Source organism: Planotetraspora sp. A-T 1434 (genome assembly GCF_025420585.1).
Classification (GTDB): Bacteria; Actinomycetota; Actinomycetes; order Streptosporangiales; family Streptosporangiaceae; genus JAOEGB01.
The window spans coordinates 1-114,076 of sequence record NZ_JAOEGB010000025.1 but is presented as its reverse complement, the minus strand read 5'-3'; the positions used below and the strand labels follow the sequence as shown (position 1 = coordinate 114,076).

At 70.1% G+C, this 114,076-nt stretch carries 103 protein-coding genes and 4 pseudogenes (1 of these 107 cut by a window edge); 55 read left to right on the top strand and 52 right to left on the bottom strand.

All coding sequences use genetic code 11. The features are described from left to right. Positions 1-428, bottom strand: the 5' portion of a protein-coding gene (locus N5079_RS27865) for a hypothetical protein (protein WP_261587104.1). Its footprint begins 64 nt before the window's first position; the window shows 428 of its 492 coding nt (coding positions 1-428); its start codon is at positions 426-428; the stop codon falls past the left edge of the window. A gap of 187 nt (positions 429-615) precedes the next feature. On the opposite strand from N5079_RS27865, the gene N5079_RS27860 reads away from it, so the two are divergent. The 5 genes from N5079_RS27860 (at position 616) to N5079_RS27840 (ending at position 6,911) form a co-directional block, all read left to right on the top strand. After that, positions 616-1,674: an LLM class flavin-dependent oxidoreductase gene (locus N5079_RS27860; RefSeq protein ID WP_261587103.1), complete on the top strand. Its 1,059-nt coding sequence runs from the start codon at positions 616-618 to the stop codon at positions 1,672-1,674. After that, a complete protein-coding gene (locus tag N5079_RS27855; RefSeq protein ID WP_261587102.1) occupies positions 1,671-2,708 on the top strand; it encodes a hypothetical protein in 1,038 nt (345 codons plus the stop codon). The genes N5079_RS27860 and N5079_RS27855 overlap by 4 nt, the downstream gene beginning before the upstream one ends. Before the next feature lie 8 nt (positions 2,709-2,716). Then, positions 2,717-4,279: an AMP-binding protein gene (locus tag N5079_RS27850; protein WP_261587101.1), complete on the top strand. Its 1,563-nt coding sequence runs from the start codon at positions 2,717-2,719 to the stop codon at positions 4,277-4,279. Positions 4,280-4,318: 39 nt separating this feature from the next. Beyond that, a complete protein-coding gene (locus N5079_RS27845) occupies positions 4,319-5,647 on the top strand; it encodes an FAD-dependent oxidoreductase (RefSeq protein ID WP_261587100.1) in 1,329 nt (442 codons plus the stop codon). A gap of 91 nt (positions 5,648-5,738) precedes the next feature. Then, complete coding sequence (locus N5079_RS27840) at positions 5,739-6,911, top strand: DUF6986 family protein (RefSeq protein ID WP_261587099.1); 1,173 nt, start codon at positions 5,739-5,741, stop codon at positions 6,909-6,911. Positions 6,912-6,963: 52 nt separating this feature from the next. Here N5079_RS27840 and N5079_RS27835 read toward each other — a convergent pair whose 3' ends face one another. From N5079_RS27835 to N5079_RS27825, 3 genes are all read right to left on the bottom strand, one after another. Continuing rightward, positions 6,964-7,644 carry a copper homeostasis protein CutC gene (locus N5079_RS27835; protein WP_261587098.1) on the bottom strand — a complete coding sequence of 227 codons (681 nt, stop codon included), beginning with the start codon at positions 7,642-7,644 and terminating at the stop codon, positions 6,964-6,966. 51 nt (positions 7,645-7,695) lie between these two features. Further along, on the bottom strand, positions 7,696-8,340 hold the full coding sequence (locus N5079_RS27830; protein ID WP_261587097.1) for a GNAT family N-acetyltransferase: 645 nt from the start codon (positions 8,338-8,340) through the stop codon (positions 7,696-7,698). A 198-nt stretch (positions 8,341-8,538) separates the two neighbouring features. Continuing rightward, positions 8,539-9,309, bottom strand: coding sequence for a GntR family transcriptional regulator (locus N5079_RS27825; RefSeq protein WP_261587096.1), 771 nt, complete (start codon positions 9,307-9,309; stop codon positions 8,539-8,541). Between the two features lie 138 nt (positions 9,310-9,447). Here N5079_RS27825 and N5079_RS27820 point away from each other — a divergent pair, with 138 nt between their 5' ends. Continuing rightward, positions 9,448-9,771: a hypothetical protein gene (locus N5079_RS27820; protein ID WP_261587095.1), complete on the top strand. Its 324-nt coding sequence runs from the start codon at positions 9,448-9,450 to the stop codon at positions 9,769-9,771. Positions 9,772-9,892: 121 nt separating this feature from the next. Here N5079_RS27820 and N5079_RS27815 read toward each other — a convergent pair whose 3' ends face one another. Both N5079_RS27815 and N5079_RS27810 read right to left on the bottom strand, forming a co-directional pair. Continuing rightward, the gene (locus tag N5079_RS27815) at positions 9,893-10,321 is read right to left on the bottom strand and encodes a Zn-ribbon domain-containing OB-fold protein (protein ID WP_261587094.1); all 429 of its coding nucleotides are present in this window, start codon (positions 10,319-10,321) and stop codon (positions 9,893-9,895) included. Between the two features lie 5 nt (positions 10,322-10,326). After that, on the bottom strand, positions 10,327-11,496 hold the full coding sequence (locus N5079_RS27810) for a thiolase C-terminal domain-containing protein (RefSeq protein WP_261587093.1): 1,170 nt from the start codon (positions 11,494-11,496) through the stop codon (positions 10,327-10,329). A gap of 172 nt (positions 11,497-11,668) precedes the next feature. Here N5079_RS27810 and N5079_RS27805 point away from each other — a divergent pair, with 172 nt between their 5' ends. The 7 genes from N5079_RS27805 to N5079_RS27775 all read left to right on the top strand — a co-directional run bounded on the left by N5079_RS27805 (position 11,669) and on the right by N5079_RS27775 (position 17,213). Next, positions 11,669-12,202, top strand: coding sequence for a flavin reductase family protein (locus N5079_RS27805; RefSeq protein ID WP_261587092.1), 534 nt, complete (start codon positions 11,669-11,671; stop codon positions 12,200-12,202). After that, a complete protein-coding gene (locus tag N5079_RS27800) occupies positions 12,199-13,320 on the top strand; it encodes an acyl-CoA dehydrogenase family protein (protein WP_261587091.1) in 1,122 nt (373 codons plus the stop codon). The genes N5079_RS27805 and N5079_RS27800 overlap by 4 nt, the downstream gene beginning before the upstream one ends. 187 nt (positions 13,321-13,507) lie before the next feature. Continuing rightward, the gene (locus N5079_RS27795) at positions 13,508-14,305 is read left to right on the top strand and encodes an SDR family oxidoreductase (RefSeq protein ID WP_261587090.1); all 798 of its coding nucleotides are present in this window, start codon (positions 13,508-13,510) and stop codon (positions 14,303-14,305) included. A 131-nt stretch (positions 14,306-14,436) separates the two neighbouring features. Continuing rightward, a complete protein-coding gene (locus N5079_RS27790; RefSeq protein WP_261587089.1) occupies positions 14,437-15,198 on the top strand; it encodes an SDR family oxidoreductase in 762 nt (253 codons plus the stop codon). Between the two features lie 103 nt (positions 15,199-15,301). Beyond that, entirely contained in the window at positions 15,302-15,721 is a 420-nt protein-coding gene (locus N5079_RS27785; RefSeq protein ID WP_261587088.1) for a PPOX class F420-dependent oxidoreductase, read from the top strand. Next, positions 15,718-16,530 carry a patatin-like phospholipase family protein gene (locus tag N5079_RS27780; RefSeq protein WP_261587087.1) on the top strand — a complete coding sequence of 271 codons (813 nt, stop codon included), beginning with the start codon at positions 15,718-15,720 and terminating at the stop codon, positions 16,528-16,530. The genes N5079_RS27785 and N5079_RS27780 overlap by 4 nt, the downstream gene beginning before the upstream one ends. A gap of 221 nt (positions 16,531-16,751) precedes the next feature. Continuing rightward, positions 16,752-17,213: a TIGR00725 family protein gene (locus N5079_RS27775; RefSeq protein WP_261587086.1), complete on the top strand. Its 462-nt coding sequence runs from the start codon at positions 16,752-16,754 to the stop codon at positions 17,211-17,213. A gap of 93 nt (positions 17,214-17,306) precedes the next feature. On the opposite strand, the gene N5079_RS27770 is transcribed toward N5079_RS27775, so the two are convergent. After that, entirely contained in the window at positions 17,307-17,750 is a 444-nt protein-coding gene (locus N5079_RS27770) for a GNAT family N-acetyltransferase (RefSeq protein ID WP_261587085.1), read from the bottom strand. Between the two features lie 65 nt (positions 17,751-17,815). Next, positions 17,816-18,208: pseudogene (locus tag N5079_RS27765) on the bottom strand (transposase); the annotation flags it as partial. Between the two features lie 1,190 nt (positions 18,209-19,398). Here N5079_RS27765 and N5079_RS35655 point away from each other — a divergent pair. Next, the gene (locus N5079_RS35655) at positions 19,399-20,718 is read left to right on the top strand and encodes an HNH endonuclease signature motif containing protein (RefSeq protein WP_410007836.1); all 1,320 of its coding nucleotides are present in this window, start codon (positions 19,399-19,401) and stop codon (positions 20,716-20,718) included. 367 nt (positions 20,719-21,085) lie between these two features. Here the strand turns inward: N5079_RS35655 and N5079_RS27760 are convergent, their stop codons facing one another. From N5079_RS27760 to N5079_RS27750, 3 genes and pseudogenes are all read right to left on the bottom strand, one after another. Then, positions 21,086-21,922: a RimK family alpha-L-glutamate ligase gene (locus tag N5079_RS27760; RefSeq protein ID WP_261587139.1), complete on the bottom strand. Its 837-nt coding sequence runs from the start codon at positions 21,920-21,922 to the stop codon at positions 21,086-21,088. A gap of 245 nt (positions 21,923-22,167) precedes the next feature. After that, positions 22,168-22,779 (bottom strand): SDR family oxidoreductase, encoded by a 612-nt coding sequence (locus N5079_RS27755; RefSeq protein ID WP_261587138.1) that lies wholly within the window; start codon positions 22,777-22,779, stop codon positions 22,168-22,170. A 243-nt stretch (positions 22,780-23,022) separates the two neighbouring features. Further along, positions 23,023-23,106, bottom strand: a pseudogene (locus tag N5079_RS27750) (short-chain dehydrogenase); the annotation flags it as partial. An 87-nt stretch (positions 23,107-23,193) separates the two neighbouring features. Between N5079_RS27750 and N5079_RS27745 the strand changes: the two are divergent. Genes N5079_RS27745 through N5079_RS27730 form a run of 4 tightly spaced genes read left to right on the top strand, consistent with a single transcriptional unit; the run spans position 23,194 to position 26,604 of the window. Next, entirely contained in the window at positions 23,194-23,946 is a 753-nt protein-coding gene (locus tag N5079_RS27745; RefSeq protein WP_261587083.1) for an enoyl-CoA hydratase family protein, read from the top strand. After that, positions 23,943-24,761, top strand: coding sequence for a CoA transferase subunit A (locus N5079_RS27740; RefSeq protein ID WP_261587082.1), 819 nt, complete (start codon positions 23,943-23,945; stop codon positions 24,759-24,761). The genes N5079_RS27745 and N5079_RS27740 overlap by 4 nt, the downstream gene beginning before the upstream one ends. Further along, positions 24,758-25,522: a CoA-transferase subunit beta gene (locus tag N5079_RS27735; protein WP_261587081.1), complete on the top strand. Its 765-nt coding sequence runs from the start codon at positions 24,758-24,760 to the stop codon at positions 25,520-25,522. Before N5079_RS27740 ends, N5079_RS27735 begins: the two co-directional genes overlap by 4 nt. Further along, on the top strand, positions 25,519-26,604 hold the full coding sequence (locus N5079_RS27730; protein ID WP_261587080.1) for an NAD(P)H-dependent flavin oxidoreductase: 1,086 nt from the start codon (positions 25,519-25,521) through the stop codon (positions 26,602-26,604). The genes N5079_RS27735 and N5079_RS27730 overlap by 4 nt, the downstream gene beginning before the upstream one ends. Here N5079_RS27730 and N5079_RS27725 read toward each other — a convergent pair. The 3 genes from N5079_RS27725 to N5079_RS27715 form a co-directional block, all read right to left on the bottom strand. Then, positions 26,582-28,075 carry a glycoside hydrolase family 3 protein gene (locus tag N5079_RS27725; RefSeq protein ID WP_261587079.1) on the bottom strand — a complete coding sequence of 498 codons (1,494 nt, stop codon included), beginning with the start codon at positions 28,073-28,075 and terminating at the stop codon, positions 26,582-26,584. The two genes, N5079_RS27730 and N5079_RS27725, sit on opposite strands and share 23 nt — an antisense overlap. A 130-nt stretch (positions 28,076-28,205) precedes the next feature. Next, complete coding sequence (locus N5079_RS27720) at positions 28,206-29,582, bottom strand: alkaline phosphatase D family protein (protein ID WP_261587078.1); 1,377 nt, start codon at positions 29,580-29,582, stop codon at positions 28,206-28,208. Between the two features lie 168 nt (positions 29,583-29,750). Next, on the bottom strand, positions 29,751-30,902 hold the full coding sequence (locus N5079_RS27715) for an acetyl-CoA C-acetyltransferase (RefSeq protein ID WP_261587077.1): 1,152 nt from the start codon (positions 30,900-30,902) through the stop codon (positions 29,751-29,753). Between the two features lie 97 nt (positions 30,903-30,999). Between N5079_RS27715 and N5079_RS27710 the strand changes: the two genes are divergently transcribed. Both N5079_RS27710 and N5079_RS27705 read left to right on the top strand, forming a co-directional pair. Then, on the top strand, positions 31,000-31,674 hold the full coding sequence (locus tag N5079_RS27710; RefSeq protein ID WP_261587076.1) for a TetR/AcrR family transcriptional regulator: 675 nt from the start codon (positions 31,000-31,002) through the stop codon (positions 31,672-31,674). Next, the gene (locus tag N5079_RS27705) at positions 31,671-32,366 is read left to right on the top strand and encodes a DNA alkylation repair protein (protein ID WP_261587075.1); all 696 of its coding nucleotides are present in this window, start codon (positions 31,671-31,673) and stop codon (positions 32,364-32,366) included. Before N5079_RS27710 ends, N5079_RS27705 begins: the two co-directional genes overlap by 4 nt. A gap of 74 nt (positions 32,367-32,440) precedes the next feature. On the opposite strand, the gene N5079_RS27700 is transcribed toward N5079_RS27705, so the two are convergent. The 3 genes from N5079_RS27700 to N5079_RS27690 all read right to left on the bottom strand — a co-directional run bounded on the left by N5079_RS27700 (position 32,441) and on the right by N5079_RS27690 (position 36,713). Continuing rightward, positions 32,441-33,838 (bottom strand): aminobutyraldehyde dehydrogenase, encoded by a 1,398-nt coding sequence (locus N5079_RS27700; protein WP_261587074.1) that lies wholly within the window; start codon positions 33,836-33,838, stop codon positions 32,441-32,443. 185 nt (positions 33,839-34,023) lie between these two features. Next, entirely contained in the window at positions 34,024-35,406 is a 1,383-nt protein-coding gene (locus N5079_RS27695; RefSeq protein ID WP_261587073.1) for an NAD(P)/FAD-dependent oxidoreductase, read from the bottom strand. Continuing rightward, the gene (locus N5079_RS27690; protein WP_261587072.1) at positions 35,403-36,713 is read right to left on the bottom strand and encodes a glycosyltransferase; all 1,311 of its coding nucleotides are present in this window, start codon (positions 36,711-36,713) and stop codon (positions 35,403-35,405) included. Before N5079_RS27690 ends, N5079_RS27695 begins: the two co-directional genes overlap by 4 nt. Before the next feature lie 105 nt (positions 36,714-36,818). On the opposite strand from N5079_RS27690, the gene N5079_RS27685 reads away from it, so the two are divergent. After that, complete coding sequence (locus N5079_RS27685; RefSeq protein ID WP_261587071.1) at positions 36,819-37,460, top strand: TetR/AcrR family transcriptional regulator; 642 nt, start codon at positions 36,819-36,821, stop codon at positions 37,458-37,460. On the opposite strand, the gene N5079_RS27680 is transcribed toward N5079_RS27685, so the two are convergent. The 4 genes from N5079_RS27680 to N5079_RS27665 are packed head-to-tail and all read right to left on the bottom strand — an operon-like array spanning position 37,432 to position 41,258. After that, positions 37,432-38,517 carry an ABC transporter ATP-binding protein gene (locus tag N5079_RS27680; RefSeq protein WP_261587070.1) on the bottom strand — a complete coding sequence of 362 codons (1,086 nt, stop codon included), beginning with the start codon at positions 38,515-38,517 and terminating at the stop codon, positions 37,432-37,434. The genes N5079_RS27685 and N5079_RS27680 overlap by 29 nt on opposite strands. Before the next feature lie 5 nt (positions 38,518-38,522). Further along, positions 38,523-39,308 carry an ABC transporter permease gene (locus N5079_RS27675; RefSeq protein WP_261587069.1) on the bottom strand — a complete coding sequence of 262 codons (786 nt, stop codon included), beginning with the start codon at positions 39,306-39,308 and terminating at the stop codon, positions 38,523-38,525. Next, entirely contained in the window at positions 39,298-40,143 is an 846-nt protein-coding gene (locus N5079_RS27670) for an ABC transporter permease (protein WP_261587068.1), read from the bottom strand. The genes N5079_RS27675 and N5079_RS27670 overlap by 11 nt, the downstream gene beginning before the upstream one ends. Before the next feature lie 11 nt (positions 40,144-40,154). Further along, entirely contained in the window at positions 40,155-41,258 is a 1,104-nt protein-coding gene (locus tag N5079_RS27665) for a spermidine/putrescine ABC transporter substrate-binding protein (protein WP_261587067.1), read from the bottom strand. A gap of 135 nt (positions 41,259-41,393) precedes the next feature. On the opposite strand from N5079_RS27665, the gene N5079_RS27660 reads away from it, so the two are divergent. Continuing rightward, positions 41,394-42,587, top strand: a complete 1,194-nt coding sequence (locus N5079_RS27660) for a hypothetical protein (protein ID WP_261587066.1) — start codon at positions 41,394-41,396, stop codon at positions 42,585-42,587. A gap of 134 nt (positions 42,588-42,721) precedes the next feature. Then, positions 42,722-43,666 carry an SIS domain-containing protein gene (locus N5079_RS27655; protein ID WP_261587065.1) on the top strand — a complete coding sequence of 315 codons (945 nt, stop codon included), beginning with the start codon at positions 42,722-42,724 and terminating at the stop codon, positions 43,664-43,666. On the opposite strand, the gene N5079_RS27650 is transcribed toward N5079_RS27655, so the two are convergent. Together N5079_RS27650 and N5079_RS27645 are read right to left on the bottom strand one after the other, a co-directional pair. After that, entirely contained in the window at positions 43,663-43,896 is a 234-nt protein-coding gene (locus N5079_RS27650) for a hypothetical protein (protein WP_261587064.1), read from the bottom strand. The two genes, N5079_RS27655 and N5079_RS27650, sit on opposite strands and share 4 nt — an antisense overlap. 98 nt (positions 43,897-43,994) lie before the next feature. Continuing rightward, positions 43,995-45,149, bottom strand: coding sequence for a thiolase C-terminal domain-containing protein (locus tag N5079_RS27645; protein WP_261587063.1), 1,155 nt, complete (start codon positions 45,147-45,149; stop codon positions 43,995-43,997). 316 nt (positions 45,150-45,465) lie between these two features. On the opposite strand from N5079_RS27645, the gene N5079_RS27640 reads away from it, so the two are divergent. Together N5079_RS27640 and N5079_RS27635 are read left to right on the top strand one after the other, a co-directional pair. Then, positions 45,466-46,518, top strand: a complete 1,053-nt coding sequence (locus N5079_RS27640; RefSeq protein ID WP_261587062.1) for an LLM class flavin-dependent oxidoreductase — start codon at positions 45,466-45,468, stop codon at positions 46,516-46,518. Positions 46,519-46,589: 71 nt separating this feature from the next. Further along, positions 46,590-48,086, top strand: a complete 1,497-nt coding sequence (locus N5079_RS27635) for an AMP-binding protein (RefSeq protein WP_261587061.1) — start codon at positions 46,590-46,592, stop codon at positions 48,084-48,086. A 138-nt stretch (positions 48,087-48,224) separates the two neighbouring features. Here N5079_RS27635 and N5079_RS27630 read toward each other — a convergent pair whose 3' ends face one another. After that, positions 48,225-49,154 carry a cyclase family protein gene (locus N5079_RS27630; RefSeq protein WP_261587060.1) on the bottom strand — a complete coding sequence of 310 codons (930 nt, stop codon included), beginning with the start codon at positions 49,152-49,154 and terminating at the stop codon, positions 48,225-48,227. Between the two features lie 31 nt (positions 49,155-49,185). On the opposite strand from N5079_RS27630, the gene N5079_RS27625 reads away from it, so the two are divergent. Continuing rightward, positions 49,186-50,406 (top strand): serine hydrolase domain-containing protein, encoded by a 1,221-nt coding sequence (locus tag N5079_RS27625; protein WP_261587059.1) that lies wholly within the window; start codon positions 49,186-49,188, stop codon positions 50,404-50,406. Positions 50,407-50,456: 50 nt separating this feature from the next. Here the strand turns inward: N5079_RS27625 and N5079_RS27620 are convergent, their stop codons facing one another. Next, positions 50,457-51,206, bottom strand: coding sequence for an SDR family NAD(P)-dependent oxidoreductase (locus tag N5079_RS27620; protein ID WP_261587137.1), 750 nt, complete (start codon positions 51,204-51,206; stop codon positions 50,457-50,459). A 40-nt stretch (positions 51,207-51,246) separates the two neighbouring features. Further along, a complete protein-coding gene (locus N5079_RS27615) occupies positions 51,247-51,837 on the bottom strand; it encodes a cysteine hydrolase (RefSeq protein WP_261587058.1) in 591 nt (196 codons plus the stop codon). Positions 51,838-51,953: 116 nt separating this feature from the next. Here N5079_RS27615 and N5079_RS27610 point away from each other — a divergent pair, with 116 nt between their 5' ends. The 6 genes from N5079_RS27610 (at position 51,954) to N5079_RS27585 (ending at position 59,821) form a co-directional block, all read left to right on the top strand. After that, on the top strand, positions 51,954-54,308 hold the full coding sequence (locus N5079_RS27610) for a serine/threonine-protein kinase (RefSeq protein WP_261587057.1): 2,355 nt from the start codon (positions 51,954-51,956) through the stop codon (positions 54,306-54,308). Between the two features lie 69 nt (positions 54,309-54,377). Then, a complete protein-coding gene (locus N5079_RS27605) occupies positions 54,378-54,746 on the top strand; it encodes a Zn-ribbon domain-containing OB-fold protein (RefSeq protein ID WP_261587055.1) in 369 nt (122 codons plus the stop codon). Continuing rightward, complete coding sequence (locus N5079_RS27600; RefSeq protein WP_261587054.1) at positions 54,743-55,114, top strand: VOC family protein; 372 nt, start codon at positions 54,743-54,745, stop codon at positions 55,112-55,114. The genes N5079_RS27605 and N5079_RS27600 overlap by 4 nt, the downstream gene beginning before the upstream one ends. A gap of 133 nt (positions 55,115-55,247) precedes the next feature. Continuing rightward, positions 55,248-56,828 carry a class I adenylate-forming enzyme family protein gene (locus N5079_RS27595; protein ID WP_410007835.1) on the top strand — a complete coding sequence of 527 codons (1,581 nt, stop codon included), beginning with the start codon at positions 55,248-55,250 and terminating at the stop codon, positions 56,826-56,828. Positions 56,829-56,976: 148 nt separating this feature from the next. Beyond that, positions 56,977-59,085 (top strand): acetate--CoA ligase family protein, encoded by a 2,109-nt coding sequence (locus tag N5079_RS27590; RefSeq protein ID WP_261587053.1) that lies wholly within the window; start codon positions 56,977-56,979, stop codon positions 59,083-59,085. Next, the gene (locus N5079_RS27585) at positions 59,072-59,821 is read left to right on the top strand and encodes a glucose 1-dehydrogenase (RefSeq protein ID WP_261587052.1); all 750 of its coding nucleotides are present in this window, start codon (positions 59,072-59,074) and stop codon (positions 59,819-59,821) included. Before N5079_RS27590 ends, N5079_RS27585 begins: the two co-directional genes overlap by 14 nt. 64 nt (positions 59,822-59,885) lie before the next feature. On the opposite strand, the gene N5079_RS27580 is transcribed toward N5079_RS27585, so the two are convergent. Next, positions 59,886-60,551: a PaaI family thioesterase gene (locus tag N5079_RS27580; protein WP_261587051.1), complete on the bottom strand. Its 666-nt coding sequence runs from the start codon at positions 60,549-60,551 to the stop codon at positions 59,886-59,888. A gap of 164 nt (positions 60,552-60,715) precedes the next feature. On the opposite strand from N5079_RS27580, the gene N5079_RS27575 reads away from it, so the two are divergent. After that, a complete protein-coding gene (locus N5079_RS27575; RefSeq protein ID WP_261587050.1) occupies positions 60,716-62,686 on the top strand; it encodes a CHAP domain-containing protein in 1,971 nt (656 codons plus the stop codon). 48 nt (positions 62,687-62,734) lie between these two features. On the opposite strand, the gene N5079_RS27570 is transcribed toward N5079_RS27575, so the two are convergent. The 11 genes and pseudogenes from N5079_RS27570 to N5079_RS27520 form a co-directional block, all read right to left on the bottom strand. After that, complete coding sequence (locus N5079_RS27570; protein ID WP_261587049.1) at positions 62,735-63,817, bottom strand: acyl-CoA dehydrogenase family protein; 1,083 nt, start codon at positions 63,815-63,817, stop codon at positions 62,735-62,737. A 127-nt stretch (positions 63,818-63,944) separates the two neighbouring features. Beyond that, a complete protein-coding gene (locus N5079_RS27565) occupies positions 63,945-65,087 on the bottom strand; it encodes an acyl-CoA dehydrogenase family protein (protein WP_261587048.1) in 1,143 nt (380 codons plus the stop codon). 47 nt (positions 65,088-65,134) lie between these two features. Continuing rightward, the gene (locus N5079_RS27560) at positions 65,135-65,449 is read right to left on the bottom strand and encodes a gas vesicle protein K (protein ID WP_261587047.1); all 315 of its coding nucleotides are present in this window, start codon (positions 65,447-65,449) and stop codon (positions 65,135-65,137) included. Beyond that, complete coding sequence (locus N5079_RS27555) at positions 65,430-65,645, bottom strand: gas vesicle protein (protein ID WP_261587046.1); 216 nt, start codon at positions 65,643-65,645, stop codon at positions 65,430-65,432. The genes N5079_RS27560 and N5079_RS27555 overlap by 20 nt, the downstream gene beginning before the upstream one ends. Positions 65,646-65,658: 13 nt before the next feature. Continuing rightward, positions 65,659-66,504, bottom strand: a complete 846-nt coding sequence (locus N5079_RS27550; protein WP_261587135.1) for a GvpL/GvpF family gas vesicle protein — start codon at positions 66,502-66,504, stop codon at positions 65,659-65,661. 1 nt (position 66,505) lies between these two features. Beyond that, positions 66,506-66,928 (bottom strand): gas vesicle protein GvpJ, encoded by a 423-nt coding sequence (gene gvpJ / locus N5079_RS27545; protein WP_261587045.1) that lies wholly within the window; start codon positions 66,926-66,928, stop codon positions 66,506-66,508. Continuing rightward, positions 66,929-67,342: a gas vesicle protein gene (locus N5079_RS27540; protein WP_261587044.1), complete on the bottom strand. Its 414-nt coding sequence runs from the start codon at positions 67,340-67,342 to the stop codon at positions 66,929-66,931. Between the two features lie 3 nt (positions 67,343-67,345). Then, complete coding sequence (locus N5079_RS27535) at positions 67,346-67,618, bottom strand: gas vesicle protein GvpG (protein ID WP_261587043.1); 273 nt, start codon at positions 67,616-67,618, stop codon at positions 67,346-67,348. Between the two features lie 3 nt (positions 67,619-67,621). Further along, a pseudogene (locus N5079_RS27530) lies at positions 67,622-68,350 on the bottom strand (GvpL/GvpF family gas vesicle protein); the annotation flags it as partial. A gap of 264 nt (positions 68,351-68,614) precedes the next feature. Then, positions 68,615-68,815: pseudogene (gene gvpJ / locus N5079_RS35650) on the bottom strand (gas vesicle protein GvpJ); the annotation flags it as partial. Positions 68,816-68,976: 161 nt separating this feature from the next. After that, positions 68,977-69,567, bottom strand: a complete 591-nt coding sequence (locus N5079_RS27520; protein WP_261587041.1) for a TetR/AcrR family transcriptional regulator — start codon at positions 69,565-69,567, stop codon at positions 68,977-68,979. Positions 69,568-69,652: 85 nt separating this feature from the next. Here N5079_RS27520 and N5079_RS27515 point away from each other — a divergent pair, with 85 nt between their 5' ends. Beyond that, entirely contained in the window at positions 69,653-70,066 is a 414-nt protein-coding gene (locus N5079_RS27515; protein WP_261587040.1) for an organic hydroperoxide resistance protein, read from the top strand. A gap of 411 nt (positions 70,067-70,477) precedes the next feature. Then, on the top strand, positions 70,478-71,581 hold the full coding sequence (locus tag N5079_RS27510) for an alcohol dehydrogenase catalytic domain-containing protein (protein ID WP_261587039.1): 1,104 nt from the start codon (positions 70,478-70,480) through the stop codon (positions 71,579-71,581). A gap of 148 nt (positions 71,582-71,729) precedes the next feature. Here the strand turns inward: N5079_RS27510 and N5079_RS27505 are convergent, their stop codons facing one another. Further along, on the bottom strand, positions 71,730-74,081 hold the full coding sequence (locus N5079_RS27505; protein ID WP_261587038.1) for an MMPL family transporter: 2,352 nt from the start codon (positions 74,079-74,081) through the stop codon (positions 71,730-71,732). Positions 74,082-74,196: 115 nt separating this feature from the next. On the opposite strand from N5079_RS27505, the gene N5079_RS27500 reads away from it, so the two are divergent. The 9 genes from N5079_RS27500 to N5079_RS27460 all read left to right on the top strand — a co-directional run bounded on the left by N5079_RS27500 (position 74,197) and on the right by N5079_RS27460 (position 85,751). Next, complete coding sequence (locus N5079_RS27500; RefSeq protein WP_261587037.1) at positions 74,197-74,736, top strand: TetR/AcrR family transcriptional regulator; 540 nt, start codon at positions 74,197-74,199, stop codon at positions 74,734-74,736. Between the two features lie 324 nt (positions 74,737-75,060). Then, positions 75,061-77,655, top strand: coding sequence for an AAA family ATPase (locus N5079_RS27495; protein ID WP_261587036.1), 2,595 nt, complete (start codon positions 75,061-75,063; stop codon positions 77,653-77,655). A 50-nt stretch (positions 77,656-77,705) separates the two neighbouring features. Beyond that, entirely contained in the window at positions 77,706-79,898 is a 2,193-nt protein-coding gene (locus N5079_RS27490) for a transglycosylase domain-containing protein (RefSeq protein WP_261587035.1), read from the top strand. A 57-nt stretch (positions 79,899-79,955) separates the two neighbouring features. Further along, positions 79,956-81,284, top strand: coding sequence for an alkyl sulfatase dimerization domain-containing protein (locus N5079_RS27485; protein WP_261587034.1), 1,329 nt, complete (start codon positions 79,956-79,958; stop codon positions 81,282-81,284). 254 nt (positions 81,285-81,538) lie between these two features. Next, a complete protein-coding gene (locus tag N5079_RS27480; RefSeq protein ID WP_261587033.1) occupies positions 81,539-82,336 on the top strand; it encodes an alpha/beta fold hydrolase in 798 nt (265 codons plus the stop codon). Next, a complete protein-coding gene (locus N5079_RS27475) occupies positions 82,333-83,583 on the top strand; it encodes an LLM class flavin-dependent oxidoreductase (RefSeq protein ID WP_261587134.1) in 1,251 nt (416 codons plus the stop codon). The genes N5079_RS27480 and N5079_RS27475 overlap by 4 nt, the downstream gene beginning before the upstream one ends. A gap of 36 nt (positions 83,584-83,619) precedes the next feature. Next, complete coding sequence (locus N5079_RS27470) at positions 83,620-84,501, top strand: TIGR03619 family F420-dependent LLM class oxidoreductase (RefSeq protein ID WP_261587032.1); 882 nt, start codon at positions 83,620-83,622, stop codon at positions 84,499-84,501. Positions 84,502-84,534: 33 nt separating this feature from the next. Continuing rightward, positions 84,535-85,368 (top strand): HipA family kinase, encoded by an 834-nt coding sequence (locus N5079_RS27465; RefSeq protein WP_261587031.1) that lies wholly within the window; start codon positions 84,535-84,537, stop codon positions 85,366-85,368. Continuing rightward, positions 85,365-85,751, top strand: coding sequence for a DUF3037 domain-containing protein (locus tag N5079_RS27460; RefSeq protein ID WP_261587030.1), 387 nt, complete (start codon positions 85,365-85,367; stop codon positions 85,749-85,751). The genes N5079_RS27465 and N5079_RS27460 overlap by 4 nt, the downstream gene beginning before the upstream one ends. On the opposite strand, the gene N5079_RS27455 is transcribed toward N5079_RS27460, so the two are convergent. From N5079_RS27455 to dxr, 4 genes are all read right to left on the bottom strand, one after another. Then, positions 85,732-86,574, bottom strand: a complete 843-nt coding sequence (locus N5079_RS27455; RefSeq protein ID WP_261587133.1) for a GNAT family N-acetyltransferase — start codon at positions 86,572-86,574, stop codon at positions 85,732-85,734. The genes N5079_RS27460 and N5079_RS27455 overlap by 20 nt on opposite strands. 78 nt (positions 86,575-86,652) lie before the next feature. Continuing rightward, the gene (locus tag N5079_RS27450; protein ID WP_261587029.1) at positions 86,653-88,434 is read right to left on the bottom strand and encodes an alpha/beta hydrolase; all 1,782 of its coding nucleotides are present in this window, start codon (positions 88,432-88,434) and stop codon (positions 86,653-86,655) included. A gap of 371 nt (positions 88,435-88,805) precedes the next feature. Next, the gene (ispG, locus tag N5079_RS27445; RefSeq protein ID WP_261587028.1) at positions 88,806-89,969 is read right to left on the bottom strand and encodes a flavodoxin-dependent (E)-4-hydroxy-3-methylbut-2-enyl-diphosphate synthase; all 1,164 of its coding nucleotides are present in this window, start codon (positions 89,967-89,969) and stop codon (positions 88,806-88,808) included. Positions 89,970-90,247: 278 nt separating this feature from the next. After that, complete coding sequence (gene dxr, locus N5079_RS27440; protein WP_261587027.1) at positions 90,248-91,435, bottom strand: 1-deoxy-D-xylulose-5-phosphate reductoisomerase; 1,188 nt, start codon at positions 91,433-91,435, stop codon at positions 90,248-90,250. 189 nt (positions 91,436-91,624) lie between these two features. On the opposite strand from dxr, the gene N5079_RS27435 reads away from it, so the two are divergent. Together N5079_RS27435 and N5079_RS27430 are read left to right on the top strand one after the other, a co-directional pair. Beyond that, entirely contained in the window at positions 91,625-92,707 is a 1,083-nt protein-coding gene (locus N5079_RS27435) for a trypsin-like serine peptidase (protein ID WP_261587026.1), read from the top strand. Positions 92,708-92,758: 51 nt separating this feature from the next. Beyond that, on the top strand, positions 92,759-93,856 hold the full coding sequence (locus N5079_RS27430) for a trypsin-like serine peptidase (RefSeq protein WP_261587025.1): 1,098 nt from the start codon (positions 92,759-92,761) through the stop codon (positions 93,854-93,856). Here N5079_RS27430 and ppk2 read toward each other — a convergent pair. The 4 genes from ppk2 to N5079_RS27410 all read right to left on the bottom strand — a co-directional run bounded on the left by ppk2 (position 93,853) and on the right by N5079_RS27410 (position 97,976). Beyond that, positions 93,853-94,773 carry a polyphosphate kinase 2 gene (gene ppk2, locus N5079_RS27425; protein WP_261587024.1) on the bottom strand — a complete coding sequence of 307 codons (921 nt, stop codon included), beginning with the start codon at positions 94,771-94,773 and terminating at the stop codon, positions 93,853-93,855. The genes N5079_RS27430 and ppk2 overlap by 4 nt on opposite strands. Before the next feature lie 22 nt (positions 94,774-94,795). Continuing rightward, on the bottom strand, positions 94,796-95,011 hold the full coding sequence (locus N5079_RS27420) for a hypothetical protein (protein ID WP_261587023.1): 216 nt from the start codon (positions 95,009-95,011) through the stop codon (positions 94,796-94,798). Positions 95,012-95,229: 218 nt separating this feature from the next. Continuing rightward, the gene (locus tag N5079_RS27415) at positions 95,230-96,375 is read right to left on the bottom strand and encodes an inorganic phosphate transporter (RefSeq protein WP_261587022.1); all 1,146 of its coding nucleotides are present in this window, start codon (positions 96,373-96,375) and stop codon (positions 95,230-95,232) included. A gap of 155 nt (positions 96,376-96,530) precedes the next feature. Next, a complete protein-coding gene (locus N5079_RS27410) occupies positions 96,531-97,976 on the bottom strand; it encodes an aldehyde dehydrogenase family protein (RefSeq protein WP_261587021.1) in 1,446 nt (481 codons plus the stop codon). Between the two features lie 216 nt (positions 97,977-98,192). On the opposite strand from N5079_RS27410, the gene N5079_RS27405 reads away from it, so the two are divergent. Then, a complete protein-coding gene (locus N5079_RS27405) occupies positions 98,193-98,819 on the top strand; it encodes a TetR/AcrR family transcriptional regulator (protein ID WP_261587020.1) in 627 nt (208 codons plus the stop codon). Between the two features lie 13 nt (positions 98,820-98,832). Here the strand turns inward: N5079_RS27405 and N5079_RS27400 are convergent, their stop codons facing one another. Beyond that, a complete protein-coding gene (locus N5079_RS27400; protein WP_261587019.1) occupies positions 98,833-100,347 on the bottom strand; it encodes a PucR family transcriptional regulator in 1,515 nt (504 codons plus the stop codon). Positions 100,348-100,452: 105 nt separating this feature from the next. Here N5079_RS27400 and gabT point away from each other — a divergent pair, with 105 nt between their 5' ends. The 3 genes from gabT to N5079_RS27385 all read left to right on the top strand — a co-directional run bounded on the left by gabT (position 100,453) and on the right by N5079_RS27385 (position 103,472). Next, on the top strand, positions 100,453-101,802 hold the full coding sequence (gene gabT / locus N5079_RS27395) for a 4-aminobutyrate--2-oxoglutarate transaminase (protein WP_261587018.1): 1,350 nt from the start codon (positions 100,453-100,455) through the stop codon (positions 101,800-101,802). 170 nt (positions 101,803-101,972) lie between these two features. Next, positions 101,973-102,215: a hypothetical protein gene (locus N5079_RS27390; protein WP_261587017.1), complete on the top strand. Its 243-nt coding sequence runs from the start codon at positions 101,973-101,975 to the stop codon at positions 102,213-102,215. A gap of 111 nt (positions 102,216-102,326) precedes the next feature. Continuing rightward, positions 102,327-103,472, top strand: coding sequence for a hypothetical protein (locus N5079_RS27385; RefSeq protein ID WP_261587016.1), 1,146 nt, complete (start codon positions 102,327-102,329; stop codon positions 103,470-103,472). Between the two features lie 127 nt (positions 103,473-103,599). On the opposite strand, the gene N5079_RS27380 is transcribed toward N5079_RS27385, so the two are convergent. From N5079_RS27380 to N5079_RS27370, 3 genes are all read right to left on the bottom strand, one after another. Beyond that, a complete protein-coding gene (locus tag N5079_RS27380; protein ID WP_261587015.1) occupies positions 103,600-104,961 on the bottom strand; it encodes an extracellular solute-binding protein in 1,362 nt (453 codons plus the stop codon). Positions 104,962-105,040: 79 nt separating this feature from the next. Beyond that, on the bottom strand, positions 105,041-106,546 hold the full coding sequence (locus N5079_RS27375) for a CoA-acylating methylmalonate-semialdehyde dehydrogenase (RefSeq protein ID WP_261587014.1): 1,506 nt from the start codon (positions 106,544-106,546) through the stop codon (positions 105,041-105,043). After that, positions 106,533-107,795: an aspartate aminotransferase family protein gene (locus N5079_RS27370; protein WP_261587013.1), complete on the bottom strand. Its 1,263-nt coding sequence runs from the start codon at positions 107,793-107,795 to the stop codon at positions 106,533-106,535. Before N5079_RS27370 ends, N5079_RS27375 begins: the two co-directional genes overlap by 14 nt. Before the next feature lie 387 nt (positions 107,796-108,182). Between N5079_RS27370 and N5079_RS27365 the strand changes: the two genes are divergently transcribed. The 3 genes from N5079_RS27365 to N5079_RS27355 all read left to right on the top strand — a co-directional run bounded on the left by N5079_RS27365 (position 108,183) and on the right by N5079_RS27355 (position 111,857). Further along, positions 108,183-109,793, top strand: coding sequence for a PucR family transcriptional regulator (locus N5079_RS27365; protein ID WP_261587012.1), 1,611 nt, complete (start codon positions 108,183-108,185; stop codon positions 109,791-109,793). Positions 109,794-109,976: 183 nt separating this feature from the next. Then, a complete protein-coding gene (locus tag N5079_RS27360; RefSeq protein ID WP_261587011.1) occupies positions 109,977-110,198 on the top strand; it encodes a hypothetical protein in 222 nt (73 codons plus the stop codon). A gap of 189 nt (positions 110,199-110,387) precedes the next feature. Continuing rightward, complete coding sequence (locus N5079_RS27355) at positions 110,388-111,857, top strand: phosphodiester glycosidase family protein (RefSeq protein ID WP_261587010.1); 1,470 nt, start codon at positions 110,388-110,390, stop codon at positions 111,855-111,857. 220 nt (positions 111,858-112,077) lie between these two features. Here the strand turns inward: N5079_RS27355 and N5079_RS27350 are convergent, their stop codons facing one another. Next, positions 112,078-112,962, bottom strand: coding sequence for a phenylalanine 4-monooxygenase (locus tag N5079_RS27350; protein ID WP_261587009.1), 885 nt, complete (start codon positions 112,960-112,962; stop codon positions 112,078-112,080). 132 nt (positions 112,963-113,094) lie between these two features. Here N5079_RS27350 and N5079_RS27345 point away from each other — a divergent pair, with 132 nt between their 5' ends. Together N5079_RS27345 and N5079_RS27340 are read left to right on the top strand one after the other, a co-directional pair. Beyond that, entirely contained in the window at positions 113,095-113,559 is a 465-nt protein-coding gene (locus N5079_RS27345; protein WP_261587008.1) for an Lrp/AsnC family transcriptional regulator, read from the top strand. A gap of 100 nt (positions 113,560-113,659) precedes the next feature. Next, complete coding sequence (locus N5079_RS27340; RefSeq protein WP_261587007.1) at positions 113,660-113,839, top strand: hypothetical protein; 180 nt, start codon at positions 113,660-113,662, stop codon at positions 113,837-113,839. The last annotated feature ends 237 nt before the right edge of the window (positions 113,840-114,076 follow it).

Sequence of the window (114,076 nt, the reverse complement as noted above, 5' to 3'; positions counted from 1 at the left end):
CCGTCCAGGGTCGCGGACATCCGCCACAGCCCCGGACGGGACCGCAGCCGTTCCATGCCGAGCGGGTCGATGGCCCGCAGCACGAAGCTCACTCCCATGACGTCCAGCGACGCGGTGGAAGCGGTGGCGGGCCCGGCCGCCCCGGCCAGCGACCCCGGGTGCCCGGGCTCGTGAACGCGCTCGACGAGCAGCGCCGCGACCTCCGAGGCGAGCGGCCCGTCCCGCCACTCCACGTGCCAGGAGTGGTCGCTCCCTCGCCACCAGGCCAGGTCGCGGCAGGCCTCCAGCATCTCGGCCTCGCCGGCCAGCGCGGCCATCACCCTGCCGAGAGCCTCGTAACGCCGGGCGTTCGGCGTCCGCGCCTCGTCATGCTCATCCGGCCCCGGCAGAAGCCCGGGCTCCTCCCGCCCCCCGCGGAATCCCCTCATGTCTGGGAGGGTCCCACCGATCGGCCGTCTCGTCCTCGGGTTTCCCCGTCTTTTAGCCCCAGAGCCCACGAGCATCAACTTTGATCGCGGCGACCGCCCTCCCGCAAGCCCTCGTTGCCGGTGCGACGGGTTCGCGTGTAACCTCAGCCAAGCGAGCGCTTGGTTAACTGACGTGAGGGACGGGGCCATGAGGATCAGCCTGGGCTACGAGCTGGAGGTGCGCGGCCGGACCCGCGAGGTCGAACGGCAGGCGTTCCACAACGTGATCGAACAGGTGGTGCTCGGGGACGAGCTTGGATTCGACACCGCGTGGTTCGTGGAGCACCACTTCACCCGCGGTTTCTCGCACTCCTCCGCCCCCGACCTCGTGCTGGCCGCCGCGTCGCAGAGGACCGCCCGGATCCACCTCGGGCTCGGCGTCGTGCTGTTGCCGTTCCAGTCCCCGATCCGTACGGCGGAGCGCGTCGCCACGCTGGACATCGTGAGCGACGGCCGGGTGGAGTTCGGCACGGGAAGGGGAGCCTCTCCGCTGGAGTATCAGGCTTTCCAGCGGCCGTTCGAGCAGTCCCGCGCGCTCTGGGAGGACTCCCTCGAGGCCGTGCTCGCGATCTGGAACGCCGACGGCGAGCCGGTCAGCCGGTCCACCCAGTTCTTCGAGATCCCCGACGTGGGCGTCTACCCGCGCCCGGTCCAGCGGCCGCACCCGCCCGTATGGGTGGCCTCCACCTCGCTTGACGGCTACCTGGCGGCGGCCAGGAAGGGGTACAACCTGCTCGGCATGACCATGCTCAAGGGCATCGACGAGGTCGCGGCCGACATCGCCAAATACAGGGAATGCCTCGCCGACAGCGGCTTCGACCCGGACACCCGCCGGATCGCCCTGATGATCCCCTGGTTCGTGGGCCCGACCCGCGACGAGGCCATCGCGGTCGCCGCCGATCCCGTGCTCTGGTACATCCGCCGCCAGGTCAACCTCGTCACCCCGCCCGACTACTACGACGCCCGGCACGCGACGCACAGAGTGCTCGGCCAGCTCGCCGCCGGGCTGCCACCCGACGAGGCGATGGCGACGCTACGGGAGCATCTGATGGTGGTCGTGGACGACGTCGCCGGCTCCCGCAAGGCCGTCGCCAGGATCGCCGAGGCCGGGGCCACCGACCTGATCCTCCAGGCCCAGGTCGGCGGCCTCGCCCACGGGCACGTGTGCGACTCGATGCGGCGCTTCATGACGGAGGTGGCGCGGTGAGCGGCGAGCGCTGGCTGACCCGTGGCGACCTGACCGGGCACGACGCGACCGGGCTGCTGCTCGTCTCCCCCGACGGGTCGAGCGCCGTTCCGCTCGATCCGGACGACCGTACGGCCACCGCCTCGGCACTGCGCTCCGCCGGGGTGGCGGAGCGTGACCGGGTGGTGGTCGCGCTGGCCGAGCCGTACGGGGCCTTGTGGGCCTCGGCGGCGGCGGAGGTCGCCGAGGCCGCGGCGCCGGTGGGCCCGAGGGGGCGGCTGCGGCTGCACCACGCGCTCATGTCGGTCGGAGCGACCACGCTGGTGATCACGCCAACGGGGGCGATGGACTTCCTCGCCCGCCTCCATCTGGAGTTCCTGCTCGATCCCCTCGACCTGGGGCTGCGGCACATCGTGCTGACCGGCGAGATCGCGTCGAGGGGCACGCTGGGGCAGCTCGCCGGCGAGTTCGACGCGTCGGTCTCCGAGATCCTCGCGTCGCCGTACAGCGGCGCGGCGCTCGGCTGGCGCGCGTCGGAGACGGCCCCGCTGACCCCGTCCGAAAGTCTCCGCCTGGCCTCTCTCGACAAGGACGAGATCTTGGACGCGCCCTATCCGGAGGGGGCCGCCGAGCTGGTCGTCACGCGCGGCGACAGCGTACTGCGGACGGGCCAGGTCGGCCGGGTCACGACCCCGGACCTCGTCCCGGCGCCCGAGCACACGGTCGGCGACCACGTCCTGATCAGGGGCGTCTGGTTGGCGCTGCCCCGGCTGGAGAAGGCCCTCGCCAAGATCGACGGCGTCGCGACGTGGGAGCTGACGATCTCCCGGCCGGGCACCCTCGACGCCGCGACGCTGACGGTGACCTTCAACCGGGCCGCCCTCGTCGGCAACCCGATGTGGAAGGCCCGCATCCGGGAGTCCCTGAAGGCCACCACCCCCGTCGCGATCACCGTCGAGGTCGCCCCCGGCGTCGCCGAGGCGTCGCGGCCCGGGACCGTGAACGACCTGAGAGGCCAGCACCTCGGCAGAGACCGCACGGCCATCGCTCACTAGGGGGCTCCATGGAGCAGGTTCCGGACTGGGGCACGATCCCCCGCATGCTGCGCGACCGGGCCCGGCGGCATCCGGAGGTGACCGCCGTCCTCGAAGACGGCGTACGGCTGTCGCTCGCGGAGCTGCGGGAGAGGGCCTCCTCGGTGGCGAGGGGGCTGATCGGGCTCGGCGTCGAGCGAGGCGACCGGGTAGCGCTCTGGGGGCTCAACGATCTCCCGTGGGTCGTGAACGCCTTCGGCGTCTGGGACGCGGGCTCCGTCCTCGTGCCGCTGTCGTCCCGCTACAAGGGCATCGAGGCGGCCGGCCTGCTCAGGAAGACGGGGGCCTCGGTGCTCATCACGGGCGAGAACCTGACGGGCGCTCCCCCGTTCGCCGGCGTGCTCGGCTCGCCGGATCTGCCGGAGCTTCGCCATGTGATCACTCCTGGCAACCCCTTAAGCGAGGGGGTGGGCGGGGACGAGGCCGAGGCGCGGGCGGCGGCCGTACGGTCCGGCGACCTGTGCGAGATCATCTCCACCTCCGGGACCACCGGCGCGCCCAAAGGCGTGATGCTCGACCACGCCCAGATCCTGCGGGGCTACTGGGACTGGGCGGAGATCGTGACGTTGCGCGAGGGCGACCGCTACCCGATCATCGCGCCCTTCGCGCACGGGTTCGGGCTCAACGCCGGGCTGCTGGCCTCGGTGATGCGCGGGGCCACGATGATGCCGCTGAAGGCGTTCTCCCCGGACGGGCTGATGGAGCTCATCGAGTCGAGCAAGGTGAGCATCCTGGCGGGTGCTCCGCCGATGTTCTACCGGCTCCTGGACGAGCTCGACCGCCGCCCGTGGGACGTGTCCTCGCTCCGGGTCGCCATCTGCGGGGCGGCGGCCGTGCCCGAGGCCCTGATCAGGCGGCTCGCCGACCGCGTCGGGCTCGACCGGGTGATCAACGCGTACGGCCTGATGGAGGGCACGGTGGTGTCGATGACCAGGGCCGGGGACCCGGTCGAGGTGATCGCCTCCTCCACCGGCCGGGCCGTGCCGGGCATGGACGTGCGGATCGCCGGCGACGAGGGCGAGGAGGCGCCGGCCGGAGAGCGCGGCGAGATCCTGGTGCGCGGCTACGGCGTCATGCGGGGCTACTGGGACGAGCCCGCCAAGACCGCCGAGGTCGTCAGGGACGGCTGGCTGTACACCGGCGACGTCGGCACGCTCGACCCTTCGGGCAACCTCGCGATCGTGGACCGGAAGAAGGAGCTGTACATCGTCAACGGCTTCAACGTCTCCCCGGCAGAGGTCGAGGGGCTGCTGCTGCGCCACCCGGACATCGGGCAGGCCGCGGTCGTCGGCATGCCGGACGAGCGGGCCGGTGAGGCCGGATGGGCCTACGTCGTGCCGCGGCCCGGCTCCACGATTGATCCGGAGGGCGTCATCGCGTGGGCCAGGGAGAACATGTCCAGCCACAAGGTCCCCCGCCGCGTGATCGTCGTCGGCGCCCTGCCGGTCAACGCCAATGGCAAGATCGACAAACTCGCGATCCGCTCACGCGCCTCGCTGGTCGAGGGTCCTGGCGGTGCAGGGGGCCGATGATAAAGAATCACTGGTAAGACGCCCCGCTCTGTGGAGGCCATGGTGACACTGCGCGTCGCGATCGTGGGATCGGGCCCGGCCGGGATCTACACAGCCGAGGCACTGACCAAGCAGGCCCAGGGGCCGGTCGAGGTGGACGTGCTGGAGCGCCTGCCCACGCCGTACGGACTCGTCCGGTACGGCGTCGCCCCCGACCACACGTCGATCAAGTCGATCGCCGGTTACCTCCGCCGCGTCCTGGAGTCCCCAGGCGTGCGCTTCCTCGGCGGGATCGAGCTCGGCTCGGACGTCTCCGTGGACGACCTGCTGTCCTGTTACGACGCGGTCGTCTACTGCACCGGGGCGATGGTGGACAGGCACCTGGGCATCCCCGGCGAGGACCTGCCCGGCAGCGTCGCCGCCACCGACTTCGTGAACTGGTACTGCGGCCATCCCGACGTCCCCGCCGACGCGTTCACACTCGACGCCGAGGAAGTCGTCGTCATCGGGGTCGGCAACGTCGCGGTCGACGTGGTGCGCATCCTGGCCAAGACCGCTGACGAGCTGCGCGAGACGGACGTGCCGGAGGAGGTCCTCGAACGGCTGGCCGCTTCACGGGTAAGGCGGATCCACATGATCGGCCGCCGGGGCGCGGAACACGCGAAGTTCACCCTTAAGGAGCTGCGCGAGCTCGGCGAGCTACTGAACGCCGACATCCTGACATTTCCCGATGAGGTCAAGGTCGAGGACCTCGCCGCGCTCTCCCGTCAGATCCGGGGCAACGTGGACGTGCTCCAGTCCTGGTCGGAGCGGGTGCCCGCCGACCGGCCACGGCGGCTGGAGGTGCGCTTCTGGCTGCGGCCGGTGGAGATTCTCGGCGTGTCCCATGTCGAGGGCATCCGGCTGGAGCGCACCCGCCTGGAGGACGGGCGGGTCGTGGGCACCGGCGAGTTCGAGACGATCCCGGCCGACATGGTGATGCGGTCGGTCGGCTACCAGAGCGTGGCACTCGCCGGAGTGCCGTTCGACCCCGCGTCGATGACCGTGCCGAACGTGGCCGGCAAGGTGTCGGACCGGCAGTTCGTCGCGGGCTGGCTCAAGCGCGGCCCGACCGGGGTCATCGGCACCAACAAGTCCGACGCCGCCGAGACCGTCCGGACCCTGCTCGCGGAGGCCACTCCCGGCGTGGCGAAGGCGAGGCTCGACGACCTTCTGGACGCCCGCGGCGTCACCCCGGTGACCTACCAGGACTGGCTCGCCATCGAGGCCGCCGAGACGGAGCTGGCCACGAGGCTCAAGCGGGGAGAGCGGGTCAAGCTGGTCGGCCGGCCCGCCATGCTCACCGCCTGCGGCCGCCTCCCCCATCCCACCCCCGACCCGCAGGCGTGACAGCCCTTTCGACCTCCAGCGCCGCGGCCTTGTGTTCGATGCGTAGGTAGCCAACAGTCGTAGGCGAGCGGGGTCTGCGAGGATCGTTGGCATGGAGACGACGCTGACGGGACTGGACAGGCTCCTCGATTTGGAGGCTCTATTCGACGGGCTGGAGCCGGGCCCGCCTCGCGAGATCGCCTGGCAGCCGGTGCACACCGTCTACGTCCCCGGCGACAGGGTGACGGACTCCGTCGTCTCGGACTGGGGGCACGCGGCCACGGAACTGCTGCACAAGCACCTGTTCAGTCCCACCGAGCTGGCCGCGCTGTTCGAACTCGACCCCGACCTGGCGACACCCGTACACGACCGGCTCAGGAAGAAGCTCGCGGTCGAGCCGATCGAGGATCTGCGGGTCGACTTCGAGGACGGGTACGGCGTGCGCGATCAGAGCGAGGAAGACGGGCACGTCGAGAGCGCGGCGGCGGCCATCGCGGCGATGCACGCGGCGGAGACCCTGCCCCGGCGATGGGGGCTACGGGTCAGGTCGTTCGCGGACGGAGACCCGCAACGGTCGATCCGGACGCTGGACGGCTTCCTCACCACCGTGGTCAAGCGAGCCGGAGAGCTGCCGAGGGGCTTCACGGTGACCTTTCCCAAGGTGCTCGTCGAGGCCCATCTCGGGCAGTTCGTGCGCTGCCTGGAGGCTCTGGAGGGGGCTCTGGGCCTCGAACCGCACACGCTCAGGTTCGAGATGCAGGTCGAGGCGCCGCAGACCGTGCTGATCCTCCAGCGGTCGGCCGGCCTGGTCCCGTCACTCGGGGGACGGCTGGCGGCGGCGCACTTCGGGGTGTTCGACTACACCGCCGCGATCGGGCTGCCGCCGCACGAGCAGCGGCTCGACCACCCCGCGTGCGACTATGCGCGGAACGTCATGCAGACGGCCCTCGCCGGCACGGGCGTGGAGCTGTCGGACGGCTCGCTGGCCGCCGCGCCCGCCTCGGACTCGGCCGAGGACGTGAACAGCCTGCTGCGGCGGCACTCCGCCCTGGTCCGCCACTCCCTGTCGAACGGCTACTACCAGGGATGGGACATGCACCCGTCGCATCTCATCAGCCGTTTCGCGACGGTGTACTCCTTCCACCTCGCCCTTTACGAGGACTACCTCGAGCGGGTCCGCGCCTGGGAGGAGAAGCTCGAGGGGGTGGGCGGCGTCCTGGACGAACCCGCCACGATCAAGACGCTCGTCGCGGCCCTCGCCCGAGCCGACCACGCCCTGTGCTGAGTCAGTCGCTGTGCTGAGTCAGTCGCTGTGCTGAGTCAGTCGCTGTGCTGAGTCAGGCGAGGTCGACGAGGTGGCGCCATTCGCGGACGCGTGCCGGGTCGACGGGGTCGCTCCACGACTCTCGTACGGCGCTGCCGACGTGGAAGGCCCGGACGCCGTAGTCGAGCAGGACGGGGAGGTGCTCCCGCTTGAGGCCTCCCCCGGCCAGCACCAGGGGGGCGTCTCCCGCCTCCGCCCGGGCGCGTAACACGGCCAGGCCACTGCCGACCCCCTCCGCCGAGCCCGCCGTGAGCACGGTGGCGAGGTTCGGCAGGAGCCGTACGGCCCGCCAGCCCGCCTGGACGTCGGCGGCGTGGTCCACGGCACGGTGAAACGTCCACGGGAGGGGCGAGACGGCGTGGATGAGCGCGTCGGTCGCGTCCCGGTCGACCGAGCCGTCCTCGGAGAGGAACCCGAAGACGAAACCGGCCGCGCCGGCTTCGGACAACTCCTTGACCTCCTTGCGCAGCCGGTCCAGTTCCTCAGGCGTAACCGTGAACCCGGCGTTGCAGCGCAGCATGACCATCTGCGGCAGCCCGCACTCCTCCGAGATCGCCGCGACGAGCTCCGCCGAGGGGGTGAGGCCGTCTGAGCCGATGTCGGACACGACCTCCAGGCGGTCCGCCCCGCCCTCCTCGGCGGCCACGGCGTCGCGAACGTCCAGAGCGATCACTTCAAGGAGAGATCCGGTCATGAAGTGAACAGTATCGGGTCCGTTTGCGACGCCGTACGGCATCCGCCCTGTTCAGGCCTGGATCAACTCCTTGTGCGGAATGATGTCAAGAACGCGGCCATGCGTACGCGATCCGATCGGGTGATCCCGAAGCGCCCCTGACGTGATGAGCGCTCCCGACGCGCCGCGCTCGAAGAGCTCCCCGGAGGCACTGCGCTCGAAGAGGGCCCCCGAGGCGCGATGCGGAAGGTCGACCGTGCGGACGTGCCGGAATCCGAGCGTGCGGTAGTACGCCTGGAGGCGGGCGTTGTCCTTCGAGCAGTCCAGGCGCAGCAGGCGCCGCCCTTCGGCCGCGGCGCGCAGCCCGGCCCAGTCGAGCAGGGCCTCGCCGAGACCCTGTCCGGAGTAGGCCCTGCTGACGGCGAGCTTGTGCACGTACAACGCGTCACCGGGATGGTCGGACCCGGTCCAGAACTCCGGGTCGGCGTGGCCGTCCAGCGCCACGGTGGCGGCCGGGACGGGGCCGGTTCCGTCATCCAGCAGGTACAGCACGCCTTCCCGGATGAGCGGCTCGATGCGCTCGGCGGGGAAGCCGCCGGCCGGCCACTGCCGTACGCCGAGGGAGTTCAGCCACTTGGCCGCCTCCGCGAGCAGGGTGAGCACGGTGGTCAGGTCGCCGGGTGTGGCGGAGCGAAGCGTGAGGCTGTTCGCGGGCACGGGAGAGTCCTTTCGATGCTGAGCGAGAGCAAAGGGAATTGGTGTGAATACGTAGAGTGACGACGTGATGGCGCGCGGGCCTACGCGTCAGACAGCGGAGGAAAGCAGCACTAGGGCGCCCGAGCGTGGCGTGATGATCGCTCGCGGCGGATACACAGCCAGAGACGACCCCTCCGGGGAGGGGTCATCCGTGTTCGGTCAATGACGTTCCAGCTCGTATCTGATCAAGTGCTTGTCGGCGGGGAGCACCGACACGGCGACGCGCACCGGTGTGTCGTCCGGGTCGTACCCAACTCGGACATAAACGACAACTGGCGTACCGGGTTCCAGCTGAAGTTGCAACGCTTCATCAGGAGTTGGCATACGTGCCGAAATATCGTCAATTACCCTGACCTGCGGGTGTCCGAGCTCCTCCAGCACGCGGTTGGCCCCGCGCTTGATGTCCCCCGGCCGGGCGATCTCCGAGTCTCCGACGAGATCCAGCGGGAAGTACGAGTCATAGGTGTTGTACGGCTGACCGTCCACGAACCGCAGCCGGCGGCGGACGACGGCGAGCGCCTTGTCGGTGAGCGCGAGCCGGGTCGCGACGTCCTCCGGCGGCTCGACGATCGAGACCTGGATGTTCTGGTCGGCCCGGCGGCCCTCCGCGGTGACCGCGTGCACGAAGGAGTCGAATCGGGGCTCGCCCGCGTTCAGCGGATGCACCTCGTCAAGGGGGCGGAACTCGTCCTGAGGGCGCATGAGGAGGGGGCGGCGCTCACGGACGAACGTCCCGCGCCGGCGCATCCGGAGGATGAGACCCTCGTTCTCGAGCTCGCCCAGTGCCAGCCGTACCGTGTTGCGGCTGACGCCGTGGGCCTCCATGAGGTCGGTCTCGGTCGGGATCTGGTCGCCTGGCCCGAGCTCCCCCGTGTAGATGGCTCTCCGCACCTCGGCGGCCACCTGCTGGTAGAGCGATGATCGTGCCATCTTTCCTCAATCTACCCTTTTGTTCCAACAAATCTAGAGGATCTCGGTCTGGCAAGGAACAACCTCTTGACCTGACCGGCCGGGGCCGCGCATTATCCAAACGTTGGTACAAATCCATCCAATGGGCGGTGAGAGTCGGTGCTAGCGGTCCGTGCGGGCACGCCGTACCTGCCATGGCGCGATCCCTGCGAGGCGACGCGCATGCTCCGCTACGCCCTGCACCGGCAGGGATTCACCCACACCTACCAGAGCAACGGGAACGGCATGTCAGTGCTGTCGGTATCGACCGAGCTGACCGTCTGGTGTAAAAACGGGTCTTTCGTGTGGAACGAGGGCGACCTGGTGGTCACCCATCCGGCCGACGACCCCGATGGCGCGACACGCCTGATCATGCGGCATTACCGCACGCCGGAGCAGCCATCCGACGAGGACGGCTGGTCCCCCGAGACTCCGCGCGATTAGACGAGGCTTCGACCCCAACCCTCGCCGGGGTCGAAGCCTCACGCCGGGGCGGTGCGCGTCCTGGCGGGTCCCCCACGCCCGCCAGGACGCCGCACCGTGATCGTCCCCGGCTTCGCGGGCCTCACTCCGACCCCGGCCGCCAGTTGATCAGGGACAGTTCCTCGTCGACGTAGGTGAACGACGCCTGGACGGGCTCCCCGGGATGGGGCTCCCGGTCGCGGTACCAGTTGCCGTACATCACGCAGTCCGGGGCGGCGGTGAGGCGGACCATCACCACGACGTACGGCGTCGCGGCTCCGGGGGTGAACGGCTGGTGGGTGACGATCCAGCTCTCGATCGTCCCGGTCGGCTCCACCGGCCGCCAGCTCCAGTCCCTCGAACGGCAGGCGTGGCAGTAGACGCGGGCCGGGAAGCGGAGGGTGCCGCAGGCGTCGCAGCCCTGCAGGACGAACTCGTGGCGGGCGGTCCGCGCCCACCACGCGGCCGAGTCCCGGTCCGGGATCGGACGGATGAGGCCGCGTCCACTGATTCGCTCGCTACGCTCGCTCACTGCCGTCACCCCTTCCTGAGGATCAGGGCGGAGGTCGCCGCGAGGACGTAACCCGGCTGCGCGGTGGACAGCGCCACCTCCGCGCCGGGCGTCTGCCGGTCACCCGCGTCGCCCCGGAGTTGGGAGACGGCCTCGGCGATGTGGTTGATCCCGTGGACGTAGCCCTCCGAGAGAAAGCCTCCGTGGGTGTTGACCGGCAGCCGGCCGCCGAGGGCCGTGTGCCCCTCCGCGACGTACGGCCCGCCCTCCCCCTTGGCGCAGAAGCCGTAGTCCTCGAGCTGCACGATCACCGAATAGGTGAAGCAGTCGTAGATCTGGGCGACGTCGATGTCCCGTGGCCCCGCCCCGGCCATGCCGTACAGGCGGGGCGCGAGCTCGGCGGCGCTGGTCACGGTGACGTCGCCGGACCCGCTGGAGAGGTGTGAGTGGCCGCCGCCCCAGGCGGCGGCGGAGATGAGCACGGGGGGCCTGCGCAGGTCTCGCGCCCGCTCGGCGGTGGTGACGACGAGCGCGCACGCGCCGTCGGTCTCCAGGCAGCAGTCGAGCAGCCGGAACGGCTCGGCGATCCATCGGCTGCCCAGATAGTCGTCGAGCGTGATGGGGGTGCGCATCAGGGCGCGGGGATTCTTGGTCGCGTTGGCCCGCTGTGTGACCGCGAGCTGCCCGAAATGTTCGGCTTTGGTGCCATATTTCGTCATGTGGGCGCGGGCGTACATCGCGTACATCTGCGGCGGGGCGACGTAGCCGTACGGCGCCTGGTACTGGACCTCGGGGCTGGCGGGGAGCGGTCGTCCCGTGCCGCCCATCCGGAACTCGGAGCGGGCGTTGATGGCGCGGTAGCAGACGACGGTCTCGGCGACCCCTGAGGCGACGGCGAGCGCGGCCTGGCCGACAACGGAGTGCGAGACGCTGCCGCCGCCGAACTGGTCGAGGTACCACGAGGGCGGCCGGAGGCCGAGCGCCGGGCCGACCAGCGACGGCGGCGCCGAGTCTCCGACGCGGTGAGTGGCGAGGCCGTCCACGTCGCCGGGCTCCAGGCCCGCGTCGTCGAGCGCGGCCAGGACGGCTTCACAGGCCAGGGTCAGCGTGCTGACCTCGGAGTCCTTGGAGAAGGCGGTGTAGCCGACGCCGGCGACGGCCGCGCGATCCCGGAAACCCAGCAAGCGCTTGGTCATAGGTAAACGCTAGGGCACCGGTGCGGATGCGTGTCAATGTCCACATTACTCAGCATTGGGGAATGCGAGACTTACTACACCGCCTTGAAAGTTATTTGCGGGATCCCTCTACCCTCCAAGCAAGCGCTTGGTTAGTATGACTGGACGGACCAACTGAGGAGGCGAGCGCACGATGAGCACCCCGGTGGCCGAGTTGCGCGGCCATGACGGCGCCAAGAGGATCCCAACCGTGCACGGACACCACTTCAGGAACGTCCTCGGCAGGTTCGCCACGGGCGTCGTGGCCATCACCGCGATAGACCCGGAGACCGGCAAGGCGTGCGGGCTCGCCGCGAACTCCTTCACGTCGGTCAGCCTCGATCCTCCTCTGGTCGCGTTCTGCGTCGCCCACACCAGCACGAGCTGGCCGCGTCTCAAGGCGGCCGGCTCGTTGTGTGTCAACGTGCTGGCCGAGCACCAGCAGCAGATCTGCGCGCAGCTCGCCACGACCGGCGGCGACAAGTTCGCCGGCCTGTCCTGGACCCGCTCCCCCGGCGGCGGTCCCGTCCTCGACGGCGCCCTGGCCTGGCTCGACTGCACCGTGGAGAACGAGCACGTCGCGGGCGACCACGTGATCGTCGTGGCCAAGGTCCACCAGCTCGACAAGCACGAGGACGGCGGGCCACTCGTCTTCTTCCGCGGCGGATACGGGCGTTTCCACGCATGACCCTCCAGAGCTTCCGCGACGAGGTCCGGGAGTGGCTGGAGGCCAACCTGACCGGAAGGTTCGCCGACGCGAGGGGCCTCGGCGGCCCCGGCCGCGAACACGAGGGCCACGAGCTCCGGCTCGCGTGGGAGCGCCACCTCGGCGCCGCGGGCTGGACCTGCCTCGGCTGGCCCAAGAGGTACGGCGGGCGTGACGCCGGCCTCGGCGAGCAGGTGGTCTTCCATGAGGAGTACGCCAGGGCGGACGCCCCCGCCCGTGTCGGCCACATCGGCGAAACCCTGATCGGCCCCACCATTCTCGATTTCGGAACCGAGGAGCAGAAGCGCCGTTTTCTTCCACCCATCCAGCGAGGCGAGGAGCTGTGGTGCCAGGGCTACTCGGAGCCGGAAGCGGGCTCCGACCTCGCGGGCGTCCGCACCCGGGCCGACCTCGACGGCGGCGAGTGGGTGGTCGCCGGCCAGAAGGTGTGGACCTCGCTCGCCCACGTGGCCGACTGGTGCTTCGTGCTCTGCCGCACCGAGCCGGGGTCGCAGCGGCACGCGGGCCTGTCCTACCTGCTCGTCCCCATGCGGCAACCCGGCGTCGAGGTCAGGCCGATCGTCCAGATGACCGGGACGAGCGAGTTCAACGAGGTCTTCTTCGACGGCGCCCGTACGGCCGCCGCCAACATCCTCGGCAGGCCGGGCGAAGGCTGGCGGGTCGCGATGGCCACCCTCGGTTACGAAAGAGGGGTCTCGACCCTGGGCCAGCAGATCGGCTTCACGCGGGAGCTCGCGGCGGTCGTCGACACGGCCAGGCGGACCGGCGCGATCGACGACCCCGTGCTGAGGGACCGGCTGGTCCGGTGCTGGCTGGAGCTGGAGATCATGCGGCTGAACGCCCTGCGGGGCGTCACGTCCGTGGCCAAGCTGTACTGGTCGGAGTGGCACCGCACCCTCGGCGAGCTGGCCCAGGCCGTCCAGGGCAGGGAGGGCCTGGTGGCGCGCGGCGAGCCGTACGACCTGAACGCCCTGCAACGGCTCTACCTGTTCAGCCGGGCCGACACGATCTACGCGGGATCGAGCGAGATCCAGCGCACCGTCATCGCCGAACGCACCCTCGGCCTGCCGAAAGGCTGATCCGGGCTTTGGGCTGACCTGGGCTTTGGGCTGACCTGGGCTTTGGGCTGACCTGGGCTTTGGGCTGACCTGGGCTTTGGGCTGACCTGGGCTTTGGGCTGACCTGGGCTTTGGGCTGACCTGGGCTTTGGGCTGACCTGGGCCTGGAGCCGGCCTGAGTATGGAGGCGACACTCTTTGGAGGCCACGTGACACCCCCGCCAGGAAGCGAGACGACACCGGGCTACCCGCGAGGACATGGGCTGCTGGACGGGAGGGTCACGCTGGTGACGGCCGCGGCGGGCGCGGGAATCGGCTACGCCACCGCGAAGCGATGCGCCGAGGAGGGCGCCACGATCGTGATCTCCGACCGACATCAGCGGCGGCTGGAGGAGGCCGCCGAGTCGCTGACCGAGCTCACCGGCGTCAAGCCGCTCGCCGTGCCGTGCGACGTGACCTCGGAGGCGCAGGTGCTCGCTCTGTTCGACGCGGTCTCCGAGGCTCACGGCCGGATCGACGTGGTGGTCAACAACGCGGGCCTGGGTGGTACGGCTGAGCTGGCCGAGATGACCGACGAGCAGTGGCACGCCGTCATCGACGTCACGCTCAACGGCACGATGCGCTGCACCAGGGCGGCTCTGCGGCAGATGATCCCGCAAGGACACGGTGTGATCGTGAACAACGCGTCCGTCATCGGCTGGCGGGCCCAGAAGGGCCAGGCGCACTACGCGGCGGCCAAGGCCGGGGTGATGGCGCTGACCAGATGCGTGGCGCTGGAGGCCGCCCCCCATGGCGTCCGGGTCAACGCGGTGGCCCCGTCGCTGGCGATGCATCCCTTCCTGGCCAAGGTGACGAGCGACGAACTGCTCAGCGAGCTGACCTCCAGAGAGGCGTTCGGCAGGGCCGCCGAGCCGTGGGAGGTGGCCAACGTGATCGTCTTCCTGGCCAGCGACTACTCGTCGTACATGACCGGGGAGGTCGTCTCCGTGTCCAATCAGCATCCCTGAGAGACGCTCTGGCCGCGATACGGCTTTCCGGCGAGACGGGGAACCGACCGGTCAGTGCGCTCCGGCCGCGACCCACCGGTTCGTGCCCAGTCCGGCGAGACGGGGAACCGACCGGTCGGTATGCTCTCGGCATGACTCTGTTCTCGGTGGAAGGCAAGACGGTCGTCGTCACGGGCGGCTCGCGCGGAATCGGCCGGATGATCGCGACCGGATTCCTCGAAGCGGGCGCCACGGTCTACATCTCCTCGCGCAAGAAGGACGAGCTGGAGGCCACGGCCGCCGAGCTGGGCTGCTACGCCGTACAGGCCGATCTGTCCACCCCCGAAGGGGTCGAGGCCCTGGTCGAGGCTGTGGCGGCACGGGAGACCCGGCTCGACGTGCTGGTCAACAACGCCGGGGCGAGCTGGGGCGCGCCATTGGAGGAGTATCCCGAGCACGCCTTCGACAAGCTCTGGAACATCAACGTCAAGGGCGTCTTCTTCCTCACGCGCCGGTTCCTGCCCCTGCTGCGCGCCGCCGCGTCGGCCGGCGACCCCGCCCGAGTGATCAACATCGGCAGCGTCGACGGGATCCGCGTCCCCTTCATGGAGAACTACGCGTACTCGGCGGCCAAGGCAGCGGTCCACATGCTCACCCGGCACCTGGCCCACCAGCTCGCCCGCGAGTCGATCACGGTCAACGCCATCGCGCCCGGCCCCTTCGAGTCCAAGATGATGGCCTTCGCCCTGGACGACCCGGACATGCGCGGCGCGATCGAGAGCGGCATCCCGCTCGGCAGGATCGGCAGGCCCGACGACATGGCCGGCGCGGCCATCTACCTGGCCTCCCGCGCCGGCGCCTATCTCACCGGCGCGGTGATCCCCGTAGACGGCGGCATCACCACCCACGGCTGACCGGTCCGCCTTCGTGGCGGCTACGAGCCCTAGGTCTGTCGTCCCGGAGGCGGCCGGACTTATGGCCGATGCGGGTGGGGTTGCCGCCGTCTAGGGTCTGGCCATGGCTTTCAACACTGCTGAAGAAACGTATTTGGCCTCTCAGCGACGCGGACGGCTGGCGACTGTCGCGCCCGACGGCACTCCGCAGAACAAGCCCGTCGGGTTCCACCACAACTCCGAGCTCGGCACGATCGACATCTACGGCTTCGGAATGGAGTCGTCGGCCAAGTTCCGCAACGTCAAGGTCCACCCGGACGTGTCCTTCGTGGTCGACGACGTGGTGGGCGAAGGGGCGTCTGGTGTGCGCTTTCTGGAGATCCGGGGTCGGGCGGAGGCGACGTCGCCGGCCGTACCACCGGGCGAGCAGGTGAGTGGCAGCTTCATCCGCATCCACCCGCGCCGGATCGTCTCCTACAACATCCACCCGGATCAGCCGGGCTTCCACGCTAGAGACGTCGCGCTTGAGGAGGCCGGCCAGTGACGGTGGAGAGCGCGGTCGTTCTTGGTCCTGGTGGCCCGGTCGGTACGGCGTGGCTGGCCGGACTGGCGGCGGGGCTGCGCCGCGAGGGAGTGGACCTGGGCGCCGCCGATCTGATCGTGGGCACGTCGGCGGGCGCCATCGTGGGGGCGATCCTGGCCAGTGGCGGAGACCTCGACCGGCTGGCCACGCTGCCCGAGCCGACCGATCCCGAGGGCGGCCTGCGGACTGATCCGGAGAGACTGGCGGAGGTGTTCGCGACACTCGACGATGCCGGGCTTGAGCGAGCCGAAGCCCTGCGCCGGATCGGCCGGCTCGCTGTCACCGCCTTGACCGGCGCCGAGGAGGCGTCCATCGCCCGCATGCGGTTCCTGGTCGGCGCAGTCGAATGGCCGGACCGGCCGCTGCTGATCCCGTCGGTGGACGCCGAGACCGGCGAGGCGGTGATCTGGGACCGGTACGGCGCCGCATCGCTGCCTGAGGCCGTGGCCGCCGGCATCGCCTTCCCCGGGACCGCTCCGCCGATCACCATCGACGGGCGTCGCTATATCGACGGTGCTCTCAGGGCCGGGATCAACGTCGATCTGGCGGGTGATGCGCGTGTGTTGATCGTCGCCGAGCCGATGGCGCACATGTCTGGCACGAACGGCGTCGGGGCAGGCGAGGGAGTGGTCATACGGCTGGTTCCGGACGCCGAGGCGATCGACGCGTTCGGTCCGGACATCACCGACCGCGCCGCATGGGCGCCCGCATATCAAGCCGGTGTCAGGCAGGCCCCCGACGCCGCCGAGCGCATTGGGAAAGTTCCGTGATCACGTGAGGCGTGCCGGCGCGCGAGGTGCGGGTAGCGACATCGCACGAGGTGCGGGTAGCGACGCCGCACGAGGTGCGGGTCGAAGCGACGTCGCGGCTGCCCTGGCAGATGAGCTCGCGCTTGCCCTACTGGTCTCGCGATGCTCTCGACGCGGCCTCTCCTCCTGATCATCCGCAGCCGGGCGGCCGGGGGCGGCCTAGTCAGGTCTAGAATCCCGCCATGGCCCAGGTCGCGGTGTGCGGGCCGGGCGATTGCACGCCGGAGGATGCAGCGGCGGCCCGGACGGTCGGCCGCCTTCTGGCCGAGCGCGGCGCCGTCGTTCTGTGCGGCGGCTACGGCGGGGTGATGGCCGCCGCGGCGGCGGGCGCCCGCGAGGCCGGAGGGATCGTGGTCGGCATCCTGTCCGGCCGCGACCGCATCGGTTCGAGCCCCGACCTCACGGTCGCGATCCCCACCGGCATGGGTGAGGCGCGTAACGCCCTGATCGTCCGCGCCGCGGACGCGGTCATCGTCGTCGGCGGCTCATGGGGGACGCTGTCCGAACTGGCCCTCGCCCAACGCGGCGGCACCCCAGTGATCACACTCGGTGGCTGGCGCATCCTCGACGCCGCCGGAAACCCTCTTCCCGGTCCCGTTCAGGCCGCCGACCCGGCCGACGCCGTACGGCGGGCTCTCGACTGATACTCCAGCTGTAGATCGTGATCTCCGTGTCCGTGACCTGCGGGAGAGGCGTTTCAAGGCCCCGGTGATCGTGTAGGGGCCCAGCTCAGGGCATCACGATGGGCGAGCGAGGTACGCCGTCTTGGCGTCGGGCGAGAAACCGCACGCTCTGTAGAACGCGTGCGTAGCAGGCTTACGCGAGCCCGTCAGAAGCATCACTTTGTAGCAGCCCGCGTCCCACGCCGCTCGGAGCGTGCCAGCCATGATCTGCTTGCCCAGTCCTGTGCCCCGCAAGGTCTCGTCAACGACGACGTTCTCAATGACCGCGTACGGCGACGCGGAACGAGTGAGGTTCGGTATCACGTTCAGGTACGTCGTGGCGACGACGACCCCATCGACTTCAAGCACGAACAGGTGCAGGCCGGGCGAACCCAGAATCCGCGCGAAAGCCGCCGCATCAGACCCATCATGCAGAACTGGGTCCTCCGGTTGCAGTTGCCGGTAGAGGCGCAGAATGTCTTCGAAGTCATCGGGCCCGGCCTCGCGGAAGAGCGTCATGACCGCAAGCTAGCGCTTCGGCTGCAGGTCGTGATCTTCATGTCTGATTCGCGGTCGACAATGCCGATCATCCGGGCGGCCGGCTCCGGTTTGGTGGCTAAGACGGTGTCCTCGTCGGGGCCGGCGGCTCGGCAGCGGTCCGGATCGGTCGTCCATACGCGCGGGATCCATAGCTACCGGTCCACCACCGCGTGCCCGCTGTGAGCCGCGTAGAACTCGGATCGAGCCGAGGTAGACGGCGACCTGGGCGTTCTCGATCCTCGCGGCGGTGCCGGTGTATCGGCGCTGGACGCCCACAGTCTGGGGGCCCTTCTTCACGTCCCCGGTCTCGTCCACCACCAAGACGGCCTGGTCGTCTGCCAGATGGTCGAGTACGCAGCCGCGCAGGTCAGGTCATCGCGGAGCGCGTCGGCATCCCACCGGACCCGGCTGAGTAGGTGCTGCATCCCGTCCGGCGTGGCCTGGGTGCACAAGCCTTCACGCTGAAGGGGTGCCCTCGCGGCGACGGGATCGGGCCGAAATTCAGGGCGTTTCCGCAGGCTGTAGCCGTTGCTTCGATCGGGTGTTCGAGGTATTGTCGGGGTAGCCGTTACAGGTGAGCTTAGTTGGCGGGCCGTTTGGGGCCATGCGCCGTTGATGGAAGTACCGGATGTCTGCGTAGGAAGTCCCGATCCGGGCGGTCGGGAAAGCAGTCAGTCGCTTTCGTCTCCGGCAAGGGGGTGGCCGCCATGCGGTTCCGGCTCGATGCCTTCGGTGAGCGTTCTGCTCCGGTCGACCAGGCGGGGCCCGCCGATACGGCCCGCACAACCCCCTCCGCCTTCTCTCCCTCCGCCTCGTCCTCGGCTGAGGGCGCGGCCGATCATCCAGTGGCTGGTGACGCGGCCCACAACGGGTCCGGTGCGCCTGAGGGCGCGGCCGATGACCCGGCCGGGACCGCGAGTGCGCGTGGGATTGGTATCTTCCGGTGGATCGGGCCGCCGCCGGATGCGACCGGATCGATGACCTGGCCCGTGCCTGTAAACGCGCGGGGGACAAGCGCCCGATCGATCACATCCGCGCCGACTTGTTCCTGGGATCGCTGGACGGCTCGTTCGAATGCCTGACCGACGACCAGATCGTCGGCCATGTGCTCGCCCACCCCTTCCACGACCCCCACCCCGCCCCCACTCCCCCCGACGCGGGACCATCCGACGCGGGACCATCCGACCCGGGACCATCCGACCCCGGACCGCTAGGCCTGACGGGCTGCGACCCATCCGATCCCGGCCCCCCCGATCCCGACCAGTCCGATCCCGACCAGTCCGACGGCAGACCCACGGGTCCTGGGCCATCGGCCCCCGACGCCACGGATCCTGACCCGTCCGGCGGCGACCCGTTCGCCCCTAGGCCAACCAGTCCCGGCCCGGCTGCTCCTGGGCCGGTGGGGTCGGGGCCGGTGGGGTCGGGGCCGGTGGGGTCGGTGGGGTCGGGGCCGGTGGGGTCGGTGGGGTCGGGGCCGGTGGGGTCGGGTACGGCCGCGCGTACTGCGGCGGGCCGGGCCTGGGCTGTGGCCGAGATCCGGGTCGAGCTCACCACGCTTGCCGGGCTGGACGAGCATCCCGCTCAGATCCCCGGCTGGGGACTCGTCCACGCCGATCTCGCCCGGCAGATGGTCGCCCGCATGCACGCCGGTGAGTGGCGATTCGCCATCTGCGCCGACGATGGCCATCTCCTCTACACCGGAATTACCCGACGCCGCCCAACCACCGCCACCCCCCGGCCACGCCGCGACCCCCGCCGCGCCGGCATCGTCGAACTACAGATCACCCACACCCGCCTGCAGCAACTGGCCCGTAACCCCGCCTCCCTCGGCGCCTGGGCCCCCACCATCACCGACCTCGCCCACCAAGCCACGAACCAAGCCACGAACCAAGCAACCGGCCAAGCCACCCTCCGAGGCACCAGCCACGCCACCGTAGAACAGACCACACCACCGGCCGCTCACCCGGCTGAATCACCCCACGGGGCTGAACCGAACAACACCGGCCCACCACCTCCAACCCCACCGACCACAAATCCGAGGCCCAGGGCTGCCGCCTGTGCTGCCACCGTGCCCGGCGTTCTCCCACCCGGGACCGGTGTGTCAGGGACCGCCGTGCGAAGGGCTGCGGCGGGGGGTGGCGCGTCCGGGACCGGTGTGTCCGGAAGCGCCTCCCAGGGCGCGGCCGGCGATCGGCGGCGGACGGATGCCGCACTACGGCGCTACGTACAAATCCGGGGCCGGGTGTGTTCATGGCCCGGCTGCCGCGTCCCCGCCACCAAAACCGACCAAGACCACATCACCGACCGAGCCCTCGGAGGCCCCACCCACAAAGACAACCTCGAACTCGCCTGCCGCCACGACCACCGAGCCAAACACCAAGGCGGCTGGCAAGTCACCATGCCCGAACCCGGACTCATCACCTGGACCAGCCCCCTCGGCCACACCTACCCCACCCGGCTACCACCGATCATGACCGCCCTCCCCGACCCCCGCCCCCGCAACTGGCCCGACACACCACCCGACCACATCCCCAACTGGTCCGGGCCCACCATGACCAGCTCACCCTCACCGCACGACGGCGATCGGCGTGCTCCGTCCGGAAGCGCAACCGCGACCGGGAGGCTCAGAGCAGGCCAGGACGAGACCGTGGAACCGCGGAAGGGTGAGAGCAGCAGACACGCCGATGAGGAAAGCGCGATGTCCAGCGCGATGCCCAGTAAGGGGAAGCCCAGCAAGAACGACCTCGGCAAGAGCGCCGACCGACCGGCCACTCCGCTACGGACCTCACTCGCCGCGCCCGCGCGGACCACGCTCGGCTGGGGTCAGACACCTGGCCCCTCGTGCCAGACGTCCTGGCCGGCCGGGAGCGTGGGGCGGACAGGGCGCGTAGGGAGGAAAGGCCTTCCACGTCTACTCGGTCGCGACGACGATATCCCGCCGTTCTGACTAAATCGTGTGTTGGCCCAGCTTCAGGTATATCCCGCCATTGCGTGATGTGATTTACTGCCGAATTGCACGGAGTTTGCACAAGCGCGATCGATCGTCTTCGAACCGGCCGGCCATCCGCCGATCGCGTTATCTGGCCGAGAGCGCAGACACGGAGGAGCCATGTGCTCTACTCTTACCAACGCGACCACCGCGTGATTGTCAGTTTCTGCACACCTGACAGATCACGGCGGTGGTCGTCCATTTGCTACTCCTGCCGGGAAATCGCAGGATCAACCTATGGCGGCCAGGTTCGCGAATCCGCGCGACCGCTATAGAAGCCGAAGCTGTGATTCCAAAAGAATGGCACCAATCCCAGCCCTATAGGTCAGAGACTGTCGGCCAATGCGCGGGCGAAGAGGTTGGGGGCGTCCAGTTCGTAGCGGAGGAACAGGTACGGCTCGGTCAGCTCCAGTTCGATCAGCACGGGTTCGCCGTCGGGCATCCGGACCAGGTCGACCCGGGCGTACAAAAGATTCTCCGGCACCTTGCTGAGGACGAGTTCGGCGACCGCGAACTGGTCGTCGTCCGGATCGCGCAGGGAAGCCTGGTTTTCCGCGGTGATCTCGGTACCGCTCAGCATCGGGTGCCGCCGCACCGCGTGGCTGAACTGGCCGCCGAAGTAGAGCAGGGACAGCTCCCCTTCGTGCTCGACCGCCTCGATGTAGGGCTGCACCATGACCGCCCGGCCCGCGTCGAGGAGCTTGGCCGCGTGAGCCCCCGCGATCTCACGGTCAGCGGTCCTGACTGTGTCCCGCGCCCCGGCCGAGATCGTCGGCTTGACGACGTACTCATCCCAGACGGGAAGCTCCTCTGCCGCTCCCTCTCCGGCTCCAGGTTCGGCCCAATGGGTCGGGACGATCGGCACACCGAGTCCGCGCAGATAGGTCTTGTCGGTGTTCGTCGCGATCACGGATGCCGGGTTGAACAGCCGCGTTGCCGTCTCGACCTGCTGCGCCCATGCCACGAACTCATTTCGGCGGTCGACATAGTCCCAGGCCGAGCGGATCACGGCCGCGTCGAACGACGCCCAGTCGACCCGCGGGTCGTCCCACACCACCGGTGTGCCCTCGATGCCGGCCCCCAGCCAGGCGGCCAGGGCGATCTCCCGCTCGTTGTCGAACCGGGTAACCGGATCGGCGGAGGTGACGTACGCGACCTTCATCAAGCTCCCATCTCCTGTCATCAGCGAACAATGCTACGGACATGTCATCGCTGATGCGGTCAGGGGAGTCAACCTGGTCGGCGCAGCGGCCGGCCGGACCCGGCTCGGCCGATTACGGCCTGTGGGTTCCGGAGGAGATGATCAAGGAACTCACCAGCACTCCCCGCCGCCATTCGGAACGGCGAGCTACAGCCGATCAGCCGCCGCATGATTGATACCGCCGGGCGTCGGGCGAGGGCCGCGGCTCAGACGTCCACTCGCCATGCGGGGATCTCGCCACCACCGTGCAGGAGAACCTGGGCCCCCGTCACGTAAGACGGCACACCGAGCCAGAGGCAGGCCGCCGCGACGTCCTCCGGGCGGGCCATCCGGCCGGCGGGGATGGTGGCGCCGGTCCGGGCCATCCCTGCCGGGCCGCCGTAGTGCTCGGCCGCGTTCTCGGTCTCGGCCAGCCCGACGACCACGGTGTTCACCCGAACGTGGGGCGCCCACTCCGCCGCGAGGCAGGCCGCCAGATGATGCAGGCCCGCCTTGGCCGCGCCGTACGCGGAGGTCCCGGGTGACGGCCGCAGGCCACCGACGCTGCCGATCATTACGACGGACCCGCCGCTCGCGGCGAGCAGGGGGTGGGCGCGCTGTGAGACCAGAAGCGGCGCGGTCAGGTTGAGCTCGATGACGCGCGCGTGCAGCCGGGAGGAGGTGTCCGCAACCGGTGCGTACGGCGAGCCACCCGCGTTGTTGACCACCACGTCGAGCCTGCCGTACGCCTCCTCGATGGCACCGAGCAGCCGGTCGACGTCGGCGGGATCCCGGACGTCAGCCGCGACGAACCGGGGACCGCGCGAGGGGTCGTGCACCGGGCCACCCGAGGGACCATCCGGACGGCCACGCAAGGAACCGTCCCCGCGACCACGCGGGGAGCAAGCCGGAGGATCACCTGCCGAGGGGTCGGACAGGCGGCCTGCCGATGGGTCAACCGGGGAACCAGCCAAGGCACTCGCAGAGGGACGGCCTCGCGATCCATCGGAGGCAGAGCCCGGGGAGACGCCCGGAAGGCTCTTCACGAAGCCGTCCGAGGGCGCGCCTGCCGCGGGATTCTTACGGGCGCAGACGACGACCTCGGCTCCGGCGTCGTGGAAGGCCGCGGCGATCCCGGCGCCGATGCCTTTTGTGCCACCTGTCACGAGCACCACACGGCCGGTGTAGTCGTACGTCACCACCCGCCCATGCTACCGTACCAAGCAAGCGTTAGGTTAGAAGGAAAGGGCGCGATGGGCATCTCAGTCGTCGGAGAAGCGGGGACTGCCGGGGTCGTCGAGATCGTCATGGACGTCCCACCGGTCAACGCGTTGACCGCTCGCGGCTGGTTCGAGCTGGCGGAAGCCGTACAGCGGGCCGGGCGGGACCCGGCGACGCGGGTCGTCGTGCTGCGCGGTGAGGGCCGGGGCTTCAACGCGGGCGTGGACATCAAGGAGATGCAGCGTGCCGACGGCTTCGAGACGCTCGTCGCGGCCAACCGGGGCTGTTATGCGGCCTTCGCGGCGGTCTACGAGTGCGAGGTGCCGGTGATCGCGGCCGTCCACGGGTTCTGCCTCGGCGGTGGCGTCGGCCTGGCCGGCAACGCGGACATCGTGGTGGCGAGCGACGACGCGTACTTCGGACTGCCGGAAGTCGACCGCGGCGCGCTGGGCGCGGCGACCCATCTCGCCAGGCTGGTGCCGCCGCATCTGGTCCGCGCGATGGTCTACACGTGCCGGACGGCGACGGCCGCGGAGCTCCACCAGCACGGCTCGGTGCTCAGCGTGGTCCCCCGCGACCGGCTCAGGGACACCGCGCTCGAGATCGCCCAGGGGATAGCCGCCAAGGATCCCTACGTCATCCGCCGGGCCAAGGAGTCGCTCAACGGCATCGACCCGGTCGACGTGAAGCGCAGTTACCGGTTCGAGCAGGGCCTGACCTTCGAGCTCAACCTCATGGGCGCGGGCGACAGGCACAGGGACGCCTTCGTGAAGGGAGACCGATGACGAGCCCCATATCCAAGGTCATGTCGGTGGAGGAGGTCGTCGGCTCGCTGGAGAGCGGCATGACCGTCGGCATCGGCGGCTGGGGGTCGAGACGCAAGCCGATGGCGCTGGTCAAGGGCATCCTCCGGTCCGAGCTGACGGATCTCACGATCGTGTCGTACGGCGGAGCCGACGTGGGCCTGCTCTGCGCGTACGGCAAGGCGCGCAAGGTCGTCGCGCCGTTCGTGACGCTCGACTCGATCCCGTTGGAGCCGCACTTCCGCGCCGCGCGGCAGGCCGGGGCGATCGAGTTCGTGGAGTACGACGAGGGCATGTTCATGTTCGGGCTGCTGGCGGCGGCCCATCGGCTGCCGTTCCTGCCGACGAGGGCCGGCCTGGGCTCCGATGTGATGCGGGTCAACCCGTCGCTGCGGACCGTGCGCTCGCCGTACGAGGACGGGGAGGAACTGGTGGCCGTGCCGGCCCTCACCATGGACGTGGCGCTCATCCATCTGAACCGGGCCGACCGGCGGGGCAACGCCCAATATCTCGGCCCCGACCCGTACTTCGACGACCTGTACGCCAAGGCCGCGGACCGGTGCTACGTCTCGTGCGAGCGGCTTGTGGACACGGCCGACCTGCTGAAGGAGGGACCGGTGCAGTCGCTGCTGGTGAGCCGGTCGATGGTCACGGGCGTCGTCGAGGCGCCCGGCGGAGCCCGCTTCACGTCCTGCGAGCCCGACTACGGCCGTGACGAGGAGTTCCAGAGGGCCTACGTGGCCGCGGCGGCCGCCCCCGAGTCCTGGCGCGAGTTCACGAAGTGGGTCCACGAGTGAGCGCGGATCCGGTGAACGCGTCCAGGGCGGAAGTGTGCGTGGTCGCCTGCGCGGAGGCGTTCCGCGGCGACGGGGAGATCCTCGCGGCGGGGGTCGGGGGCGCGGTCACGGTGCTGGCCGCCCGGCTGGCGCGTCTGACCTTCGAGCCCGACCTGATCACCACGGACGGCACATGCCTGCTGACCGGCGACGTCCCGCCGCTGGGGGCCGAGCCCGAGGTGATCGAGGGCTGGCTGCCGTTCCGCGATCACCTGTGGCTGGTGCTGCACGGGCGCCGCCACGTCATGCTCGGCGCCTCGCAGATCGACCGGCACGGGAACACCAACATCTCCTGCATCGGCGACTGGGCGCGGCCGACGTCGCAGCTCCTCGGCGTGCGCGGGGCGCCCGGCAACACGGCGTGCGACCCGGCGAGCTACTGGATTCCCAGACACTCGACCCGCGTCTTCGTGCCCAAGGTCGACATGGTGAGCGGCGTGGGCCACGACCGGGCGGGCTCGCTGCGCCATCGCGAGCTGCGCCACCACGAGCTGCGGCGAGTCGTGACGAACCTGTGCGTGCTCGACTTCGACGGCGGCCTCATGCGGCTGGTCTCGGTCCACCCGGGAGTAAGCGTGGCGGACGTCGCCGGCAACACCGGATTCCCGCTCATCGTCCCGGACGAGGTGCCCGAGACCCGCCTGCCCACCACGGAGGAGCTCCACATCATCCGCGACGTCCTCGACCCCGGCGGCCTGCGCGAGCGAGAGGTCCGGGCGTGAGGACGGCGCTGACCGATGTCGTGGGGTGCCGGCATCCGATCGTGCAGACCGGGATGGGCTACGTCGCGGGGGCGCGGCTGGCGGCGGCCACCTCCAGGGCGGGCGGGCTGGGCGTCATCGCGGCGGCCACGATGCCGGTCGATCAGATGACCGCCGCCATCCGGGCGGTGAAGGAGCGCACGGACGCGCCGTTCGGGGTGAACATCAGGTCGGACGCGGACGACGCCGCCGAACGGGTCGAGGTGATGATCCGCGAAGGCGTCCGGGTGGCGTCTTTCGCCCTGGCCCCCCGCCGCGACCTGATCAGCCGCCTCAGGGACGCGGGGGTGGTGACGATTCCCTCGGTCGGGGCGCGCAGGCACGCGGAGAAGGTCGCCGCCTGGGGCGTGGACGCGGTCATCGTGCAGGGCGGAGAGGGCGGCGGGCACACCGGCGCAATCCCCACCACGCTGCTGCTGCCGCAGGTGGTCGATACCGTCGACATCCCGGTCGTCGCGGCGGGCGGCTTCTTCGACGGGCGGGGTCTGGTCGCCGCCCTCGCGTACGGCGCCGCCGGGATCGCGATGGGCACCCGGTTCCTGCTGACCTCGGACTCCCCCGTGCCCGACGAGGTCAAGAAGGTCTACCTGGGCACGGCGGACACGCTGGTCACGACCCGGGTGGACGGCGTGCCGCACCGGGTGCTGCGCACGCCGTTCGTGGAGTCGCTGGAGCGGTCTCGACTGCGGCTGCTCCGCGCGGTGCTCAACGCCGCCCGGTTCAGGCGGCTCAGCGGCATGTCGTGGGCCGGGATGCTGCGGGAAGGCCGCCGCATGAGGCATGGGCGAGACCTCGGCTGGGCGCAGGTCCTCCAGGCGGCCAACACGCCCATGCTGCTCAAAGCCGCCATGGTGGACGGCCGGGCGGACCTCGGCGTGCTGGCGTCCGGGCAGGTGGTCGGGGTCATCGACGACCTGCCCACCTGCGCGGAGCTGATCGACCGGATCATGGCCGAGGCGACAGCCGTACTGAACGGGCTCACCCGTCTCCGAACGGCACCTGCCCCCAGCCCGACGAGGGTCATTCCTCCTGGAGGCCGGTGAGGATCTCGGCCGCGGCCTGGCCGCACACTCGGGCGGAGCCGTGGGTGGCGATGTGGACGGCGCCGAGGTCCGTACGGCCCGGCAGGCCCATCTCCACGACGACGCCGTCCGGCCGGGCGGCGAGCATGCGTTCCAGGACGTGCATCTGCCACGGATGGCGGTGGGCGTCCCGCACGACGATGACCAGCGGCCGGTCCGCCGCGTCGCCGAGCGCCCGGTCGGGGGCGCCGTCCATGGCCTCGGGCTCGCGCAGGCGGGTCACGGTCGTGCCGGGCAGCAGCTTGCTCAGCGGCTCCCCCGTGCCCCACGGCATGCCCTTGTCGATGGCCAGGTTCGTCTCGGGGGCGAGCTCGACCACGTGCGGCGCCGCCGCGAGGGGAAGCACGGCCGCCGCGCCGCGGTGGCGGGTGACCCGTACGGCACGGCGGGCGGCGGCGAGGCCGATCTCCCGCGAGCCGGCGGCCTCGGACGCCCCGGCCTGCCAGGAGGCGAGCGCCCGCACCCGGACGGCCGCTTCGGCGAGCCGGTCCTCGGTCAGCTTGCCCTCCGCGACGGCATCCACGATGGTGTTGCGGATGAGCTCCACCGTGGCCTCGTCGGAGTTCTCCCCGCCGACGCAGATGGAGTCGGCGCCGGCCGCGATGGCGAGCGCGCTCGCGCCGCCCAGGCCGTAGACCCCGGCCACGGCGGCCATCTCGATGCCGTCGGTGACGACGAGGCCGTCGAAGCCCAGCTCGGTCCTGAGGAGGTCGGTGAGGATGCGCGGGCTGAGCGTCGCGGGCAGCTCGGAGTCGTACGCCGTGACGAGCAGATGGCCCGTCATGATCGCGCGTACGCCTTCCCGGATGGCGGCGCGGAACGGCCACAGCTCGACCTCGGCCAGCTCCTCCCGGGAGACGGTGACGCGGGGGACGCTGTGGTGGGAGTCCACCGACGTGTCGCCGTGCCCGGGGAAGTGTTTGGCGCAGGCTGCCACTCCGGCCGACTGCAGGCCGCGGATCCAGGCGGCGGTGTGCCGGGCGACCAGTAAGGGGTCGGCGCCGAACGACCGCAGGCCGATCACCGGGTTGTCCGGGTTGCTGTTCACGTCGGCGGCGGGAGCGAAGTCGATGGTCACCCCGGCGGCGCGAAGGTCCCGGCCGATGTCACGGCCGACCTGCTCGGTCAGCTCCTCGTCGTCCACCACGCCGAGCGCGTAGTTTCCCGGCCGGGAGCTGCCCGTGCGGGCCTCCAGGCGGGTGACCTCCCCGGCCTCCTCGTCGATGCCGACGAGGATGTCCGGGTTCTCGGCGCGCAGGGCCGCGGTGAGGCCCGCGAGCTGGGCCGGGGTGTCGACGTTCCTGGAGAAGAGCACCACACCGGCGAGGCCGTCGGCGAGCCGCCGTCGCACCCAGTCGGGAGCGGTCGTCCCCACGAAGCCGGGAAGGAGAACCGTGTCGGCCAGCCGGAGCAGGTCAGGGCTTCGCTTCATGCTGTCGTGGGGTGTGCAGGCAACATGGGGTGGGTAGCCAACGTGGGGTAGGTGAACACAGGGCAGCGGTCAGACATGCCCGAAATTTAATAGGAAACTTTCCTATTCGCCAGAGGGTTGACCTTGGATTTTACAGATCAGTTCGTTGGAGCTTGTTGCCCTTGACTCGGAAGCCCGCCGCTGTCGACACCGGCGCTCCCGGCCGGTCCACGAAATCGACCACTCGGTAGTCGGTCTGGAAGTCGTCCATGCTCGCCGTACAGGACAGGTAGCCCCTGCGGTGGTCGAAGAACGCGATGTGCGGGTTCAGTGCCAGGATGGCGGTCGCGTCCGTCATCGGCGGCATGCTGGTCACGGACGTCCCGACGAACTCCACGCCGAGCGCCTTGGACGCCGGGTCGGCCCAGTCGGCCCGCAGGTCGCAGGCCCAGCCGTTGTGCACGTCCCCGCTCAGCACGACCAGGCCGTCGGGGGCCTCGGCCAGCACGCGCGCGCGAGACTCGGGGAATCCGTCCCAGGCGTCGGTGCTGGGAGGCTCCAGGGGGAACTTCCGCTGCGCGAAGAAGACCGCCTGCGCGAGAACCTTCCACCGCGCGGTCGCGCCCTTCAGCCGCGCGGCGAGCCACTGCTCCTGCTCGGGGCCGAGCATGTCCCGGCCCTCGCGGTGCTGCCTGGCGTCCACGAGCACGAAGTCGACGACCCGCCCGTACGGCCGCCAGCGGTGGTTCTGCAGGCTGGGGCCGCTGGGCCGGACGCGCAGAGGCAGATGCTCGTAATACGCCTTGAAGGCGGCGGCCCTCCGCTTGAGGAACGCGGCGGGGCTGGTGCCGTCACCGGGCAGCGCGCCGGAGTAGTTGTCCCGGACCTCGTGGTCGTCCGGCATCGCGATCCAGGGCGCGGCGGCGTGCGCGGCCTGGAGGTCGGCGTCCATGTGGTAGCGGGCGTAGCGGTTGCGGTAGTCGCCGAGCGTCCTGCACTCGGCCTCCGACTCCAGCGGCCGCACGTACCGGCCGGCCTTGGGGTGGGCCGGCTTGCCGTACTCGTAGATGTAGTCGCCGAGATGCAGGATCACGTCGGGACGCTCATCGGCCAGATGGCGCAGAGCGGTGAAGAAGCCATGCTCGTAGCGCTGGCACGAGACGACGCCGAACCGGACGGGGGCCGTCGAGGCGGGGTCGGGGGCAGTCTTGGTGCGGCCCACCTGGCTGCTGTGGCCGTCGATGGAGAACCGGTAGAAATACTCCGTGGCCGGCCGCAGGCCCGTCACCCGGACGTGCACGCTGTGGGCCCAGTCGGGCTGGGCCGAGGCCGTGCCGGACTGGACCACACGGGCGAACGCCTCGTCCTCGGCGAGCTGCCACTGTACGGCCATCGCCTGGTTGGGCATGCCGCCGGGCCGGGTGGGGTGGAGCGGCTCGGGGGCCAGACGGGTCCACAGGATCACGCCGTCGGGTAACGGTTCCCCCGAGGCCACCCCCAAAGTAAATGGATAGCCCAATTTCGCCATAGCTCCGATCCTGCCCAAGAACGCGGGCCTGTGGCGGCTGTTTGCGCATGATCACGTCTCGTGGCGGCGCAGGTGGGCGCACCCGCCGGGGAACGTGTGCATGATCACGATCGACGATTGGGCAGGTCGGAGGGCCGAGCGGGAAGTCTTGCATGATCACGGCAATGATCACGCCTGGAGGCGTTCGATGATCGTGACGTTGGCCTGGCCGCCGCCCTCGCACATGGTCTGCAGGCCGTACCGGCCACCGGTGCGTTCGAGCTCGTGCAGCAGGGAGGTCATGAGCCGGGCCCCGGTCGCGCCCAGCGGGTGGCCGAGCGCGATCGCCCCGCCGTTCGGGTTGACCGTGGCCGGGTCGGCGCCCGTCTCCTTGAGCCAGGCGAGCACCACGGGCGCGAACGCCTCGTTGATCTCCACACCGTCGATGTCGTCGATCTTCATCCCGGCTCTGCGCAGCGCGTGCGCGGTGGCCGGGATGGGCGCGGACAGCATCATGATCGGATCGGCGCCCCGGGCGGACATGTGGTGGATCCGGGCGCGCGGGGTGAGGCCGTGGACGCGGACGGCCTCCTCCGAGGCGATCAGGAGCGCTGCGGCGCCGTCGGAGATCTGGGAGGAGACGGCCGCCGTGAGCCGGCCCCCTTCGACGAGCGTCCTGAGCGCGGCCATCTTGTCCGGGGTCGTGTCCCGGCGCGGCCCCTCGTCGGCCGTCACGCCTGCGTAAGGGACGATCTCCCGGTCGAACCTGCCCTCGTCGATGGCGGCGATCGCGCGCCGATGGGAGGCGTAGGCGAACGCCTCCATGTCCTCGCGGGAGATCTCCCACCGGGCGGCGATCATCTCCGCCCCGCGGAACTGGGACACCTCCCGCGTGCCGTACCTCGCCCGCCAGCCGTGCGATCCGCTGAACGGCCCCTCGGAGTGGCCTCCTGCGGTCATGGCGGAGGCGATCGGCACCATGCTCATGTTCTGCACGCCCCCGGCCACGACGAGGTCCGCGTTGCCGCTCTGCACGGCCTGCGCCGCGAAGTGGACGGCCTGCTGCGACGAGCCGCATTGCCGATCGACGGTGACGCCGGGGACCTCCTCGGGCAGCCCGGCCGCGAGCCAGCACGTCCTCGCGATGTCGCCTGCCTGCGGCCCCACGGTGTCGACGCAGCCGAAGACCACATCCTCCACCGCGGCCGGGTCCACGCCCGTCCTGTCCATGAGCGCGCGGAGGACGTGCGCCCCGAGGTCGGCGGGGTGCGCCGCGGCCAGGCCGCCGTTCCGCCTGCCGACAGGTGTGCGAACCGCGCCCACGATGTAAACCTCAGCCATGACCGGCATTGTACCAAGCGCTTGTTAGGTGCGCCGAAGGTTGTTCGGAGCAGCGGTTATGTGAACAAGCCCTTGCTCGTGGGCCCATAATGGAGAGGTGAACCAGCGAAAGAACTCCGGCGCCACCGCCGCCCCGGCGAAGGCCAAGCGCGCGGCGGCCACGGGCGCGGCGTCGGAGCGGCGCGACCACCTCGTCAAGCTCGCCGCCGAGCTCTTCGCGCGCAAGGGCTTCCAGGCGACGACCGTGCGTGAGATCGCCGACGAGGCGGGCATCCTCTCCGGAAGTCTCTACCATCATTTCGACTCAAAGGAGACGATCGTCGACGAGGTGCTCCGCACCTTCCTCGAGGATCTGATCGCCCGCTACCGCGTGGCGCTGGAGAACGCCGGGGAGCCCCGCGCCGTCCTCTCGGAGATGGTGCGGATCGGCTTCGGCACGCTGGAGCCGCACCGCGCGGCCATCACCGTCATGCAGAACGACTGGAACTACCTGCGCTCCCTCCCCGGGGACCGCTTCGACTACCTCGTCAGGGCCGAGGACGAGGTCGAGCGCATGTGGGTGGAGCAGATCAAGCGCGGCCAGACCTCCGGGCAGTTCCGCTCCGACGTGGACCCCAAGCTGACCTATCGGATGATCCGCGACACGATCTGGGTGGCCGTGCGCTGGTTCCGCCCGGGTGGCCGTCTCAACACCGAGGGCCTCGCCGAGCACTACATCACCGTCCTGTTCGACGGCCTCGCGACCGGCGAGCGGACCAGCCAGCGGGCATGACGATCGTCAAGGCGGTACGGCTCGCGCTGACCGAGATCGCCGACCCCTCACGCGCTCCCGCCATGCGGGCGTACATGAAATCCGAGATGCCGTTCCTCGGGGTGACGGCCGTGCCGCGGCGGGCCGCGCTGCGGCAGGTGTTCGCCGAGCACCCCATGGAGTCGGCTCCCGAGTGGCGGGAGGCGGTCCTCGACCTCTGGCGTGAGGCCGAGTTCCGCGAGGAGCGGTACGCCGCGATCGAGCTGTCCGGCCACCGCCCTTACCGGTCGTGGCAGACGCTCGACACGCTCCCGATGTATGAGGAGATGGTCGTCACGGGCGCGTGGTGGGACCTCGTGGACGAGATCGCCGTGCACCGTGTCGGCACCCTGCTGCGCCTCTACCCCGACACGATGCGGTCGCTGATGCTGAAGTGGGCGCGCGATCCCGACCTGTGGAGGCGGCGCACGGCGATCCTCTGCCAGAACGCCTTCAAGGAGCGCACCGACGTCCGCCTGTTGTACGCGTGCATCGAGCCGAGCCTGTCGGACATCGACTTCTTCGCCCGCAAGGCCATCGGCTGGGCGTTGCGCGAGTATGCCAAGACCGACCCCGGCGAGGTCGTCCGCTACGTGAACCACCAGCGCATCACCGGCCTGTCCCGGCGCGAGGCCCTGCGCAACGTCCCCACCCCACCCCAACCCCCCGCGTGATCATGCACATGTTCCCGGCTGCCTGGCCGTACCGGCGCAAACCCTTGCCGTGATCATGCACAGGGACGGCGATCTCAGGCAGGACGGAAGGAGTCGCGAGCCTGCGGCGCGGCGTGCTTGATCATCAGGTGCCTGGTCGCCGAATACTCCTGGACGGCTTCCTGGCTCATGTCCTTGCCGAAGCCGCTCCCCTTCACGCCGCCGTGCGGAGCCTCCGACGCGATGGGCAGGTGGTCGTTCACCCAGGTCACTCCCACATCGAGGCGATGGGACACGCGCAGCGCCCGGGACACGTCGGTGGACCACACCGAGGAGGCCAGGCCGTACGGCGTGTCGTTGGCGAGGCGCACCGCCTCGTCCTCGCCGTCGAACGGGACGGCCACCAGCACCGGGCCGAAGATCTCTCCCTGCACGATCTCACTGGACTGGTCCGCGTCGGCGATCAGCGTCGGCGCGTAGTAGAACCCGGGGCCGTCGATGGGCTGTCCGCCGGTGACGACGCGTCCGGACGCCCTGCTCACGAAGCCGTGGACCCGGTCGCGGTGGGCCGCCGAGATCAGCGGGCCGATGTCGGAGCCCTCTGCCCACGGGTCGCCCGGCCGTACCTGTGAGAGCGCGTCGCGCAGCGCCTCGACGGCCTCGGCGTAGCGAGACCGCTCGATGTAGACGCGGGTCGCCGCCGTGCAGTCCTGGCCGGTGTTGTACGTGGCGCCCATGACGACGCCGGCCGCCATGTCCTCCAGGGCCGCGTCGGCGAACACCACAGCCGGGGCCTTGCCGCCCAGCTCCAGGTGGACCCGCTTGAGGCCGTCGACCGCGCCCCGCATGACGGCACGGCCGGTCTCGGTGGAGCCCGTGACGCTGACCATGTCCACGCCGGGGTCGGTGACGAGCGCCTGGCCCACGTCGGCTCCGCCCGTCACGACCTGGAGCAGCCCGTCCGGCGCCCCTGCCTTGGCGAACAGCTCCGCCAGGCGCAGAGTGGTGCGCGGGGTCTGCGGGGCCGGCTTGATGACGACCGCGTTCCCCGCCGCGAGCGCCGGGCCGACCTTCCAGACCGCCATGACGAAGGGAAAGTTCCACGGCGCGATCGATCCGACGACGCCGAGCGGCCGCCTGATCAGCACCGACGTGTAGCCGGCGCTGAGCACCCCGGCGCCCGTCCCCTCCAGCGACCTGGCCGCTCCGGCGAAGAACCGCAGGTTGTCCACGGCGAACGGCAGCTCGCCGTCCCGGAACACGGCCGCGGGCTTGCCGGTCTCCTCGACCTCCAGCCGGGTGAGCTCCTCCGCGTCCTGCTCCACCAGGTCCGCGAGCCGCAGCAGCACCCGCGCCCGCTCCCCCGGCGTCGTCTCCCGCCACTGCTCGAAGGCGTCACGCCCGGTCCTTACGGCTGCCGCCACGGCCTCCACGGGTGTGTCAGGCACGTCGCCGATGGGCCGCCCGTCAGCGGGGTTGATCAAAATTGCCATGGGAGTTCTCTTTCCTCTGGGGCGCTTATTTCTCTATGGCGCTTACCGTGCACGATCACGATCGGCGTCTTCGCAGGCCACGCCGTACAGCCAGGAACCTGTGCATGATTACGATCGGCGTCTTCGCAGGCCACGCCGTACAGCCGGGAACCTGTGCATGATCACGGCGAAAGGGGTGGGGGGCGTCAGCTGTCGAAGCCGATGCCGAAGCGGTCGAGGAGGCGGAGCCAGGGGCCGCGACGTCCCTCGTCGGCGTCGGCACGGGCCAGGGCCCGGCGGGTGAACTCCACCACCGGCCAGCGCAGCGGCTCCGGCGGGAACGGCACCGGGTGGCGGCGGACCATCCTGAGCCCCGTCCGCTCGGTGGATCGCCTGGCGAGCAGGTCGAGGCCGACCAGCGCGCCGAACCGCGAGGCGCCGACCCCGAGGCCGGTGTACCCGAGAGCGTAGGCGACCCGGCCGCCCATCGCCGTCCCGAAGAACGGCGTGAACCGGCTGGTCGAGTCGATGGCCCCGCCCCACCTGTGGGTGAAACGCAGGCCGTGAAGCTGCGGGAACGTCTCGAAGAAGTGCCTGGCGAGCAGGTTGTGCGAGGCGTCCCGCTGTTCCTCGCCGGAGCCGCCGAAGTTGTAGATCGCGTCGTACCCGCCCCACAGGACGCGTCCGTCGGCCGTCAGCCGGTAGTAGTGGAACTGATTCCCCGCGTCGGTGAGCCCCTGGCCCTCCGGCCAGCGGATCGACTCCCGCTGCCCCGGCGCCAGCGGCTCGGTCACGAGCACGTAGTCCCAGACCGGCAGCACGAAGCTCCGCAGCCTGCGCAGGGGCGCCGGGTAGGCGTTGGTCGCCAGCAGCACCTGCTTGGCGCCGATCACGGCGGCGCCCTCGGGTCCCGAGGTCGCGACCTCGACGGCGGACCCGGCCTGCCGCAGACCCGTGACCTTGGTGCCCTCGAAGACGCGCACGCCGAGCCGGTCGGCCACCCTGGCGAGGCCCCACGCGAGCTTGGCCGGGTCGAGCACGCCGCCCGTCCCACGGACGCGGAGGCCCCCGAGGTAGGTGGGCGAGTCGACGTCGGCCCGCATCTCGCCGAGGTCGAGGAACACGGCGTCCTCGCCGTGCTCACGGTGCAGCTTCTCGGCCTTCCTCAGCTCCTCGACCTGGTACGGCTCGACCGCAACCGTGGTCTTGCCGGCCAGATGGAGGTCGGCGTCGATGCCGTGAGCCTCGGCGAAGGCGGCGATCGCCGCGAGGTTCTCCCGGCCGAGCGCGAGCAGCGTGTCGATCTCGGTGGGCCACAGGTTGAGCCCGTGACCCAGGCCGTGGGTGAGCGAGTCGGAGATGAAGCCGCCGTTGCGGCCGGTCGCGCCGTACGCGACGGAGTGGGCCTCGACGAGGACCACGTCGCAGGCCGGGTTCTCCTCCTTGGCCAGGACGGCGGCCCACAGGCCGGTGAACCCGCCGCCGACGATCAGCAGGTCGGCGGTCGTACGGCCGCGCAGCGGCGACCACGGCCCCGGGGCTCCGGGCTGGTCGGTCCAGAACACCCGGGGAGCGGCATCCTTGATCACTTGGCGGCGATCCGCTCGATCGCGTCGGCGGCGACCCGCAGGCCGTCGCGGCGGCGGATCTCCGCGCCGGCCGCCTCCAGCCGGGAGCGCAGATCCACGTCGCCCAGCAGCCGGTCGATCGCCCCGATCAGCTCCTCGTCGGTGAACCGGTAGGTGTCGAGGCGGACGCCGTAGCCGGTCTCGTCGAGGCGCTGGGCGTTGTCGTACTGGTCCCAGAACAGCGGCAACACGATCATCGGCTTGCCGAAGTGCAGCGCCTCGGTGGTCGTGTTGTTCCCGCCGTGGGTGATGACCAGGTCGACCAACGGCACGATCTTCGTCTGGGGCACGAACTCCGCACCCCACATGTTCGGCGCCAGCTCGATTTCCTCGTGCAACGGACCCTTGGACACGATGTAGCGGTGCGGCGTCTTCGCCAGCACCGAGATCACCCGGCGCATCAGCTCCACATCGGCCGAGCCGAGCGACCCCAGCGAGAAATAGATCAGCGACCCCTCACCCGGGATGTCCGGCAGGGTGAACTCCTCGTCGGTCTCCCGTACCGAGGAATCCAGCCGGGTCCAGGAGCCATCCAGCGGCCGCTCCGCCGTGTAGTCCACGACCTCCGGGTAGACGTAGAGGTTCGCATCCCCCACATGGATGAACTCCAGCTCCGGCAGCGCGGGCGCGCCCTGCTCGACCACCCACTCGTTGAACGCCGCCCAGATCTCCCGATGCGTCCGGTCATACTCCGCCCGGAAGTCCGCCCACCCACTGTCGTCGGCGGCCGGCAGACCCGAGAACACCGGCGCCACCCCGGGCCCCTTCACCTCCAGCGGGTTGCACGACACGATCCGTACGAACGGCACCCCGCTCCCGTCCTGTCTCGGCGCCGTCAAAAGCGCGGGGAAGGTGATGACGTTGTCCTCGACGATGACGTCCGGCCGGACCCGCTCGATGATGGCCCTCAACTGCGGCTCGCAATACTTCACACCATCGATCAGCGCGTCCCAGATCGGCTTGGTCACCGTCTCCAACTGCGCACGCGTGCTCTTGCGATACTCCGGAGCCGTGTCCCGGATGAAGTCCTTCCAGAACTGCCCCGCGTCCTGCTCCTCCGCGTCCTGCTCCTGAACGGCCGGCGGCGCCAGGTCCACCAGATCCTCCTCGAAGCCCAGCGCCTGCAGCTTCCCCTTCCACGACGCCTCCGCCGCGAACACCACCCGATGACCGCGGCGACGCAGGACGTCCCCGATCCCGATGCAGTTGTTCGTCGGGCCGTAGGCACTCTCCGGCATGAAAAGGATCGTCAGCTGCTTGTCTGTCATCTGGGGGCTCCCTGGTTCCTGTTGAATCGAGATTCAAATACGTATCTAGCGCACCCGTCAAGACCTGCGAGAGTATGGTGTCGCGTGCAGATGAAGCGGGGTGCAATGACTCAGCGCAAGAGCAAGGCGGACCGGCGGGTCGACCTGATCGACGCGGCCCGGAGGGCGATGATCCAGCACGGCGCCGAAGGCGTCCATCTGAACCAGATCGCGGAAGAGGCCGGCCTGACCTCGGGCGCGGTGCTGTACCACTACCCCGACCTGCGCGATCTGCTGATCGAGGCGCACCACGCCGGGATGGAGCGCTTTTACGAGCAGCGCGTCAAGAAGATCAGCGGCATCGCCGACCCGGCGCAGAAGCTCATCACGACGATCCGTTCGGGCCTCCCCGAGGGCCCCGACGACGCGGGCGTCCGGCTGCTGTGCGAGCTGGGCGGCGCGGCCGGGCGCAACCGGGTGTACGGCACGCTGCTGACGACGCTGTTCGACCGGCAGGTGTCGATGTTCCAGACGATCCTGGAGACCGGCGCGGCCCACGGCATCTTCACGCTCGCGCAGGACTCCGAGACGATCGGCCGCAACCTCGTCGCCCTTGAGGACGCGTACGGCTACCGCATCATGGCCCGCCATCACTCGATCGACGCGGAGCGGGCGGTCGAGCTCATCCTCGACTACGCCCGGCTCGCCACGGGGAACCCACTCAAGGCCGCAAACCCGGTCAAACCGAACGGTCGCCGCGCTCGCTGACAGGGATGAGGCTGGCGTCGGCGGCGTTCCAGCCGAGCTGGACCTCCGCGCCGGTCTCGACCCTCGCCGGCCCCTGGGTGGCCACGAGGACGTGCCCCTCGTGGCCGGGCACGCTCAGCGCCACATGCGACGTGCCGCCGTAGAAGCTGACGTCCACGACCGTCCCCCTCAGCTCGCCCGCGCCGAGCCGTACCCGCTCTGGACGGACGGCGAGCAGCGCCCGCGCGCCCACCGGGAAATCGGCGGCGAGATCAGCGGGGGCGGGCAGGACGCCGAGGCCGCCGGCCTCCAGGCCCTTGGCGGTCACGGTGCCCGGGAAGAGGTTGTTGGCCCCGATGAAGTCGGCCACGAACGGCGTGCGCGGCCGGTCGTAGAGGGCGACGGGGGCGTCCAGTTGCTCGACCCGGCCGCCCTGCATGACGGCGATGCGGTCGGCGAGCGACATGGCCTCCTCCTGGTCGTGGGTGACCACGACGAAGGTGATGCCGACCTCGTGCTGGAGCCGCTTGAGTTCGAGCTGCATCTCGGCCCGCACCTTCTTGTCCAGCGCGGACAGCGGCTCGTCGAGCAGCAGCAGCCGGGGGCGCTTCACGATCGCCCGCGCGAGCGCCACCCGCTGGCGCTGCCCGCCCGACAGCTGGTGCGGCCTGCGGCGGGCGTGGGCGGCCAGGCCCACGGTCTCCAGCACCTCGGAGACCCGCTTTCTGATCTCCTCGCGGGGCAGCTTCTCCCGCTCCAGGCCGTAGGCCACGTTCTTCTCCACGCTCATGTGCGGGAAGAGCGCGTACGACTGGAACATCAGGTTGACCGGGCGGCGGTGGGCCGGGACGGCCAGCAGGTCGGCGCCGTCGAGCCGCACCGAGCCGGTGTCCGGCTCCTCGAACCCGGCGAGGATCCGCAGCAGGGTCGTCTTGCCGCAGCCGGAGGGCCCGAGCAGCGCGAAGAACTCGCCCTGCCGGATGTCCAGGCTGACCGAGTCGAGCGCGGTCACATCGCCGAACCGGCGGCTGACGCCGTCGATGGAGATCAGACTGGTCGTGGTGGTGGTCCCCGTCATGTGATTCACAGCGCCTCGGTCAGCTTGGTCAGGCGCTGGGCGGCGATCACGACGGTGAAGCTCACCGCGAGCAGCAGCGTCGCCAGCGCGTTGATCTCAGGAGTGACGCCGAACCGCACCATCGAGTAGATGACGATGGGCAGGGTCGGCTGGGATGGGGCCGCCGTGAAGAACGCGATCACGAACTCGTCGAGCGAGAGCGTGAAGGCCAGCAGCGCGCCCGCCACGATGCCGGGCGCGAGCGTCGGCAGCGTGACCTTGGTGAAGGTGGTGAACGGCGTCGCGCCGAGGTCCCGGGATGCCTCCTCCAGCGACGTGTCCACGTGGCCCAGCCGCGCCCGGACGACCGCCGCCACGAAGGCCATGCCGAACACCGTGTGCGCGATCAGCACCGAGTGCAGCCCCAGCGTCATCTTGATCGCGGAGTAGAACACCAGCAGGCCGATCGCCAGGACGAGGTCGGGCAGGATCGCGGGCAGCGTGGCCAGCGCGTCCAGCAGCTTCGACCGCGTGTGACGCGCCAGGCCGATCGCCAGCAGCGTGCCGAGGATCGTGGACAGCGCGGTCGAGCCGAAGGCGACGATCAGCGTGTTCACCAGGCCCGTGCGGATGTCGGAGTTCCCCGCGAGCCTGCCGTACCAGTCGAGGGAGAAGCCGCCCCACGAGTACGGCGACTTGTTCCGGTTGAACGACATGACGACGAGCACGGCGATCGGCGCGTACAGGAACAGGTAGGTGAGCCAGAACGGCAGGCGCAGCCAGCCGTTTCCGGCGGTTGACTTACGACGCATCGCGGCCCGCCCTCCGGCTGGCCCAGGCCTGGGCGAACAGCAGCAGCACGAGCACGGCGATCACGGCGAGCGCGAGCACCGACCCGAACGGATAGTCCCTGGCCTTGAGGAACTGGTCGCGGATGAGGTTGCCCACCATGATCCGGCGGCCTCCGCCGAGCAGTTCGGGGATGACGAAGTTGCCCAGGCTCGGCACGAAGACGAACACGCAGCCCGTCAGCACCCCGGGCAGCGAGAGCGGCAGCGTGACCGACCAGAACGTGCGGGCCGGCCGCGCGCCCAGGTTCGCCGAGGCCTCCCTGAGCTGGGGGTCCAGGCGCTCGATGGCCGAGTAGAGCGGCAGGATCATCAACGGCAGGTACGCGTAGAGGAGCCCGGCGACGATGGCCCCGTCGGTGTAGAGCAGTTCGACGGGGCCGAGCCCGAGGGCCTTCAGTGCGGAGTTGACCGGCCCCTGCGAGTTCAGCAGGACGATCCAGGCGTACGTCCGGATGAGGAAGTTCGTCCAGAACGGCAGCACGACGGCCACCAGGGCGATGACCCTCCACCGGCCGGGCAGCCTCGCGATCATGTACGCCGTGGGGTAGCCGAGCAGCAGCGCCAGCACCGTCGTCAGCGCCGCGATCTTGACCGACCCGGCCACCACGTCGAGGTAGAGCGGGTCGGCCAGGCGGGTGAAGTTCTCTCCCGTCGGCTGGTAGACGATCCCGCCGAACCGGCCGCGGCGGAACACGGTGTAGCTCAGCACCAGCGCCAGCGGCACGAGCAGGAAGACGGTCAGGAAGCCGAACCCGGGCCCCAGTGTGACGACCCGGGCGACTGCCTTTCTGACCACCGGCGGAGACGTCATTGGGCCGCCGCGACCTCGGTGGACAGGCGCGTGTACGCGGTGGACGCCTCGCCGAGGTCGATCAGGCCCTCACCCTTGAGCAGGTCGGCCGGGGGCAGCGCCAGCTCGGGGTGATCCTTGAGCAGGGCCGGGTCAACGGTGTCCATCGCGGCCTTGTTCGGGACCTTGTAGAGGATGTTCGCGGGCACCCAGCCGTGCACCGACGGCTCGAGGACGTAGTTGATGAAGGCGTGCGCCGCCTCCTTGTTCTTCGAGCTCTTGAGGATCACCATCGTGTCCGTCCAGAGGTCGCTGCCCTCCTTCGGCACCACGAACTTGATGTTCTTCTGGTCCGTGGGGCACCAGCCGTCCCACGCCTCGACCATCACGGCCTCGCCGGACTTGAGCCGGTCGCCGAACGTCGTGTCGTCGTAGGCCAGGAGGTCGGGCTTGACCTTCAGCAGCGCCGCCTTGGCCTTGTCGAGCGTGGCCTGGTCGGTGGTGTTGACCGAGGCGCCGAGCAGCTTGAGGGCCGGGAGCGCCAGCCACCGCTCGGTGGTCATCATGGTGATCTTCTTCTTGAGGTCGGCGGACGGGTTGAGCAGGTCGTTCCAGCTCGTCGGCGGCGTCTTCACCAGGTCGCTGCGGTAGCACAGCCCCGTGGTGCCCCAGGTGTACGGAACCGAGAACTTGTTGCCCTTGTCGTAGGCGAGCTGCGTCGCCTCGGGGTAGAGGTTCTTCAGGTTCGGGATCAGCTCGGGGTGGAGCGGCTCCAGCAGGCCCTGCGCGTTGAGCGCCTGCGCGTACTGCCCCGAGACGAAGGCCACGTCGATGCCGCTGTCGCCACCGGCCGTCAGCTTCGCCATCACGGTCTCGTTGGTGTCGTGGATGGCCACCTTGGTGTCGAAGCCGAGCTTCGCCTTGACCTGCTGCGGCAGGTCCTTGGGGCTGTAACCGTCCCAGATGGAGATCGTGAGGCTCTGCTTGGAGAGGTCCGCCTTGGCGTTGAGCGCGTCAGGTGCGGCCTGCCCACCGGAGTCCGTTGTCGAGGCGCCGCCACAGGCGGCGAGGGCGAACGCCAGGCCGGCGGAGGCCAGAGCGACGGGCACGTGACGCGGCATGGGGGCTCCCTTGCGATGAGGATGGCCGTCAGTGTTGCAGGACTGCTCAACCTAGACAAGACTTTGTCCAGCATCGTGAGCTTTACTTTTGTGTTTCGATTTGAATTATGATTCAGGAACAGCACGGGAGAGTGCGTGGAACCCTCGCTATGGCCGGCCGTGTCCGAACGGCCCGACGGCTCACTGGAACTTGAAGCGAGGGAGGGCGTCACCGAGGCCGTCATCCGGACGCTGGCTCAGGGCGCGTCCGCGGTGGAGGCCCACGATGGCCGGGGGGTCCCGCCGCCCTTCTCGGTGCGGGCGCTGGCCCCCCTGCCTGCCGTACCACCCGGTGAGCGGGCGATCGCCGTCGACCAGACGAACCACTCGGTGATCGCGGGCGAGACCGTGGTGGTCAAGTGGTTCCCACGGCCGTCGCGGGCGCCGCATCCCGCCCCCGGGCTGCTCGCTCATCTGGCCGGATTCCACCGGACGGCCACGCCGTACGCCGCGATCTTCTGGGAGGAGGCGCTGGTCGCCCTGGTCACCGCGTACCTGCCGGGCGCGCAGGACGGCTGGGAGTGGTGCGTGGACGAGGCCGTCGCGGGCCGTACGGCTTTCGCCGCCGAGATCGGCCGCCTGGCCGCCGAGTTGCACGTCGCCATGGCCACGCCATCCGAGATCTTCCCCGATCCGGTGCGGCTGCCGCCCCGCCCCGGCTCTGCGGCACGGCCCGGCTTCGCGGCACGGGCGGAGGAGGCGCTACGGGAGGCGCTCACGCTCCACGACCCGGACCGGCTGAACGACCAGGACCGGCTTCACGACCCGGACCTGCCGAGCGGCAAGGAATGGCTGAATGACGCGGAATGGCTGCGCCTGCACGCCGACCACCTGCGGCGGGAGCTCGCTCCGCTGGCGTCCGCCGGGAGGAGCCCGCTCATCCGGATCCACGGCGACCTGCACGTGGGCCAGATCCTCCGGTGGCGCGAGGGGTACGCCGTGGTGGACTTCGACGGCAACCCGACCGTGACGGACGCCGAAGCGTTCCAGCCCGCCGCGCGTGACCTGGCCCAGCTCACGACGAGCGTGGAGCACGTCGGCCAGGTGGCGATCAAGCGGAGGTCCATGGACCCCGCCGCCATGGTCGCCTGGGTGGCGGCGGCACGCGCGGGCGTGGAGTCAGCCTATGCTGACGCGCTGGCCGAGGCGGGCCGGGAGGAGCTGCTCGACCGGTCGTTGCTGCGGCCGTTCGAGGTCGAGCAGGAATGCCGCGAGCTGATCTACGCGGCTCGCCACCTGCCGCGCTGGCGCTACGCCCCCATGGGAGTGCTGCGTTCGTGGTTCGCATGATCAGACATGCGGCTCGCACTGGTCAGAGGAGCAGCGCGGGAAGGTGTGCATGATCACGGCGGAGGGTTGGGGCAGGCGGGGCGGGACGAGCGGGAAGGTGTGCATGATCACAACAACGGTGAGGGGCGGGTGTGGTGGACGCTGAGCTTTATCTGGCCGACCTGGAGGCCAAGCCGGAGGCGCTGGGCGCGCTGGCGGACTTCCTCGACAGGGAAGACCCGTTCGAGGGACTGCCGGAGTACGACCGGGTGGTGTTCCTCGGGATGGGCAGCTCACGGTACGCCGCGGGCGTGGCGGCCCAGCGCCTGCGGGCGGCGGGGATCGACGCGGTCGCCGAATACGCCTCCGCGTCGATGGGCACTCCCCCGGGCCCACGGACGCTGGCGGTCGCCATCTCGGCGTCCGGCGGCAGCCGCGAGACGCTCGACGCCGTGTCCCGCCACGCGGGAGCGTCCTTCGTCGTTGCCATGACCAACAAGCCGGGTTCCGCTATCACCCAGGGCGCCGGCCTGGTGGTGCCCATGGTCGCGGGCGAGGAGCGGGGCGGCGTGGCCTGCCGGACGTTCCAGCACACGCTGGCCCTCCTGCTCGCCTTCACCGCGAAGGCCCACGCCGGAAACGAGATCTCAGGGCTCGTACGGCGGGCCGCCGAAGCCACCGCCGACCTCCTCGACCGGCGCGGCGACTGGCTGGAGGAGACGGCGACGCTGCTCGACGGGCCGTACGGCGTCTACACGATCGCGCCCGCCGAGCGGCTGTCATCGGCCGAGCAGTCCGCGCTGATGTTCCGGGAGGGGCCGCGCCGCCAGGCGGACGCCTGCGAGACCGGCGACTGGGCCCACGTGGACGTGTATCTGACGAAGACGTACGACTACCGGGCTCTGCTGTTCCCCGGCTCCCGCTACGACGAGCAGGCGATGGACTGGATCCGCCAGCGGGGCTCGACCGTGGTGACTGTGGGTGGTGATCGTGAGGGGCAGGCCGCGTCGGTCCGCTACCTGCATGACGACGACCCGGACGTCGCCCTGCTCACCGAGACGCTGGTGGCCGAACTCCTCGCGGCCACGTACTGGATCTAGCGCCAGCCGAGGCGGGTGGCGGCGTCGTCGGGGACGTAGCCGTCGGACTTCGCCTCGCCGATCCACAGGATGTAGTCGAACTCTGCGAGCGGGCCGATCGTGTAGCTCATGGGCATCCGCGGCTGCACAGCGAACCGCACTTCGAGGTCTGGATCGAAACGCTCCAGAGCGTCGATGAGATCCCCCACGGTCTCGATGCCCTGCATTTTCCCGCGCCTGTGCCTGCCCATGGGTCTTTCTCCGCGCGTTCGTTCTGAAAGGTAGACGGAGCGTAGCCCATAGGCCGCAAGAGTGACTATTGCCTCTGCGGGCGCATCGACGGGGCATTTCACGACGTCACGAGGAGCGCCGCACTGCCGTAGCTGCCGCCGAAGCCGGTGACGAGCGCGACACCGTGACCCGAGCCGTGATCCAAGCCGTGACCAAATCGCAACGAGCGGACGGCCTCCGCCACGTTGTTGAGACCGTGGACGTAGCCTTCGGAGAGGAGCCCGCCGTGGGGGTTGACCGGCACCTCCCCGGCGGGCCCGTGACCCCGGCCGAGCAGGAATCCGCCCAGGTCAGCGCGGTCCACCAGCCCGAAGTCCTCCAGTTGCCGGGGCACCAGCCAGGAGTACGCGTCGTAGAGGAACGCCACGTCAACCTCTCGTGGCGACAGTCCGGAGGACCCCCACAGCCGTCCGGCGATGTGCCCGGAGAAGATCCTTGTGACGTCATGGGACCGGTCCATGGTCGAGCAGCCCTCGCCGCCGCCCCGGACGACGGTGTGGATCCGCGGCTCCTCCGGTGCCAGCCGTACGTCGCGGACCACCAGCGCGCAGGCGCCGTCGGTCTCCTGGCAGCAGTCGGCGGTCCTGAGCGGCGTGCAGACGTACGGCCTGGCCAGGTAGTCGGCGAGCGGCAGCGGGTCGCGGCGCAGGGCGCGTGGGTTGGCCGCGGCGTTGTCGCGCGACTGCGCGACGACGGCGTGCAGGTGCTCCTCCGACAGCCCCGTGTCGTGCAGGTAGCGCTGGGCCGCCAGCGCGAACAGCGGGATCGGGCCGGCCACGCCGTACGGGATCGTGAAACTCTCCTGCGGCCCCGCCTGGACCGTGCTCATCCGCTTGCCGGATCGTCCGTTCAAGGCGCGATATATGAGGACGGTCCGGGCGGCTCCACCGGCGATGAGCATGGCGGCGTCTCCGAGGATGGACGCCGCCTGGGTGCCACCACCCGTGATGTCGTTGTGCCAGCCGATCGGCTCGATGCGCAGCGCCCGGGCGACCTGGATGGCCGGGACGGAGTCGTTCATGTGATAGCTGAGGACGGCGTCGATCTCGCCGGGTTCCACCGCCGCGTCGGCCATCGCGGCCCGGCAGGCCTCCATCGCGAGGTCCAGCTCTCCACGCCCCGACTCGCGGGTCAGCGCGGTCATCCCGACCCCGGCAACCGCCGCCTCCCCCCACCCCCTCGGCGTGATCACGCATCCCCCGGTCGTGATCATGCGCGGGTTCCCGGATCTCCATCACGACCTGCGCATTCCCCAGTCGTGATCATGCACACCTCCTTGGGCCGCCGCCGTGCCGCCCGCCGGGGCGGGGCGCGATCCATCCCGGCGGGCGGCGTTCTGGTGCCCGGACGCCACGCTAACCTCAGCCCCTCGATTTAGGCAAGCGCTTGCTCGGCTATCCGTACGGCCGCGCGCGTAGCGGTAGCCCTCCGGGCATGTGTCGGTATACGCTCACCAAGCGAGCGCTTGGTTCAAGCGCGTTCGGCGCGGCCTCCGCGCTGGGAGACGACGGCCTCAGGGGTATCGGCGCATGAAGTTCTCGACCTTCCACCTGTTCCACCGGTTCGACGGCCAGAGCTTCAGGGACGTCTACGACTACCACCTGCGGCTGATCGAGCTGGCCGAGGAGCTCGGCTTCCACGGCGTACGGCTGGCCGAGCACCACTTCCGCGACTACGGCGTGGCGCCCAACCTGTTCACGATGCTGGCCCACGCCGCGGCCCGCACCTCCCAGATCCGCCTGGGCACCGGCATCGTGGTGCTGCCGCTGCACAACCCGATCCACGTCGCCGAGGAGGCGGCCCAGGTCGACGTGCTGTCCGGTGGCCGCCTCGACCTCGGCATCGGACGCGGCTACCAGAGCTTCGAGTTCGAGGGGTTCGGCATCGACCTCGCCGAGGCCCGGGACAGGTTCAACGAGTCCCTTGAGGTGATCCTCGGCCTCTGGACCGGCGACACCTTCCAGCACGACGGCAAGTTCTACCGGACCGGCACCGAGGTGTCACTCGTCCCGGCCCCGCTGCAGCGTCCGCACCCGCCTATCCACGTGGCGGCCGTCTCGCCCGAGACCGTGACAATATACGCCGAGCGCGGGCTGCCGATCCTGGCCGACCCGGCGGCCACGTTCCGCAAGGTCGTCCAGGCGGCCGAGACCTGGCGGACCACCGCCGCGCGGTCGGGGCACACCGGCGACGCCGACCTGGTGGTGGCGCGCAGCGTCTACGTCGCGCCCACGCTGGAGCGCGCCCGCGAGGACCAGGCCAGATTCGAGGCGATGTTCGACCGGTCGCGGATCTTCAATGAGAAGAGCGCGCCGATCGACCCCAAGACCGGCAAGGCCGCCCAAGGGTTCGAGTACTACCAGGACCGCTACCTCAAGGGCGGCTCGGTCAGCACCGACTTCCGGTGGGAGCAGCTGGAAATCATCGGTGACCCGGAGCGGGTGATCGGGCAGATCCGGCTGCTGCGGGACGCGGGCTTCACCGACCTGCTCTGCGACTTCGGCAGCACCCGCCCCGTCCCGCTGGAGGACATGGAGAGCGTCATGCGGTTCTTCGCGACCGAGGTCATGCCCGCGTTCTGACCCCATCCGCCCTCCATCCGCCCTCCATCCGCCCCCATCCGCCCCCATCCGCTCCGCCGAGGAGGCGTGTCATGAGCAGCATCGTCCACCGGCTCACCCTCTCCGACGTGCTGGCCGACCACGCGCGCAGCCGGCCGCAGGCCATGGCCGCCGTCGACGGTGACGTACGGCTGACCTATCCCGAGCTGGACGCCCGGGTCACCCGCCTGGCGAACGGACTCTCCTCGGCGGGGGTGGGGCAGGGCGACCGCGTGCTGTGGCTGGGGCAGAACTCCCACCGGGTGCTCGAACTGCTCCTCGCCTGCTCGCGCCTCGGGGCGATCTTCTGCCCGGCCAACTGGCGGCAGGCCGCTGACGAGCTCGGCTTCGTCCTCGACGACCTGGCCCCTTCCGTGGTGGTGTACGAGCCGGGCGTCACCCCCGAGAACGCGGCCTCGTGGATCCGGTCGGGCGACGAATACGAGTCACTCCTCAGCCGGGACGAATCTCCCCTACCGCCGGCGGACGAGCGGGCGGACGACACGCTGCCCGTGCTGGCGCTCTACACGGCGGCCTTCGACGGCCGGCCCGGCGCGGCGCTGCTGAGCGACGCCGCGCTGATCGCGCACAGCGCGTCGCTGCTGCACGTCCGGCAGATGGAGCCGGATTTCGCCTTCCTCAACAACGGGCCCCTCTTCCACGTCGGCACGATGATGTTCACGCTGGCGACGCTGCTGGTCGGAGGCAAGAACGTCTTCATCCCGGCGTTCGACCCGGAGGAGGTCTGCCGCCTCGTCGACGCCGAGAAGTGCACCCAGGCGTTCCTGTTCGGTCAGATGATCGACAGCGTGGTCGCCGCCAACGCGGCTGGCGAGTACGACCTCACGTCGCTGCGGTTCGTCTCGCACTCCCCCGAGTGGGACGAGATGACCACGGTGGACGACTCGCCGTGGTGCCGGTCAAAGATGGGCGGGTACGGCCAGACCGAGGTCGGCGGCATGCTGACCTTCCTGGGGTTGGCTCCGGCGGCCGCGGGCTTCGCCGGGCGTCCGTCGCCGCTGGCGCAGGTGCGCCTGCTCGATCCGGACGGCTCCGAGGTGGCCCCCGGCGAGGTCGGGGAGATCTGCGCCCGCGGCAAGTCCATCTTCTCCGGATATTTCAACAGACCGGAGCTCAACGCGGCCAAGACGCGGGGCGGCTGGCACCACACCGGCGACCTCGGCCGCCGGGAGCCCGACGGCACGCTGACCTTCATCGGCCCCAGGCTCCGCATGATCAAGTCCGGGAACGAGAACATCTACCCCGCCGAGGTCGAACGGGCCCTGAAGTCGCATCCGTCCGTGGCCGACGCGGCGGTGATCGGAGTGCCCGACGAGCGATGGAGGCAGACGGTGAAGGCGGTCGTCGTCCTCCGTGAGGGAGCCGAGGAGACGGCCGACGACCTCGCTGAGCACGTCCGCGGCCAGATCGCCTCCTACAAGAGACCCCGGCATGTCGAGTTCGCCGCGTCCATCCCCAAGAAGGGCTTCACCCCCGACTACGACGCCCTGGACGCGGCCTACGGCGGAGGCGCCTACCCCGGCGCCTGATCACGTCGTCCCCTCGTGCATGATCACGCCATACGTTCGCGCTGGTGGCGGGAATGCCCGGGAACTCGTGCCGTCTCACGGACCGGTGTCGAGCCAGCTCAGCCGGGGTCTCCGGGAATCTGTGCATGATCACGCCGGTCAGAGGATGGCCAGAGGGTTGATGGGGCTGCCGGTGCCTCCTTCTATCTTGAGCGGGGCCGCGACGAACACGAATTCCGTACGGCCGGCCATACCGGCGTGGATGACTTCCGCCAGCTCCTCAAGCCAGAGCATCTCGGCCAGATGGATGCCGTGACGCCAGAGCAGGATCATGTGCAGGTCGTCCGCGAGCCCCTCGTCGGCGAGCTGCCGGGAGTTGAGGCCGCCGATGGCCGCGTTGTCGCTCGCCACCATCGCGACATCGCGGGCGGCGAGCCAGCGGCCCCCGTCGGCGGACAGCCCCGGCTGCCCGGACCAGTACTCCTCCCGCGACCGTTCCCAGGTCAGCGGCCAGCCGGTGCGGACGACCGCCACGTCGCCCGGCCGTACGTCCGGTGCGATCTCCTCCAGCAGCGCGCCGTCGACCCGGAAGTCCACCGGGAGGTGGTCGAGACCCAGGTGGCGGGGCACGTCGAAGAGCACGCCGCGCGCCACCACGCCGCCCACGGTCTCGATGCCGCACCGCGTCGCGCCGTATGACCGGACCCGGGCGGCCGGATGGCCGTTGTAGAGCTCCTCCCCCGACCACATGTGGCACAGCGCGTCCATGTGGGTGGTCGTGCCGTGGTGGGTGACGATCAGCGCGTCGTCGGCCATCCGCAGGCCCGGCCCGACGGCTCGCGCGCCGGCCGCGTAGTCACCGCCGTCGACCGACATGAAGTGCTGCGGAAGCGGCCGCCCGCGCAGATGGGGCACACCGGTCGGAGCGGCCGAGGAGGTGGCTCCCCTGATGGGCATGGACAGGCTGACCACCTGGCCGGTCGTGGCCGCGCCCAGCGCGCGGAGCACGGTCTCGCCTCTGATGAGGTTCAGCGTCCCACGCTGGTCGTCTGGGCCGAACCGGCCCCAATTGTTAGGCTCGGACACCAAGCAAGTGCTCACTTTCATTCGAGGACGGTGCATGATGATCGGCGGGCACTGCGATCCCCGGTTCCGGCGGGTACGCGAGGTCTTCGAGCGGCACTTCGCCACCGGCCAGGAGCTGGGGGCGGCGTTCGCGGTGTTCGTGCGCGGCGAGGCGGTGGTGGACCTGTGGGGCGGCGTGGCCGACCGGACCACCGGCAGAACTTGGGAGCGCCACACGCCCGTCCTCGCCTACTCCTGCACCAAGGCCGTCGCGGCCACCGCCCTGCTGCTGCTCGCCGAGCGCGGCCAGGTCGACCTCCGGGCTCCCGTCAGCGAGCTCTGGCCGGAGTTCGCCGCGAACGACAAGGCGGGGGTGACCGTCGAGCATGTCCTGAGCCACCAGGCCGGGCTGCCCGCGCTGGAGGAGGAGGTGCCGGTGGAGGAGTTCGAGGATCTGGCCGCCATCGCCGCCCGCCTCGCGCGGCAGGCCCCGCTGTGGGAGCCCGGCACGGCCCATGGGTACCACGCCCTCACCTACGGGTTCCTGGTCGGCGAGATCATCCGCCGGGTCACCGGCAAGTCGGCGGGTGACGTGGTGGCCGCCGAGATCGCCGGGCCGCGCGGGCTGGAGCTGTGGCTCGGCGCGCCCCCCGACGTGGCGGGCCGCGCCGCCCGCCTCTCCGCGGGAGAACGTACGGCTCCCGCCGCCACGGCCCCCGGCGCCGCATCCGCGGGCGGGGGCCTCCCGGATGGCGGCCCGAGAATGGGGGGTGGCGGCGGCCCCCTGGAGGCGATGGCGGCCGCGGCGATGGACGGGAGCAGCCTGATGAACCGGGCATTCGGCAACCCGCCGATCCACCGGCTGCGTGGCGGGGCCAACAATCCCGTCATCCTGCGCGCCGGATGGCCCGCCCTGGGGGTCGTCACGACCGCCCGCGGCCTGGCGGGCTTCTACCGCGACCTGGTGGCGGGCGAGATCCTCCGCCCCGTCACGCTCGACGACGCCCTGAGGCGGCGGGTCAACGGACCCGACCGGGTGCTGTGCGTCGACAGCTCGTTCGGCATCGGCTACATGCGTGCCGCGCACGCCTTCCCCGCGCCGCCCGCCGGAGCCGGGTCGGCGTTCGGGCACACCGGGCTCGGCGGGTCTCTCGGCCTGGGCGACATCGAGCACGGCATCGGCATGGCCTACACGATGAACAAGATGGCCGGCGCGGTGAGCGGCGGCACCCGCGCCTACGACCTCGCCGCGGCGGTCTACGACTCCCTGCGCTAGCCATCGCGGCAGCGTGGCGAGCCGCTGCTCAGGGCTCGGTCCGAGGCCGTTCAATGCATCGTGATCCCGCCGCTGACGGACAGGGTCTGCCCGGTGACGTAGGCCGCGCGCTCGGTGCAGAGGTAGGCCACCAGGCCCGCCACGTCCTCGGGAGTGCCGAGGCGCCGCAGAGGGATCCCCTTGGCGAGCTTGTCCACGAGACCCGGCTTCGTGTCGCCGATCTTCCGGAGCATGGGCGTGTCCGTGGGCCCGGGGCAGACGACGTTCGCGGTCACGTTGTGCCGCGCCACCTCACGGGCCAGCGTCTTCGCCAGCCCGAACAGGCCCGCCTTGGTGGCCGCGTAGGCGCCCTCCCCGCCGGAACCGGCCCGCGCGCCGTCGGAGGAGACGAATATCAGCCGCCCCCAGGACCGCGCGCACATGCCCGCGAGCAGCGGCCTGGTCAGCAGCATCGGCCCTCTGAGGTTGACCTGCCACATGAGCTCCCAGCCGGCCGGATCGCCGGAGAGGAACGGCTCGACGATCGACACTCCGGCGTTGTGGACCACGATGTCCACCGGGCCGGCCGCCGAGCAGAAGTCCTCGACCGACGCCGGGGCCGCGAGGTCGAGGATCATCGGCACGGCCTCGGCTCCGGCGCGGGACAGCCGGCGGGCGACCGTGACGGCTCCGGGGTGGTCGAGGTCCGCCACGATGACGCGGGCGCCGAGGGCCACCAGATCCGCGCAGATGGCGGCCCCGATCGCACCTGCTCCCCCGGTGACGACGGCGAGCCTGCCGTCCAGACGCAAGCCGTCCATCATGCCTGGACGTTATCCGACCTAGCACTTGCTTGGCTAGTCATCGCCAGGCGGACACCAGCTCCGCGGCGGTCATGCGGGAGGCGAGCAGGCTCACGGTGTTCTCGAGGACGGCCTGGGCGTACTCCTCCGGGATCCCTGCGACGGCGTCCGTGACCACCACGACCCGGTAGCCCAGGTTGACCGCCTCAAGGGCGAGGCCCGGGATGCCGAGGTTGAGCGAGACGCCGACGGCGACGACGGTCGTGACGCCGAGCGAGCGGAGCGTCATGTCGAGTGAGGTCCCGGTGAAGGGCGAGAAGCCGTGGTATCGGCGCGATTCCAGGTCGCCGGGATCGCGCAGCGACGGCAGGACGTCCACGGCTCCCGTGCCCTCCAGCATGTGCCCCGGGTCCTTGAGGAGCACGGCGAGAAAGGGGCTGTTGGCCGTGTGCGAGCCCATCCGGTCGGACCGGAAGGCCGCCGTGCAGTGGATCACCGGGACGCCGGCCGTACGGGCCGCGGAGAGCACCACCCGGGCGTTGTCCATGACGTGGTGCCGCTCACAGGCCGCCACCAGATCCGGAAATTTCGTGAGATCGCCGATGACTCCTCGCTGCATCTCCATAACCAGTACGGCGCTGCGGCCCATGCCCTATACCTAGCAAGCGCTTGGCCGGATTACAACCTTTAGGTGACATTATGCTCCGGTGACAGCGGGCCTTTCGGGTGAGACCTTGGTTCAGGGCTATCCGAGGGGGCGGCGTCATGAACGCCTGGTCGGTTCCGGGATACCGGGAAGTGCGCGAGCTCGGCACGGGCGGCGCAGGAAGGGTCGTGCTCGCGACCTACTCGACGACCGGGGCCTACGTCGCCATCAAGTACCTCCGTGACGAGTTGCGCCGTGACCCTCGATTCCTGGCGGGCTTCCGCCACGAGGCCCGCGTCATGGTCGAGCTCAACGACCCCAACATCGTGCGGCTCTACGAATACGTCGAGACCCGCGACGGCGCGGCCATCGTCATGGAACTGGTCGATGGCGTCTCGCTCCGCAGGATCCTGGCCGAGCACGGGACGACCAGCCCGGAGGCGGCGCTGGTCGTGCTCAAGGGCTCGCTCACCGGCCTCTCGCTCGCGCACGCCTCCGGGATCGTCCACCGGGACTACAAGCCGGAGAACGTGCTGATCCAGGCCGACGGCACCAGCAAGCTGTCGGACTTCGGGATCGCGACACCGAGCGGCGGTCCCGGAATGCCGGCGGGCACGCCGCCGTACATGGCGCCCGAGCAGTGGGACGCCGGCCCGGCGAGCCCGGCGACCGACGTCTACGCCGCGACCTGCGTGTTCTTCGAATGCCTCACCGGACGCAAGCCGTACAGAGCCGATCACGTCGCCGGGCTGCGGCACCAGCACCAGACCGCTCCCATCCCGGTGAACGACGTGCCGAGCTCGGTTCGGGGGCTGGTCGCGCGGGGGCTGGCCAAGAACCCGGTGGACCGGCCGCCCACCGCCAGGGCGTTCGTCGGCGACCTGGAGGCCGCGGCGGTGGCGGCCTACGGCCCCGACTGGGAGCAGCGTGGGCGACGCCATATCGCGGAGCTCGCCACCCTGCTCGCCCTGACGTTCCCGCTGGCCAAGCCCGCCGAGCCGGTGGAGGTCACCACCTCTCTGGCCAGGACCGTGCTGTCCAACCGGCTCGCGCACTTCGCACCCAGGTTCGCCATCGGCGCCGCCGTGCTGTCCGCCGTGGTCATCGCGGCCCTCGTCGCGGCGAACCGGCAGACCCCGGTGGCCGAGGACACGCTGCTCACCCCGACCCCCAAGACGACAACCCAGCATGTGCAGCCGCCGGTCACCGAACCCACGACGAACGGGACCGCTGACACCACGGACCCGTCGCAGACAGGGGACCCCAGCCTGGGCGGCACGGCGGGACCGACCACGGGCCCCACGACCGTGCCCGCCATCGCTCCCCTGGGTTCGCCGCGTCCGACGCCGCCTGTCACGCCCCGTGTCACGCCGCCTGTCACGCCGCCTGTCACACCTACTGCCACGCCTCCCGTAACGCCGAAGCCCGCGGCGGTGACGAGCCTCGGAATCAGCGGCTTCGACGGCCAGTCGGCGACGATTCACGTGAAGACCACGACCACGGGCAAGGTGACGCTCGCGGTGCGGTTCTCGGAGGGGCCGGCGCCTGACGAGTTGGTGGCGGGCAGTCCGCAGAGCATCCCGCTGGAGGGCGCCACCTCATACGACCCCGGAGTCCAGCACGGCTTCGCCACGCCGAAGTGCGACACGACCGTCTACCGCCGCGTGGAGGCGACGACCGTGCCCAAGGCGGCGGGCGGCACCCGTAGCAAGGTCGTGAAGGTGAAGGGCACGCCGTGCCCGCCGCCCACCGTCGAAAGCCTGTCGATCACCGGCTGGGACGGCGACACGGCCGCCGTCGCGGTGAAGACCGGCGGCCCCGGCAAGGTGAAGGTGTCCACCGAGTTCAGCCGGGACGGCAAGACCGTGGACACCGACTCCCGGACGTTGTCCGGTAAGACGGCCTACTCCTTCGGCGTCTCGGGCGACCTCGGCGCGGTGGAGTGCGAGAAGGTCGCCGTCTTCGGCGTGCGGATCACGACCGACCCCTCCGCGGCGAACGGCACGCAGAGCAAGGAGACCCGCGTCACCGGGCCGAAGTGCCCGCCCCCGACCGTCTCGATCGGATCCTGGAACGGCACGACGGCCGTGGTGAACGTCAAGGCCGCCACGACCGCCCCCGTCACCCTGGCCGTCGCCTTCTCCCAGAAGCTCACCTACGCCGAGCAGACGCTGTCGTTCAAGGACGACGACAAGGCGACGGTGGAGGGCGAGAACAGCTACGCCAAGACGTTCACCGCGCAGTTCAGACGGCCGAAGTGCGGCTTCACCGACGTCAGCACCGTCACCGTCACCGCCTCACCGGGCGGCGCGAGCGACTCCGCCACCTTCACCGTCAACGGCCCGCCGTGCCCGGAGCCGGACGACGAGCCGTCGGGCGACCCGTCCAGCGGCTCCGACGGCGGCGCGTCCAACGGCTCTGACACTGGATCCAACGGAAATTCAGACGGCACACCGAACCGCGCGGCTGCCTGACCAGGGAATATAGGCAGGCTCAGGGCAGGGCCTTGTTAGCAAACCAAGCGTGCGCTAGCTTGGCGAACGATGGCCCCGGATCCTCTCACCGCGCCCTACTGGGATGCCTGCCGCCGCCGCGAGCTGGTCATCCAGGCATGTACGGCATGCGCGCGCCGCGTGCATCTCCCGGCGCTCGAATGCCCGTACTGCGGTTGTGCCGAGCTCACCTGGGAGCCGGTCTCCGGGGTCGGTGTGGTCCACACGTTCACGGTCGTCCATCGCAGCTTCGTCGCTCCGGAGCGCGAGCCGTACGCCGTGGGCTGGATCGACCTGGCGGAGGGGGCCAGGGCCTTCGGCGAGATCGTCGACTGTCCGCACGACGGAATACACATCGGCATGCCCGTCCGGGTGAGCTGGGATGAACACTGCTCGCTGCCCAAGTGGAGGCCCGAATGACCGCCAGCCAGCACACCAGCAAGCACGTCCAGAAGGTCGGCAACGTGTTGATCCCGGTGGACGACCTGGACAAGGCCGTCGCGTTCTATTCGGACGGCCTGGGGCTGCCCGTGAAGTTCCGGGACGGCGACCGCTTCGCGGCCCTCGACGGCGGCGGCGTCACCGTCGCGCTCGTCGCCCCCGAGGAGCAGGTGTCCTGCACGGCCACCGCCCCGTCGTACAAGGTCGCCGACGTGGCGGCGGCCGTACGGGACCTGACCGAGACGGGGGCGGTCGTGGTGCGCGAGCCGGAGGCGGGGCCGCACGAGGTCCGGGCCGTGCTGCGCGACCCCTCGGGGAACGTCTTCATCCTCTACTCGTCCCTCTAGCCGGGAGGCCCCTGTGTCGACCAGCCCCCTGCCGTCCAGCCCCGCATCCTCCAGCCCGGCATCGTCCAGCCCCGTGTCGTCCAGCCCCGTGTCGTCCAGCCCCGTGTCGTCCAGCCTCCTGCCGTCCAGCCTCCTGCCGTCCAGCGCCGTGTCGTCCAGTGCGGCGTCGCCCTATGGCAACTACGCGTACGCCGTCCTGACCGCGAACGCCCTGCGGACGCCGGACAAGGTCGCTCTGACCTACTGCGGCAAGCGGAGCTTCACCTACGACGAGCTCAACCGGCTCGTCAACAGGCGGGCGAACGCCCTGGCAGCGGCGGGGGTCCGGCCGGGGCAGCGGGTCGCCGCGCTGCTGAACGAGACGCTGAAGGTGGCGGAGGTCTACCTCGCGCAGGCGAAGCTGGGCGCGGTGACCGCAGCGCTCAATCCCTACTGGCCGGTCGAGACGCTACGCGCGGTCGTGGAGCACTCGGGGGCGGACACCTTCCTCTACGACGCCACGGTGGAAGAGGTCGCCGGGCAGATCAGGCCCGGCCTTCCTGGCGTGACGACCTGGATCGACGTGGCCGATCTGAGCGAATCCGAGTCGAGCGACGCCGAGCCTCCGGTGGGCGGCGCGGGTGACGACCCGCTCGCGCTCTACTACACCTCGGGCACGACGGGGCTGCCCAAGGCGGTGATCCACACCCACGCGTCGTCGCTGGCCACCGCCCAGATCTGGCTCGACGTGCCGCGTTCCCCCGACTCGGTGTTCGGCACCGGCGCGATCATCTGGGGCATCGGCTTCCCCGCGATCGTCGGCCCCGCGCTCTACGCGGGAATGCGCCTGGTCCTGGAGCAGGACTGGGGCCCGGCGAACTTCCTCCGCGTGGTGCCGCGCGAGCGGGTCTCCCACGTCTCGCAGATCCCGTCGTTCTACGCCGCGTTGCTGGGCTCCGACGACCACGCCTCCGCCGACCTGTCGCCCCTCCGGGTGATCATGCTGGGCGGCGAGCCGCTGACGGGCTCCCTGCTCGGCCGCATCAAGGAGCGCTTACCCGACGCGGGGGTGTACTCCTACTACGGGCAGACGGAGGCCCCGTACACCTGCGTCGGCCGGGTGGACGACGGCTCGACCCCGCTCGGCTCGTCGGGCCGGGCCCGGACCGGCTGTGCCGTACGGATCACCGACCCGTCGGGCAACCGGGTCGTCGGCCAGGTCGGCGAGATCAACCTCGCGGGGCCCCACCGGATGGCCGGCTACGACAGGCTGCCGGACAAGACGGCCGAGGTGCTGCGCGGCGACTGGTACGTCGGCGGCGATCTCGGCACCCTCTCCGAAGACGGTGTCCTGAACGTCCTCGGCCGCCGGGAGGACTCGATCCTCAAAGGCGGCCAATGGACGCAACCCTCGGTCATCGAGGAGGCCGCGACCGCCGTCGAGGACGTGGCCGAGGCGGGCGCTGTGGGTGTGCCGGCGCACGTCGAAGGCGAGGACGCGGTGGAGCAGCGGGTCATCCTGGCCGTCGTCTCCCGTTCGGGACATTCGGTCGACCCCGCCAAGCTGGCCCTCGCCCTGGCGGAGTCGCTGCCCGAGCGGCAGCGCCCGGACCACATCGTCGTCACCGAGGAGTTGCCCCACTTCCAGGACGCCTCCGGCGGCCCCGGCAAGCTCCTCCGCCGCGAGATCCGCGACCGCTACGCCCCCCTCCTCCCCCCACCCCCCTCGCCGTGATCATGCACACCTTCCTCCGCAGGCCCCTGACCAGCCGCAAACCGGTTCGTGATCATGCACACCCTCCCTCACACACCGCCTGACCAGCCGTGAACCGGTTCGTGATCATGCAGGCCGGTGACCGCTCGACCTCGCAGAAGGGAAGCCGGTGCACCTCCCCGAACACCAGGTCAAGTCGCTGCTCCGCGACGCCGGGATCGCGGTCCCCCGTGGCGCCGCCACGACCTTTGCCGACGACGTGACGGCGATCGCCAGGGAGCTCCGGCCGCCCCTCGTGGTCAAGGCATATGGGCCCGACCTGGTGCACAAGTCGGACGCGGGAGCCGTACGGCTCGGTCTCGAATCCCCGGCCGAGGCGGCACGGGCGGCGGGCGAGATGGCGGCACGGCTGGGGTCCCGGGCCGAGGGCTTCCTGGTGGAGGAGCAGACGGCTCCGGGACTCGAGGTGATCGCCGGGCTGGTGCACGACGCCGGCTTCGGCCCGGTCATCGTGGTGGGGCTCGGCGGCGTTTGGACCGAAGCGCTGAACGACACCGCGCTGCGGCTCTGCCCGATCTCCGAGGCCGACGCGCGCGAGATGCTGGGGTCGTTGCGGGGCGCTCCCCTGCTGTACGGCTACCGCGGACGACCGGCGGTGGACGTGGACGCCCTCGTCACGCTGCTCGTACGGCTCGGCGGCACCGGCGGGCTGTGGGAGAGCCTGGATCTCGGAGAGTTCGAGCTCAACCCGATCATCGCGGGCGAGAACGGCGTGATCGCCGTCGATGCCCGACATCTGCCCACTGCACGATCACGAACGACGAATCCGCTGCTCACAGGGCATGCACGGGAACCTCTGCATGATCACGGCGGAGGGGGGCGGGACTTCACGAAGCTGTTCGAGCCTCGGGCGGTGGCAGTCGTGGGGGCCTCCACCAGCCGGCCCAACTTCGGGAACATGTTCCTGGAGTTCTACAAGACCACCGGCCTTCCGCTGGTCGCCGTGCATCCGTCGGCCGCGGAGATCGACGGAGTGCCCTGCGTGCCCACGCTGGCCGAGGCCGCGGTCGACTACGCCCTCGTCGCCGTGCCCGCCGCCCGCTGCGCCGATGTCGTACGGCAGGCCGCAGGCGTGCCGTACGTCCAGGTGATGAGCGGCGGCTTCGGCGAGATGGGCCACCCCGAACTGGAGGCCGACCTGGTCGACGCCCTGCCGCCCGGCACCCGGCTGCTCGGGCCCAACTGCATGGGCGTCTACAGTCCGCGCGGCGGCCAGACGTTCGTCGGCGGCGGCCAGGGGCCTTCCGGGCACATCGCGCTGATCTCCCAGAGCGGCGGCCTGGCCGGTGAAGTGATCAAGGTGGGGGAGCGGCGCGGCCTGGCGTTCAGCCGCGTGGCCACAGTGGGCAACGCGTCCGACGTCACCCCCGCCGAGCTGCTTCGTTGGCTCGCGACCGACCGGGAGACCCGGGCCGTCGGCCTCTACCTCGAGGACCCGCGCGACGGGCGTGCGCTCTTCCAGGCGCTCCTCGACGTCCGCGGCCGGCTGCCCGTCGTCATGCTGGTGGGCGGGCGAAGCGCGCAGGGCCGCAGGGCCGCCGCCTCGCACACGGGCGGCATGGTCAGCGACGCGCGGGTCTGGCAGGCCCTCGCCACCCAGACCGGCGCCTCGCTCGTGACCAGCCAGGACGACCTGATCGGCGCCCTGGCGTTCTTCCAGGCCCACGCCTCTCGGCTGGAGAGCGCCGGGAACGGGGAAGACGTCCTGGTCATCGGGCCGAGCGGCGGGGTGAGCGTGCTGGCGGCGGACGTGTTCGACCGCGCCGGGCTCTCGCTGGGCGCCCTTCCCGGCGCCGCCCGCGACGCTCTGACCGCGATCGGGATCGGCGCCGGAAGCTCACTGGCCAACCCGCTGGAGATCCCCGTCGGCCCACGCGGCCGTCCCGATCTCGTCACTCAGGCCGTCTCCGCCATCGTCTCGCGGCAGCCGTACCCCGATGTGGTGGCCCATGTGAACGTGCAGAGCTTCTTCACGTACGGCAGCGCGGCCGAACCGCTGTACGAGTACGCGAGGCACCTCGCCAAGGCGCAGGAGGCGATCTCGCCCATCAGGATCACGCTGGTGACGAGGAACGGCGAGTGCGCCCCGCCGGGCGTCGAGGACGAGGTCCGCTCGATCGCGGCGAAGGCCGGCATCCCGGTTTACCGTTCGATGGAAGCCGCGGCCACCGCCGTCGCGGCCGGAAAGCGCTGTGGAGGCACTCATGGGCATGCTTGACGGCAAGGTCGCGCTGATCACGGGTGGCGCCCGGGGCATGGGCGCGTCCCACGTCCGGCTGTTCCTGGAGGAGGGCGCGCGGGTGGTCTTCGGCGACGTGCTCGACGACGAGGGCAAGGACTTGGCGGAGGAGACCGGCGCCGTCTACCTGCACCACGACGTGACGCGACCGGCGGACTGGGAGCGCGCCGTGGCCGCCGCCGTCGAAACGTACAGCAAGCTCGACGTGCTCGTGAACAACGCCGGGATCCTCATCTACCGCCGGATCGCCGACATGACGCTGGAGGAGTTCGAGCGGGTGATCGACGTCAACCTCAAGGGCACGTTCCTGGGGGTCAAGTCGGTGATCGAGCCGATGAAGGCGGCCGGTCGCGGCTCGATCGTGAACATCTCCTCGATCGAGGGGTTCATGGCGGCCGAGGGCATGGCGGCCTATGCCTCGTCCAAGTTCGGGGTCCGGGGCGTGACCAAGGCGGCGGCCCGCGAGCTCGCCCGGTTCAAGATCCGGGTGAACTCGGTCCATCCGGGCGCGATCAACACCACGATGGCGACGGACCCCGAGTTGATGGCCGCGGTGGACGGCGAGCAGTTCCTCAAGGTCATGGTGATGAAGCGATTCGCCAAGCCGGTCGAGGTCTCCCACGTCGTGGCGTTCCTGGCCTCCGACCGCGCCTCGTACTGCACGGGCAGCGAGGTCCTCGTCGACGGCGGCCTCCTCACCGGCGCCGGCTACTGATCACTCCGGGCGTACGGCGGGCGCCGCCGACCGGCGGCGGTTGAGGAGTAGCCGCAGGTAGGGGCTACCGGCCCGGATCGGCGAGCCGTCCTTCGTCAAGTGCGGCGATGGCGTCCGCCCAGACCGCCGGTGTGATGAACAGGCCCGTCGCCTCGACCAGCGGCGTGCCGTCGGGAAGCGCGATCGAGCCCTCGACCCAGGTCTTGCGGCCCTCGCCACGCGTGACGATGGCCGATGCCACGACCGGCTCGCCGTACGGCACGCGCTGGCGGTATCGGATGGTCAGCGTGCCCGTCATGCCCGGCCTCCCGGAGGCGGCGACGGCGTCCCCGAGGAGGTGGTCGAGGACCATCGCGACGACGCCGCCATGAACGGTGGACGGCGGCCCCTCATGCATGGGACGGAACGTCACGGAGGCCCGCGATCCCCCCTCCGGAGTCCGCTCGATCTCCAGGGGAAGCGCGTGAGGGTTGCAGGCGCCCGTGACGGCGTTGCCCAGATGCCGGAACGCGCCGTCGGGGCCGACCTCGTGGGGTCGCGGAGCGTCGCGCCGTACGGCCCTGAGCCGTTCCGTCAGCGCTACCAACTCGGCGGTCACGGCCGCCATCTCGGTCTCGTCCACGTCGGAGAGCGTTACGGCGTCCATCAGCTCCCGGGTCTGCTGAGAGAGCACCGCCAGAGCCGCGAGCCGCGCTTCCTGCGCTTCTCCGTTGGCAAGATCGATCGTCATGGCGTCGATTCTAGAACATGTTCTAGCCTGCCAGGGCACTTTGGTCATGTCTAGGCAAATAAACATTGCTTTGTCTATATATGGGCGGTTTGCGAAGATAGCCTCTCCGGCGTCACGGATGTCCCTCCCGGAACGGCAGGCCCCCGATTCGCATGAGTCCCGAGATGAAGAAGCTGCTCGACCTGCTACGGAGCCAGGTCGGCTACAGCGAGCACGCAGGCGGTTACACGAAGTTCGGCCACTGGTACAACACCATCGAGTCGGACACCGACTACTCCACCGAGCCGTGGTGCGACATGTTCCTCTCGTGGGGAGCGAACAAGCTCGGCTACCAGGACTGGTTCGGCCAGTTCGCCTACACCGTCGGCCACGCCAGGTGGTTCAAGGAGCAGGGCGCGTGGGGGCACCATCCCGTGCCCGGCGCCGTGGTCTTCTTCGACTGGAGCGGTTCGGGCACGATCGACGGCATCGATCACGTGGGAATCGTCACGAAAGTCGACGGCGACCGGATCCACACGATCGAGGGCAACGTCGACGGCGAGTACGTCGAGAGGAAGGTCCGCGACACCAGCTCGATCGTCGGGTACGGATATCCCGAGAAGATCAAGGCCCGTCTTGATCAGCAGGCCGCAGCCGCGGCAGCGGCGGATGCGGCAGCGAACAGACACCAACTGCACGCTGTATCGACCCGCTCCTTGAACACATCAGCGGCAAGCCTGAGCGCGACGACGGTGAGCAGCCCAGCCAACAGCCCAGGCCCAGACGGCTCCCCTGCAGACAGCACACCCTCGCCCAGCCCAACCTCGCCCAGCGCGCTCGCGCACAGCTCACCGGTGGCAGCCGGAGACCAGACAGCGGATCAGGCAACGGATCAGGCAACGGATCAGGCAACGGCTGAGGAGCCGGAAGCAGCGGACGCGACGGAGACACCGGCAGAGCCGGAGCCGACGGCAACCCTGGAGATGCCCGCCACAGGCCCGACGAAAGCGAAGCCGCCGTCCGTAGCCGAGGCCGACACCAGTACCACCGGAGCCGATACGAGCACAGGAACGGGAGCCCGAGCCGAGGCGGGCACGGGCGCGCGCGTCGAGACCAAGACCAGCGCAGGCACCGGGTCTGGGTCTGGGGCACGGACCGGGACCGAGACCGAGACGAGCGTACGCACCACGGCCGGAGCCACGGCGAACATCAAGGCCGGGGCCGGGACGACCCCGAAGGCCGTGTCCGCGGAGAAGCCCACGCCGTCCCTGAGCGCCATGCACGTGGCGGCCTTCCAGCATGTGGGCGACGGGGGCCTTCCGGTCGGCGCTCCGGCACTCCTCACGCCGGTTGTCATCGCCGTCCTCGCCTTCGCCTTCGTGAAGATTCGCCGGAGCTCCGTACGGCTCGCCGCCAACGAAGGCGAACCCCTTTCCCTCGGAGGTGGGAGCGCGAGCCGTACTGGCGGACACAGCGCCCTGGGCCGAACGGCGCCCGCCCCATGGAGCTCCTCCCCCGGGTCCACCTTCCAGGGCAGCGGCCCCTTTGGCCCAGACCTCCTTCGTGGAGTGACGACCAGCCCTTCCGGCACCGTGCCACTTCCTCAGCCACAGCCGGCAGACAACCGTTCGAGCACGCCCTCCCAAGGCAACGGCGCGGACCGAGGGACGCCGCGCAACCTCTATCAGGGCACAGGGCTCGCGGACGCCCTCGAAGCCTCCTGGCACTCGGCCCGGGACGAAGACGAAGCGTCGGCTCACGCTGACAATTCCAACGAGCACGTCAATGGCTACGGGCAGGCCCAACAGTCCGGGCACATCGACCCGCACGAGCAACACCCCCAGTACGGGAGCAGCGGACGCTGGGACAGCGGTTACGAGGACAGCGGTTACGAGGACAGCGGTTACGAGGACAGCGGTTACGAGGACAGCGGTTACGAGGACAGCGGTCACGAGGACAGCGGTCACGAGGACAGCGGTTACGCGACGAGCGGGAGCCGGGGGCACGTGGACAGCCGATACGGGGACTTCTATCCGTTTCAGCGCCCAGACGCCGATGCCGAGCCGCGCGGGAGGCGCCATCGCGAGGGGCCGCCGGCGAGCCCGCCTTCTCCCACGGCTTCCAGAGGCCGGGGTGGCCGGCACCGGAAGAGATGAGCCCCCCGGGCCATCGACCTCAGACCCCCGAGGGCGTGAAATCGGGTATCACGGCCAGCGAGTGAGGTCGGGAGTGCCGAGGATGGCGGCGCGGAGGCGGGACCGATGGACACCGGTGTCCCCGTATGCCGAGGCCAGAGACCATACGCGAGCGAGCCAGAGCCTCAGATCCAGCTCGCCGGTGTATCCGATCGCGCCGTGCACCTGTAAAGCGACCCGCGCCGCCCGCGTGGCGGCCTCCCCCGCCGCGGCCTTGGCCGCACTCACCGCCCGGTCCACCTCCCCCACAGCCACCGTGGGCCCGGCAGAGTCGACCCCGCCCGCAGGCGCCGTACGGCCTGCCCGGTCCACGGCCAGGGCGGCCGCGTAGACCAGCGGAGCGGCGAAGTCAACGGCGATGGCGACGTCGGCGAGCTGGTGCTTCACGGCCTGGAAGGAGCCGATGGGCGCGCCGAACTGCCTGCGGCTCTTGGCGTACTCCACCGAGGTCTCCAGCAGGTGCCTGGCCAGCCCCACCAACTGGGCGGCCACAGCCACGGTCGCGGTCCGCAGGGCGTGCACAGCCGAGACGTCGAGCCGGCGGCCGAGCTGCGGCTTCCCACCATCGACCGCCTCCGGCGACCCGAAGGCCACGCTGAAGAGGCGGCGTACGGGGTCGACCCCGGCCTGGGGCGTCAGCCGTACCGAACCTGCGGGAACAGCACGAAGCTCCCCGTGCCGCTCCACGACGAGCAGGTCGGCGAGGTCGGCGTCGGGGGCGTAGACCTGGTCGCCGAGCCGTACCGACACGCGCAGACGTCCCTCCGCCAAGCGGACGAGCAGGTCGTCATCGCCCAAGAGCCCCGGGGCGACCGCCGCCGTCTCGACCACCGGACCGGGAAGGGCGGCGCGGCCGGTCTCCTCGAAGGCCAGGATCGCGTCGGCGAGGCCGAGTCCGAGTCCGTCGTGCGGCTCCGGGACGAGCATCCCGAAGAAGCCGATCTCCGCCAGCTGGGGCCACGCGGGTAATCGCTCCGCCGCTGGGGCGGCCTTGCCGGCCTGCCGTACGGCTGCCGCCGGGCAGTGCGCGGCGAGCACCTGCCGCACCGTGGACGCGAGCGCGAGCTGGTCATCGGTGAACGCGAACTTCATCTCCGTATCCCGTTCATCTGCACACCCCGTTCATCTGCACACTCCGAGATGTACGGCCTGCGCGTGGGGAGACGCCATGGCGAAGGCTGCCAATGATCTCTCCTTCATCGCGGAAGCCACGGAACCCTCATCGCGGAAGCCCCAGGACGCGCTCGGCGATGATGGTGCGCTGGATCTCGTTCGTGCCCGCGTAGATCGGCCCGGCCAGTGAGAACAGGAACCCGTCGAGCCACCTGCCCCCGTCTTCCGCGTCGGGGGCGTCGCCGGCCAGCAGGCCACGCTCGCCCAGCAGCTGGATGGCGAGGGCGTGCAATCGGACATCCAGCTCGGACCAGAAGACCTTGCCCATGCTGGAAGCCGGGCCGATCTCCTCTCCGGAGGCGATCCGGCGTGCGACGCCGAACGTGTGCAGCCGGTAGGCCTCGGTGTCCATCCACGCTCGGGTGATCTCGTCGGCCAGCGCGGGATCGGTCGCCGTCGACCGCGCGAGCCTCACCAGCCGGTCGGCGGTCGCCATGAAGCGGCCGGGGCTGCGGAGCGTCAGGCCCCGCTCGGACGACGTGGTGGCCATCGCGATCCGCCAGCCGTCCCCGGGCGCCCCGAGGACCTGGCAGTCGGGGACGAAGACTCCGTCGAAGAACAGCTCGGCGAAACCGGGCTCCCCGTCGAGCTGCGCGATCGGGCGGACGGTGACGTCCCGCAGCGGAAAGAGGAAGTAGGTCAGGCCCCTGTGCCGGGTGGATTCGGGGTCCGAGCGGAACAGCCCGAAGCCCCAGTCGGCGTAGGTCGCCCGTGAGCTCCACGTCTTCTGGCCGTAGAGACGCCAGCCGCCGGCGACGCGCTCGGCCCTCGACCGGAGCGAGGCCAGGTCGCTGCCGGCCTCGGGCTCCGACCATGCCTGCGCCCAGATGTCGTCGGCCCTGGCCATCCGCCGGAGGAAGCGGTCGTTCTGCTCGGCCGTGCCGTACGAGAAGATCGTGGGGGCGAGCAGGAAAATGCCGTTCTGGCTGACCCGGCCCGGCGCTCCGGCGGCCCAGTACTCCTCCTCAAAGATCAGCCATTCGACCAGGCTCGCGCAGCGTCCGCCGTGCCGCTCGGGCCACGAGACGACCGAGAGCCGGGCATCGGCGAGCAGCCGCTCCCATTCACGGTGGGCTTCGAAGCCGTCGCGGGTGTCCATGGATGGCAGCCGCTCGGGCACATGGGCGGCGAGCCAATCACGCACCTCCGCCCGGAACGCTCGCTCCTGCGGCGTGAAGTCCAGATCCACGCCTACCAACCTAGCGCACGCTTGGTATGCCGTCGACGGGCACGCGCTCAGTCCGTGGGAAGGAGAGTTCCGAGTGGCCCGAGGTCAAGATTGAGGTCCGAAGGGGACAGGCCGAAACGCAGGCACAGATCGGTCATGGCCTCTTCCAGGCGCATCAGCGTCAGGCCCAGCGTCTCGATCTGCTCGTCGGAGAGATCCCCCTGCTCCAGCCGCCGTACGCACTGCCGCTCGACCAGTTGGCGCACGAGCTCGACCAGAGTGAGCACCAGACGGGTGAGATCCCGCTCGACCGACTCGGAGTCGGCGTCCAGGCGCCACCGGGCCGGCCTCGCGGCAGGCCGCTCATCTCCAGCTTGACTCATGATCGATCCCCATGAACGTCACGTCGGACTCCCGCACGGATGTGATCAGCGCGTTCAGAGAGACGCGCACAAGGTCGATGTCCGCGATGGAGATGACCAGGTCCCCTGTCACGACGACGCCCCCCGCCAGCAGCCGATCCAGCAGATCCACGAGTGCCAGGCGCTCTGCCGGCACACCGCCTGCGGCGGGCGTCACGCCGCCATGCGAGTCATCGAACGCCACCGGGGACCTCCGAATCGGTGGTGCCGGCCACATCGGCGAAGGAATAGGGGGCCCAGGGGCCACTGAGCTCCACGTCCATGCCCTCCTCGCGGAGGCGGTGGACGAGGGCCGCGAATTCACCGCCCCGGTCGTCGTCCACGAGGTAGGAACCGTTTAGGACCATCCATTCGTCGCGGCCCGACAACCGCGGGTCCTGGGGCCGATGACGCCGGCCGGCGACGGCGAGTTCCATCAGCACGGCGTTGATCCGCTCTCCACACGCGACCGCCTGGCGCTGCGCCTCTTCACGGCTCCGAAGGTCGGCGTGGCGACGTTTCAGGTACGCCATCCCCGGACGAGTCGCCGCCGGGCCGTCCTCAGCCTGGCCGACCTGGCCGACCTGGCCGACCTGGCCGCCTGAGCGTGAGACGGGCCCCGGAGCCTGCGCGACGTACGCCTTCACTCCCCATTCCCTCCGGCCTGCCACGCGGGAAAGCACCGCGGCGAAGTCGTCGCGTCGCCGGTCCAGCAGGTCATGAACCTGGTCGTCACCGCTGTAGACGGTCATGAGCCGAACGGGAGCCGTCGGAGCCGTCTCCGCGACGGCCTCCACGACGTGATGGTGTGCGCGAGCGGTCTCGCCCAGCCAGTCCAGGTCTTCCATTGAGCGCCGGAGTGGCTCTTCCCCGAACTGGTCCAGCGGCACGGTGGTCACATAGGCGGCCAGACCGGAGTGCCGCAGTGCCCGCACCGGCGTCCCCGCCACGCCCGCCATGCCCTCTGGAGAGAGGCGACCCGCCTCTGGGGACAGGCGACCCTCCTCCCGGGTGATGGCGTAGAGGTAGGTCCCCATGTCAGTCACGGTCTCTCCCGCCTCTCGCGCGTTCCTGTCGTCCGGACGGCCGCTGCTCGGCGGTGTCGCCCTTCGCGTCCGCGGGGCGGTTCAGCGCCAGGACCTCCTCCACAGCGGCGAGCCGCTCACGCAACCGACGGTTCTCGTCGATCAGTTCGTGGTTCTTGCCGGTGAGCCAGCTGTCGTGCTCCCACCAGTCGATCCCCATCTCGCGCGCCGTGTCCACGGAGGCGACGAGCAACCTGAGCTTGATTGTCAGTAGCTCGATATCGAGCAGGTTGACCCGGATGTCTCCGGCGATGACCACGCCTCTGTCGAGCACCCTCTCCAGAATGTCGCCGAGGTTCGCCGGTTCACGTCCCGCGGGCACAGGTGTGCCGTACGTCTCGCGTAGCACAGGACGGCCCCCCCTTGGGTCGATCATCTAAGCGCCCCCCTCGCGATTGCCGCCGGTCCCACGCCTGTAGCGATACAGCCTGCGGTAGGACACCAGGCTGCCCTCACCGTCCATCTCGGCCTCGTACAACCCCAGGACGTCTCCCGAGGACGGGATCCGCCGGTCCTCTACCACCTCCACCTCCACCAGCCATCCGGCGTCCACCGGTTCCACCCGCGTGACCGCCTCAATCTCCTTGGCGGTCAGATCAGCGATATGGCGCAGTGCGGCTCTCCCCGCCATCGGTGCCGTGAGCGTGTCCGGCTGCCGTTGGGCGGTCGAGGTTTTCCGCACGGGCGCGCTCTCCTCGTCCCTCTTGACCGATCCGCCGGGAAGCTCCTCATACGAACCATCCGAGGGGGTGACTCCGGTCTTCGTCTGTGCTCTGCGCTTGGGAGGCACAGGTCACCTCCCCTCTCCGCTTCCTCCGGACGCGGCCAGGCGGGGAGAGCCCGGCCGTACGGCCATCCTGCGCAGAATCTGGCTCACCGCCCGGGAGTATTCCTCCTCGGAGATCTGTCCCGAGGCTCTGGCCTGCTCCAGGTCCTCCAGCTGGCGCCGGGCCACCGACGGATCCCAAAGCTCCCGCTCGACCTGGCCCTGTATCAGCTCTCCAAGCCGGACCACCCCGCGCACCGGCAGGAGCGGCAACCCGACGATGAGGCCTACCAGTCCCATTCGTCAGCCTCCCTGTCCCTGCTCGACGAAGTCGTACGGCGCCAACGGACCAAGCAGCCGCAGTTCGATTCGCCCCGCCCAGCCCCGATCCAGCTCATGCAGGGCCTGTTCGAGCTCGGCCTGCCGGCTCGTCTCCATGAGGAGCGCCAGGTGAACGGCGTCCAGTTCGTGGGATGGCTCACGCGTCACGGCGGCGGCCAGGAAGGGACCGAGACGATCGAGCAGGGCGCTCGTGTCCGTCTCCCGTTTGGCCGTGATCGACCGCGTGACGATCTCCCCCAGCCGAATCCGCGCGTCCCGCGTCACGGCCTCCGGCAGGCTGCGGACCCGGTCCCGCAGCAGTCCGGCCTCGGCGCTCTCCTCAAGCACCTCCTGGAGCACCGCCTGTTCGACATAGCGGCCCTTTATGACGTATTCCGCACGTCCCCGCAGCCCTTGCAGCGCGGCGTGGAACTCGTCGTGGTGCGGAGCCAGCAGCTCGTCCACGACTGCCGTCGGGCTCGTCATCACCACTCCGAAGCGGAGCGGGAGCACTGGAGCCTCCGCTGCCGTGGCGTCCAGCAGCCGCTCGTGCGCCAAGAGGTCCTCCGCGGTTCCGAGGGAGCCGTCCATGGCTACGTCGCTCACGAGGGCGCCGATCTCTTCGTGGCGTATCAGGCGGACTCGTCCTGGCGGCTCTCCCACCCCGGCGGTGCCGGGGCTCAACGCCACGTCGCCTGGTACGACTCCGTAGACGTAGCAGGCTCCGGATTGTTCGTGCCGATCGGCCTGTTCGGAGGCGGTTGCCTGAGAAACCCGGGTGAATTTGACATCTCAGTTCCCCTTCCGCTGCCGCGAGGTGGACCGCCGCTTCACGGGCTCTTCGACGGAGTCGTGTGGCACCTCTCCGTCCGGCCCCTCCGCGGCGCCTATCGCCGCGATGTCGTCGCGCTGGTTCGCGTCACCCATGAGCTCCGGCAGCCCATGCTCCTCGGAGGTGGAACCCTCCAGCCGGTTCATCGCCTCCGCGAAGCGCAGGTAGGTGTCGACGCTGGCTACGACGGCGCGTGCGTCGATCGATAGGACTTCGATGCCGATGACCGAGACGCCGACATGAGCGTCGATCACGAGCCCCTTGTCGAGGATCGTGTCGATGACGTCCGCCAGACTCGTCTGAGACGGGCCGAGCGCTCCGCCGCCTGCCGTGGCTACTGTCATTTCTTCCTCCTTCGCACCCCGTACCTCTCCTGTGACATGACCACATCAATACCCAAATAGGGATAGAGAAACATAAAGAAGTAACTATCGGACAAAGCTCGCCATATCGGGATGACCGATTACTGCCCCACCTGCGACGATTACTGTACGCGAGATCTCCGTTACGAGCCTGTGGCGGGAAGTGCCCCGTACATGGCCCTCCGGACCACCGCACAGAGCGTCTCGACGGCCTCCACTGAGGAGTCGGCGGCGAAGACGGCGAACTTCATCCTGATCAGCGCGTGGGCCAGACTCTGGGGATCCGGTCCCGGGCCGGCCAGCCCCTCCTGACGATCACGGGCGATCCTTGCGGCGCCCTCCTTGACGTACCGGGCCACGACGTTCTCCCGGAAGGAGGCGAACTCCTGGTCCTCGGCGAGCAAAGCCTGCCGCAGAAGCGGGCCGTGCTCGCGCCACAGCCGGGCGCTGACCTCCAAGGCGTGTCGCAGGGAATCGGGATCGTCCCCCGATCCGTCCAGCCACCGCCGGGCGGCCTCGACCATCTCCTCCGCGATCTCGTCGAGCAGCGCCTCCAGGACCGCGGTCTTCGAGTCGAAGTAGAAGTAGAAGCTCGATCGCGAGATGCCGGCTCCAGCCGTGAGCTGATCAATCGTGAGGCGCCCGACGGGCGTCGTCGAGAGCAGGTCGCGCGCGGTGTCCAGGATCGCGCGCTCGCGCCGGTCCCCCTTGGTCGTTCCTCTGCGTCGCCCCATGCGATCAAGCTTACTCGACACCCCGCCGGGAATACTCAACACAGCGTCGAGTATTGTCCATGGCATCGAGAGAAGGAGTATCGAAATGACGCCGCTGTACACCGCGATCGCCACCGCCACGGGTCGAGAGGGCCGCGCGTTCAGCAACGACGGCAGGCTTGACGTGCGGCTCACCCCGCCGAAGGAGCTGGGCGGCACGGGTGAGGGGACCAACCCCGAGCAGTTGTTCGCCACTGGGTACGCCGCCTGCTTCTCCAGCGCTCTGTCCCTGGTCGCCAAGCAAATGAAAGTGGACGTCTCGGACGCCTCGGTGACCGCCGAGGTCAGCCTGGGCAGCATCGGAGAGGGCCGGTACGGCCTGGCCGTCACCCTGCGCGTCGAGCTGCCGGAGGAGCTCCAGGGCGAGGAGGGCGCCAAGCTGGTCGAGGCCACCCATCAGGTCTGCCCCTACTCCAACGCCACTCGCGGCAACATCGACGTCCAGCTCGTCATCGAATAGCCCCCCACCCCAGTCGGCGTGATCATGCACAGCTTCCCGCGCAGCGCGCTGAACAGGCGAAACAGCATGCGTGATCATGCACAGACTCCCCCACACACCTCTCGGGCAGGCATTTCATCCATGATGATCATGCATCTCCACTGGTCGCATGATCATGAATGCCGTCCGCGCTGGCCGAAGACACCGTGAAGGACTTCGCGCATGATCACCACCCAAAGATGCGCAGGCCGCACGGCACTATCGGGACCCCGTGCATGATCACGCCGCGGCGGAGGGGGTACGAACCAAAGCAAGTGCTTGCTTAGCGTCATGTGCCTCGATAGCGTGCCGTACAGACCCGTAGGGCCAGTCTTGCCGTAGGCCATACGGCTTGTCAGTGCCGTGTAGAGGCTCGTGAATGGAGTCTGGCCGATGTTGATGCGCGCCGCCGTACTGACCGGATTCAACGCCCCGATGGAGGTCCGCGAAGTCGAGATCGCGGACCCGGAGCCGGGCGAGGTGCGGGTGCGGATCGCGGCCTCGGGGGTGTGCGGCTCCGACATCAAGGCGCTGGACGGCAAGAGCCCGGTCGTCCGGCAGGTCCCGTTCGTTTTGGGGCACGAGAGCGCCGGAGTCGTCGAGAGCGTCGGAGCGGGAGTCACGGCCGTCAAGCCGGGCGACCACGTGATCGTGGCCATGAACGGCGCCTGCGGCCGCTGCCGCAACTGCGGCCGGGGAGCCTTTCACCTTTGCTCGGGCCCGGCGCGGGTGGCGGCCGTGATGGGCACCATGCGCGACGGGACGACGCGAGTCACCGTGGACGGCGCAGCCGCGCGGACCATGATCGGCATCGGCTCGTTCGCGGAATTCGTGGTGGTCAACGAGCCCATGTGCGTCAAGATCCCGGACGACGCTCCCCTGGACGTGATGTGCCTGCTGGCCTGCGGCGTCGTCACGGGCATCGGCGCGGTGCTGAACGTCGCCCAGGTCACGCCGGGGTCGAGCGTGCTCGTCGTGGGCTGCGGCGGGGTCGGTCTGAACGTCGTGCAGGGCGCGGTGCTGGCAGGGGCCACAATGATCATCGCGGCCGACGTCGCCGAGCAGAAGCTGAAGCTCGCCCAACGGTTCGGCGCCACCCACACGATTATGTCGCAGGACCTTCCGGCGCAGGTCGGCGCGATCGTGCGCGGCGGCGCCGACTACGCCTTCGATGTGACAGGAGTTCCGGGCGTGCTGAGCCAGGCGTTCGCGGCCACCCAGCCGGGCGGGACGACGGTCATGGTCGGCAGCCCGCCCCAGGGACAGCCGCTGACCATCGAGCCCGGCCTGCTCTTCGCGTCGCGCCGCCTGATGGGCACCCAGGGCGGCGACGCCGCGCCGCTTCGCGACCTGCCGATGCTCGTGGAGCAGCACCGGCTCGGCCGCCTCGACCTCGGCGGGCTGGTCAGCGAACGGGTCCCGCTCGACCAGGTCAACGACGCCGTGGACCGTGTCCGCCAGGGAGCCGTCGCCCGCAGCGTCATCGTCTTCGACTGACTCCCTCGGGTCCCACCCATCAGGCTCGACCCACCTGCATGATCACGCACCGCTGCCGCCCAGCTCACCCGGCCTGACCAGGAACCCGTGCATGATCACGCACCGCTGCCGCCCAGCTCACCCCGCACCCCTGGGAACCCGTGCATGATCACGCCGAGGGGTGGGCGGCGGTGACGAGTTCGGGGGTCGAAGAGGTCGCGGGAGCCGTGGGCTCGTGCTCCTCCTCGTTGCCTTCGATTGAGAGGTTGGGCAACACGCGGTCGAGCCAGCGCGGGATCCACCAGTTGAGCCTGCCGAGCAGCACCATCGTCGCCGGAACGAGAAAACCCCGGATGATCGTGGCGTCCACGGTGATGGCCACGGCGAGCCCCACGCCGAAGACCTTGACCACGGGATCGGGATACGCGATGAACGCCGTGAACACCGCGACCATGATCAAGGCGGCCGACGTGATGACGCGGCCGGTCGAGCCCAGCCCCTCGGCCACGGACCTCCGGTTGTCGCCGGTCCGCGCGTAGGCCTGCCGTACCGAGGTGAGCAGGAAGACCTCGTAGTCCATCGACAGCCCGAACAGCACGGCGAACAGCATCAGCGGGACATAGGTCTCGATCGGCACGGAGAAGAACAGCGTGGTGAGGGTTGACCCAGCGGCGGACGGCGGGGGGTCCATGCCGACGAGGCGGCTCCCGAGACCGATCGAGAACACGACGGCCAGCGCGCCGAAGGCCGCGCCCAGCGAGACGAGGTTCATCAGCGCGGCCTTGACCGCGATGACCGGCGCGCGGAACGCGAACAGCAGCAGTAGCGCGCTGAGCAGCACGACGATGCCCACGACCAGCGGCGTCCTGCCAACGATGCGGTCACCGGCGTCGGCGAGGCCGGCGACCTTGCCGCCCACATGGACGTGGACCCCCGGCATCTCGATCGCCCGGACCCGCTTCACGACGTCCAGAGCCCGGGGGTCGCTGGGCGCGTATTCGGGCACGACCTCCACGAGCACCGACCTGCCGGTCTGGTTGACCTTGGGCGGGGCGACGTGGGCCACGCCGTCGATGTGCTCGATCCGCTGCCTGAGCACCTGCACCACGGGATCGGCGGGCGTGGAGTCGGCGATCTTCTGGTCCAGCTCGGCGACGACGATGAGGGCGCCGTTTGCTCCCGGGCCGAAGCCGACGGCCATGAGCTCGTAGGCGCGGCGCGACGGGGTGCCCTTGTCGCCGTACCCGGCGTCGAGCGGGCCCAGTTTGAGCGCGGCCGCAGGGGCCGCGAGCGCCGCCAGGGCGAGCGCCGTGACGATGAGCACCCGCCAGGGCCGCCGGGCGACCCAGTTGCCGAGCGCCCCCCATCCCGTCGCCGTGGCGCCCTCACCCTGCCGACCGTTCTCCCGCCCCGAATCCCCCTGAGAGTCCCGCTGAGAGTCCCGCTGAGAGTCCCGCTGAGAGTCCCGCTGAGAGTCCCGCTTGGTGGCGCGCCCGACGAAGGGGACGCGCAGCGCGTTGACCCGATGCCCGAGGAGGCCGAGCAGCGCGGGGACCAGCGTGATCGACGTGAGCACGGCGCACACCACGGAGATGCCGGTGATCCAGCCGAGCGTGCTCAGCATCGGGAAGCCGGTGAACATGAGCGCGCTCAGCGCGATGACGACCGTGCCGCCCGCGAAGAGGACCGCTCCGCCGGAGCTCGCCACCGTCCGCCGGACCGCCTCCATCACCGGCACGCCGTCGGCCAGCAGCTTGCGGTGCCGGGAGAGCAGGAACAGCGCGTAGTCGATCCCGACGCCCAGGCCGATCATCGTGGCCATGATGGACGCCGACTTGGGCATGTCGATGACATGGCCGAGCAGCGCGATCACGCCGAGCCCCACGCCGATGCTGATCAGTGCGGTGAAGATCGGGACGAGGGCCGCGACGAGCGTGCCGAATGCGAAGAGCAGCACGAGCAGCGCCACCACCACACCGATGATCTCGCTTGGGCCGGTCTTGACCTCCTTGTCGGCCGGCGTGCCGGAGTCGCCGGGCACCGCCTCGATGCCGATGTCGGTCGCGGGCTTGGCCGCGGCGATGAGCTGCTGCGAGGTCTCGGCGAGCTTGGCGGTGTCCTGCCCTTGCAGCTGCACGGTGATGACACCGATGCGCAGGTTGGACGCGATCCCGCCCGTCCGGTACGGCGTCTGCACCTCGGAGACGTGGGGCACCCGGCGCATGGCGTCCATCGCCTGCTTGACGGCGCGCATCCGGTTCTCCGCGATCAGCGGACCGTCCTTGGCGTAGAGGACGACCTGGACGGTGCCGCCGACGTCGTAGCCTGGGCCGAAGCCTTCTCGCATCAGGTCGTGCGCCCGCTGCGCGTCGGTGCCGGGGATGGCGGCGTTGTTGTTGACCGGCCGTCCCCACACCAGTGTGCCCGCTGTCAGCAGGCCCGCCGCGAGCACCCACAGTGCCAGTACGATTCGGCCGTGCCGCGCGCACCAGCCGCCAAGCCGTCCCAAGAGCCCGCTCATCGTTGACCGCCTATTAACTTGGGTAATCCGCCTGTAACACCGTTCTGTACGGGCGTACAGTACGAGCGTAGGCGCGAACTATATGAAATGCTGTAGATCGCGTGGAAATGAGACGATGACCACACTCGACCAAGGGAACGAGACCCGATCCCGCATCCTCGCCGCCGCCCGTGAGCTGTTCGCCCAGCGGGGGTACGCGGCGACCTCGCTTGCCGACATCGCGGCCGCGGTGGGCCTGACCAAGACAGCGGTCGCCTACCACTTCCATCCGAAGGACCGGCTCGCGGCCGAGCTCATCACCCCCGCCGCCGAGGATCTGCTGACGCTGCTCGGCACCGAGTTCCCGGACGGCCGGGAGTTCCTCCGGGCGTTCGCGGACTTCGCCGTACGGCACCGCGCGGTGGCCCGGCTGCTCATCGAGGACATCGGCGGGGCCGACGACGCTCCGCCCGGCTCCCCCGGCGAGGCGATCAGGACCTTCCGCGACGAGTTCTACGCGAAGGTCGCCGGGCCGGACCCGTCTCCCGGCATGCGGATCCGCGCCTGGGCCGCCCTGGGGTCGGTGCACACCGGTGTGGTGAAGACCATCGACCTGCCGGAAGACCTCGTCCGGGAGACCCTGGTCGCGGCGGCCCTCGCCGTCTACGACTCCTGATCCGGCCCGCCACGCCACGCCACGCCACGCCACGCTCCGCCACGCCACGCTCCGCCACGCCACGCTCCGCCACGCCACGCTCGGCCACGCCTATCCGCCACGCCTTGACGGCGGCCCGGTTCCAGGCCACCGCACCAGGGCGCGCACTTCCGTGGCTGCCTCCAGCGCTACCGTTCCCCGGACCGTTATGGCGGATATCGCGCAACCCCTTGCGATCACGGGCATCCCGCGTCACATTCGGGTGAACGTTCAACCATCCCGCCGCGTCCTACTGATACGAGTGGGACGGATGCGAAGGGGGTGACCGCCGGCGTGGATCTCCGGATGGTCACTGTGGGCCGGGCAGACATCCTCGACCGGGTGGCCTCGACCCTGTCCGGGACGCCGCGCAGCGTCCTCATCGGCGGCGAGCCCGGCATCGGGAAGACCCACCTCCTCGGTGAGGTCACCAAGCGGCTGAGCGACTTCCGGGTGCTGCGCGGCCAGGCCCGCGAGCTGGACGGCGGTCTCGCGTACGCCCCGCTCGTCGACGCGTTCGCCGCGCTGCGCGCCGAGGTGCCGGACGCGCTCTCACGGCTCCACGAGGCGATCGACGAGGCGGCGCACGGCCACTCCCCCGCGGCCCCCGCCGTGCTGTCGGCGCAGCTCCTGGAGTCGCTCCCCGGCCCGACGCTGATCGCCATCGACGATCTCCACCTCGCCGACGCGGACACGCTGCGCGTGCTGAGGTCGCTTCCCCGCCACGTCCCCCACCTCGCCATCCTGTGCACGGCACGGCGCCCGCCGGCGCTCGACGTGGATCTGGCCGTCAGGCTGGAGCCGCTGTCGATGGCCGAGGTGTCCCGCCTCGTCACCGCGCTGCTGGGCCGTACGCCGAGTGACGTGATCCTCCAGCGGATCCACACCGCGAGCCGGGGCAACCCGTGGTTCGTCCAGGAGGCCGTGCTGACCCTGGTGCAGGGCGGCGCCGTACGGTCCTCCGACCCGGGGGCGCGGCGCGGCGCCATCCTGAGCCGGCTCTTCCAGCGCGACCAGGGCGGGCGCGACCTGGCCAGGGTGCTCGCCGCGCTGTCGAGGACGAGGGAGACGACCGACCTGGCCGCGCTCGCCGAGCTGGCGGGGCTCGGTCTGCGCGAGGCCGAGCGCGCCTTCGACGGACTGGTCCGCGATGGTGTCGTCACCCGGACCGGCGACGGCTACGGGCTCGCGCACCCGCTCGTGGCCGAGGCGCTCTACGACGACCTCGGGGTGGCGGAGAGGCGCCGGGTCCACGCCCGGATCGCCGAGCTGCTGCAGAGGGAAGGCCTGACCGGCACCCGGCGGGTGCTGGAGTGGGCCACGCACGTGGCCGAAGCCGGCTCGGCGGCCGAGGCGCTGCCCGCGATGCTGCGCGCCGCCGAGCTCACCCGCTGGACCGCGCCCCTTTCCGCCGCCCACTGGTACGGCAGGGCCGCCGAGATCGCCGATGACCGCGGCGACCTGCTGGCCAGGCAGGCCATGGCGTACTGGAAGGGCTCCCGTCCCGCGCTGGCGCTGAACTCCGGGCAGCGGGCGCTGGCCGTGCTGCCTCCCGGGCGGAGGCACACCCGCACCGCGTACACCGCCGTCAGCGCCGCGCACACCATGGGCTGGTACGAGGTGGCCCTGGCCATCGCCGGGCAGCAGCTTCCGAAGGCCGACGACCCCACCACGCTGCTCGCACAGCAGGCGCTGATCAACGCGGAGCTCGGCCGTCCGAGCGGCGATCTGACGCGGCGGGCATGGAACGGCCTGCCCGACTGCCCGCCGGAGGACCGCGTCATCACCGCGGGATGCCTGGCCCTCCACGCCGTGATCCAGGGCGACTGGGCGGAGGCGCAGCGTGCGGTGGACGACCTGCTCGGCTTCGCCGCGGCGCTGCCCCCCGGCGCCCGGCTGGCCTCCCTGGAGTCGGCGGCCCACGTGACGTCGGTAGCGGGGCTGCGCTCCCGGACCCTTGAGCTGCTCGACGAGGCGGAGCGGATCCACCGTGGCCTGGGCTGGCACGACATCGCGGGGCAGCACGTGCGGACGATGGCCGTGGTACGGCGGCTCGGCGGCGAGTGGGAGCGGGCGCTCGCCGACATCGCGACGGGCGCGGGCGCCCTGGCCGAGGCGGGACTCCTGGAGAACCTCGCCCTGCTGCGGAACATCGAGCTCGACATCCTGATCGACCAGGGCAGGAGAGTGGAGGCCGCGCGGGTCCTCGCCGAGCCGCCGCCCGAGTGCCCCATGCACGCGGGCACGCGAAGCACGTTCCGGGCGCGCCTCGCCCTTCTCCAGGGGGACAAGGCCACGGCACGGCGGGAGCTGACCCGCGCGCTCGAACACAACATCCCCGAGGTGGTCCACCGGGCGCTCGCCGTCGAGGTCATGCTGCACGCCTCCCTGGGCGACATCGCGGCGTGCCGTACGACCGCCGCCCGGCTGGGCGAGCTGTCGGCCACCGGAACGCCGCGCGCCCAGCTCGCCGCCGACCTGGCGATGGCGTGGGCCTTCCGCGACCGCTCGCGGGCCGGCGCGGCGCTGGATCGGGCGCGGGCCGACGGCCTGCCGTTCGAGGAGGCCCGGGCCCGGCTCGTGCTCGGCGTCCTGGGGGACCAGGCGCAGCTCCCCCGTGCACACGCGATCTTCGTGAAGCTCGGGGCGGCCCCCTGGCGGGAGGCCGCGGAGGGCCACCTGCGGGCGGCCGGCCTCGTCCCGGCGCAGGCCGGCGGCCTCACCCCCAGCGAACGGCGGGTGATCGCGCTGGTGGCCGACGGCCTCAGCAACCCGCAGATCGCGGAGGAACTCCACTACAGCCGCAAGACCGTCGAGGTCTACCTCACCCGCGTGTACGCCAAGACCGGCCTCAGGTCCCGCGTGGAGCTGGCTCTCGCCGTCGAGAGAGGCGAGCTGTGACCTGCATAACTGGAGTCACATCAGTCACTTAAGCCTAATAACCTGGGATTGTGTCAGTTCGGGGGATATTTCATACAAGCGCCGGTAAAGCCATCGCCCTGCTTCTGGCGCTCGGGGTCGCCGCGGGCGTTCTGGTGGCGGGGATCACGCTGCCGGCCGTGGGCGGCGTGGGCGTCGGGATCGTGACCACGTCGAACGACCTGGACATCAAACCGGAGGACCTCCAGGAACCGCCGCTGCCCGAGAAGACCGTCGTGCTCGACGCGGACGGCCACCAGATCGCCCAGTTCTACGACCAGTACCGGGCGAGCGTCCCGCTCACCCAGGTGGCCGACGTGATGAAGACCGCCATCATCTCGATCGAGGACTACCGCTTCTACCAGCACGGACCGATCGACATCGAGGGGACGGTCCGCGCCATGGCCAAGAACCTGATCTCCGGCGGGGTGAGCCAGGGCGGCTCCAGCATCACCCAGCAGTACGTCAAGCAGGTGATGCTCAACAAGGCGTCGACCAAGCAGGAGCAGAACGAGGCGCTCGCTCCCAGCTACGGGCGCAAGCTCAGCGAGCTGCGGTACGCCATGGGCCTGGAGCGGAAATACTCCAAGGACGAGATCCTGGAGAAATACCTGAACATCGCCTACTTCGGGGCGGGCGCCAACGGGGTGGAGGCCGCGGCCGAGCGGTTCTTCGGGGTGTCGGCGTCTCACCTGAACCTGGCCCAGGCGGCGACCCTGGCGGGAGCCGTACAGCAGCCGAACAACACCGACCCCTCCGCGGGGAAGAAGAGCCGGCAAAGGTTGGTGACACGGCGTAACACCGTGCTCGACCGGATGGCGGAGCTCAAGAAGATCACGCCGCTGCAGGCTGAGGAGGCCAAGAGCAAGCCGCTCGGCTACAAGGGCACCCCCCTGCCCGGCGGGTGCGAGGCCAGCCCCTATCCCTACTTCTGCATGTACGTGCGCGCCGACATCCTCACCAACCCGGTCTTCAGCGCGTTCGGGAAGACGGCGGAGGAGCGCAACGTCTTCCTCAAGCGCGGCGGCCTGACCATCAAGACCACGCTGGCACCGAAAGCGCAGGCCGCGGCCGACAAGGCCATCAGGGACCGGGTCTACGCCACCGACAACCCGGTCGCCTCCGAAGCCCTGGTCGAGCCCGGGACGGGCGAGATCAAGGCGATGGCGGCCAGCCGGAAGTACGGCACCGACGAACGCAGGAAGGAGGTCTCCTACAACCTGGTGGCCGACGCCGCGCACGGCGGCGGCACGGGCTTCCAGGCCGGCTCGACCTTCAAGGTGTTCACGCTGCTCACGGCCCTCGGAAAGGGATGGAGGATCGACGACGGCCTCAGCGCCCCCGCCGGTTACACCGCCCCCGGCTATTCGTCGTTCAAGAACTGCAAGGGCGACCCCATCGGGGACCCGGCCCACACCGTCACCAACGACGAGGGGTCGGGCGGGTTCAAGACCCTGGCGACGGGCACCTGGCAGTCGGTCAACACCTTCTTCGTGGAGCTGGAGCAGAAGGTCGGCCTGTGCGACGTGGTCAAAACGGCCAAGTCCCTGGGCATCAAGCGCGCTGACGGCCGGCCGCTCCAGGAGTACGAGACCTTCACGCTCGGCATCAACGAGATGGACCCCGTGACCGTCGCCACGGCCTATGCCGCAATCGCCGCGCGGGGCACGTACTGCCCGCCCCAGGCCATCACCGAGATCACCGACCGGGACGGCAGGACCACCACGTACGAGCCGCGGTGCCGGCAGGTCCTGGACCCCGGGGTCGCCGACGCGGCCGCGGACATCCTGAAGGGAGTCTTCGGCCCCCAGGGCACCATGAGCGCCGTCGGAGGCATCGGCCGCGACGCGGCGGGCAAGACCGGCACCACCGACGACTACTCCACCGCGTGGTTCGCCGGGTTCACCCCGGACCTCGCCGGCGCGGTGAGTCTCGGCGACCCCCGCGGAGCCACCAGCCACAAGCTGAGCGGCGTGACCATCGGCGGCCGGTACTACAGCGTGGTCTTCGGGGCGGACATCTCAGGCCGGATCTGGAAGAGCACCATGCTGAAAGCCCTGAGGGGAACCGAGGCGACGCCGTTCCATCCGATCGACGGCGCCCGCTTCGGCGGCTGCGGCAGCGGGTGCGCGCCCCAGCAGCCCTCCGGTAACGACTCCGGATACGACTCCGGATACGACGGGGTCAGCCCCGACCCGGGATTCACGCGGCAGGGCCGGCGGTAGAGCTCTAGGGACCTCCCTACTGGGCGCGGGCACCGGGGGACGGCGAAGCTCTGGGACATGACCTCACCGATCCTGGAATACGCCGACAAAGTGTGGCGTGGTTCGGTGCCCGCCAACGAGGTCCCCCTCGCGGAGCTGCGGCTGGGTGGCGCCCAGGAGGTCGCCAACGGCGTGGCGATGTGGCCGGCGTTCGGCAACGTCTACGCGGTCCGCGGAGAGGAAGGCCTGGCCCTGTTCGACACGGGCAACGCCGTGGACGCCCCCGCCATGCATAGGGCGATCAGGAAGTGGTCGGAGCAGCCCGTCAAGTATGCGATCTTCTCCCACGGCCACCTGGACCACGTGGCCGGCATGGAGGCGTTCGACGAGGAGAGCGGCCCCCGGCCGATCGTCGTCGCCCACGAGGGGATCGCGCGGAGGTTCGGCCGGTACGCCCGGACGGCCGGATACAACACCGTGATCGACCAGCGGCAGTTCGGCTTCGTCCGGATGGTGTGGCCCACAAGCTACCGGCTGCCGGACATGACGTACCAGAGCCGGCTGAACCTCTCACTGGGCGACGTCACGTTCCAGTTGCGGCACGCCCGCGGCGAGACCGACGACGCCACGTGGGCCTTCCTGCCCGAGCGGGGCGTGCTGCTGACCGGCGACCTGTTCGTCTGGGTGACCCCCAACGCCGGGAACCCGCAGAAGGTGCAGCGCTACCCCGACGAGTGGGCGGTCGCGCTGCGCACGATGGCCACGCTCGACGCGGAGGTGCTGCTCCCCGGCCACGGGCTGCCCATCGTGGGGGCCGACCGGGTGCGGCAGGCGCTCGTCGACACCGCCGACTACCTCGACAGCCTGGTGGAGCAGACCCTCGACCTGATGAACGCGGGCGCCCGCCTGGACGAGATCCTGCACACCGTCGAGCCGCCGCCCGAGCTGGCCGGCCGGGTCTACCTTCAGCCGCTCTATGACGAGCCCGAGTTCATCGTGCGCAACATCTGGCGGCTGCACGGCGGCTGGCACGACGGGAACCCGGCCCATCTCAAGCCCGCGCCGGACGCCGTCTTCGCCAGGGCCGTCGCGGAGCTGTCCGCGGGCGCGGCCTCGGTCGCCGGGCGGGCCGTCACAGCCGCGGCGGACGGCGACCTGCGGCTCGCCTGCCAGCTCGCCGAGCTGGCCGCGCAGGCCGAGCCCGACGACCACAAGGTCCATGAGATCAGGGCCCGCGTCTACGCGCTGCGCGTCCAGCAGGAGACCGGCGCGATGGCCAGGGGCGTGTTCGCCTGGGCGGCCGCCGAGTCGCGCAGCAAGATCACCGGAATGGACCTTCTCGACGTCTACCACGAGGTCGCCGGCGGCCACATGTGGTGGATGCCGAGCTCCACCCGGGAAACCTGACCGGCGGGCGCGCGGAGGGGAGGCGCCCGCCGGTCCTTTGGGTACGACGTCGATGTTTCGATCCCAAGGTCCGGGCTGCAGGGGCCGGCGGCGCGAGCGGACGCCGCGGCTGGAGGCGCCGGACCGGCCGGCGCTGGAGCCGGGGCGGTCGCGGCCCGGCGGCGACCGGATCGAGCCCACTCAACAGACTTCAACCAAGCGATTGCTCGGTTGCCCTCTCCTGAGGTAGCTTGCCAGGCGGAGGGAGGCCCCGAATGCCGTTCGCCGATCTCGGAGACGCGCGTCTGTTCTACACCGACGACGGCTCCGCGCGCCCGGTCCTGCTGCTCGTGCACGGCTGGGGCTCGGACTCGCACGAGTGGTCGCACCACATCCCGGCGCTGCGTGAAAGGTACCGGGTCATCGCCGTGGACCTGCGCGGGCACGGCTACTCGTCCGCGGCCGAATCAGGCAACACCCCGCGCCGCATGGCCGACGATCTCGTACGGCTCTGCGGGCGGCTGGGCGTCGAGACCGTGATCCCGATCGGACACTCGATGGGCGCCCAGGTGGTCTCGCACCTCGCCGTCGAGCATCCCTCGCTCGTGCGGGCCCTGGTCACCGTGGATCCCGGCTACGGCTTCACCGGGGCCGTCGCGGACGGCTTCCCCGCCATGGTGGCCGCGCTCCGGGAGGGCGACGCCAACGCGACAGCCGTACAGATGGATCAGTGGACCTTCACTCCGGCGTCGCCGGGCTGGCTGAAGGAGTGGCACCGGCGGCGGCTCCTCGCGATGCCCGCGCACGTGCTGACCGAGTCCTTCGCCGCGATGTTCGGCGAGCCGCGGTCGATCGGCGTACGGCCCGCCTCCGAGGAGTACCTGGTGCGGCGCGAGTGCCCGGTGCTCTCGTTCTGGTTCGACCCGGCCCAGGCGGCCTGGGAGCGGACCGTCTTCAAGGATCCCCGCTCGAAGACGGTCGTCTGGGAAGGCAGCGGCCACCGGCTGCACGAGGAACGGCCAGGTGAGTTCCTCCTCGTCGTCAACACATGGGTGAAAGAGGTCACGCGGTGAAGTTCTCGATCTTTCTGAACCCGCAGATCCCGGGCTCCGGTTACGGGAGCGAGGAGAACGCGGTCGCCAGACGGCCCATCGGCCGGAACACCGAGTCCTACCAGGCCCTCCTCCACGAGGTCCGCGAGATCGCCGTCCACGCCGACCAGATCGGCTTCGACGCGCTCATGATGACCGAGCACCACTTCCACTCGGAGGGCTTCGAGTTCTCGGTCAACCCGCTGATGTTCCTCACCGACCTCGCCGCCAGGACCGAGCGCATCCTGCTCGCCCCGCTCGGCATCGTGCTACCGGCCTGGGACCCGATCCGGGCGGCCGAGGACGTGGCGCTCCTCGACCAGTTCTGCAAGGGGCGGCTGCGCCTGGGCGTGGCCCGGGGCTACCAGAACCGCTGGATGAACGTGCTCGGCCAGCGATGGAAGGCCGCGGCCGCCCGCTCCGACGGCTCGGCCTCCGACACGCGCAACTTCGACGTGTTCGGCGAAGTGCTGAAAATCATGAAGATGGCCTGGACGCAGGACACGCTCCGCTACAAGTCCGACGTCCTCGACTACGAGGTGCCCTCGCCGTACGACGGGATCGAGGGCTGGCCCGCGCTGGAGTGGACTCGCAAGTTCGGCGCGCCCGGCGAGGTCTCGGACGACGGCAGGATCCAGGCCGTCTCGGTCTGTCCCAAGCCCTACCAGCAGCCCCATCCCGAGCTGTGGCAGCCGTTCACGATCTCCGACAGGTCGGTCATCCGGGCCGCGCAGGAGGACATCCTGCCGTGGATGTTCACCCCGAACCCGGACGAGCACGCCGCGAAGGCCCGGCTCTACCAGGAGGAGTCCGCCAAGTGCGGGCGGGACTACAAGCTCGGGGAGCACACCGGCATCCTGAAGATCGTTGGCATGGCGGACACCCGGGAGGAGGCCATCGCGACGTACGGCACGAGCATGCAGAAGGACTTCGCCGCCTTCTTCGGCCCCTTCGGATATCTGGAGGTGCTGCGGAAGAAGGAGGACGACAGGCACCGGCCCATCTCGCCCGAGAAGGGCGACTTCGCCCGGATGAACGAGGTCGAGATGGCCCTTCTGGGCGGTCCGGACGACGTGAAGCGCGGCATCCAGCGGATGCTCGACCGGATGCCCGACCTGGAGTGGTTCGGCCTGTTCATGCAGGGCCAGCAGGGCGTGCTGCCGCTCGACACGGTCAAGCGCAACCTCGAACTTTTCGCCACCAAGGTCATCCCCGAATTCGCCGACTGAGCCAACTGAGCCGGCTGAGCCAACTGAGGAGCGGGCATGCGTTTCTGGCTAGGCGCGTCCTTCACGGAGACCGACCAGTTCATCGAGCTGGCCAAGGCGTCCGATCGCTGCGGCTTCGACACCCTCACCCTGTCCGACCACATCTTCTTCGCCGACTATGAGTCGCGGTATCCCTACTCGCCGACGGGCGCCCCGCCGTACGACGCCGGGACCCACTGGCCGGACGTGTGGGTGACCATCGGGGCCATGGCCGCCGTCACCGAGCGGCTGCGCTTCGCCCCCAATGTCTACATCGCCCCGGCCCGTGACCTGTTCACCGTCGCCAAGCAGGTGTCCACGGCCGCCGTGCTGTCCCACGACCGGGTCTCCTTCGGCGTCGGGGTCGGATGGTGCAAGGACGAGTTCCTGCAGACCGGCCAGGACTTCCACACCCGGGGCAGACGGCTGGACGAGATGATCCCCGTGCTCCGCGAGCTGTGGAAGGGCGGCACGGTCGAGCATCACGGGGAGTTCTTCGACTTCGGCCCCCTGTCGATCGCGCCCACCCCGGCGCGGCCGGTGCCCTTCTACATCGGCGGCGACAGCGAGGCCGCGCTGCGCCGGGCGGCGCGGATCGGCGACGGCTGGATCGGCAACCGCGTCTACAGCGAGGAGCAACTCGACGCGGTGATCGCCGATCTCCGCCGTTACCTCAAGGAGTACGGCAGGCCGGAGGACGCTCTGGAGATCATCGCGGCGGTCGCGCTCATCCCGGACCCGGCGACGTGCCGCAGGCTGGAGGACAAGGGCCTCACCGCCACCATGGCCGCCCCCTGGTGGCTCGCCACCTTCGAGGAGACCGCCAAGCACGGCAACTCCGTGGAATTCAAGATCGCCACCATGGAGCGCTTCGCCGAGGAGATCATCGCCCGGGTGTGAGCGCGCAGCGGGAACGCCGGTAGCCTTCCTGTCGTGCTGGAACAGATCACGGCGACGAGATACGTCACGCCCCTCCGGGAGGGCGGGTCGCTTCCCGGCGTCCTCGAAGCCGATGATCTCGGCACCTATGTCGTGAAATTTCGTGGCGCGGGACAGGGCCGCCGCGTGCTCGTCGCCGAGATCATCTGTGCCGAGCTGGCCCGGCGGCTCGGCTTCGCCACCCCCGAGCTCAAGGTGATCGACCTCGACCCACAGATCGGCGCGCGGGAGCCGGACGAGGAGATCCAGGACCTGCTCACCGCCAGCGCGGGCCACAACCTCGCGATCGACTTCCTGCCCGGCGCGCTCGGCTTCGACCCGCTGGTGTGGGAGCCGGACGCCGGCTTCGCGTCGCGGGTGCTCTGGTTCGACGCGTTGATCCACAACGTCGACCGGAGCTGGCGCAACCCCAACCTCCTCGTCTGGCACGGCGGCGTGTGGCTGATCGACCACGGCGCGGCCCTGTGGTTCCACCACAACTGGCCCACCGCCGATCCGCGGCGCCGCTACGACGCGGACGACCACGTGCTCGCGCCTTTCGCGACGAAGCTGGCCGAGGCCGACGCCGACCTCGGTGAGCGGATCACGCGCGATCTGCTCGACACGGTCACCGCCCTGGTCCCCGACGAGTGGCTCGACGGCGAGCCCGGCTTCGACAGCGCCGATGCCGTACGGCAGGCCTATGTCGAGCACCTCCTCACCCGCGCGCGAGGGCCGAGGGAGTGGCTTCCCGACCCGGCCGCGTTCCGGGGCGCGAGACCCGTGCCGCGCCGTGAGCGGAGCACCATCGGCGGCTTCTGGCGCGCCACCCGAGGTGAGGGCCGATGAGCCGGGACGTGTACGAGTACGCCGTCATCCGTGTCATGCCCAGCGTGGAGCGCGGAGAGCTGGTCAACGCCGGGGTCATCGTCTACTGCCAGCCTCGGGGCTACCTGTGCGCCCGCGTCGAGCTCGACGAGGGGCGGCTGCTCGCACTGGGCGGCCAGATCGATCTTCCCGGGGTACGGCACGCGCTCGCGGCCTACGAGATGGCCTGCGGCGAGGAGGCGGGTCCCCTGAGCGAGGAGTCACTCGGCAGCCGCTTCCGCTGGCTCACCGCGCCGAGGAGCACGATCGTGCAGACCGGCCCGGTCCACGCCGGACTTACCGGCGACCCGGCGGCCGAGCTCGACCACCTGATGGCGAAGCTCGTCAGAACAGTACGGACATGAACGTGTCGACCTCGCGGAAGCCCACCTTGCGGTAGGCGGCCCGCGCCGACACGTTGAAGTCGTTGACGTACAGGGTCACGAGGGGCGCGAAGTACTTCAGCGCCTGCTCCACCACGGCGGCCATCCCCGCGACGGCGTGACCGCGCCCCCGGTGGTCGGGATGCACCCAGACACCCTGAATCTGGCACGCCTGCGGAGTCACCGCGCCGATCTCGGCCTTGAAGACGACCTTGCCGTCCTCGATCCGGGCGTAGGAGCGGCCGATGCGGATCAGCTCGGCGACCCTCGACCGGTAGAGCGCGCCGCCGTCGCCGTTGTCCGGGGAGACACCGACCTCCTCGGTGAACATCGCCACGCAGGCCGGCAGCAGAATGCCGAACTCCTCGGGCCGGACCCTCCGTACGAGCGGGTCGGGCTCGACGGCGGGCGCGGAGCCGGTCGCCATGACGGGCTGCGCCCAGCGAATCGCCCGGGCGCTCCCCCAGTGCGGCTCCAGCCGCTCCCACATCCGCTCGACGGCGCCCGCCGGGCCGACGATCGAGGAGCACCGCCGTCCCTGCTTGCGGGCACGGTCGGCGAAAGCGTGGACAGCATCTCTGGTGGCGTTGACCGGGACCAGGTTGGCTCCCGAGTAGCAGAGGGACACGAGCCCGCCGCGCGGGCCGAACCCCCACATCTGGCCGCCCAACCGGGAGGGATTCAGGCCCACGGTCCTGACCCGGCTGGCGACGAAGACGTTGGCGACCGGATCGGTGTCGAGAAGCGCCAGCACCTCGTCGCGATCATTGTCGTCGAGCACGCGCGACGCCGATGTACGCAGCATCACGGCCCAAGCCTACGCGACGACGTGAACTTTGAAAGTTACGGACGCGACACGCCGACAAACCCGTCCAACACCGGTCTAGCGGACAGCGGACAACGGCCCCCTCGACAACGGACCCACCAGCAGCGCCCCAGCAGACAGCGCCCCAGCAGACAGCGGCCCCGTGGACAGCGGCCCACCGAGCAACGGGCCGGCGGAGGTGGGACCGGACATTCGGGCCTTCCTCAGGACCAGGGGGCGGGGCTCCGGCTGCGCCGGGCAGGTCGCGTCCGCTCCCCGCGCGGCCCGGCGCAGCGGCAGCAGCGTCGCGTCACGCAGGTAGGCGGCGAGGTGGCGGTCGACGCACGGGTTACCCGCGAGGGAGACGCCGTGGTTGCCACCGTCCTCGCTGATCATCCGCGCGGTCGGGAACAGGCGGCGCATGTGCAGCGCCCCCGGGTACGGCGTGGCGGCGTCGTGCTGTGACTGGATCAGCAGAATGGGTGGAAGCTGGGCGGTCCCAACCTTGACGGGGGTGCCGCCCTTTTCGGGCCAGAAGGCGCAGGGCGCGTTGTAGACGGCGTTGGCCCAGGCCATGAACGGGGCCTCGGCCTGCACCCGCTCCGTGTCCGCGTGCCAGCGCGCCCAGGAGCGCGGCCAGGCCGCGTCGCGGCACTGGACGCCGAGGTAGACGGCGTAGTTGTTCTCCTCCTTGGCGTCGATCTCCGCCTGGCCGTGGAAGAGCGCGACCAGGCCTGTGGTGTCGCCCTTCAACACGTAGTCGGAGAACGCCTGAGCCAGTCGCGGCCACACCCGATCGGAGTACCCGCCGGTGGTGTAGATGTCGTCCAGCTCGCTTGGGCCGACGATGCCCCCCGCGGGCTTCTCGCGAAGCCGGGAGCGCATGCTGTACCACGCGAAGCTCGCGGCCGCCGGGGTTTGCCCGAGGTGGTAGACGCGGTCGTACCGGGAGACCCAGGCGAGGAAGTCCTTGTGACGCCGGTCGAAGGCGTAGTCCTGGGCGATGTTCGCGTCATACCAGACCCCTTCGGGATCGACCACGCTGTCCAGCACGAGCCGCCGCACCCGCTGCGGGAACAGCGTCGCGTAGACGGCCCCCAGATAGGTGCCGTACGAGTAGCCGAGGTAGCTGATCTTCTCCTCGCCCAGGGCCGCGCGGATCGCGTCCATGTCACGGGCGGCGTTCTCCGTGGTGAGGTAGGGCAGGAACCAGGCCCACCGGTTGCCGCAGCTCTCCGCGTACTGCCGGGCCCGCTCGATCAGCGCGTCCTCATCCGCCTTGCCGCGCGGCACGTTGTCGAGCCGGGGAGGGGCGTAGAAGCGCTTCGGATCCACGCAGCTCATCGCGGGCTCGCTCGCTCCGACTCCGCGAGGGTCGAAGCCGATCACGTCGAATCTGGCCGCGACGTCCTTGGGTAGCGCGGCCGCCACATACTGCGCCAGCCCGCGACCCGACCCGCCCGGCCCGCCGGGGTTGACCAGCAGCGCCCCGAGATGGTTGCCGTCCGGGTTGGCGGTGCCCCTGATCCGGTTCAGCGCCAGAGTGATCTGCTGCCCGAGCGGCTCCCGGTAGTCGAGCGGAACGCGCACGTTCGCGCACTCCACCGGGTTCCCCGCCGGGGCCGTGCCCCCAGTGGCCGCTGTGAACGTGCGTGACCTGGCGGGCTGGGAACCCAGCGGACGCAGGACCCCGCCCAGCGCCCCAGCCTGACCCGGCTGGTCGCAGGGTCCCCAGGCGATGCCCCGCATGGGGCCCCGCATCGGGCCCGGCACCGGCACGGCCCGCGCCCCATCCGGCCCGGTGACCAGCCCGGCACTCAGCATCGCGACACCCGCGACCAATCCGACAACCCGCTTCACCAGCACGCTCCCTCTGCTCACACGGCAGAGGCCAGCTTCCCGGACGTGATCGCGCGGCTACGCCCGCATACTCGGATGAATGACAGTGTGTAGCCAATCATTTGCTATCTGTAATCATCTTCAAAGATCGCGGATCCGCGGCAGCGCCGGCGGCGTGACCGGGCGGTGGAGCTTGCCTCTCTGTGCGTGATCATGCACGGGTTCCGCGAAGGGCCGCTGACCTGCGCCAAGGCCGCCGGCGACCATGCACGTGCATGATCACGAACGGCGGAGCCGCAGGCTACAGGCAATCGCGGGGAGTCCGTGCATGATCACGATCACTAAAACGGGGATCTGCGGGACACCCCTGCCTAGGTCGTGTCTGGCACTCCCTAGCGGACGACGACCTCGGGGCCCGTACCGTCGTCGTGGAGGTCCACATCGACGCCCATCTCCTCGGCCAGGCGCAGGGCCTCCTCGATAAGGGTCTCCACGATCTGGGACTCCGGGACGGTCTTGATGACCTCGCCCTTGACGAAGATCTGGCCCTTGCCGTTGCCGGAGGCCACGCCGAGGTCGGCCTCCCTGGCCTCGCCGGGGCCGTTGACGACACAGCCCATGACTGCCACCCGAAGCGGCACCTTGAGCCCCGTGAGACCGGCCTGAACCTGCTCGGCGAGGGTGTAGACGTCGACCTGGGCCCGGCCGCACGACGGACAGGAGACGATCTCCAGGCCGCGCTCGCGCAGGTTGAGCGACTCCAGGATCTGGGTGCCGACCTTGACCTCCTCGACCGGAGGCGCGGAGAGCGAGACGCGGATGGTGTCGCCGATGCCCTCGGCCAGCAGGGCGCCGAACGCGACGGCGGACTTGATCGTGCCCTGGAAGGCAGGGCCCGCCTCGGTGACGCCGAGGTGCAGCGGATAGTCGCACCGCTCGGCCAGCAGGCGGTAGGCCTGGATCATCACGACCGGGTCGTTGTGCTTCACCGAGATCTTGATGTCGCGGAAGCCGTGCTCCTCGAACAGCGAGCATTCCCACAGCGCCGACTCGACCAGGGCCTCGGGAGTGGCCTTGCCGTACTTCTGGAGCAGGCGCGGGTCGAGCGAGCCGGCGTTGACGCCGATGCGGATCGGGGTGCCCGCGTCGGCGGCGGCGCGGGCGATCTCGCCGACCTTGTCGTCGAACTTCTTGATGTTGCCGGGGTTGACCCGGACGGCGGCGCATCCGGCGTCGATGGCCGCGAAGACGTACTTCGGCTGGAAGTGGATGTCGGCGATCACTGGGATCTGCGACTTCTTGGCGATCATCGGGAGCGCGTCGGCGTCGTCCTGCGACGGCACCGCGACCCTGACGATCTGGCAACCGGCGGCGGTGAGCTCGGCGATCTGCTGGAGGGTCGAGTTGACGTCGGCGGTCAGCGTGGTGGTCATCGACTGCACCGAGACCGGCGCGTCTCCACCGACCGGAACCGAGCCGACCATGATCTGCCGCGAGACTCGCCGCTTGGCGATCGGCTGGGATCGTACGGACGGAATCCCGAGATCAACAGACATTTCAGTCCCTTGTGCGGTGGCGTGAAGCGACTCCATCAGTTTAGGCAGTCCGCCAGACGCACCTGCCCTGGGTTCGCCCAGCAAACCAAACCCGCGCACCGAACCCGCACCTCAAACCCACACATCAAACCCACACATCAAACCCACACATCAAACCCGCGCGCCGAACCGCGCACCGAACCCGCACTGGCTCCGTGCACCGGCCCCGCACGCCAGTGCAAGCACATCCTCCGCGCGCTCCGTCCCGCGAGGCCGGTGGGCGAAGTCAGCGGACGATCTCAGCGCACCAGCTCGGCGGCTCGGGTACGCGCCCAGGAGTCGGCGGCCAGGACCTCCTCCACCGAGGAGGCCGGGCCGGCGGAATGCTCGGCGACCACCCGCTCCACCGTGTCCACGATGCCGAGGAACGGCAGCCCGCCCTTGAGGAACGCCTCGACGCACACCTCGTTGGCGGCGTTGTACACGGCGGGAGCCGTACCGCCGAGGGCTCCGACGTGGCGGGCGAGCGCCACGGACGGGAAGGCCTCGTCGTCGAGCGGCTCGAAGGTCCAGGTGTGGGCGGCGGTCCAGTCGACGGCGGACGCCGCGCCCGGAACGCGCTCCGGGTGGCCCAGGGCCAGGGAGATCGGCAGGCGCATGTCAGGCGGGCTCGCCTGGGCGATCGTCGAGCCGTCGGTGAACTCCACCATCGAGTGGATCATGGACTGCGGGTGCACCACGACCTCGATGCGGTCGAACCCGATGTCGAAGAGCAGATGCGCCTCGATGACCTCCAGGCCCTTGTTGACCAAGGTGGCGGAGTTCACCGTGATCACCGGGCCCATGTTCCACGTCGGGTGGTTGAGCGCCATCTCGGGCGTGACGTCCCCCAGCTCGGCCCGGGTTCTCCCCCGGAACGGGCCGCCGCTCGCGGTCACGACCAGGCGGCGTACGGCTTTCGCGCCGGCGCCCCCGCCGTATGCCCCCGGGCCCGCCGCCCAGAGGCACTGGGCCAGCGCGGAATGCTCCGAGTCGACCGGGAGCAACTGACCGGGAGCCGCCAGGCGCTTCACCAGCGGACCGCCGATGATCAGGGACTCCTTGTTGGCCAGCGCGAGCACGCGCCCGGCCTCCAGCGCCGCGAGCGTGGAGGTCAGCCCGAGAGCGCCGGTGATCCCGTTCAGCACAACGTCACAGGGCCAGGTGGCCAGCTCGGCGACGCCTTCGGGGCCCGCCAGGATCCTCGGCCGCGCGCCGTTCGCGGCGAGCGCCTCTTCGAGTGCCGGTACGGCTGCCGCGTCGGCGACGGCGACGGCCTCGGCCCCGCACTCGGCCGCCTGCCGGGCGAGCAGGTCCACCCGCCCGCCTCCGGCCGCCAGGGCCACCACGCGGAACCGGCCGGGGGCCTGGGCGACGACTTCGAGCGCCTGGGTGCCGATGGAGCCGGTGGAGCCCAGCACGACGATCGACCGGGGTTGGGAAGTCACTCCCTCATTCTCCCCGACAAGCGAGGGCCGTCAGCACAGGGCATCCCGCATGTCATCGCGGGAACACCGGGGCAGCCGAGAAACCAGTACATAAATGCCCGAATCTGCCCATAACCGTATATGTGAATCGTGAGAAATCCGGATTGCGGGCTCGCTACCTTCGCCGGGACATCCGACACGGAGGTACGCATGCACCCCACGGCACGACGATTCGCCACTCTCACAGTCCCCGTCCTGGCGGTGGCCGGGGCCCTGCTTCCCGTGGCGAGCGCTCACGGCGCCACGGCCGCCACCGGCACCGCCGCCGCCACGAACACGACCGGCGTCACAGCGGCGAACCCGCACCCGGTCATCCACGAGGCGGCGGACACCAAGGCGGAGCAGCGCAGCGTCAAGAGCTACTGGACAGAGGCCAAGATGGAGACGGCCAAGCCCCTTGACGCCCCCGACTCGGACGACATGAGCTTCGCCAGCACGTCGGCGCTCCTCGACGCCCCCGCCGCGAAGCCCGCGACCGTCGCGCCCACCCTGACCGCCGACACGACCTACGGCATGTCCTACGCCTCGTCACGCAGCTCGGGCGCGGCGTGGACGGGCGGCGGCGCGATCGTGAAGACCGCCGGGCGCGTGTTCTTCACCATCACGGCGGGCTCGGACGCCGGGCGGAACGCCTCCTGTTCCGGCAACGCCGTGACCAGCGCCAACAAGAGCGTCGTCATCACGGCCGGACACTGCGTCAAGATCAACGGCGGCTTCCACAGCAACTGGGTCTTCGTCCCCGGCTACGACCAGGGCAACCGGCCCAACGGCACCTGGCCCGCGACCAACCTGCTGACGACTCCGCAGTGGAGCTCCAGCGAGGACATGAACTACGACGTCGCGGCGGCCGTCGTCGCCCCCCAGGGCGGCCAGAACCTCACCGACGTCGTCGGCGGCCAGGGCATCGCCTTCAACCAGCCCCGTGGGCGGCAGATGTACTCCTTCGGCTACCCGGCGGCCTCGCCGTACGACGGGTCGAAGCTGGTCTACTGCAGCGGCCGGACGTTCGACGACTTCCTCCAGTCGGAGGACCAGGGGCTCAACTGCAACATGACCGGCGGCTCCAGCGGCGGCCCCTGGTTCCTCAGCTTCAACGAGAGCACCGGCGCGGGCCTGCTCAACTCCGTGAACAGCTTCAAGTACAACTTCGCGAGCTTCTGGATGTTCGGGCCTTACTTCGGCGCCGAGGCCCAGGCGGTCTACAACGCCGCTCAGAGCACGTCGCTGACCTGATTTACCGAAAGTAGCCACAAGGACACGTGCCGTGGTCCAGACTCGGGTGCCATGACTCCGAGCCTCCCCCTGCTTGCCGTTGCCACGCTTGCCGCCGGGCTCATTTCGGGCCCGGCTCCCCGGGTCACCCCGGTGGCGGATGTCGTCGAGCACGTGGCCGCGCCGGTGCCCAGGGCGTACTGGACGCCGGAGCGGATGGCGCGGGCGATCCCCATCGACCTGCTTTCCACGGTCAAGCAGGTGGGGGCGCTCACGACCGGCGTCCTGCCCCCGCCCGCACAGCCCGTGGTCGCCAAGGCTCAGCCCTGGACCGCCCTGACCGCCCGCGCGCTCAGCCAGGCGGAGCCCGTACGGCAGGCCGCCTCGCTGAGCCACGCGAGGCCCGTACGGCAGGCCGCACAGGTGCTCCGGCCGGCCACGGCGGAGGCGGCGTCGGCGGCGCGGCCGAGGACGGCCCCGGCGGCCACCACGAGCGGGTCGCAGTGGGATGCCGGAGGCTCGGTGACGAGGACGACCGGCCGGGTGTTCCTCAGCATGAACGGCGTCGATTTCGTCTGCTCGGCGAGCGCCGTGAGGAGCGCGAACAGGGACGTGGTGGTCACCGCCGGGCACTGCGTGAAGGACGGCTCGGGCCCCTGGGCGGAGAACTGGACCTTCATCCCCGGCTACCAGGACGGGCGGCAGCCGTACGGCACCTTCTCCGCCCGGCGGATGTTCGTGCCCGGACCGTGGTCGCGAGGCGGCGACGACGACTACGACGTGGGCATGGTGGCGGTGACGAGCCAGGGCGGCAGTCACCTGGCCGACGCGGTGGGCGGGCAGCAGATCGGCTTCGCCCCCAGGCGCGGGCTGCGGACCTACGGGTTCGGCTTCCCGGCCGACGCGCCGTACGACGGGGAGCACCTGCTGTACTGCGCGGGCGTCGTCCACGGCGACCCCCAGGGCCAGACCCGCGACCAGGGCCTGCGCTGCGATCTGACGGCGGGCGCGAGCGGCGGCCCGTGGCTCAGCGACTTCGACCCGGCCACCGGGCGCGGCACGCTGACCTCGGTGAGCAGTTTCAAGTACAGCAATGACCACGGCACGATGTACGGCCCCTACTTCGGCGCCACGGCCAGAGACCTCTTCCGGCTGGCCGAACGCGCCTAATCGAGAGGGCTGAGCGGCTCGGCGTTGTCCTCGTCGACGATGTCGGCGGCGGACCGCACGATCAGCGGGTCCGGCGTGCCGACTATGGAGGCTTCCTTGTCCTCGTAGTCGAACAGCGACAGGACATACCGCATGGCCTCGAGACGACCGCGTTTCTTGTCGTTGCTCTTGATGACCGTCCAGGGGGCTTCCTCGGTGTCGGTGTTGAGGAAGACGTCCTCCTTGGCCCTGGTGTAGTCGTCCCAGAGGTCAAGCGACGCGATGTCCATCGGGGAGAGCTTCCATTGCCTGACCGGGTCCACCTGGCGGATCACGAAGCGGGTGCGCTGCTCGGCCCGCGACACCGAGAACCACAGCTTGACCAGGTGGATGCCGTCGCGCACGAGCATCCGCTCGAACATCGGCGCCTGGTACATGAACTCGACGTACTCCTCGTGGGTGCAGAACCCCATGACCCGCTCGACGCCGGCCCGGTTGTACCACGACCGGTCGAACAGCACGATCTCGCCCGCCGATGGGAGATGGGCGGTGTAGCGCTGGAAGTACCACTGGGTCTTCTCGCGCTCGGTGGGCTTCTCCAGCGCCACCACCGTGGCGCCCCGGGGGTTGAGGTGCTCCATGAAGCGCTTGATCGTGCCGCCCTTGCCGGCCGCGTCCCGCCCCTCGAAGAGGATCACCAGACGGCCGCCGGTGGACTTCAGCCAATACTGCAGCTTCAGCAGCTCGATCTGGAGCAGCCGCTTGTTGTAGTCGTACTCGTGACGGGACAGGCGCTCGTCGTAGGGGTAATGCTCACGCCACGTGTCAACGGGCCGGCCATCGGCCCGGAGGAGGACGGGATCGTCGTCATCGTCGTCCACCACCTTCAGACCGGGTGTTCGCCGCAGCAGTTCGGCACCATTGGACATCTTCGACATTTCTCCCATCACTTGGCCAGCATCACATAGATCCCGAGACCGGCCCGACCAGGACGATCAGTAAGCAGGCCGCGGCCACCGCCAGACCCACAGGCCGGGCCGCCGAACCCGTGTCCTCAGCCGTGTAGGCGGACAGGCCCACGAGTCCCAGGGCGTACACGGCGGCCAGCCCGGCACCTCCGAGCAGCCCGGCGACCAGCACCTTCCAGAGGGCGTCCACATCGACGAAATGGCTCATGTCCCCTCCTCGCCTTCGGCTCGGAGTGGCATTCGCCAAGCACTGTGTTCATTGATTCGCTCGCTACGCTCGCTCATGTCCCCTCCTCGCCATCGGCTCGGAGTGGCATTCGCCAAGCACTGTGTTCATTGATTCGCTCGCTACGCTCGCTCATGTCCCCTCCTCGCCTTCGGCTCGGAGTGGCATTCGCCAAGCACTGTGTTCATTGATTCGCTCGTTCATGCCACGGGCTCCTTCGCGGGTGCGAGCTTCCCCGTCCATTCGTCGTTGACGTTGGCGTGGTTGACGGGCTGCCGGCGCGCGGCCAGGTAGAGCCCGGCGGCGAACGCGACCGCGACGACGAAGACGGCGGCGACGCCGCTCGTGCCGCCGATGAGGTCGGCGCCCTTCCAGGCGCCCGCGCCGACCAGAGCGGCGGCGGGGAGGGTGCACACCCAGGCCGTCACCATGCGGCCCGCGAGCCCCCACCGCACCTCGGCCAGCCGCTTGCCCACCCCCGCCCCCATGATGGAGCCGCTGCACACGTGGGTCGTGGAGAGCGGGAACCCGAAGTGCGAGGCCGCGAAGATGACCGCGGCCGACGAAGCCTCGGCCGCGAACCCCTGCGGGCTCTCGATCTCGGTCAGCCCCTTGCCGAGCGTCCTGATCACCCGCCAGCCGCCGATGTAGGTGCCCAACGCGATGACGAACGCGCAGGCGACGATCACCCAGAACGGCGTGCCGTCGCCCTTGCCGATCGAGTGGTCGGCGATCAGTGCCAGCGTGATGACGCCCATGGTCTTCTGGGCGTCGTTGGTGCCGTGTGCCAGTGAGACCAGGGAGGCGGAGCCGATCTGGCCGAGCCGGAACCCGCGCGTCCGCACCCGGTCGGGCACGTTCGCCGTGATCCGGTACACCAGGTAGGTGCCGATCGTGGCCACGACGATGGCGAAGACCGGCGCGAGGACGGCTGGGATGAGGACCTTCGACACGATGCCCGCGCCCTTTACCGCGGACGCGCCCGCCGCGATCAGCGTCGCGCCCACGACGCCGCCGATCAGCGCGTGGGACGAGCTCGACGGTATGCCGAAGTACCAGGTCAGGAGATTCCACGCGAGGCCGCCGACGAGGCCGGCGAAGACGACGGTCAGCGTGATGGCGCCGCTGTCCACGATGCCGTTCGCGATCGTGGCCGCCACCTTCAGTGACAGGAACGCGCCGACGAAGTTCAGCATCGCGGACAGCGCGACGGCCACCCGTGGCGGAAGCGCCCGGGTCGCGATCGACGTCGCCATCGCGTTGGCGGTGTCATGGAATCCGTTCGTGAAGTCGAAGGTCAGCGCCGTCGCGACGACGACCCCCAGCAGAACGGTGTTGGCGTCCATGCCTGGTCAACTGCACCAATCGGGAGAGACTAATCCCCCAATCGGCACAGTTTCCCCAGAGTTCATCGGGCGCGCGGCCGCGAGGAGACGCTGGACCGGCTCGCCCGAGCGGCCTTCAGCGGCGCGAGCAGGACTCCGAGAACCCCCGGGGAGTTTCAGAGTGACAGGCCGGTGAGGACCATGACCTTCTCGAAGGTCAGGTCCGCCATCGCGGACCGGAGTCCTTCACGGCCGACGCCCGACTCCTTGACGCCGCCGTAGGGCATCTGGTCGGCCCGGTAGGACGGGACATCGCCGATGATCACGCCGCCGACCTCCAGCTCCCGGTTCGCCCGGAAGGCGGCGTCCAAACTGCGGGTGAAGACGCCGGCCTGCAGGCCGTACTTGGAGTCGTTGACGGCGGCGAACGCCTCGTCGATGGACGCGACCCGCTGCACCAGCATGACGGGGCCGAAGACCTCCTCGGCCGCGACCTTGGCGCCGGAGGGCACCTCGGCGAGGACGGTCGGGGCGATCGTGGCGCCGTCACGGGTCCCGCCGGTCACGACGCGGGCTCCGGCGTCGACGGCCTCCTTGACCCAGCTCTCCACGCGTACGGCGGCGTCCTCGCTCACGAGCGGCCCGACCTGGGTCTTCTCGTCAGCCGGGTCGCCGGTGACCAGCGTGCCGACCGCGGCGACCAGCTTCTCGGTGAACTCGTCGGCGACCGGCTCCTCCACGATCACGCGCTGTACGGCGATGCAGCTCTGGCCGGCCTGGTAGTTGGAGAACAGGGCGATCCGGCCGGCGGCCCAGTCGAGGTCGGCGTCCGCGAGCACGACGGCCGCGGCGTTGCCGCCGAGCTCCAGCGTGACGTGCTTGCGGGGCACCCTGTCCATGATCGCGAAGCCGACCGGGCCCGAGCCGGTGAAGGAGACCACCGGAAGGCGCGGGTCCTCCACGAGCGACCCGGCGCGGTCGTTAGGGATGGGGAGCACCGAGAACATGCCCTCGGGCAGATCGGTCTCGGCCAGGATCTCGCCCAGCACCAGCGCGGACAGCGGGGTCGCGGGGGCCGGCTTCACGATGATCGGCGCGCCGACGGCGATCGCCGGAGCGACCTTGTGGGCCACCAAGTTCAGCGGGAAGTTGAACGGGGTGATCGCCAGCACCGGCCCGTGCGGCACGCGCGTGACATACGCGAGGCGGCCCTGGGCGGCGGGTTCGGTGTCGAGGCGCTGCACCTCGCCGCTGAACCGGCGGGCCTCCTCGGCGGCGAACCGGAACGTCGAGATGGCCCGGGTGACCTCTCCACGGGCCCAGAAGATGGGCTTGCCGTTCTCACCGCTGATGAGCTGGGCGATCTCCTCGGACCGCTCGCCCAGGCGGCGCGCGACGTGGGCCAGCGCCTCCGCGCGGACGTGGATGGGCAGCGCCGCGGCCTGCTTGCGCACGGCGTCGGCCGCTGCCACGGCCTGCTCGACCTGCTCCGCGGTCGGCACCGAGTAGACGCCGACGGCTCGGCCGTCATGGGAGTTGGTCACGGTGAGCTCGGCGTCTCCCGTCGCGGGACGCCCGGCGAGCCAGAAGGGGCGGGTATCGGAACTGCGGCGCACGTCCATGTTTTGACCGTATGTCACCAGGTCGGAGGGGGCGCTACTCCGGCAAGCACAATCACCTGCCGGCCCCGCTCCGATGTGGATAAGTTTTGCATGTCACAGATGCGCCGCAATTTCGGGATGTTTTCCGTTTCAGACCGGTTTGAAAGTTGAGCGGCGTGGTTAAGTCATCTCCGTGGCCCGTCGCGGGGCCCAATAGATGAGAAGGGCTCGTCGCTGATGGGTACGCCGGCGCCGCTCGGTCTTCAGGGTGCCTACGCGCGCGGCCAAAGAAGCAACTACGACGAGCTCCGCACCCGCCTCCTTGACGTCGCCAGCCGTCTGCTGACCTCCGCCGGGCCCGAGAGCCTCACCGTCAGGCGGATCGCCGCGGAGGGCGGCTGCTCGACCCAGGTCATCTACACGATGTTCGGCAGCAAGGAGGGCCTGGCCGAGGCGCTCTATCTGGAGGGCTTCGAGCGGATCCGCCGCCGCCTGGAGGCCGTGCCGCATCGCAGCGACCCCTTCGAGTACCTCACCGCCCTCGGCCCCGCCTACCGCGAGGCGGCGCTGTCGGAGCCGGGCTACTACAGCCTCATGTTCGAGCGGGCGATCCCCGGCTTCGTGCCGAGCGAGCGGGCCCGCACCCTCGCCCGGGCCGCGCTCAACATCCTCGACCGGGTGATCGCCGACTGCATCTCCACGGGCTACCTGGTGCCCACCCAGCCGAGGAAGATCGCCGACGCGCTGTGGGCGGCGGCCCAGGGAGCGCTGAACCTGGAACGTGCCGGTCACCTTCAGGACAGCACGACCTACGACACCGTCACCACCGCGACGATCTGCTGCTTCCTGGCGAAGGGCAACTAACCGTTACTGGGATTCAGTAGCACAGGGCGATCCAGAGCTCGGCCCGGACGGCGGGGTCGTCGAGGTCGCGGCCGAGTAGCTCGCTCACCCTTTTCATCCGATAGCGCAGCGTGTGCCGGTGCACGCCGAGCCGCTGCGCCGCCGCGTCCCAGTGGCCGTTGCTGGCGAGGTAGGCGCGGAGCGACTCGACCAGGTCGGCGCGCGAGCCGTACTCTCTCAGCGGCGCGAGCAGGGCCGCCGCGAACGACGCGGCCGCGGCCGGGTCGATCAGTGACAGCAGTCCCTGTCCGGCCATCTCGGCGAACCTCGCCACCGGATTGGCCGTCGCCAGCGCCCGTTCTGCCTGGTCAAGGGCAGTGGCCAGGTCCACGGCGATGGCGACCCCCGCGCTCACGCCGACGCGGCCGTGCTCGGCGGCGCGGGCGGTGATCTCGTCCGTCCGCTCCGCCGGGACGAGTGCCACGACCATTTCGTGCCCGCGCCCTTCCCAGGGGGCGGTGAAGCAGGGCAGCGCCTCGGCGAGCGAGTCCGCGTCGGCCGTCTCGCACGCGAGCACGGTCACCGGCCCGTCCGGCAGCATCCCGCCCATCGCGGCCATGGTGTCCATGGCAGCCTTGGTCTCGCCGGCCAGCAGCAGGCGGAGCACGGCCGCCCGTACGCGCGTCGCGGCGGCCCGCTGGTCACGGCCCTGTTCGAGAGCGAGCGTGAGCAGGGATCCGGCGGCGTTGACGACGGTGTGCCCGATCGGGGAGAACGCCCGCTCCGACCCGACCGCGAAGAAGCCCCGGCGGCCGAGCGGTTGCACGATCACATGCTCGCCCGGTGTGGAGAGGGCGAGGCTCGCCAGGGAGGGCGTCCTGCGCAGCCGGGCCAGCTCGGGCCGCAGCGACTTGGCCTTCACCTCAGCCCAGTGCCCCGGTTCCCCGTCCGCTCCACCAGCTCCCCCGGTGTGCGAAAATCGCGCAGCCGCTTCCGGGACCGCGGCGGCATCGGCGGCCTGCCGTACGGCTCCCGCGTCGTCGAAGAGAAGGGCCCAGCCGTGGATCTCGCGGGCGAGGCGCTCGATGACGGCTCCGGTGCCCGCCGGCTGGAGGGCGGCCCGGGTGAGCCGGCCCTGGGCGGCGAACGCGCGGCTGATCTCCTCGTACTGCTCGGCCGCCAGCAGCTCGCTGACGGCCTTGCCTATCGCGATGAACGGAGTGTCCCTGGGCACCTCGACGAGCGGCAGCCCGGCCGCGGCCGCCGCTTCGACGAAGGCGGGCGGCACCACGTCGTGGCTGAGGCCCACGCCGAAGCCGAGCCCCGCGACGCCACGTGCGACCAGGCGGGAGATGTACGGCAGGGCCTCGCCGGCCGTGAGCCGCATGCCGGTGGTCAGGACGAGCTCCCCGCCCTCCAGGAACGGAGTGGGATCTTCCAGCTCGCTGACCGCGACCCAGCGGACGGGCCGGTCCAGCGCCTCACGACCGGCCAGAACGTCCAGGTGGAGCGGTACGATCGCCGCCACCCGGCGCAGCGTCGGCGCCACGACCCTCCCCCAAGTCCGAGTTTGTCCGAGTTGGCCAAACACGTCACCTTATTCTGCCATGACGACATATCGGCAGGCTGAGACCGCGGCCGTAGCGTCGGAACCATGACCACTGCCACCACACACGGCGGCCCGCAGCTTCCGCAGGAGCGCCGCCTCGTCACCGAGATCCCCGGCCCCCGGTCCCGGGAGCTGTTCGAGCGCAAGCAGTCGGCCGTGCCGCCCGGCATCGGCACCACGCTTCCCGTCTTCGTGACCCACGCCGGTGGCGGTGTCGTCGTCGACGCGGACGGCAACTCGCTGATCGACTTCGGCTCGGGCATCGCCGTGACGAGCGTCGGAAACGCCGCTCCGCGTGTGGTCGAGCGCGTCCAGAAGCAGGTCGCCGACTTCACCCACACCTGTTTCATGGTCACGCCGTACGAGTCTTACGTCGAGGTCTGCGAGAAGCTCAACGCGCTCACGCCGGGCGATCACGAGAAGCGGACCTTCCTCGTCAACAGCGGCGCCGAGGCCGTCGAGAACGCGGTCAAGGTGGCCAGGCACGCCACCGGACGGCAGGCCGTCGTCGTGTTCGACCACGGTTACCACGGCCGGACGCTGCTCACGATGACGCTGACCGCCAAGAACATGCCGTACAAGCAGGGGTTCGGCCCGTTCGCCCCGGAGGTCTACCGGGTGCCGCTGGCCTACCCCTTCCGCTGGCCGACCGGGCCGGAGAACTGCGCCGACGAGGCGGCGGCCCAGGCCATCGACATGATCAACAAGCAGGTCGGGGCGGAGAACGTCGCGGCTGTGGTCATCGAGCCGATCGCCGGCGAGGGCGGCTTCATCGAGCCGGCGCGCGGGTTCCTGCCCAAGATTCTTGAGTTCTGCCGGGCGAACGGCATCGTCTTCATCGCCGACGAGGTCCAGACCGGCTTCGCCCGGACCGGCGACCTGTTCGCATGCGAGGACGAGGGCATCGTCCCCGACATCATCTGCACCGCCAAGGGCATCGCGGGCGGTCTGCCGCTCGCCGCGGTGACCGGTCGCTCGGAACTGCTCGACTCCGTCCACGTCGGCGGGCTCGGCGGCACCTACGGCGGCAACCCGCTCGCCTGTGAGGCGGCGCTCGGCGTCCTGGAGACGATCGAGCAGGAGAACCTCGTGGAGCGCGCCGCGCACATCGGAGAGGTCATGCTCTCGCGCCTGCACGAACTGCGGGAGCGCGTCGACATCATCGGCGACGTCCGGGGTCGTGGTGCCATGATCGCGATCGAGCTCGTGGTCCCCGGCACCAAGGACCCGCTCCCGGCCGGGGAGATCGCGGCGAAGTGCCACGCCGAGGGACTGCTGGTGCTGACCGCGGGCACCTACGGCAACGTGCTCCGCTTCCTGCCGCCGCTCGTCATGCCCGACCACCTTCTTGAGGAAGGCTTGTCCATCTTGGAGAAGGCCCTTAGCGGGGACTAGAGCGTTTATACCAGTCCAAAAGGGGCACCCGGCTTGATGCTCGGTGTCCCTTTTGTTGTTGTACGGCGTGCGCCATGCCGCGATTTAACCACCACTTGGCCTGACACGAGCCGATCACGCCAGGTAACCACGTTATAACGGTTCCGATACGCGATCGAGGGGGGACGTGGATGGGCTGGAACCCGAACGGCACCGAGCCGATCATGCTGACGTTCGACCCTGCCGGTCTCACCATCACCCAGCGTGACGGCGACGCCTGCGTAGTGTGCCACAAGAAGTGGCCGCGCCCCCGGATCAAGGTCGGCGTGCTCCCCGACAACACCCCCGTCCACGCCTGCGACGACTGCGCCGAAGCGCTCATGCCCATGCCGGACAACGTCCCTCTCCCCCGCCGATCCCGCGCCCTATCCTGACCAGCCCTGCCGTGAATGTGCGGGTGTCCCGATTTTCCGGGAATTACCGGCAATTACCGGCATTGAGCTTGGGCCTCCCTTTCGGTGATCGCCGCGCTCGATAATTGGCCGATGGACGACACGCGCGCGCCCGGCGCTCTGCCGCTGATCCTGGCCGTCTGCTCGGCCGGGGCGGCCGCGGTGCACTTCGGCGTCATGCCGGACCATTTCGGGGCATCGTGGGTCCATGGCGTCTTCTTCGCCGCCGCCGGTTGGGCACAGTTCGCGTGGGCGGCGGCCGTCCTCGTACGGCCCGGCCAACTCCTCTTCCTCACCGGCGCGTTCGGCAATCTGGCGCTGGCGGTGATCTGGCTGGTCAGCAGGACGGCCGGGTTCCCGGTCGGCCCGGGCGCGTGGACACCTGAGCCGGTCGGCGCTCCCGATCTGCTGTGCGCGCTCCTGGAGGCCGTCGTCATCGTGGGATCCCTCGTGCTCGCCGAGCGCGGGAGGCCCAGCGAGACCTCCAGCGGTAAGTCAAGCGAGACATCCGGCGAGAGCTCCGGCGGCAGGTCCGGGGAGAGGTTCGAGGAGAGGTCTGGAGAGAGGTCCGTCACGAAGGGCAAGGGGGCCGTCGTGGTGGTCGTCTCCGCCGTCGTCGCCGTCGCGGTCGGAGCGTCCTTTCAGCCGTCCTTCGCCGGCTCGGTGGCCGCGTCCTTCGCCCGCGCGTCCACCGGCCAGTCCGCCGCGGTGGACCCGCACGGCGGGCACCACCACGGCGGCGCTCCCGCGACGCCGGGAGCGCCGACGGACGCGCAGATCACGGCAGCCGACTCCCTGGTGCAGGCGGCCAGGCGGGAGACGATCGCGCGCTGGCCCACGGACGCCGCCGCCGAGAAGGACGGCTACAAGGTCTGGACCGACTCGGACGGCGTCCGGCAACTCGTCAAGCCGGCGATGATCGACGACGGCGTGGTCCTCGACGCCACGCGGCCCGAGGCGCTGGTCTACTACCGCAGGCCGACCGGCTCCTCCGTCCTGCTGGGAGCGATCTTCATCATGCCGCCGGGCCGGCGGGGACCGGCGATCGGCGGCCCGCTCACGCCCTGGCACTCGCACGCGGACCCGTGCCTGGCGGCCCTGTGCCAGACCGGTCGGACGGACGTGGCCGGAGAGACCGAGATGCTGCATGTGTGGCTGGTCGATTATCCGGGCGGCCCGTTCGCCGACGCCGCCGGACCGGCTCTGCGAACCGCCGTCGCCAAGCTCCCCGCCGGCTAGAGGGGAACCGTCAAGATCGGTAGGTGGCGATGACGCCGATGACGGTGATGGCCCAGAAGGTGGAGCGCCGGCCAAACGTGAGGCAAGCAGGGTCGTGAGGCAAGCAGGGGCCCGAGCCGAGCAGGGGTCAGCCGACGAGTTGCCGCCAGCGCTCGGCCCACTGGGTGTAGTCGGCCGGGCGGGCGGCGAAGTAGACGCCCTTGAACTCATGGGGCTCGCCCACGCGATAGTCGGCGCAGATCCGGCGCGTGCGGCCGGTGCAGGCGCCGGGATTGGCGGGGGCGAGCCCCACCCAGGCGGACGCCTTCCTCTGGACGTCCGCCGAGGCCGTCCAGCTGAGCCACTGGGCGGCGCACGCCGGATGCGCGGCGGCGGAGGACACCATCCAGGAGTCCACCCAGCCGGTCACCGGACGTTCGCCGAGTGCCTCCACGGGCTTGTGCCCGCGCTTGAGCACGTCCAGGTGGTACGGCGTGCCCTCGGCCAGCCGTACGGAACCGGAGGCGAAGCCCTCCACCACCTCGATGGGGTCGCGCCAGTAGGCCCGCTCACCCGACGCACCGGAAAGCCCGCCAGAAGCCCGACCGGAAGCCCCAGCAGAAGGCCGGGCGGAAGAGCCGGTGGAAGAGCCGGTGGAAGAGCCCGCCGAGGGGCCGGCGGATGGACTCCCGGCCGGCCCGGCGGAGGGTTTCCCGGCGGAGAAGAGGGCCAGTGCCGCGTCGAGCTGGGCCGGCGTGAGCTCGAAGGGGTCCTTGATGTCCATGCCGCGGCTCTTGAGGACCAGCGCGGCGTCCGCGATGGACAGCGGGCTGTCCCTGAAGAGGACGGGCCCCTTGTCCTTGAAGATGGCCCCGGCGTCCTCCGGGTCCACCTTGGTGGTGTCGTAGAGCACCTCGTTGAGGCCCCACAGGTACGGCACGCCGTACACGCGGTCGTCCTGGGTGAAGGCCCGGAGCCCGCGGAGCCGTTTGGGGATCTTGTCGTAGCCGTCGACGAGCGTCGTGTCGAGGGGCGCGACCTTCCGCTCGCCGATCAGCTTGCCGGCGAGCTCGGGGGTCGCGGAGATCACGTCGAACGAGGCCGGCGCGAAGTCGTCCGGCGGGGGCGCCTGGCCGGGGTCGTAGTACTTGAGGCTGATCTTGCAGCCGGTCCGGGCCTCGAACCCCCTGACCCAGTTGACCGTGGGGTCGGTGCCGCCCCACTCGACGTAGCCGTTGAGCGCCAGCACGGTGAGCGTCCCCTCGCCGTGACCCGCCGTGGCCGTCGCCGTGGAGACGGGCGTGGGGGTCGTGGGCGTGGCGAGCGGGGTGCCTCCGGTTCCGGGGCTGCCGGGGGCACCCGGAGTGCCCGGGGTGCCTGCGACGGCCGCCGCTGCCTCCACGTCCGGTGTGGCCCCCGCCATGCCGGCCGAGCCCGTCCCGCCGCACGCCGAGGCCAGGAACCCGGCCGCCGCGACCGCGGCCACCAGGCGTGTACGGCGAAGCGCCACTCGGACGACCCCCTCACAAGACGGACGCCACGAGCCTACTGGCCCGTGGCGCCCATCATCGTGCGGGGACGATGCCGCGTCAGGCGTTGGTCGGGAAACCGAGGTTCACGCCACCGTGCGACGGGTCGAGCCAGCGCGAGGTGACGACCTTGCCCCGGGTGTAGAAGTGGACGCCCTCGGTGCCGTGGACGTGCGTGTCACCGAAGAGCGACGCCTTCCAGCCGCCGAAGCTGTAGAACGCCATCGGCACGGGGATCGGCACGTTGATGCCGATCATGCCGACCTCGACCTCGTTCTGGAACCGCCGGGCCGCGCCGCCGTCGTTGGTGAAGATCGCGGTGCCGTTGCCGTACTCGCCGGTGTTGATGAGCTCCAGCCCCTCCTCGTACGACTTCACGCGCACGACGGACAGGACGGGGCCGAAGATCTCCTCGCGGTGGACGCGCGAGTTGGCCGGCACGTGGTCGAGGACCGTGGGGCCGAGCCAGAAGCCCCGCGCCTCCGAAGCCGGGCGGCCACCGGCGACGCGGGTCTCGCGGCCGTCCACGACGAGCTTGGCGCCCTCCTCGACCCCCAGGTCGAGGTAGGACGCGACCTTGTCGCGGTGGACCTCGGTGACCAGCGGGCCCATCTGCGACGCCGGGTCGTCGCCGGGGCCGATCGTGAGCCGCTCCACGCGGGAGACGATCTTCTCGACCAGCTCGTCGCCGATCGGGTCGACGGCGAGGACGACGGAGATCGCCATGCAGCGCTCACCGGCGGAGCCGAAGCCCGCGTTGACGGCCGAGTCGGCGACCAGGTCGAGGTCGGCGTCGGGGAGCACCAGCATGTGGTTCTTCGCGCCGCCGAGAGCCTGGACCCGCTTGCCGTGGGCGGTGCCGGTCTCGTAGACGTACCGGGCGATCGGCGTGGAGCCGACGAACGACACGGCCTTCACGGAGGGGTGCTCCAGCAGCCGGTCGACCGCCACCTTGTCGCCCTGGACGACGTTGAACACCCCGTCCGGCAGACCGGCCTCCTGCCACAGCCGGGCCATGAGCAGCGACGCCGAAGGGTCCTTCTCCGACGGCTTGAGGATGAACGTGTTGCCGGTGGCGATGGCGACGGGGAACATCCACATCGGCACCATGGCCGGGAAGTTGAACGGCGTGATCCCCGCGACGACACCGAGCGGCTGGCGGATGGAGTAGGAGTCGACCCGGGTCGAGACGTTCTCGGAGAAGCCGCCCTTGAGCAGGTGCGGGATGCCACAGGCGAACTCGACGACCTCCAGGCCGCGGGCCACCTCGCCCAGGGCGTCGGAGTGCACCTTGCCGTGCTCGGCCGTGATCAGCGCGGCCAGTTCGTCGCGGTGGCCCTCCATCAGCTCCCGGAAACGGAACAGGATCCGCGACCGCTTCATCAGCGACGCGTCGCGCCACGCGGGGAACGCGCGGGCCGCGGCCTCCACCGCCGCGTCGACCTCCTCCACGGTGGCAAGGGTCACCTTGCCGCTGACCTCGCCGGTGGCCGGGTTGAAGATCTCGGCAGTGCGGTCCTCGCCGCCGGTGCGGGCCCCGTTGATCCAGTGGTTAACGTGCTTCATCGTTGACGATCTCCAGAGCGGTGACGAGGATGCCCAGGCCCTCGCGGGCCTCGTCCTCGGTGAGCGTGAGCGGGGGGGCCATGCGGAGGGTGTTGCCGTAGAGGCCGCCCTTGCCGGCGAGCAGGCCGAGCTTCTTGGTCTCCTCCATGAAGCGCGCGGCCAGGGCGGGGGCCGGCTGTCCGGTGGCGGGGTCCACCAGCTCGACGGCGAACATGAGGCCCTTGCCCCGGACGTCGCCGACGATGGGCAGCCGCGGCGCGGCCTCACGCAGCCCGCTGATGATGATCTCGCCGGTCCGCGCGGCGTTGGCCTGCAGGTCGTGATCGAGCACGTAGTCGAGGGTCGCGTTGGCGGCCGCCATCGAGATCGGGTTGCCGCCGAACGTGCTCAGGCCGGTGGCGTGCAGCTGGTCCATCAGGTCGCCGCGGGCCACGATGCCGCCAACGGCGAAGCCGTTCCCGAGACCCTTGGCGAAGGTCAGCATGTCCGGCGTCACGCCGTGGTTGTGGATGCCGAAGAACGCCGAGCCCGTACGGCCCCAGCCGGTCTGGACCTCGTCCGAGATGAACAGGATGCCCTCTTCGTCGAGGACCTCCTTGTAGGCGGCGAACAGGCCCTCGGGGGCCATGGTGAAGCCGCCGACTCCCTGGATCGGCTCGGCGATCAGCGCGGCGACGTCCTTGGAGACGGCGGTGGACAGCACGTGGCGCAGGTCGTCGACGCAGGCCGCGATGTAGTCGGCGTCCGACAGCCCGCGGAACTGGGTGAGGTGCCGGTCGGCGCCATGCAGGAAGTGCACGTTCAGCGGCGACAGGGAGTTGTTCTTCCACGAGCGGTTCGACGTCACGCCGACGGCGCCGAACGACCGGCCGTGGTAGCTCTGCCGCATGGCCAGAACCTGGTCCGACTTGCGGGCGTAGGTCGCGAGCAGCAGCGCCGTCTCGTTGGCCTCGGTGCCGGAGTTGGTGAAGAAGACCTTGGCGTCCGGGATGCCCGAGAGGCGGGCGATCTTCTCGGCCAGCTCGATCTGGCCGCGCAGCAGGTAGAGCGTGGAGGTGTGGACGATCCCGGTGGCCAGTTGCCGCTCGACGGCCTCCCGCACCTCGGGCACGTCATACCCGATCATGTTGGTCAGGATCCCGGCGAAGAAGTCGAGGTAGCTCTTCCCCGACGCGTCGACGACGCGGTTGCCCTTACCGCTGACGATCTCGATGGGCTCGTCGTAGTAGAGGGCCATCCAGTTCGGCATGACGGCGCGATGCCGCGCGAGAAGGCCAGCGGTCTCAGCAGGATTATGGGAGGAAGCGGACATACACCAAGTATCCCGGCTGCAGGCCATGCCTCATACCAGCATCGTGTCGGGATAGTTCGATTCTCCCTTACATAGTGGTACCGCTGCCGCGGGGCGGGCGGCAGCCGTACGGGCAGCTCAAGGGCGCCACGATCCCCGAGGTCGCCTGGCTGAACGCCGTCAAGGCGGCGGGCACTGACATCCCCCACGTGCAGACCGCGATGGCTCCGGCGATGGGGAGGCTGCGGCGGTCCTCGGCAGGGGCTCTCGCGCGGCGGCCAGGAGCTCTCACCTTGTCAGCTAGTGACCCATCGTCTTTACATTATGATCAGGTAGCCTCTGTACATGCTGCCCACCGTCGCCGACGTGCTCGCGTTGGACGCCGTCCGTCGCGGCAACCCGCGCGTCGTCGCGGGTGGCGACCGGCTCGACACCAGGGTCCGCTGGGTTCACGTCGGAGAGATCAGCGACATCGCGCATCTCCTGCGCGGCGGCGAGCTGGTGCTGACGACGGGCGTCGCCCTTCCCGCCGAGCCCGACAAGCTCGCGGACTACATCTCCGACCTGGCCGCCGTGGGGGCCTCCGGGCTGATCGTCGAGCTGGGCCGCCGGTTCGTCCGCGAGCTGCCCCGGGCCGTCGTCAAGGCCGCCGAGGAGCACGGCCTGCCGCTGATCACGCTGGCGCGCGAGACGCCGTTCGTCCAGATCACCGAGTCGGTCCACGCTCGGATCATCGACATCCAGCTACAGGAACTGCGCGCCTCCGAGCAGCTTCACGAGGTCTTCACCGAGCTGTCGGTCGAGGGCGCCTCTCCGGCCGAGGTCCTCGCTCAGGTGGCGCGCTTCTCCGGGCGTCCCGTACTGCTGGAGAACCTGGCCCACCAGGTGCTCGCCTGCGACGCCGCCGGAGGCGACACCGGCACGCTGCTCGCCAACTGGGAGACCCGCTCCCGCGCCGTCTCACCCGTGGAGCGGACGGCCTACGACGCCGGCGCCGGGTGGCTGGTCACCATTGTCGGCGCGCGCGGGCAGGACTGGGGGCGGCTGATCCTGCTCTCCGACTCCTCCCCCACCCCGCGCGACATCGTCCTCGCGGAGCGCGCGGCCACCACGCTCGCCCTGAGCCGGCTGCTGGAGCGCCACCAGGAGTCCCTCGAACGGCAGGCCCACGGCACGATCATCGCCGGCATCCTCACTCACACCTACTCCGATCCCGACGAGGCCGCCGCCCGCGCCCGCGCCGTCGGCGTTCCGCTGACCGGCCGGAAGCTGATCAGCGCCGTCATCCGGCTCACCTCCTCCAGCGGCACCGCCTTGGGAGAGCAGGCCAAGCTGGGCGAGCTGGCCGAGGCGACCGCGGCCGCGTGCCGGGACGCCCGGCTGCCCGCGCTCGTCGGCGCGCTCGACCAGAGCCGGGTCGGGGTGCTCCTGCCCCTCCCGCCGCGCTCGCTCGCCGAGACCGCGCTGAGCGCGCTCGCCGACCGTCTGCGGGCGACGTTCCCCACGGCGTTCGTGCTGGCGGCCGGGTCCGTCGTCGAGTCGATCAAGGACGTACGGCGCAGCTTCCTGGAGGCCGAGCAGGTCGCCGAGGTGGCGGTGCGCCAGCCCGACGGCCGGGCGTTCTACCGCCTCCCGGATCTGCGGCTGCGCGGCCTGCTGCACCTCCTGCGAGATGACGCGCGGCTGCAGACGTTCGCCGAGCGGGAGCTCGGCGCGCTGCTCACCCACGACGCGCAACGGCACGGCGATCTCACCCGGATCCTGCGGATCTATCTGGACGCCGGGCGAAACAAGGCCGTGGCCGCGCAGAAGGCCCATCTGTCCCGGCCGGCCTTCTACGACCGGCTCCGGCGGCTGGAGCGCATCCTGGACACCGACCTGGACGACGTCGAGTCGTGCCTGTCCCTCCACGTCGCACTGCTGGCCCTGGAGACGTTCCGCCGCGAGACCCCGTAGGCCTTGCCGGAAAGCCTTGCCGGAAAGCCTTGGCCGCGAAGCCTTGCCCGGGGCGGTCCCGGCGTCGGCGGCGGGGGCCCTCGCGAATAGGCGAATACGCTGAGGTAGGTCTGCCTCTCCAGGTGTAAGACCTATGTCACGTCGCCACTCTGCGTGTGCTCGCGTTTACAGGGTGATTCGTGCTTGTCTCAAAGAGTGCAGACGACGAGCGAACCTCAAATCAGCCCCGCCATCGTGGTCCGTGCGCTGTCCGCCCGTTTCCCCCGCTGGACGATCTGGTGGGGCCAGGCGACGACGCACTACTGGGGGGTGTCGCGCCACAACGGGATCCTGATCCACGTGGAGGCCCGATCCGCCCAGGAGTTCGTACGGCGGGCCCGCGAGATCGACGCTGGGAGTCCGTGATGCGACACTTCCTGCCCCATGCCCGGTTTATCCGATTAGAAAGCGTTTTACGCCGTTTAACCGGTTTTGACGGTTGTCTCGGGTAACGAGGCGGCGGATTTCTCATGCTGTTTGGCGCGTTTCACCCCACTGCAACGGCCATTCTCGCCACGATGGTCCCTTTGAGGATCACGAATGGGGAGAAACCGCATGAGCCGCCGCCTGATCGTCGGAGTCGCCACCCTGGCTCTCACGATGACCACCCTCACAGCTCCGGCGCTCGCCGACCCCGTCACCGGTTTACCGTCGTCGAGCTTCCCGCTCGGTGAGCCGGGAATTTCGAAGACGGCCGCCAAGAGCCTCGCGCCCGGCGTCGACTACTTCACGCTGAAGCACGGCCAGTCCAAGGACGGCTACACGGTGAGCGTCGTGGTCGGCGGCAAGGACGCCTTCTCCGAGGCCACCGCGCAGAGCCAGGCCCAGGCCGTACAGGAGGCCGGGTTCAGCCCGACGATTGTGAAATTCACCCGGCCCGCCGTGGCGGACTTCCCGGCCGCCGACTACTTCATGGTGCGGCTGGGAAGCTGGCCGCTGGAGAAGAAGGCCGAGGCGGCCGACGTCGTCAAGCAGCTCAAGGACGCGGGCATCGGCGCCAAGGTCGACTTCACGGGCGACGACGGCTTTCAGACGACGGGCCCCTGGAGTGTGCGGATAATCACGATCGATCCCCGGACCTTCCGCGGCTCCCTCCGGTCGTCGATCGGCACCGGGGTCGCCAAGCGTGAGAAGGTCTCCGCGATGGCCGCCTCGGTCAAGGCCATCGCCGGCGTCAACGGCGGGTTCTTCGACATCCATACGCTGACAGAGTTCCGCGGCGACCCCACCGGGATCTCCGTCGTAGGGGGCAAACTGCTCAGCGAGGCCGTATCCGGCCGCGTCGGCCTGGTCCTCAAGGGCCGTACGGCACGCGTCACCGAGCTGTCGTCGCTCGTGGTGGCGCGGTCGAACGACGGGGCCGCCGTGGCGGTCACCGGCCTCAACCGCGTCCCGAAGCCGGACGAGCTGGTGATGTACACCGAGGAGCTCGGCCGGGCCACTCCCGTGGACGACGGAGTCGAGGCCGTGCTGGACGCGTCCGGCAAGGTGACAGAGGTCCGCGACCCGGGTGCCCCGGTCGCGCGCGGCACGCGGGTGCTCCATGGAGTCGGCACGGCCGCGGACTGGCTCTGGGAGCACGCCGGCGAGACCGCGACCATCAAGGTCACCACTCAGGTCACCGATCTACGGACCCACAAGGCCATCCCCCTCACCCCGGAGACGAACATCATCGGCGGAGCGATCGGGCTGGTCCGCGGCGGCCAGATATCGATCACCGCGTTCCGTGACGGCATGGCGAACGTCAACATGATCCTTCGCCGTCACCCCCGCACCCTGGCGGGCGTCACGAAGTCGGGCAAGCTCATCATTGCCGTCGTCGACGGCCGGGCCCCCGGGACGACCGTGGGCGCATCCTTCTTCGAGGCGGCCCAGATCATGCGCTGGCTCGGGGCACGCGATGCGGTCAACCTGGACGGCGGCGGTTCGAGCGCGATGGTGATCGGCAAGAAGGTCGTGAACCACCCGTCCGACGGCGTCGAACGAGGCGTCGGCGACGCGCTCCTGATCGTCGGCCAGCCCTGATCGAGGCGCTCGGCGGCGTCGACGCCATTGTGCTCGGCTGCGGGAACAGGCGAGCACGGTGATGCGACGCCGCGCTGAGGCATGACGCCATGCGACCTGAGGCATGACGCTGCGCGAGCTGAGGCGTCACGCCGCGCGGGCGCTACGGTGGCCTGCGGCGAACGGGCGCTCAGCGGCCTTCGGCGAACGGGCGCTCGGCGGTGTGTTGGCGAGTGGACGTTCAGCGGGGTGACGCGAGGCGAGCGATCATGTCGTCGTCACAGGTATCCCAAAACGTGCCGACCAGGTCTTCGAGGTGGTCGAGCGAGGCCGCCTCGAAAAGAACTTCCTGATATTTCGTGATGTCGTACGACGTGGTGCCCATGACAGCGAGATCGAGGGGACGGATGTCCATCCCCCGGAACTCCTCGATCTCCCCGTACGAGCTCAGAATGCCCGCGCCGTACGCCTTGAGCTCCCCGCTCTCCCGCATGACGCCGAACTCCAGCGTGAACCAGAACACCTTCGAGACGAACTCCAACGCCTCATCCGTCTCGACCCTCCGCGCCGCCCGGCCCGCGAGCCGGTACAGCTTCGCGAAGCGCGGCGAGGCGAGCGTGTTCGCATGCCCGATCACCTCGTGGATGACGTCGGGCTCCGGAGTGTAGAAGGGCACCGAGTGGTGCCGGATGTACTGCGTGGAGTGGAACAGGCCGTCCGCCAGGACGCTGTAGAACTCTCTGAGCGGGACCAGCCCGGCCGCCGGCACGTAACGGAACCCGGTGAGCGGCTGGAGCAGCTCGCTGACCTCCTGCAGTTGCGGGATGCGGTCCTTCGGCAGGCCGAGCCGTCGAGCCGCGTCGAGGAACTCGCGCACCGCGTACTTGCCATGCTTGACCGCGAGTTCCTTCGTGACGAGAGCCCACACGCGGTGCTCTTCGTCGGTGTACTCGGCGTGAGGAATGGGCGCGCCCGGCCTGTAGCCGAGGGCCAGCGCGGCGATCGCGTTCCGCCGCTTCCGATAGACCTCGTCGGCGAAACCGGGATGAGTTCTGGCCAGCTCGACGACAACTGACCCGTCATCCCGCGTAGCGACCGGGGCGAAGTACTGTGCTTCATCGAACATACTCTTATTTGACAGCAAGTCACCCATTGGCTGGCAAGAGTGACCAGTTGGAGTGGACGAAACGCTCAGCATGGTGATCTGTTTGGCGGATCAGCTGGTCGTTTCGCCTAGATCCGGCGTAGCCTCAGGCGCATGCTCGATTCGCTCGACAGCCGACTGCTGATCACTATGCGTGCCAATCCGCGTATCGGCCTGACCGAGCTGGCACGCATGCTCGGCGTGGCCCGGGGAACCGTCCAGGCCCGCCTGGAGAAGCTGACGATGCGCGGCGTCATCAGCGACTTCGGACCGACCATTCTGACCGAGGAGATCGGCTACCCGATCCTGGCGTTCGCGTCCCTCCAGATCGCCCAGGGCAAGCTGACCGAAGCCGTCCAGGCGCTGGCGGGCATACCGGAGATCCTCGAGGTGTACGGCACGAGCGGCCAGGCCGACCTGCTCTGCCGCGTGGTCGCGCGTAGCACGCCGCATCTTCAGGAGATCATCGCGAGGATCCTCGCCTCGCCTGCCGTCCAGCGCAGCGACACCACGATCGCGCTGTCCACCCAGATCCCCTTTCGAATAGACCCCCTGCTCAATGCGGCCGTCATCCCCTGAGCAAAAGAAGCGAGTCTGCACGGACCCGCTGTGGTGTCCACGAGTATGGGGCGGCCGCAATCCCCGACGTGGTGCCAGCCGTGGTTAGGGAGTGGGCGCGATGCTCGGCGTGGTGCTGTCCGCGGGTGTAGGGGTGGGCGCGATGCTGTCGGTGGCTATAGGCGTGGGCGCGATGCCCGGCGTGGTGCTGTCGGTGGCTATGGGGCGAGGGCGGGATGCCGGGCAGGGTGCTGTGCTGTCCGTAGGCACGGTGTCGGGCGGGTATTCCGGCCGGCCGTGACAGTCGCGGTCTGGTGAGGCCGCGTCCGCGGCCCTTCGCGGGCGCGGTGGTCTCGGGCACGGTCTTACGCCGGCCTCTACACCCACCCGCCCCCGCGCCAACCTGCCGCGCCCCACCTGCTCCTGCGCGCCCCGGCGCCGTGCCCGCTCTGTCGCGCCCACCGCCCCGCGCCGATCTAACCCGCCGGGCCCGCTCGGCTCTCCGCCGTGGCCGCTCCCGCGCCGCTTCTTCGAAAAC

Excerpts from the sequence above, each read along its gene's own strand:
- N5079_RS27605 (WP_261587055.1), top strand. The coding sequence starts at position 54,378 with ATGGCCCCGGATCCTCTCACCGCGCCCTACTGGGATGCCTGCCGCCGC.
- N5079_RS27405 (WP_261587020.1), top strand. The coding sequence starts at position 98,193 with ATGGGTACGCCGGCGCCGCTCGGTCTTCAGGGTGCCTACGCGCGCGGC.
- N5079_RS27835 (WP_261587098.1), bottom strand. The coding sequence starts at position 7,644 with ATGACCGGATCTCTCCTTGAAGTGATCGCTCTGGACGTTCGCGACGCC.
- N5079_RS27480 (WP_261587033.1), top strand. The coding sequence starts at position 81,539 with ATGCCGTTCGCCGATCTCGGAGACGCGCGTCTGTTCTACACCGACGAC.
- N5079_RS27800 (WP_261587091.1), top strand. The coding sequence starts at position 12,199 with ATGACCCTCCAGAGCTTCCGCGACGAGGTCCGGGAGTGGCTGGAGGCC.
- N5079_RS27520 (WP_261587041.1), bottom strand. The coding sequence starts at position 69,567 with ATGGGGCGACGCAGAGGAACGACCAAGGGGGACCGGCGCGAGCGCGCG.
- ppk2 (WP_261587024.1), bottom strand. The coding sequence starts at position 94,773 with ATGTCGAAGATGTCCAATGGTGCCGAACTGCTGCGGCGAACACCCGGT.
- N5079_RS27675 (WP_261587069.1), bottom strand. The coding sequence starts at position 39,308 with ATGCGTCGTAAGTCAACCGCCGGAAACGGCTGGCTGCGCCTGCCGTTC.
- N5079_RS27500 (WP_261587037.1), top strand. The coding sequence starts at position 74,197 with ATGACCACACTCGACCAAGGGAACGAGACCCGATCCCGCATCCTCGCC.
- N5079_RS27715 (WP_261587077.1), bottom strand. The coding sequence starts at position 30,902 with ATGGCTGAGGTTTACATCGTGGGCGCGGTTCGCACACCTGTCGGCAGG.
- N5079_RS27570 (WP_261587049.1), bottom strand. The coding sequence starts at position 63,817 with ATGAAGTTCGCGTTCACCGATGACCAGCTCGCGCTCGCGTCCACGGTG.
- N5079_RS27740 (WP_261587082.1), top strand. The coding sequence starts at position 23,943 with ATGACGAGCCCCATATCCAAGGTCATGTCGGTGGAGGAGGTCGTCGGC.
- N5079_RS27345 (WP_261587008.1), top strand. The coding sequence starts at position 113,095 with ATGCTCGATTCGCTCGACAGCCGACTGCTGATCACTATGCGTGCCAAT.
- N5079_RS27705 (WP_261587075.1), top strand. The coding sequence starts at position 31,671 with ATGACGATCGTCAAGGCGGTACGGCTCGCGCTGACCGAGATCGCCGAC.
- N5079_RS27845 (WP_261587100.1), top strand. The coding sequence starts at position 4,319 with ATGGTGACACTGCGCGTCGCGATCGTGGGATCGGGCCCGGCCGGGATC.
- N5079_RS27420 (WP_261587023.1), bottom strand. The coding sequence starts at position 95,011 with ATGAGCCATTTCGTCGATGTGGACGCCCTCTGGAAGGTGCTGGTCGCC.
- N5079_RS27515 (WP_261587040.1), top strand. The coding sequence starts at position 69,653 with ATGACGCCGCTGTACACCGCGATCGCCACCGCCACGGGTCGAGAGGGC.
- N5079_RS27535 (WP_261587043.1), bottom strand. The coding sequence starts at position 67,618 with ATGGGACTGGTAGGCCTCATCGTCGGGTTGCCGCTCCTGCCGGTGCGC.
- N5079_RS27790 (WP_261587089.1), top strand. The coding sequence starts at position 14,437 with ATGACTCTGTTCTCGGTGGAAGGCAAGACGGTCGTCGTCACGGGCGGC.
- N5079_RS27645 (WP_261587063.1), bottom strand. The coding sequence starts at position 45,149 with ATGATCACGACCGGGGGATGCGTGATCACGCCGAGGGGGTGGGGGGAG.
- N5079_RS27725 (WP_261587079.1), bottom strand. The coding sequence starts at position 28,075 with ATGAAGCGAAGCCCTGACCTGCTCCGGCTGGCCGACACGGTTCTCCTT.
- N5079_RS27615 (WP_261587058.1), bottom strand. The coding sequence starts at position 51,837 with ATGGGCCGCAGCGCCGTACTGGTTATGGAGATGCAGCGAGGAGTCATC.
- N5079_RS27485 (WP_261587034.1), top strand. The coding sequence starts at position 79,956 with ATGACCTCACCGATCCTGGAATACGCCGACAAAGTGTGGCGTGGTTCG.
- N5079_RS35655 (WP_410007836.1), top strand. The coding sequence starts at position 19,399 with ATGGTCGCCCGCATGCACGCCGGTGAGTGGCGATTCGCCATCTGCGCC.
- N5079_RS27505 (WP_261587038.1), bottom strand. The coding sequence starts at position 74,081 with ATGAGCGGGCTCTTGGGACGGCTTGGCGGCTGGTGCGCGCGGCACGGC.
- N5079_RS27640 (WP_261587062.1), top strand. The coding sequence starts at position 45,466 with ATGAAGTTCTCGACCTTCCACCTGTTCCACCGGTTCGACGGCCAGAGC.
- gvpJ (WP_261587045.1), bottom strand. The coding sequence starts at position 66,928 with ATGATCGACCCAAGGGGGGGCCGTCCTGTGCTACGCGAGACGTACGGC.
- N5079_RS27635 (WP_261587061.1), top strand. The coding sequence starts at position 46,590 with ATGAGCAGCATCGTCCACCGGCTCACCCTCTCCGACGTGCTGGCCGAC.
- N5079_RS27805 (WP_261587092.1), top strand. The coding sequence starts at position 11,669 with ATGAGCACCCCGGTGGCCGAGTTGCGCGGCCATGACGGCGCCAAGAGG.
- N5079_RS27665 (WP_261587067.1), bottom strand. The coding sequence starts at position 41,258 with ATGCCGCGTCACGTGCCCGTCGCTCTGGCCTCCGCCGGCCTGGCGTTC.
- N5079_RS27825 (WP_261587096.1), bottom strand. The coding sequence starts at position 9,309 with ATGGCACGATCATCGCTCTACCAGCAGGTGGCCGCCGAGGTGCGGAGA.
- N5079_RS27385 (WP_261587016.1), top strand. The coding sequence starts at position 102,327 with ATGGACGACACGCGCGCGCCCGGCGCTCTGCCGCTGATCCTGGCCGTC.
- N5079_RS27560 (WP_261587047.1), bottom strand. The coding sequence starts at position 65,449 with ATGAGTCAAGCTGGAGATGAGCGGCCTGCCGCGAGGCCGGCCCGGTGG.
- N5079_RS27690 (WP_261587072.1), bottom strand. The coding sequence starts at position 36,713 with ATGACAGACAAGCAGCTGACGATCCTTTTCATGCCGGAGAGTGCCTAC.
- N5079_RS27770 (WP_261587085.1), bottom strand. The coding sequence starts at position 17,750 with ATGACGCTCTTCCGCGAGGCCGGGCCCGATGACTTCGAAGACATTCTG.
- N5079_RS27455 (WP_261587133.1), bottom strand. The coding sequence starts at position 86,574 with ATGCTGCGTACATCGGCGTCGCGCGTGCTCGACGACAATGATCGCGAC.
- N5079_RS27580 (WP_261587051.1), bottom strand. The coding sequence starts at position 60,551 with ATGACGATCGATCTTGCCAACGGAGAAGCGCAGGAAGCGCGGCTCGCG.
- N5079_RS27850 (WP_261587101.1), top strand. The coding sequence starts at position 2,717 with ATGGAGCAGGTTCCGGACTGGGGCACGATCCCCCGCATGCTGCGCGAC.
- ispG (WP_261587028.1), bottom strand. The coding sequence starts at position 89,969 with ATGTCTGTTGATCTCGGGATTCCGTCCGTACGATCCCAGCCGATCGCC.
- N5079_RS27745 (WP_261587083.1), top strand. The coding sequence starts at position 23,194 with ATGGGCATCTCAGTCGTCGGAGAAGCGGGGACTGCCGGGGTCGTCGAG.
- N5079_RS27685 (WP_261587071.1), top strand. The coding sequence starts at position 36,819 with ATGACTCAGCGCAAGAGCAAGGCGGACCGGCGGGTCGACCTGATCGAC.
- N5079_RS27650 (WP_261587064.1), bottom strand. The coding sequence starts at position 43,896 with ATGGGCAGGCACAGGCGCGGGAAAATGCAGGGCATCGAGACCGTGGGG.
- N5079_RS27575 (WP_261587050.1), top strand. The coding sequence starts at position 60,716 with ATGAAGAAGCTGCTCGACCTGCTACGGAGCCAGGTCGGCTACAGCGAG.
- N5079_RS27365 (WP_261587012.1), top strand. The coding sequence starts at position 108,183 with ATGCTGCCCACCGTCGCCGACGTGCTCGCGTTGGACGCCGTCCGTCGC.
- N5079_RS27340 (WP_261587007.1), top strand. The coding sequence starts at position 113,660 with ATGCTCGGCGTGGTGCTGTCCGCGGGTGTAGGGGTGGGCGCGATGCTG.
- N5079_RS27620 (WP_261587137.1), bottom strand. The coding sequence starts at position 51,206 with ATGGACGGCTTGCGTCTGGACGGCAGGCTCGCCGTCGTCACCGGGGGA.
- N5079_RS27370 (WP_261587013.1), bottom strand. The coding sequence starts at position 107,795 with ATGCCGAACTGGATGGCCCTCTACTACGACGAGCCCATCGAGATCGTC.
- N5079_RS27350 (WP_261587009.1), bottom strand. The coding sequence starts at position 112,962 with ATGTTCGATGAAGCACAGTACTTCGCCCCGGTCGCTACGCGGGATGAC.
- N5079_RS27785 (WP_261587088.1), top strand. The coding sequence starts at position 15,302 with ATGGCTTTCAACACTGCTGAAGAAACGTATTTGGCCTCTCAGCGACGC.
- N5079_RS27810 (WP_261587093.1), bottom strand. The coding sequence starts at position 11,496 with ATGACCAAGCGCTTGCTGGGTTTCCGGGATCGCGCGGCCGTCGCCGGC.
- N5079_RS27510 (WP_261587039.1), top strand. The coding sequence starts at position 70,478 with ATGTTGATGCGCGCCGCCGTACTGACCGGATTCAACGCCCCGATGGAG.
- N5079_RS27760 (WP_261587139.1), bottom strand. The coding sequence starts at position 21,922 with ATGAAGGTCGCGTACGTCACCTCCGCCGATCCGGTTACCCGGTTCGAC.
- N5079_RS27470 (WP_261587032.1), top strand. The coding sequence starts at position 83,620 with ATGCGTTTCTGGCTAGGCGCGTCCTTCACGGAGACCGACCAGTTCATC.
- N5079_RS27860 (WP_261587103.1), top strand. The coding sequence starts at position 616 with ATGAGGATCAGCCTGGGCTACGAGCTGGAGGTGCGCGGCCGGACCCGC.
- N5079_RS27610 (WP_261587057.1), top strand. The coding sequence starts at position 51,954 with ATGAACGCCTGGTCGGTTCCGGGATACCGGGAAGTGCGCGAGCTCGGC.
- N5079_RS27700 (WP_261587074.1), bottom strand. The coding sequence starts at position 33,838 with ATGGCAATTTTGATCAACCCCGCTGACGGGCGGCCCATCGGCGACGTG.
- N5079_RS27775 (WP_261587086.1), top strand. The coding sequence starts at position 16,752 with ATGGCCCAGGTCGCGGTGTGCGGGCCGGGCGATTGCACGCCGGAGGAT.
- N5079_RS27410 (WP_261587021.1), bottom strand. The coding sequence starts at position 97,976 with ATGGACGTGCGCCGCAGTTCCGATACCCGCCCCTTCTGGCTCGCCGGG.
- N5079_RS27495 (WP_261587036.1), top strand. The coding sequence starts at position 75,061 with ATGGTCACTGTGGGCCGGGCAGACATCCTCGACCGGGTGGCCTCGACC.
- N5079_RS27390 (WP_261587017.1), top strand. The coding sequence starts at position 101,973 with ATGGGCTGGAACCCGAACGGCACCGAGCCGATCATGCTGACGTTCGAC.
- N5079_RS27840 (WP_261587099.1), top strand. The coding sequence starts at position 5,739 with ATGGAGACGACGCTGACGGGACTGGACAGGCTCCTCGATTTGGAGGCT.
- N5079_RS27355 (WP_261587010.1), top strand. The coding sequence starts at position 110,388 with ATGAGCCGCCGCCTGATCGTCGGAGTCGCCACCCTGGCTCTCACGATG.
- N5079_RS27430 (WP_261587025.1), top strand. The coding sequence starts at position 92,759 with ATGACTCCGAGCCTCCCCCTGCTTGCCGTTGCCACGCTTGCCGCCGGG.
- N5079_RS27585 (WP_261587052.1), top strand. The coding sequence starts at position 59,072 with ATGGGCATGCTTGACGGCAAGGTCGCGCTGATCACGGGTGGCGCCCGG.
- N5079_RS27415 (WP_261587022.1), bottom strand. The coding sequence starts at position 96,375 with ATGGACGCCAACACCGTTCTGCTGGGGGTCGTCGTCGCGACGGCGCTG.
- N5079_RS27550 (WP_261587135.1), bottom strand. The coding sequence starts at position 66,504 with ATGGGGACCTACCTCTACGCCATCACCCGGGAGGAGGGTCGCCTGTCC.
- N5079_RS27680 (WP_261587070.1), bottom strand. The coding sequence starts at position 38,517 with ATGACGGGGACCACCACCACGACCAGTCTGATCTCCATCGACGGCGTC.
- N5079_RS27600 (WP_261587054.1), top strand. The coding sequence starts at position 54,743 with ATGACCGCCAGCCAGCACACCAGCAAGCACGTCCAGAAGGTCGGCAAC.
- gabT (WP_261587018.1), top strand. The coding sequence starts at position 100,453 with ATGACCACTGCCACCACACACGGCGGCCCGCAGCTTCCGCAGGAGCGC.
- N5079_RS27375 (WP_261587014.1), bottom strand. The coding sequence starts at position 106,546 with ATGAAGCACGTTAACCACTGGATCAACGGGGCCCGCACCGGCGGCGAG.
- N5079_RS27720 (WP_261587078.1), bottom strand. The coding sequence starts at position 29,582 with ATGGCGAAATTGGGCTATCCATTTACTTTGGGGGTGGCCTCGGGGGAA.
- N5079_RS27625 (WP_261587059.1), top strand. The coding sequence starts at position 49,186 with ATGATGATCGGCGGGCACTGCGATCCCCGGTTCCGGCGGGTACGCGAG.
- N5079_RS27435 (WP_261587026.1), top strand. The coding sequence starts at position 91,625 with ATGCACCCCACGGCACGACGATTCGCCACTCTCACAGTCCCCGTCCTG.
- N5079_RS27460 (WP_261587030.1), top strand. The coding sequence starts at position 85,365 with ATGAGCCGGGACGTGTACGAGTACGCCGTCATCCGTGTCATGCCCAGC.